Origin of the sequence: Microbacterium sp. MAH-37 (assembly GCF_009758255.1) — a bacterium.
GTDB lineage: Bacteria > Actinomycetota > Actinomycetes > Actinomycetales > Microbacteriaceae > Microbacterium.
The window spans coordinates 111647-226381 of the sequence record NZ_WSEN01000009.1 but is presented as its reverse complement, the minus strand read 5'-3'; the positions used below and the strand labels follow the sequence as shown (position 1 = coordinate 226381).

102 protein-coding genes and 2 tRNA genes (2 of these 104 only partly in view) are annotated in these 114735 nt (G+C 70.0%); 67 read left to right on the top strand and 37 right to left on the bottom strand.

Features of this window, described 5'->3' with window-relative positions:
- A protein-coding gene (locus GON06_RS13305) for a vitamin K epoxide reductase family protein (RefSeq protein WP_157312752.1) crosses the window boundary here: on the bottom strand, window positions 1-95 show its beginning. The gene continues 514 nt to the left of window position 1, outside the view; 95 of the gene's 609 nt are visible here — the first part of the coding sequence; its start codon is at window positions 93-95; the stop codon falls past the left edge of the window.
- Between the two features lie 239 nt (window positions 96-334).
- Between GON06_RS13305 and GON06_RS13300 the strand changes: the two genes are divergently transcribed.
- Window positions 335-2737 carry an Rne/Rng family ribonuclease gene (locus GON06_RS13300; RefSeq protein WP_157312751.1) on the top strand — a complete coding sequence of 801 codons (2403 nt, stop codon included), beginning with the start codon at window positions 335-337 and terminating at the stop codon, window positions 2735-2737.
- On the opposite strand, the gene GON06_RS13295 is transcribed toward GON06_RS13300, so the two are convergent.
- Entirely contained in the window at window positions 2702-2968 is a 267-nt protein-coding gene (locus GON06_RS13295; RefSeq protein WP_157312750.1) for a DUF4031 domain-containing protein, read from the bottom strand. The genes GON06_RS13300 and GON06_RS13295 overlap by 36 nt on opposite strands.
- A gap of 242 nt (window positions 2969-3210) precedes the next feature.
- On the opposite strand from GON06_RS13295, the gene rplU reads away from it, so the two are divergent.
- The 12 genes from rplU (at window position 3211) to GON06_RS13235 (ending at window position 11779) form a co-directional block, all read left to right on the top strand.
- Window positions 3211-3519: a 50S ribosomal protein L21 gene (gene rplU / locus GON06_RS13290; protein WP_067200357.1), complete on the top strand. Its 309-nt coding sequence runs from the start codon at window positions 3211-3213 to the stop codon at window positions 3517-3519.
- Between the two features lie 20 nt (window positions 3520-3539).
- A complete protein-coding gene (rpmA, locus tag GON06_RS13285; protein ID WP_116242932.1) occupies window positions 3540-3797 on the top strand; it encodes a 50S ribosomal protein L27 in 258 nt (85 codons plus the stop codon).
- 70 nt (window positions 3798-3867) lie between these two features.
- Window positions 3868-5385, top strand: a complete 1518-nt coding sequence (gene obgE, locus GON06_RS13280; protein WP_157312749.1) for a GTPase ObgE — start codon at window positions 3868-3870, stop codon at window positions 5383-5385.
- Window positions 5382-6170: a glutamate 5-kinase gene (gene proB / locus GON06_RS13275; RefSeq protein ID WP_157312748.1), complete on the top strand. Its 789-nt coding sequence runs from the start codon at window positions 5382-5384 to the stop codon at window positions 6168-6170. The genes obgE and proB overlap by 4 nt, the downstream gene beginning before the upstream one ends.
- Window positions 6171-6266: 96 nt before the next feature.
- Window positions 6267-7532, top strand: a complete 1266-nt coding sequence (locus GON06_RS13270; protein ID WP_157312747.1) for a glutamate-5-semialdehyde dehydrogenase — start codon at window positions 6267-6269, stop codon at window positions 7530-7532.
- Window positions 7533-7593: 61 nt separating this feature from the next.
- Entirely contained in the window at window positions 7594-7818 is a 225-nt protein-coding gene (locus GON06_RS13265; protein WP_157312746.1) for a hypothetical protein, read from the top strand.
- Window positions 7819-7831: 13 nt separating this feature from the next.
- Window positions 7832-8434, top strand: coding sequence for a nicotinate-nucleotide adenylyltransferase (gene nadD, locus GON06_RS13260; protein WP_157312745.1), 603 nt, complete (start codon window positions 7832-7834; stop codon window positions 8432-8434).
- Window positions 8431-9564, top strand: coding sequence for a hypothetical protein (locus GON06_RS13255; RefSeq protein WP_157312744.1), 1134 nt, complete (start codon window positions 8431-8433; stop codon window positions 9562-9564). The genes nadD and GON06_RS13255 overlap by 4 nt, the downstream gene beginning before the upstream one ends.
- Complete coding sequence (rsfS, locus tag GON06_RS13250) at window positions 9564-9941, top strand: ribosome silencing factor (RefSeq protein ID WP_157312743.1); 378 nt, start codon at window positions 9564-9566, stop codon at window positions 9939-9941. Before GON06_RS13255 ends, rsfS begins: the two co-directional genes overlap by 1 nt.
- 2 nt (window positions 9942-9943) lie before the next feature.
- Window positions 9944-10633 (top strand): SDR family oxidoreductase, encoded by a 690-nt coding sequence (locus GON06_RS13245; RefSeq protein ID WP_157312742.1) that lies wholly within the window; start codon window positions 9944-9946, stop codon window positions 10631-10633.
- Complete coding sequence (locus GON06_RS13240; RefSeq protein WP_157312741.1) at window positions 10630-11601, top strand: GNAT family N-acetyltransferase; 972 nt, start codon at window positions 10630-10632, stop codon at window positions 11599-11601. Before GON06_RS13245 ends, GON06_RS13240 begins: the two co-directional genes overlap by 4 nt.
- Before the next feature lie 102 nt (window positions 11602-11703).
- Window positions 11704-11779 (top strand) — tRNA-Ala (locus GON06_RS13235).
- A 40-nt stretch (window positions 11780-11819) separates the two neighbouring features.
- Here GON06_RS13235 and GON06_RS13230 read toward each other — a convergent pair.
- From GON06_RS13230 to GON06_RS13215, 4 genes are read right to left on the bottom strand one after another with little or no spacing between them, the layout of a single operon-like run.
- Entirely contained in the window at window positions 11820-12176 is a 357-nt protein-coding gene (locus GON06_RS13230) for a YciI family protein (RefSeq protein ID WP_157312740.1), read from the bottom strand.
- Complete coding sequence (locus GON06_RS13225) at window positions 12173-13429, bottom strand: RNA polymerase sigma factor (protein ID WP_157312739.1); 1257 nt, start codon at window positions 13427-13429, stop codon at window positions 12173-12175. The genes GON06_RS13230 and GON06_RS13225 overlap by 4 nt, the downstream gene beginning before the upstream one ends.
- A 17-nt stretch (window positions 13430-13446) precedes the next feature.
- Window positions 13447-13809, bottom strand: a complete 363-nt coding sequence (locus tag GON06_RS13220) for a YciI family protein (RefSeq protein ID WP_157312738.1) — start codon at window positions 13807-13809, stop codon at window positions 13447-13449.
- Window positions 13810-13865: 56 nt separating this feature from the next.
- Window positions 13866-14060 (bottom strand): hypothetical protein, encoded by a 195-nt coding sequence (locus tag GON06_RS13215; RefSeq protein ID WP_157312737.1) that lies wholly within the window; start codon window positions 14058-14060, stop codon window positions 13866-13868.
- 153 nt (window positions 14061-14213) lie between these two features.
- Here GON06_RS13215 and GON06_RS13210 point away from each other — a divergent pair, with 153 nt between their 5' ends.
- The 9 genes from GON06_RS13210 (at window position 14214) to GON06_RS13170 (ending at window position 28729) form a co-directional block, all read left to right on the top strand.
- Window positions 14214-14876, top strand: coding sequence for a hypothetical protein (locus GON06_RS13210; protein ID WP_198346699.1), 663 nt, complete (start codon window positions 14214-14216; stop codon window positions 14874-14876).
- 96 nt (window positions 14877-14972) lie between these two features.
- Window positions 14973-16436 carry a DUF3375 domain-containing protein gene (locus tag GON06_RS13205; protein WP_332837528.1) on the top strand — a complete coding sequence of 488 codons (1464 nt, stop codon included), beginning with the start codon at window positions 14973-14975 and terminating at the stop codon, window positions 16434-16436.
- Window positions 16433-17134 carry a DUF4194 domain-containing protein gene (locus tag GON06_RS13200; protein WP_157312736.1) on the top strand — a complete coding sequence of 234 codons (702 nt, stop codon included), beginning with the start codon at window positions 16433-16435 and terminating at the stop codon, window positions 17132-17134. The genes GON06_RS13205 and GON06_RS13200 overlap by 4 nt, the downstream gene beginning before the upstream one ends.
- Window positions 17131-20511, top strand: a complete 3381-nt coding sequence (locus GON06_RS13195; RefSeq protein WP_157312735.1) for an ATP-binding protein — start codon at window positions 17131-17133, stop codon at window positions 20509-20511. Before GON06_RS13200 ends, GON06_RS13195 begins: the two co-directional genes overlap by 4 nt.
- Window positions 20486-22009 (top strand): SulP family inorganic anion transporter, encoded by a 1524-nt coding sequence (locus GON06_RS13190; protein WP_157312734.1) that lies wholly within the window; start codon window positions 20486-20488, stop codon window positions 22007-22009. The genes GON06_RS13195 and GON06_RS13190 overlap by 26 nt, the downstream gene beginning before the upstream one ends.
- 69 nt (window positions 22010-22078) lie before the next feature.
- Complete coding sequence (locus GON06_RS13185) at window positions 22079-24448, top strand: hypothetical protein (RefSeq protein ID WP_198346698.1); 2370 nt, start codon at window positions 22079-22081, stop codon at window positions 24446-24448.
- Entirely contained in the window at window positions 24445-27126 is a 2682-nt protein-coding gene (locus GON06_RS13180; RefSeq protein ID WP_157312732.1) for an ABC transporter permease, read from the top strand. Before GON06_RS13185 ends, GON06_RS13180 begins: the two co-directional genes overlap by 4 nt.
- 2 nt (window positions 27127-27128) lie before the next feature.
- Window positions 27129-28052 (top strand): ABC transporter ATP-binding protein, encoded by a 924-nt coding sequence (locus GON06_RS13175; protein ID WP_157312731.1) that lies wholly within the window; start codon window positions 27129-27131, stop codon window positions 28050-28052.
- Window positions 28049-28729 (top strand): ABC transporter ATP-binding protein, encoded by a 681-nt coding sequence (locus tag GON06_RS13170; RefSeq protein ID WP_157312730.1) that lies wholly within the window; start codon window positions 28049-28051, stop codon window positions 28727-28729. Before GON06_RS13175 ends, GON06_RS13170 begins: the two co-directional genes overlap by 4 nt.
- 4 nt (window positions 28730-28733) lie before the next feature.
- Here the strand turns inward: GON06_RS13170 and GON06_RS13165 are convergent, their stop codons facing one another.
- Complete coding sequence (locus GON06_RS13165; RefSeq protein WP_198346697.1) at window positions 28734-29165, bottom strand: VOC family protein; 432 nt, start codon at window positions 29163-29165, stop codon at window positions 28734-28736.
- Window positions 29166-29274: 109 nt separating this feature from the next.
- Between GON06_RS13165 and GON06_RS13160 the strand changes: the two genes are divergently transcribed.
- On the top strand, window positions 29275-30315 hold the full coding sequence (locus GON06_RS13160; protein ID WP_157312729.1) for a zinc-binding dehydrogenase: 1041 nt from the start codon (window positions 29275-29277) through the stop codon (window positions 30313-30315).
- 7 nt (window positions 30316-30322) lie between these two features.
- Here GON06_RS13160 and GON06_RS13155 read toward each other — a convergent pair whose 3' ends face one another.
- Complete coding sequence (locus GON06_RS13155) at window positions 30323-30910, bottom strand: cysteine hydrolase family protein (RefSeq protein ID WP_157312728.1); 588 nt, start codon at window positions 30908-30910, stop codon at window positions 30323-30325.
- A gap of 117 nt (window positions 30911-31027) precedes the next feature.
- On the opposite strand from GON06_RS13155, the gene GON06_RS13150 reads away from it, so the two are divergent.
- Both GON06_RS13150 and cydC read left to right on the top strand, forming a co-directional pair.
- Window positions 31028-32032 (top strand): GlxA family transcriptional regulator, encoded by a 1005-nt coding sequence (locus GON06_RS13150; RefSeq protein WP_157312727.1) that lies wholly within the window; start codon window positions 31028-31030, stop codon window positions 32030-32032.
- Between the two features lie 10 nt (window positions 32033-32042).
- Entirely contained in the window at window positions 32043-35411 is a 3369-nt protein-coding gene (cydC, locus tag GON06_RS13145; RefSeq protein ID WP_332837526.1) for a thiol reductant ABC exporter subunit CydC, read from the top strand.
- Here the strand turns inward: cydC and GON06_RS13140 are convergent.
- Both GON06_RS13140 and GON06_RS13135 read right to left on the bottom strand, forming a co-directional pair.
- The gene (locus GON06_RS13140; protein ID WP_157312726.1) at window positions 35370-36176 is read right to left on the bottom strand and encodes a M56 family metallopeptidase; all 807 of its coding nucleotides are present in this window, start codon (window positions 36174-36176) and stop codon (window positions 35370-35372) included. The genes cydC and GON06_RS13140 overlap by 42 nt on opposite strands.
- A gap of 10 nt (window positions 36177-36186) precedes the next feature.
- Complete coding sequence (locus GON06_RS13135; RefSeq protein WP_157312725.1) at window positions 36187-36543, bottom strand: BlaI/MecI/CopY family transcriptional regulator; 357 nt, start codon at window positions 36541-36543, stop codon at window positions 36187-36189.
- A 138-nt stretch (window positions 36544-36681) separates the two neighbouring features.
- Between GON06_RS13135 and GON06_RS13130 the strand changes: the two genes are divergently transcribed.
- Complete coding sequence (locus GON06_RS13130) at window positions 36682-38268, top strand: cytochrome ubiquinol oxidase subunit I (RefSeq protein ID WP_332837525.1); 1587 nt, start codon at window positions 36682-36684, stop codon at window positions 38266-38268.
- A 30-nt stretch (window positions 38269-38298) separates the two neighbouring features.
- Window positions 38299-39351, top strand: a complete 1053-nt coding sequence (gene cydB / locus GON06_RS13125; protein ID WP_157312724.1) for a cytochrome d ubiquinol oxidase subunit II — start codon at window positions 38299-38301, stop codon at window positions 39349-39351.
- Window positions 39352-39364: 13 nt separating this feature from the next.
- On the opposite strand, the gene GON06_RS13120 is transcribed toward cydB, so the two are convergent.
- A complete protein-coding gene (locus GON06_RS13120) occupies window positions 39365-40483 on the bottom strand; it encodes a calcium:proton antiporter (protein WP_332837524.1) in 1119 nt (372 codons plus the stop codon).
- 116 nt (window positions 40484-40599) lie between these two features.
- Here GON06_RS13120 and GON06_RS13115 point away from each other — a divergent pair, with 116 nt between their 5' ends.
- On the top strand, window positions 40600-41688 hold the full coding sequence (locus tag GON06_RS13115) for an NAD(P)-binding domain-containing protein (protein ID WP_157312723.1): 1089 nt from the start codon (window positions 40600-40602) through the stop codon (window positions 41686-41688).
- A 67-nt stretch (window positions 41689-41755) separates the two neighbouring features.
- Complete coding sequence (locus GON06_RS13110) at window positions 41756-42907, top strand: glycoside hydrolase family 3 N-terminal domain-containing protein (protein ID WP_157312722.1); 1152 nt, start codon at window positions 41756-41758, stop codon at window positions 42905-42907.
- Here the strand turns inward: GON06_RS13110 and GON06_RS13105 are convergent, their stop codons facing one another.
- On the bottom strand, window positions 42908-43768 hold the full coding sequence (locus tag GON06_RS13105; RefSeq protein WP_332837523.1) for a 3-methyladenine DNA glycosylase: 861 nt from the start codon (window positions 43766-43768) through the stop codon (window positions 42908-42910).
- A 98-nt stretch (window positions 43769-43866) separates the two neighbouring features.
- On the opposite strand from GON06_RS13105, the gene GON06_RS13100 reads away from it, so the two are divergent.
- A complete protein-coding gene (locus GON06_RS13100; RefSeq protein ID WP_157312721.1) occupies window positions 43867-44346 on the top strand; it encodes a hypothetical protein in 480 nt (159 codons plus the stop codon).
- Window positions 44343-46478, top strand: coding sequence for a bifunctional polysaccharide deacetylase/glycosyltransferase family 2 protein (locus tag GON06_RS13095; RefSeq protein ID WP_332837522.1), 2136 nt, complete (start codon window positions 44343-44345; stop codon window positions 46476-46478). The genes GON06_RS13100 and GON06_RS13095 overlap by 4 nt, the downstream gene beginning before the upstream one ends.
- Before the next feature lie 18 nt (window positions 46479-46496).
- Here the strand turns inward: GON06_RS13095 and GON06_RS13090 are convergent, their stop codons facing one another.
- Window positions 46497-47528, bottom strand: a complete 1032-nt coding sequence (locus GON06_RS13090; protein WP_157312720.1) for an App1 family protein — start codon at window positions 47526-47528, stop codon at window positions 46497-46499.
- A 33-nt stretch (window positions 47529-47561) separates the two neighbouring features.
- Window positions 47562-48218, bottom strand: coding sequence for a DedA family protein (locus GON06_RS13085; protein WP_332837521.1), 657 nt, complete (start codon window positions 48216-48218; stop codon window positions 47562-47564).
- Window positions 48219-48293: 75 nt separating this feature from the next.
- Here GON06_RS13085 and pabB point away from each other — a divergent pair, with 75 nt between their 5' ends.
- From pabB to GON06_RS13065, 4 genes are all read left to right on the top strand, one after another.
- The gene (gene pabB / locus GON06_RS13080; protein WP_232528486.1) at window positions 48294-49610 is read left to right on the top strand and encodes an aminodeoxychorismate synthase component I; all 1317 of its coding nucleotides are present in this window, start codon (window positions 48294-48296) and stop codon (window positions 49608-49610) included.
- 76 nt (window positions 49611-49686) lie between these two features.
- Window positions 49687-52221, top strand: coding sequence for a leucine--tRNA ligase (leuS, locus tag GON06_RS13075; RefSeq protein ID WP_157312719.1), 2535 nt, complete (start codon window positions 49687-49689; stop codon window positions 52219-52221).
- 102 nt (window positions 52222-52323) lie between these two features.
- The gene (locus tag GON06_RS13070; RefSeq protein WP_157312718.1) at window positions 52324-52734 is read left to right on the top strand and encodes a DUF4383 domain-containing protein; all 411 of its coding nucleotides are present in this window, start codon (window positions 52324-52326) and stop codon (window positions 52732-52734) included.
- Between the two features lie 3 nt (window positions 52735-52737).
- Window positions 52738-53232: a hypothetical protein gene (locus GON06_RS13065; RefSeq protein WP_157312717.1), complete on the top strand. Its 495-nt coding sequence runs from the start codon at window positions 52738-52740 to the stop codon at window positions 53230-53232.
- Window positions 53233-53250: 18 nt separating this feature from the next.
- Here the strand turns inward: GON06_RS13065 and GON06_RS13060 are convergent, their stop codons facing one another.
- The 4 genes from GON06_RS13060 to GON06_RS13045 form a co-directional block, all read right to left on the bottom strand.
- Window positions 53251-54006: an anti-sigma factor gene (locus tag GON06_RS13060; protein ID WP_157312716.1), complete on the bottom strand. Its 756-nt coding sequence runs from the start codon at window positions 54004-54006 to the stop codon at window positions 53251-53253.
- A 4-nt stretch (window positions 54007-54010) separates the two neighbouring features.
- Complete coding sequence (sigK, locus tag GON06_RS13055; protein ID WP_198346696.1) at window positions 54011-54604, bottom strand: ECF RNA polymerase sigma factor SigK; 594 nt, start codon at window positions 54602-54604, stop codon at window positions 54011-54013.
- Between the two features lie 223 nt (window positions 54605-54827).
- Complete coding sequence (locus tag GON06_RS13050; RefSeq protein WP_332837519.1) at window positions 54828-57125, bottom strand: ComEC/Rec2 family competence protein; 2298 nt, start codon at window positions 57123-57125, stop codon at window positions 54828-54830.
- Between the two features lie 3 nt (window positions 57126-57128).
- Window positions 57129-57728: a ComEA family DNA-binding protein gene (locus GON06_RS13045; RefSeq protein ID WP_332837518.1), complete on the bottom strand. Its 600-nt coding sequence runs from the start codon at window positions 57726-57728 to the stop codon at window positions 57129-57131.
- A gap of 296 nt (window positions 57729-58024) precedes the next feature.
- Here GON06_RS13045 and holA point away from each other — a divergent pair, with 296 nt between their 5' ends.
- Window positions 58025-59080: a DNA polymerase III subunit delta gene (gene holA / locus GON06_RS13040; RefSeq protein WP_157312715.1), complete on the top strand. Its 1056-nt coding sequence runs from the start codon at window positions 58025-58027 to the stop codon at window positions 59078-59080.
- A gap of 65 nt (window positions 59081-59145) precedes the next feature.
- On the opposite strand, the gene rpsT is transcribed toward holA, so the two are convergent.
- On the bottom strand, window positions 59146-59406 hold the full coding sequence (gene rpsT, locus GON06_RS18805) for a 30S ribosomal protein S20 (RefSeq protein WP_332837517.1): 261 nt from the start codon (window positions 59404-59406) through the stop codon (window positions 59146-59148).
- Between the two features lie 249 nt (window positions 59407-59655).
- Between rpsT and GON06_RS13030 the strand changes: the two genes are divergently transcribed.
- The gene (locus GON06_RS13030) at window positions 59656-61029 is read left to right on the top strand and encodes a GH1 family beta-glucosidase (protein ID WP_232528466.1); all 1374 of its coding nucleotides are present in this window, start codon (window positions 59656-59658) and stop codon (window positions 61027-61029) included.
- Window positions 61026-62273, top strand: a complete 1248-nt coding sequence (locus GON06_RS13025) for an MFS transporter (RefSeq protein ID WP_332837516.1) — start codon at window positions 61026-61028, stop codon at window positions 62271-62273. Before GON06_RS13030 ends, GON06_RS13025 begins: the two co-directional genes overlap by 4 nt.
- Here the strand turns inward: GON06_RS13025 and GON06_RS13020 are convergent.
- Window positions 62212-62946: an alpha/beta fold hydrolase gene (locus GON06_RS13020; RefSeq protein ID WP_157312713.1), complete on the bottom strand. Its 735-nt coding sequence runs from the start codon at window positions 62944-62946 to the stop codon at window positions 62212-62214. The genes GON06_RS13025 and GON06_RS13020 overlap by 62 nt on opposite strands.
- Window positions 62947-62950: 4 nt before the next feature.
- Window positions 62951-64804, bottom strand: a complete 1854-nt coding sequence (gene lepA, locus GON06_RS13015; RefSeq protein WP_157312712.1) for a translation elongation factor 4 — start codon at window positions 64802-64804, stop codon at window positions 62951-62953.
- 239 nt (window positions 64805-65043) lie between these two features.
- Between lepA and GON06_RS13010 the strand changes: the two genes are divergently transcribed.
- From GON06_RS13010 to hemW, 6 genes are all read left to right on the top strand, one after another.
- Window positions 65044-66027, top strand: coding sequence for an ABC transporter permease (locus tag GON06_RS13010; protein WP_157312711.1), 984 nt, complete (start codon window positions 65044-65046; stop codon window positions 66025-66027).
- The gene (locus tag GON06_RS13005; RefSeq protein ID WP_232528465.1) at window positions 66027-66959 is read left to right on the top strand and encodes an ABC transporter permease; all 933 of its coding nucleotides are present in this window, start codon (window positions 66027-66029) and stop codon (window positions 66957-66959) included. The genes GON06_RS13010 and GON06_RS13005 overlap by 1 nt, the downstream gene beginning before the upstream one ends.
- Window positions 66956-68899 carry an ABC transporter ATP-binding protein gene (locus tag GON06_RS13000; protein WP_157312710.1) on the top strand — a complete coding sequence of 648 codons (1944 nt, stop codon included), beginning with the start codon at window positions 66956-66958 and terminating at the stop codon, window positions 68897-68899. Before GON06_RS13005 ends, GON06_RS13000 begins: the two co-directional genes overlap by 4 nt.
- Window positions 68900-69060: 161 nt before the next feature.
- Entirely contained in the window at window positions 69061-70776 is a 1716-nt protein-coding gene (locus tag GON06_RS12995; protein WP_157312709.1) for an ABC transporter family substrate-binding protein, read from the top strand.
- Between the two features lie 125 nt (window positions 70777-70901).
- Complete coding sequence (locus tag GON06_RS12990) at window positions 70902-71555, top strand: DUF1990 family protein (protein WP_157312708.1); 654 nt, start codon at window positions 70902-70904, stop codon at window positions 71553-71555.
- A gap of 16 nt (window positions 71556-71571) precedes the next feature.
- Window positions 71572-72792 (top strand): radical SAM family heme chaperone HemW, encoded by a 1221-nt coding sequence (hemW, locus tag GON06_RS12985; protein WP_157312707.1) that lies wholly within the window; start codon window positions 71572-71574, stop codon window positions 72790-72792.
- 11 nt (window positions 72793-72803) lie between these two features.
- On the opposite strand, the gene GON06_RS12980 is transcribed toward hemW, so the two are convergent.
- The 3 genes from GON06_RS12980 to GON06_RS12970 form a co-directional block, all read right to left on the bottom strand.
- Window positions 72804-74219, bottom strand: coding sequence for a carboxylesterase/lipase family protein (locus GON06_RS12980; RefSeq protein ID WP_232528464.1), 1416 nt, complete (start codon window positions 74217-74219; stop codon window positions 72804-72806).
- Between the two features lie 5 nt (window positions 74220-74224).
- Window positions 74225-76519 (bottom strand): alpha-L-rhamnosidase-related protein, encoded by a 2295-nt coding sequence (locus tag GON06_RS12975; RefSeq protein ID WP_198346695.1) that lies wholly within the window; start codon window positions 76517-76519, stop codon window positions 74225-74227.
- Window positions 76520-76638: 119 nt separating this feature from the next.
- Window positions 76639-77991 carry an MFS transporter gene (locus GON06_RS12970; protein ID WP_157312704.1) on the bottom strand — a complete coding sequence of 451 codons (1353 nt, stop codon included), beginning with the start codon at window positions 77989-77991 and terminating at the stop codon, window positions 76639-76641.
- A gap of 122 nt (window positions 77992-78113) precedes the next feature.
- On the opposite strand from GON06_RS12970, the gene GON06_RS12965 reads away from it, so the two are divergent.
- The 9 genes from GON06_RS12965 to era all read left to right on the top strand — a co-directional run bounded on the left by GON06_RS12965 (window position 78114) and on the right by era (window position 86320).
- The gene (locus tag GON06_RS12965) at window positions 78114-79280 is read left to right on the top strand and encodes a PucR family transcriptional regulator (protein ID WP_157312703.1); all 1167 of its coding nucleotides are present in this window, start codon (window positions 78114-78116) and stop codon (window positions 79278-79280) included.
- A 71-nt stretch (window positions 79281-79351) separates the two neighbouring features.
- Window positions 79352-80383, top strand: coding sequence for a heat-inducible transcriptional repressor HrcA (hrcA, locus tag GON06_RS12960; RefSeq protein WP_157312702.1), 1032 nt, complete (start codon window positions 79352-79354; stop codon window positions 80381-80383).
- 42 nt (window positions 80384-80425) lie between these two features.
- A complete protein-coding gene (gene dnaJ / locus GON06_RS12955) occupies window positions 80426-81535 on the top strand; it encodes a molecular chaperone DnaJ (protein ID WP_332837579.1) in 1110 nt (369 codons plus the stop codon).
- A gap of 2 nt (window positions 81536-81537) precedes the next feature.
- Window positions 81538-82266, top strand: coding sequence for a 16S rRNA (uracil(1498)-N(3))-methyltransferase (locus tag GON06_RS12950; protein WP_157312701.1), 729 nt, complete (start codon window positions 81538-81540; stop codon window positions 82264-82266).
- A 25-nt stretch (window positions 82267-82291) separates the two neighbouring features.
- A complete protein-coding gene (locus GON06_RS12945; protein WP_157312700.1) occupies window positions 82292-82639 on the top strand; it encodes an HIT domain-containing protein in 348 nt (115 codons plus the stop codon).
- 43 nt (window positions 82640-82682) lie between these two features.
- A complete protein-coding gene (locus tag GON06_RS12940) occupies window positions 82683-83708 on the top strand; it encodes a PhoH family protein (protein ID WP_157312924.1) in 1026 nt (341 codons plus the stop codon).
- Entirely contained in the window at window positions 83705-84163 is a 459-nt protein-coding gene (gene ybeY / locus GON06_RS12935; protein WP_157312699.1) for an rRNA maturation RNase YbeY, read from the top strand. The genes GON06_RS12940 and ybeY overlap by 4 nt, the downstream gene beginning before the upstream one ends.
- Window positions 84160-85431 carry a hemolysin family protein gene (locus tag GON06_RS12930; protein ID WP_157312698.1) on the top strand — a complete coding sequence of 424 codons (1272 nt, stop codon included), beginning with the start codon at window positions 84160-84162 and terminating at the stop codon, window positions 85429-85431. Before ybeY ends, GON06_RS12930 begins: the two co-directional genes overlap by 4 nt.
- Window positions 85424-86320 (top strand): GTPase Era, encoded by an 897-nt coding sequence (gene era / locus GON06_RS12925; protein ID WP_157312697.1) that lies wholly within the window; start codon window positions 85424-85426, stop codon window positions 86318-86320. Before GON06_RS12930 ends, era begins: the two co-directional genes overlap by 8 nt.
- A gap of 48 nt (window positions 86321-86368) precedes the next feature.
- Here era and GON06_RS12920 read toward each other — a convergent pair whose 3' ends face one another.
- Together GON06_RS12920 and GON06_RS12915 are read right to left on the bottom strand one after the other, a co-directional pair.
- Window positions 86369-86764: a VOC family protein gene (locus tag GON06_RS12920; RefSeq protein ID WP_157312696.1), complete on the bottom strand. Its 396-nt coding sequence runs from the start codon at window positions 86762-86764 to the stop codon at window positions 86369-86371.
- Between the two features lie 42 nt (window positions 86765-86806).
- The gene (locus GON06_RS12915; protein WP_157312695.1) at window positions 86807-88582 is read right to left on the bottom strand and encodes a DUF2207 family protein; all 1776 of its coding nucleotides are present in this window, start codon (window positions 88580-88582) and stop codon (window positions 86807-86809) included.
- A 37-nt stretch (window positions 88583-88619) separates the two neighbouring features.
- Here GON06_RS12915 and GON06_RS12910 point away from each other — a divergent pair, with 37 nt between their 5' ends.
- On the top strand, window positions 88620-89567 hold the full coding sequence (locus GON06_RS12910) for an NADP-dependent oxidoreductase (protein ID WP_157312694.1): 948 nt from the start codon (window positions 88620-88622) through the stop codon (window positions 89565-89567).
- Window positions 89568-89721: 154 nt separating this feature from the next.
- On the top strand, window positions 89722-91476 hold the full coding sequence (gene leuA, locus GON06_RS12905) for a 2-isopropylmalate synthase (protein WP_157312693.1): 1755 nt from the start codon (window positions 89722-89724) through the stop codon (window positions 91474-91476).
- A gap of 125 nt (window positions 91477-91601) precedes the next feature.
- On the opposite strand, the gene GON06_RS12900 is transcribed toward leuA, so the two are convergent.
- Window positions 91602-92288 carry a trimeric intracellular cation channel family protein gene (locus tag GON06_RS12900; protein WP_332837515.1) on the bottom strand — a complete coding sequence of 229 codons (687 nt, stop codon included), beginning with the start codon at window positions 92286-92288 and terminating at the stop codon, window positions 91602-91604.
- A 36-nt stretch (window positions 92289-92324) separates the two neighbouring features.
- Here GON06_RS12900 and recO point away from each other — a divergent pair, with 36 nt between their 5' ends.
- From recO to GON06_RS12885, 3 genes are read left to right on the top strand one after another with little or no spacing between them, the layout of a single operon-like run.
- Window positions 92325-93059 carry a DNA repair protein RecO gene (gene recO / locus GON06_RS12895; RefSeq protein WP_157312692.1) on the top strand — a complete coding sequence of 245 codons (735 nt, stop codon included), beginning with the start codon at window positions 92325-92327 and terminating at the stop codon, window positions 93057-93059.
- On the top strand, window positions 93056-93853 hold the full coding sequence (locus tag GON06_RS12890) for an isoprenyl transferase (RefSeq protein WP_332837514.1): 798 nt from the start codon (window positions 93056-93058) through the stop codon (window positions 93851-93853). Before recO ends, GON06_RS12890 begins: the two co-directional genes overlap by 4 nt.
- Window positions 93854-93882: 29 nt before the next feature.
- Window positions 93883-94569 (top strand): DsbA family oxidoreductase, encoded by a 687-nt coding sequence (locus GON06_RS12885; protein ID WP_332837513.1) that lies wholly within the window; start codon window positions 93883-93885, stop codon window positions 94567-94569.
- Window positions 94570-94624: 55 nt separating this feature from the next.
- On the opposite strand, the gene GON06_RS12880 is transcribed toward GON06_RS12885, so the two are convergent.
- The gene (locus tag GON06_RS12880) at window positions 94625-95530 is read right to left on the bottom strand and encodes an EamA family transporter (protein ID WP_332837512.1); all 906 of its coding nucleotides are present in this window, start codon (window positions 95528-95530) and stop codon (window positions 94625-94627) included.
- Window positions 95531-95609: 79 nt separating this feature from the next.
- Between GON06_RS12880 and GON06_RS12875 the strand changes: the two genes are divergently transcribed.
- The gene (locus tag GON06_RS12875; protein WP_157312689.1) at window positions 95610-96488 is read left to right on the top strand and encodes a LysR family transcriptional regulator; all 879 of its coding nucleotides are present in this window, start codon (window positions 95610-95612) and stop codon (window positions 96486-96488) included.
- A 45-nt stretch (window positions 96489-96533) separates the two neighbouring features.
- Here GON06_RS12875 and GON06_RS12870 read toward each other — a convergent pair whose 3' ends face one another.
- Together GON06_RS12870 and GON06_RS12865 are read right to left on the bottom strand one after the other, a co-directional pair.
- On the bottom strand, window positions 96534-97733 hold the full coding sequence (locus GON06_RS12870; RefSeq protein ID WP_157312688.1) for a metallophosphoesterase family protein: 1200 nt from the start codon (window positions 97731-97733) through the stop codon (window positions 96534-96536).
- A gap of 95 nt (window positions 97734-97828) precedes the next feature.
- Window positions 97829-98332, bottom strand: a complete 504-nt coding sequence (locus GON06_RS12865) for a glutathione peroxidase (protein ID WP_157312687.1) — start codon at window positions 98330-98332, stop codon at window positions 97829-97831.
- 60 nt (window positions 98333-98392) lie between these two features.
- Here GON06_RS12865 and dusB point away from each other — a divergent pair, with 60 nt between their 5' ends.
- From dusB to GON06_RS12835, 6 genes are all read left to right on the top strand, one after another.
- Window positions 98393-99544: a tRNA dihydrouridine synthase DusB gene (gene dusB / locus GON06_RS12860; RefSeq protein ID WP_157312686.1), complete on the top strand. Its 1152-nt coding sequence runs from the start codon at window positions 98393-98395 to the stop codon at window positions 99542-99544.
- The gene (locus GON06_RS12855; protein WP_332837511.1) at window positions 99534-100913 is read left to right on the top strand and encodes a deoxyguanosinetriphosphate triphosphohydrolase; all 1380 of its coding nucleotides are present in this window, start codon (window positions 99534-99536) and stop codon (window positions 100911-100913) included. The genes dusB and GON06_RS12855 overlap by 11 nt, the downstream gene beginning before the upstream one ends.
- Entirely contained in the window at window positions 100913-102790 is a 1878-nt protein-coding gene (gene dnaG, locus GON06_RS12850) for a DNA primase (protein WP_157312685.1), read from the top strand. Before GON06_RS12855 ends, dnaG begins: the two co-directional genes overlap by 1 nt.
- Before the next feature lie 35 nt (window positions 102791-102825).
- Complete coding sequence (locus tag GON06_RS12845; protein ID WP_157312684.1) at window positions 102826-103596, top strand: ATP-binding cassette domain-containing protein; 771 nt, start codon at window positions 102826-102828, stop codon at window positions 103594-103596.
- A gap of 97 nt (window positions 103597-103693) precedes the next feature.
- Window positions 103694-103769, top strand: a tRNA-Asn gene (locus tag GON06_RS12840).
- Window positions 103770-103928: 159 nt separating this feature from the next.
- Complete coding sequence (locus GON06_RS12835; protein ID WP_157312683.1) at window positions 103929-104393, top strand: VOC family protein; 465 nt, start codon at window positions 103929-103931, stop codon at window positions 104391-104393.
- Window positions 104394-104453: 60 nt separating this feature from the next.
- Here the strand turns inward: GON06_RS12835 and def are convergent, their stop codons facing one another.
- Window positions 104454-105020, bottom strand: coding sequence for a peptide deformylase (gene def / locus GON06_RS12830; RefSeq protein ID WP_332837510.1), 567 nt, complete (start codon window positions 105018-105020; stop codon window positions 104454-104456).
- Window positions 105021-105090: 70 nt separating this feature from the next.
- Between def and GON06_RS12825 the strand changes: the two genes are divergently transcribed.
- Window positions 105091-106125: a DMT family transporter gene (locus tag GON06_RS12825; RefSeq protein ID WP_157312682.1), complete on the top strand. Its 1035-nt coding sequence runs from the start codon at window positions 105091-105093 to the stop codon at window positions 106123-106125.
- On the opposite strand, the gene pgl is transcribed toward GON06_RS12825, so the two are convergent.
- Genes pgl through tkt form a run of 6 tightly spaced genes read right to left on the bottom strand, consistent with a single transcriptional unit; the run spans window position 106119 to window position 114209 of the window.
- Window positions 106119-106895: a 6-phosphogluconolactonase gene (gene pgl, locus GON06_RS12820; protein WP_157312681.1), complete on the bottom strand. Its 777-nt coding sequence runs from the start codon at window positions 106893-106895 to the stop codon at window positions 106119-106121. The genes GON06_RS12825 and pgl overlap by 7 nt on opposite strands.
- A 2-nt stretch (window positions 106896-106897) precedes the next feature.
- Window positions 106898-107833 carry a glucose-6-phosphate dehydrogenase assembly protein OpcA gene (locus tag GON06_RS12815; RefSeq protein WP_332837509.1) on the bottom strand — a complete coding sequence of 312 codons (936 nt, stop codon included), beginning with the start codon at window positions 107831-107833 and terminating at the stop codon, window positions 106898-106900.
- Window positions 107830-109374 carry a glucose-6-phosphate dehydrogenase gene (gene zwf / locus GON06_RS12810; RefSeq protein WP_157312680.1) on the bottom strand — a complete coding sequence of 515 codons (1545 nt, stop codon included), beginning with the start codon at window positions 109372-109374 and terminating at the stop codon, window positions 107830-107832. The genes GON06_RS12815 and zwf overlap by 4 nt, the downstream gene beginning before the upstream one ends.
- Before the next feature lie 22 nt (window positions 109375-109396).
- On the bottom strand, window positions 109397-111001 hold the full coding sequence (locus GON06_RS12805) for a glucose-6-phosphate isomerase (RefSeq protein WP_157312679.1): 1605 nt from the start codon (window positions 110999-111001) through the stop codon (window positions 109397-109399).
- Complete coding sequence (gene tal, locus GON06_RS12800) at window positions 110998-112110, bottom strand: transaldolase (RefSeq protein WP_157312678.1); 1113 nt, start codon at window positions 112108-112110, stop codon at window positions 110998-111000. Before tal ends, GON06_RS12805 begins: the two co-directional genes overlap by 4 nt.
- Window positions 112107-114209: a transketolase gene (tkt, locus tag GON06_RS12795; RefSeq protein ID WP_157312677.1), complete on the bottom strand. Its 2103-nt coding sequence runs from the start codon at window positions 114207-114209 to the stop codon at window positions 112107-112109. The genes tal and tkt overlap by 4 nt, the downstream gene beginning before the upstream one ends.
- 203 nt (window positions 114210-114412) lie before the next feature.
- Here tkt and GON06_RS12790 point away from each other — a divergent pair, with 203 nt between their 5' ends.
- Window positions 114413-114735: the start of a heme o synthase gene (locus tag GON06_RS12790; protein WP_378734819.1), read on the top strand. The gene runs 610 nt beyond the window's last position; 323 of the gene's 933 nt are visible here — the first part of the coding sequence; the start codon lies at window positions 114413-114415; its stop codon lies off the right edge, out of view.

The window sequence follows — 114735 nt, the reverse complement described above, 5'->3', positions numbered from 1 at the left end:
GCGGCGAGGAGCCCGAGCGCCCCTCCGATGATCAGCGTGAGGGCGAGGGCGAGGTGCGTCCGGGGCACGACGGCGGGGCTGGGTTCTGAGGCCATGGTCGGATTATGGCATCCGTGCGTATCAATCGTCTGACGCGCGAAAGCGCTGGATGCCGCAGCCGGCGCGCCGAAGTGCGATAATGACATGCAGATGCGACACACTCGCATCGAAGAGACTTCGGGGCACAGCCCCAACGCGGTCCGCGCACACGCCGACCGTCTGTGAGTTCGCGGCAGCCAGTGCCGCACGAGTTTTCGCGGAGCACGCAGTGCCCCGCGCAGGGAGTACGCCAGAGATGGCCGATGAGAACGATGACAACCAGACCCCTATCCTCGACGCACTGCCGGAGCAGCCGGTAGCGGCTGAGCCCGTCGCCGAGACGGATGCGCCCGCCGAGGAGACTCAGCCGGCGCACGAGGGGACCGCGCCCGAGGCGGCCGCGCAGGTCGAGGCTGCGGCTGAAGCGGCTGCTGCCGAAGAGGCTGCACCTGAAGACGCTGCAGCCGCCGAGGTCGCCCCCTCCGATGCTGCAGAGCAGGATGCCGCAGAGCCAGTGCCCGCGGCCGAGGAGAAGCCGGCAGACGAGAAGGTCGCCGAGCCTGCGCAGGCTGAGCCGCTGCCCGTCACGGCCGTGAGCCTGGGGCTGCTGCCCGAGGTCTTCGTGTCGAAGGTGTCGACGCAGCTGCACTTCTACGCGCCCGAGATCGTTCCGCTGCCCGCCCGTCGCGACGACGAGCAGGACTCCGAGGCCGGTGGCCGCCGTGGGCGCCGCCGTCGCGGAGAGGGAGACGAGGAGCGTTCTGAGCCCCGTCAGCGCCAGCGCGTCGTCGAATACATCACCGAGCCGAAGGCGATCAAGGGATCGACTCGCCTCGAGGCGAAGAAGCAGCGCCGCCGCGACGGCCGCGATGCGGGCCGGCGTCGTCCGGTCGTGACCGAGGCCGAGTTCCTCGCCCGCCGTGAGGCCGTCGACCGCATGATGGTCGTGCGCGCCAAGAACGGACGCACCCAGATCGGCGTGCTCGAGGACAACGTGCTCGTCGAGCACTACGTCGCCCGCAACCAGGACGCGTCGCTGATCGGCAACGTGTACCTCGGCCGCGTGCAGAACGTGCTGCCCAGCATGGAGGCAGCGTTCGTCGACATCGGCCGCGGCCGCAACGCCGTGCTGTACTCCGGCGAGGTGGACTGGGACGGGGTCGAGACCGGCAACCAGCCGCGTCGCATCGAGCTCGCCCTCAAGCCAGGCGACCGCGTGCTCGTGCAGGTCACGAAGGACCCGGTGGGCCACAAGGGTGCCCGCCTGACCAGCCAGATCTCGCTGCCCGGCCGCTACCTGGTGTACGTGCCAGGCGGGTCGATGAACGGCATCTCCCGCAAGCTGCCCGACAACGAGCGCGCGCGGCTGAAGCGCATCCTCAAGGAGGTGCTGCCCGAGTCGTCCGGCGTGATCGTCCGCACCGCGGCCGAGGGTGCCACCGAGGAGCAGCTCACCCGCGACGTGCAGCGCCTGACCGCGCAGTGGGAGCACATCCAGAAGCTGGTCGAGTCGCAGTCCGCCCCGTCGCTGCTGCACGCCGAGCCCGACCTCCTGGTGAAGATCGTGCGTGACGTCTTCAACGAGGACTTCACGAAGATGCTGATCCAGGGTGAGGACGCGCAGCGCACCATCCGCGCCTACCTCGAGAGCGTCGCCCCCGACCTGCTCGAGCGCGTCGAGGCCTACGAGGACGAGATCGATCCGTTCGACGCGTTCCGCATCACCGAGCAGATCGAGAAGGCTCTCGACCGCAAGGTCTGGCTGCCCTCCGGCGGCTCGCTGGTGATCGACCGCACCGAGGCCATGACCGTGGTCGACGTCAACACCGGCAAGTTCGTCGGCTCCGGCGGCAACCTCGAGGAGACCGTCACCAAGAACAACCTCGAGGCCGCCGAGGAGATCGTGCGTCAGCTGCGGCTGCGCGACATCGGCGGCATCATCGTCGTCGACTTCATCGACATGGTGCTCGAGTCCAACCGCGATCTCGTGCTGCGCCGTCTGGTGGAGTGCCTGAGCCGCGACCGCACGAAGCACCAGGTCGCAGAGGTCACCTCGCTCGGTCTCGTGCAGATGACGCGTAAGAAGCTCGGTCTCGGACTGCTGGAGACCTTCAGCGAGGCCTGCGAGGTCTGCGCCGGCCGTGGCGTCATCGTGCACCACGATCCGGTCGTCAAGCACCGCTCCGCGGGCAGTTCCTCCGGTGGTGGCGGCCAGAGCCGTCGCTCGCGCGGCAACAGCGGCGGCAACAACAACAGCGGCAACGGCGGCCAGCCCGCACAGGCGCCCGCTGCCCCGAACGGCGGCACGCACAGCATCACCGAGGGGGCGAAGTCCGCCCTCGCGGCCATCGCCGCCTCGACGATCGCGCCGAACGCGGAGGGCGTGCACATCGAGCCCGCGCACGAGCAGGCGCCTGAGCCGGCACCGGAGCGCACCAAGAAGCGCAAGAAGCGCTCCTCCGAGGGCAAGGGGCCGAAGTCCGAGGCCGAGCAGCTGCTCGACTCGGTGCTCGACGCGCTGCCCGAGCCGAAGGCGCCCGGTCAGGGCCGCAACCGTCGTCGCGTGACGACCGCAGCGCTCTCGGGCACGCCCGTGGTGCGCCCCGAGCCCGTCGCCGACGCGTCAGCGCCGGTCGCGGGCGGGGATGCGCAGTCCTGACGCGATCAGTCTCCTGACGAGCTCCTTGCCGCCGACGTGCTCCGCGCCGGCGGCGAGGAGTCTCGGCACGAGCTCCTCGGGTACGTCGTAGTGGTCGCGGTCGAACGCCCGTGGGGGAACCCCGTGGGCGAGCGCGAAAGCGTGCAGCTCGTCGAGGCTGCTGTCGCTGACCAGATGGGCCCACAGCCGTCCGTGGGCGGGCCAGCGGGGATCGTCGACGAGTACAGCCATGACGCGATCCTAGGACCGGAGGCCCGGCATGCGGCGCGGATGGAGACACACCTCCCGCCTCGCTTTGCGACAGGATGCAGCATCCGGTAAAGTAGTCCCTTGGTGCGCGATCCCTGTCTGCGTTCACGCATGACAGGGGCAAGTCCTGCATCCGCATCCGTCGCAGCGCGACGATCGCAGGCAACAGTCTTCCCGTGAGAGATTCCGGAGCCCGTTGGGCTCCCTGACGAAACAGGTACGAAGTGGTTTACGCAGTTGTGCGCGCCGGTGGGCGGCAGGAGAAGGTCGAGGTCGGCACGATCGTTCAGCTCGACCGTGTTCAGGCTGCCCAGGGCGAGAAGATCGAGCTGCCGGCTGTGCTGCTCGTCGACGGCGCAACGGTGACCACCGACGCCGACAAGCTGGCGAAGGTCAAGGTGACCGCTGAGGTCATCGGCAACCTGCGCGGCCCGAAGATCGTCATCCAGAAGTACAAGAACAAGACCGGTTACAAGAAGCGCCAGGGCCACCGTCAGGAGCTCACGCGCGTCAAGATCACCGGCATCAAGTAAGCACCAAGAGGAGCTGACAAATGGCACACAAAAAGGGTGCGAGCTCGACCCGCAACGGTCGTGACTCCAATGCACAGCGCCTCGGCGTGAAGCGCTTCGGCGGCCAGGCCGTCAACGCCGGCGAGATCATCGTCCGCCAGCGCGGCACGCACTTCCACCCCGGCGTCAACGTCGGTCGTGGTGGGGACGACACTCTGTTCGCCCTCGCCGCCGGTTCGGTGGAGTTCGGTGCGAAGGGCGGCCGCAAGGTCGTCAACATCGTCGCCGCTGCCGAGTAATCACAGCAGGCATTACGGACGGGGCGGGCTTCGGCTCGCCCCGTCCGCGTATTCGGGCAGAGGAGTCCCCATGGTCACGTTCGTCGACACCGTCACGCTGCACGTCAAGGGCGGCAAGGGCGGCAACGGCTGCGTGTCGGTGCGCCGCGAGAAGTTCAAGCCGCTCGCCGGCCCTGACGGCGCGAACGGCGGAGACGGCGGCGACGTCATCCTGATCGCCGACCCGCAGACCACGACGCTGCTGTCGTACCACCACGCTCCGCACCGCCACGGCGGCAACGGCGGCTTCGGTATGGGGGACATGCGCTCCGGCGCGGCGGGCGAACACATGGAGCTCCCGGTGCCGGTCGGCACCGTCGTCAAGAACACCGCCGGCGAAGTGCTGCACGACATGATCGTGCCGGGCGAGCGCTACGTCGTCGCCGAGGGTGGACGCGGTGGTCTCGGCAACGCAGCCCTCGCCTCGCCCAAGCGCAAGGCGCCCGGCTTCGCACTGCTCGGCACGCCAGGCTACGAGGGCGACGTCGTCCTCGAGCTGAAGACCGTCGCCGATGTGGCGCTGGTCGGCTACGCGTCCGCGGGCAAGTCCAGCCTGATCGCCGCGATCTCCGCCGCACGGCCCAAGATCGCCGACTACCCGTTCACCACGCTGCATCCGAACCTCGGTGTCGTGCAGGCCGGCGAGAGCCGCTTCACCGTCGCCGACGTGCCGGGCCTCATCGAGGGGGCCAGTGAGGGCAAGGGGCTCGGCCTCGAGTTCCTGCGTCACGTCGAGCGCTGCTCGGCGCTGCTGCACGTGCTCGACTGCGCCACGCTCGAGCCCGGCCGCGACCCGCTCAGCGACCTCGAGGTGATCCTCGCAGAGCTCGCCGCCTACGAGGTGCCGGAGGGGCAGATCCCGCTGCTGGAGCGTCCGCAGCTGGTCGCCCTGAACAAGGTCGACGTGCCGGAGGCGCGCGACCTGGCGGAGATGGTCCGCCCCGACCTCGAGGCGCGCGGCTTCCGCGTGTTCGAGATCTCCACCGTGTCGCACGAGGGCCTGCGCCCGCTGACGTTCGCTCTCGCCGACATCGTCGAGAAGCACCGCGCCGAGGTGGCCGTCGAAGTCCCCGCCGAGCGCATCGTCATCCGTCCGAAGGGGTCCGAGGCCGCGTTCACGGTACGCGTCGAGGGCGGCACCTACGGCAACCTGTACCGCATCGTCGGCGAGAAGCCGTGGCGCTGGGTGCAGCAGACCGACTTCCAGAACGAGGAGGCCGTCGGCTACCTCGCAGACCGTCTCGAGCGTCTCGGCGTCGAGGACGCGCTGCTGAAGGCCGGCGCCACTGCCGGCGCGACGGTCGTCATCGGAGAGGGCGACGGCGTCGTGTTCGACTGGGAGCCGTCGATCGCGTCCGCCGCCGAGCTGATCACCACTCCGCGCGGCCTGGACGCCCGACTCGACCCGAACACGCGACGCACCACGAGCGAGCGCCGTGAGCGCTATCACGAGCGGATGGACGCCAAGGCGGCTGCCCGCGCCGAGCTCGAGGCCGAGCGGATCGCCCTGAAGGAAAACGCCGTACAGTCCGGCAGCGACGACGAATGACGGTCCGCACCCGCGACGGCCTGGCCACGGCCGAGCGCATCGTCGTCAAGGTCGGTTCGTCGTCGATCAGCGGTGACGCCGCCTGGCGCATCCCGATGCTCGTCGACGCCCTCGCCGCCGCGCATGCCAGGGGCGCGGAGATCGTGCTGGTCTCGTCCGGAGCGATCGCGAGCGGCATCCCGTTCCTCTCGCTCGACGCCCGGCCCACCGACCTCGCCACCCAGCAGGCGGCCGCGGCCGTGGGGCAGAACATCCTGGTCTACCGCTACCAGGAGGCGCTGCGGCCCTTCGGGATCGTGGCGGGACAGGTGCTGCTCACCACCGGCGACCTCGACAACCCGACCTCGCGCAGCAACGCGCGTCGCGCGGTGGAGCGGATGCTGGGTCTGCGGGTGCTGCCGATCGTCAACGAGAACGACACCGTGGCGACCCAGGAGATCCGGTTCGGCGACAACGACCGCCTCGCGGCGCTGGTGGCCCAGCTCGTGCAGGCCGACGCCCTGGTGCTGCTCAGCGACATCGAGTCGCTGTACACCAAGCCGCCGACGGACCCGTCCGCCGAGCCGATCGACGTGATCGCCGCGGGCGCGGACCTCTCCGGCCTCGAGTTCGGCGCGACGGTCGTCAACAGTGTCGGAACCGGGGGAGCGGCGACCAAGGTCTCCGCGGCGAGGCTCGCCGCGGCATCCGGGATCGGGGTGCTCGTGACGAGCGCTGACCTCGTGGGGGAGGCGCTGCAGGGCGCCGCGATCGGCACCTGGTTCGAGCCGGCGCCCGGCTCCTGAGCGCCCTTCGTCACGCTTCGCTCGCTCAGGACCCGGCGAACAGGGAAGCACGTCACACCGGTCCTCGCCGTCCGCACTGCGCCCTAGACTGACCGGATGAGTGCCGACACCCTCACCGACACCGCTCAGGACCGACTGGCGCGCGCGAAGGAGGCCTCTCGCGAGGTCGCGAGGCTCACCAGCGCCGACAAGGCGCGCCTCCTGCATGCGATCGCCGACGGCATCGAGGCGCAGGCCGCGCGCATCATCGCGGCGAACGGCGAGGACATCGCGCGCGGCACGGATGCCGGCATCGGCGACGCCCTCATCGACCGGCTGCGTCTCGACGAGAAGCGCGTCGCATCCCTGGCATCCGCGGTCCGCGACGTCGCGACCCTGCCGGACCCGATCGGGCAGGTCGTCGGCGGACATAGGATGCCGAACGGTGTCGCACTCGAGCAGGTGCGCGTGCCGTTCGGGGTGGTCGGCGCGATCTACGAGGCACGGCCGAACGTCACCGTCGACATCGCGGCTCTCGCGCTGCGCGCGGGCAACGCCGTGGTGCTGCGGGGTGGCAGCGCCGCGCGCAGCTCCAACACGGTGCTCGTGCAGGTCATGCGCGACGCCGTCGAAGCCTCGGGAGTGACGCCCGAGGTGATCCAGACGGTCGACGACTTCGGTCGCGACGGGGCGAAGGCGCTCATGCACGGGCGCGGCTTCGTCGACGTGCTGGTGCCGCGCGGCTCCGCCGCACTCATCCAGACCGTCGTCACCGAATCGACGGTGCCGGTGATCGAGACCGGCGCGGGCGTGGTGCACATCGTGCTGGACAGCACGGCTCCCGAGGACTGGGCGCGCGACATCGTGGTCAATGCGAAGGTGCAGCGACCCAGCGTCTGCAACGCCGTCGAGACGGTCCTCGTGCTGAAGGACGCCGCGGAGCGGCTGGTTCCCGTGGTCACGAGCGCTCTGCAGGCGCAGGGCGTGACGGTGCACGGCGACGGCGCGGTGGCGGCACTGGCCGCGGACGTCGTGCCGGCCACAGAAGAGGACTGGGCGACCGAGTACCTCAGCCTGGACGTGTCGATGCGCGTGGTCGATGACCTCGACGGCGCGCTGGAGCACATCCGGCGCTACAGCACAGGCCACACGGAGTCGATCATCACCACCGATGCGCGCAACGCGGAGCGCTTCCTCGCCGAGGTCGACTCGGCCGTGGTCATGGCCAACGCCTCCACGCGCTTCACCGACGGCGCCGAGTTCGGCTTCGGCGCGGAGGTCGGCATCTCGACGCAGAAGCTGCACACCCGCGGGCCGATGGGACTGGCAGAGCTCACCAGCACGAAATGGCTTGCACGTGGGGCGGGTCAGATCCGCGCCTGAGCACTAGACTGGGGTGGTCTTTCTCCCCGAGATGGGGAACCCGGTCAGAAACGGAGTCACGATGAATCTCGTCGCACAGGTCGCGATGGCGGCAGCAGAGACGGAGCACCACGGCAACATCGCCGCAGAGACCGTCATCTACGGCATCATCGCAGCGGCGGTGTTCGCATTGCTCGCGCTGGTGACGCTCTCGTACAAGAATGTGGCGAACCGCCACTCGGCCAAGGCCGAGGCCTATGCGCAGCGCCACGGCAAGGACGGTCACAAGGCAGGGCACGGCCACTGAGGCCACCTTCCGCATGGGGACATCCACACGGCGCGCTCCGCGCATCGGAGTGATGGGCGGAACCTTCGATCCGATCCATCACGGCCACCTGGTCGCGGCCAGCGAGGTCGCGCACTCGTTCGATCTGGACGAGGTGGTCTTCGTGCCGACGGGGCAGCCGTGGCAGAAGAAGGATGTCTCGCACAGCGAGCACCGATACCTGATGACCGTCATCGCGACGGCCTCGAACCCTGATTTCACGGTCAGCAGAGCGGACATCGACCGCGACGGACCGACGTACACCATCGATACTCTGAAGGATCTCCAGCGCGAAAGACCTGATGCGGAGCTTTTTTTCATCACTGGTGCAGATGCCGTAGCGCAAATTCTCAGTTGGAGAGACCATGATGAGTTGTGGGACTTGGCTCATTTCGTCGCCGTCTCGCGCCCAGGACACGTTCTGAGCACGGACGGACTCCCGAGTGACGATGTGAGCCAGCTCGAGGTTCCGGCGCTGTCGATCTCGTCGACGGACTGCCGGGAACGGGTGCGCTCAGGCGAGCCCGTCTGGTACCTCGTTCCCGACGGAGTCGTCCAATACATCGCGAAGCATCATCTGTATCGGAGCAGGGCATGAGTACATCGGATCAGAACGGAGGGGCACCGCTGACGCGCAAGCAGATGCGGGAGCTCCGGCTGACCGGCTCGACGCCGGTCATCGAAGAGGTGGTCGTCGCGCCCGCGGCGCCGGTCACGACCGTCCTGCCGCGCGCGGCGGAACCCGTCCCGCTGCCTCCTGCGCCGGTGCCGGATGCCGCTGTGGACCTCGCCGCGGCTCCGCTGACCCGCAGGCAGATGCGCGATCAGGAGCGCATCCGGACCGCGTCCGTGCCGGTGATCGGCTCGGTGCAGCTGCAGAACGAGCCTGTCGCCGCCCAGGTGCCGGCGACCATCGCCGCCGGCGGCGCCCCGATCGCTCCTGTTCCGATCGCCCCGATGCCGATCGCTCCTGTGCCGATGGCGCCCGTGCGCGAGCCGATGCCGGAGATGGTGTCGGACGTGCCGCTGTTCCCGGTCGCCGAGACCTCCGCAGCACCGGCGCGCACCGGTTACGAGGGCGACAGGGACGCCCTCGCCGCGATGTTCGACGCACCTGCTGTTCCGGCGCCGGACGCTCCTCCCGTCGAGGAAGACGCAGAGCAGGTCGTGTCCGTGCAGACTCCGGTGATCGAGCAGACGCCCCTCCCGCAGGCTGCCCCCGCCGAGACCCCGCGCGCGCAGGTCAACCCCGACTTCGGCCGCTCCGTCACGGAGCAGGCCTCCGAGATCCCGGCTTTCTCCGGGACTTTCGACGACATTGTGGGTGACTCCGCCGGGTCGCAGCACTCCGCGCCGAGCGCGCTCATCTACACGCAGCCGACCGAGGCATCCCTGTCGGGCCCCGTGGCCTCGACGGGTGAGGTGATCCTGACCGGATCGTATGAGCTTCCCCGCGGCCTCGGCTCGCAGGGTCACGCCGGCACTGCCGACGGCAAGGAGGTCGACGTCGTGCTCATCGACGGCGAGCTGCCGCCGACATCGTCGCCGACCCCGATCGCCGCGAGTGCCGCGGTGAGCACGTCCAAGCCTGCCGGTGAGGTCATCCGACCCCCGGCACCCGAGAAGGGCAACCGCCTCATGATGACTCTGGCGATCGTCGCCGGTGGTCTCGCGCTCCTGCTGGGAGCCGCGCTGGTCATCGCCTTCAGCACGAACGTGTTCGGCTGATGCAGGCGTTCGAGAACTCGGTGCAGATGCTGCAGGTTGCGGCGAAGGCCGCAATCGACAAGGGCGGGGAGGACCTCGTCGCCCTCGACGTCTCTCAGCCGCTGCCGCTGGTCGACATCTTCCTGCTCGTCACCGGTAACAGCGAGCGCAACGTCGCCGCCATCGCGGACGAGGTCGAGGACCGGCTGCTCGAGGCCGGTCATCGGCGTGTGCGCCGCGAGGGCCGGGCCGAGGCCCGCTGGGTGCTGCTGGACTTCGGCGACCTGATCGTGCACGTGTTCCACTCCGAGGAGCGCACGTACTACGGCCTGGAGCGTCTCTGGAAGGACTGCCCGACGGTCCCGATCGAGGTCGCGGAGTCGGTCGAGCCGGCCTGAGAATGGCCGTCCACCTCATCACCGGCGCCGGCTCCGGCATCGGTGCGGCGCTTGCGCGCCGCCTTCAGGAGCGCGGTGACGAACTCGTGCTGCTCGCGCGGGATGCCGGGCGGGCTCGACAGGTCGCCGCGGAGTTCCCCGGGGCGTCCATGCTCGTCGGCGACCTCGCGCAGCCGGGCAGACTGTCGTGGGCGCTGTCGAAGCAGGCGATCCCGGAGCGGATCGACGGCGTCGTGCACGCGGCGGGCGTCGTCGATCTCGGTGCCGTCGGCGACCTGCCGGTGGCGCTCTGGGAGCAGCAGCTCGCCGTGAACCTCACTGGTCCGGCCGAGCTCACCCGCCTGCTTCTGCCCGTGCTGCGGGTCTCGCGCGGGCAGGTCGTGTTCGTGAACTCCGGCGCGGGCCTGCACGCGCACGCGGGCTGGTCTGCCTATGCGGCCTCCAAGCATGGGCTGAAGGCGCTGGCGGACGCGCTCCGGGCCGAGGAGCGCGAGCACGGTATCCGTGTCACGTCCGTGTTTCCAGGGCGCACGGCCACGCCGATGCAGGAGCGGGTGCATCAGCAGGAGGGGCAGGAGTACCGGCCGGAGCGGTTCATCGATCCGGAGTCCGTCGTCTCGGCGATCCTCACGGCGCTCGATCTTCCGCGCGATGCGGAGATCACCGATCTGACTGTGCGTCCCGGCGCGTGACGATCGGCGCCGTCTCGATCGGTGCCGTGGATGCTGCGGATGCCGCAGCACTCGCGCGCTGGAACGGCGTGATGCGCGCCGCCGTCGTCGACGGGCGCGACGGCGTCTGGTGGTCGTCCGATGACGCGGTCGCCGAGCAGTTCGCCCACCCGCGGGCCGGTCGTCGCAGATTCGCGCTGATCGCGACGGACGACGACGGCTCGCCGGCAGGTGCTGCGGACGTCGGCATCGACGTGGAGGAGCCCGCGGAGGTGACGATCGGCGTCCTGCCCGCCTATCGACGGCAGGGCGTCGGAACGATGCTCTGGGAGGGAGCACGGAGCCTGCTGAGCCGGCATGCCGTCGCGGTGGTGCAGTCGGAAACTGCATCGGACGCCGGGGTGGCGTTCGCCGAGTCGCACGGACTGACGGTGGCCAATCGCGAGTATCGGATGCTGCGTCCGCGGCGGGATCCGGCGGGCTCGGTGACCGCCGTCCCTGACGTCGAGGTGCGGACCTGGAGCGATCGGGTTCCCGATGACCTCGTCGAGGCGTGGGCCGCGCTGAAGACGGGCATGGGCGAGGCCGTGCCCGTCGGTGATCTCACGCGTCGTGCGTCTGCGACGGACGTGCAGCGGGTCCGCGAGCACGAGCGCAGGATGGCGGCGCAGGGCTGGATCCTGGTGCGTTCGATGGCCATCCTGGATGACGTCGGCGTCGGATACACGGAGCTGTTCGTCGTGGCCGCAGGGGCGGACGTGATCGTGCAGGAGGACACGTTCGTGGACGCAGAGCAGCGCGGGCGCGGCATCGCGCGCCTCCTCAAGGCGGCGAATCTGCGTGCGCTCGACGCCGTGCCTGCTGCGGCACGGTCGCGCTGGGTGCAGACGTGGACCGCGATCGACAACACACCGATGCTCACTCTGAACCGGTCGCTGGGTTTCCAGGTCGCAGACACGCTGTTCGAGCTCGAGGGCCGGCTGTCATAGCGGACACGCCCGAGATGCCGGCATCCGGCTGCTCGATTCGCACGCTGCCCGCGTCGTGTTGTAAGCTGAACGGGTTGCCGCGGAGGAATCCGCAGCGATTCTGGGCCTGTGGCGCAGCTGGTAGCGCACCTGCATGGCATGCAGGGGGTCAGGGGTTCGAGTCCCCTCAGGTCCACCAAGAAAGCCCCCGGCTCCCCGGGGGCTTTTCCTGTTTCGGCTCAGTCCTGATCCCACGGGAGCCTGACCAGCGGCAGGATGTAGATCCGTCCGAGGATCGCGACCGGATGCTTCGCCATGTATTCGGCGGCCTCGTCGATCGAGTCGGCGGTGATGAGGTCGTACCCGGCGAACCATTCCTTGAACTCCGGGAACGGGCCGTCGGTGATGAGCGTCCGGCCGTCGCGGACGGCGACCGACTTCGCCTGCTCCGGACCGGCGACCGGTGCGCCCATCGTGAGGCGGCCGGCGGCGTCGCCCTCGGCCGCCCAGCGATCGAGCATCGCCTTGTCCTCGGACTGGGCGAGGTCGGTGCCGGAGGTGTCGGACATGTGGATGACGAGGTACCTGCTGCTCATGAGCGTTCTCCATTCGGTGTTGCGAGTTGATTGCGTCGGCGGATGAGGTGCGCCGTCTCGGCGGTGTTCCCCGCCAGATCGATCGCGCGGTCGTAGGCGGCTCGCGCGTCGGCGGAGCGGCCGGTGGCCCGCAGCAGCTCCGCCCGGGTGACGTGGAAGGCGTGGTAGCTGCCGAGGGTGTCGGTGAGCCGCTCGACGATGGCGAGGGCGACGTCGGGTGAGTCGTGCTCGGAGACGGCGATGGCTTTGTTGAGAGTGACGATCGGGCTCGGGTCGACCTCTTCGAGCCGGGTGTAGAGGTTCACGATGCGCGCCCAGTCGGTGTCGCGTGCATGCGGAGCGGCGATGTGGACGGCGTTGATCGCCGCGAGGAGCTGATACCGGCCGGGGCGAGTGCCCGTCCCGTCGACGTCGACCTGCGAACCGAGCAGTTGCAGACCCTCGGAGATCAGCGTCCTGTCCCAGGCTCCGCGATCCTGCTCGTCCAGGCGCACCAGCTCGCCGTCGGCCGAGACCCGTGTCTGCGAGCGGGCCTCGGTGAGCAGCATCAACGCGAGCAGTCCGGCGACTTCAGCATCGTCGGGCAGCAGTTCGCGCGTCAGCCGGGTGAGGCGGATCGCCTCCGCGGTCAGCTCGCGCCGGATCGGGGGAGCGTCGGGGCCGGAGGCGAGGTAGCCCTCGTTGAACACGAGATACAGCACCGTGAGGACCGCGTCGACACGAGCGGGGAGATCCTCCTGCCTCGGGATCGTGAAGGGGATGCTGGCGGCCTTGATCTTCGCCTTCGCGCGGGTGATCCGCTGGCCCATCGTCGTGTCCTGCGCGAGGAACGCGTGGGCGATCTCGGGGACGGTGAGCCCGCCGACGATCCTCAGGGTCAGCGCGACCCGCGCCTCCAGAGAGAGCGCCGGATGGCAGCAGATGAACAGCAGACGCAGCCGGTCGTCCTCGACCACCCCGGTCGGGGCGGCGGGTTCCGGATCCTGCAGCATGAGCGCCTCCCGGTGCTTGTCATCCCGGCGCGCCTCGCGGCGCAGCAGGTCGATCGCCCTGCGGTTCGCAGTCGTCGTCACCCATCCGGCCGGGTTCGGCGGTACGCCGTGGACCGGCCAGTTCTCGACGGCGGTCGCGAACGCGTCCGCCGTCATCTCCTCGGCCAGGTCGAGGTCGCCGAACCGCCGCGTGAGGCCGGCGACGATCCGCGCCCACTCCTCGCGATGCGTTCGTGTGATGACTGCCGCGACATCCGGCATGTCTTCCCGACGCGAAGTCACGATGAGAGGTGGAACGGTCGTACTTCGATGCGACTGCGGCAGACGGACGACGCCTCCGCGGCGTACCGCAGCGCGGCGTCCAGATCGGGCACGTCGATGATCCACAGCCCGTTCAGGTACTCCTTGGTCTCCACGTACGGGCCGTCGGTGAGCATGGTCTGCGGGCCCCGGGCGTCGACCACGGTGCTGGTCGAGGCCGGTGCCAGGCCGTCGACGAAGTCCAGCACGCCCTGCTCGCGCAGGCGTGCGTTGAACGCGCCGGTCTGCGCCATCGACTCGCGCATCTCCGACTTCGACGCGTATGCGCCGAATCCGGTGTACTCCGCGGGCCCGATGACCGACATCAGGTACTTCGGCATGATCAGCCCTCCTTCGTCTCTTGAGAGTGTCGTGTGTCGCTTCATCTGTTCTACGATCATGCTTCGCGCGTTTCGACATTCCTGCGGAGAATCCGTCCGATCGGTGTGCGAGCGGGCGCCTTCGGGACCCGCCTTGCGGCCTTGTCGGCCGCAGCGCGTTCAGCGATCACACGGCGCTGTTCGGCCTTGGCGACCTGCTGCTCCGTCTCCACGCGGTGGACGAGGATCGTCATCGTCGGATCGATGTACATGGGGAAGTCCTTCCGGCTGGGACCGGATCCGTTGTGGTCCGGCTATGAAGACCACGAACAGGCGGCGGCCGTTTCGACACCGGTGGCTGATCGCCGACGGATCCGCCCGGCGTCGACGCATCGGCAGGAACCGCGCTCGGGCATAGTGGATGCATGGCGGAGCCGATGACGAGCGCGGAATGGCCGGGCATCCTCGATCCCGAAGCGCTGAACCCGAACCACGTCGACGCCATCGATCGGCTCGCCGACGCGGCGAAGGCGGGGGATTGGGTTCGGGTGTTCGGCCTCCTCGACTCGTCCGGCCGCCCGAGCGCGAATCACTGGCGGATCGGCGGGCCGTCCTGGTTCGCCCCGCTGCATCAGGCCGCCTTCCTCGGCGCGCCGGTCGACGTGGCCGAGGGGCTCGTACGACGCGGTGCGTGGCGGTCGCTCCGGAACTCCGACGGCGACCGCCCGATCGACGTGGCGGAGAAGCACGGTCACCGTCATCTGCGCGAGGTTCTCGCCACGCGCACGCCCGCCGACCCCGAGCAGCGACGATTCGCCGCGTGGGATCGGCACCTGGCCGACCTGATCGCGGAGCGCACCGAACGGCTCGATCCGGTGCGATTCCGGCCGATCGCGACCGAGATCATCGCTGCAGAACCTCTCGAGAGGCTGTGGTTCGGCTACCCAGGCATGTACGGCGGCTTCGACATGTCGATCCACCGGGATCGCCTGGTCGTCGAGAGCTGGTCGCGGGTCGTCGGCGGGTCCGGGCAGGCGCACGTCATCACCGAGAGCGGATGCGTGCTGGTCGAGCAGGGCTTCGTGTGATCCTCTGCGGGTGAGCTGCCGCACTAGGCTGGAGGATGCTGCTCTGCGCGGAACCACGCGGGATCGGCACGGTTTTCATGGAACTTCGGGAGCAGCGTGACGGGTACTCGAGCAGGGGCTGCCTACCTGCGCGCCCTCGCAGCGTTCAAGACGCCGACCCTCGACCTGCTGCACGGCAGGTACGCGCCGTTCGTCGTCTCGGCACTGAGCACGATGTTCTCCGCCGATCGCCCGACGGTGACGGTCGCCGACGCGCACGTCGAGGTCGGCGAGATGCTCGACCAGCTCCGCGCCGATGGCTACGAGGACGACCGCAGGCGTCTGCCTGCGGCATCCGGCCGTGAGGTGTGCCGGTACTGGGTGAGGGTCGGCTGGCTCGGCCAGCAGATCGACGGCGAGACCGAGGTGTACCGCCTGACCGCGCACGCCGTGCGCGCGCTCGAGATCGCCGACCTCACCGGCGGCGGATCCCGCGTCTCCAACTCTCGGGTGCGTACCCTGCTCGAGGCCGTGGAGCGCCTCGCGGGCAATGCCGACGGCGACCCGGCCAGGCGCCTGAGGCGCCTGAAGGCCGAGCGTGAGGCTCTGGACGCGCAGATCGCCGCCCTCGAAGACGGTCCGGGCGACCCGGTCCCCGACGACGAGCTGCTCGAAGAGGCCGAGAACGTGCTGCACCTCTCCCGGGGCCTCCCCGCGGACTTCACCCGCGTCGCCGAGTCGATCAAGGCGATGCAGCGCGACGTGATCCGCGACCTGCGTCGCGACGAGCGCCCGACCGGCGAGGTGCTGCGCGAGTATCTGCTGCGCGGGCAGCAGGTCATGCAGTCCACCCGCGAGGGCCAGGCGTTCGCGGGCGCACTGCGCCTGATCGGAGATCCGGAGCGCATCGACGCCCTCACCGAGCAGCTGCACGGCCTGCTCTCGCGCCCCTTCGCCGAGCGGCTGGATGCCACGCAGCGCGCGGAGCTGGACATGATCGGCCGCCGCATGGAACTCGGCGTCCAGGAGGTGCTCACCGCGCAGCGGCGCGCCTCGCACGTGATCGCCGGACAGGTGCGCACGCACGACCCGGCGCGCGACCGACAGGTGGACGAGCTGCTGCGCGACGTGATCGCGGGTCTCCAGGCCTGGACCCAGACGCGCACGCCGGAGACCCCGGTCGAGCCGCTGCGCCGCCTGCCGGTCGCGCACATCGGTCACCTGAGGCAGTCGCTCGGCGACATCCGCCCGCCCGGATCTCCCGCGGCGCTGTCCTCCCAGGGGCAGGACGTCGAGTTCCTCGACGCCGACACCCGCGCCTGGGGCGGACCGCACTATGCGGAGCTCGAGGCGTACGTCGCGGGGCTCGGCGACACGTTCGACCTCGGCGAGGCGTTCGAGGGCGCCGCCGACATCACCCGCCGACCCGTCGATCTGCTCGGACTGCTCGAGATCGCCCATCGTGGCGCCCTCGAGGCCGGCGACGGGGTATCGATCGTCGAGACCGTGCGCCCGGACGGCACTGCGCGTCGGTTCGCCTTCGAGGCAGTGACCGCGCACGCGAGGAAGGACTCGGAATGACCAGCGACAGCACAGAGGAAGCGGGCTTCATCGCCCCCGTCGCCATGGAGGACGACCTCGCCGAGCTGTTCCCCGGCGATCGCGGCGTGCTCGACCCCGAGGTGCGCCGCACGCTCGCCCTCATCCTGCACCGCCGGTTCCTGCTCGCCGAGCGCAACCGCCAGGAGTGGCGCACGCTGCTCGACAACCAGACGGTGATCGAGTCCAGGCTCAACGACCTCTACATCCGGCTCGTCGTCGACCACGAGCACGGTCTCGCCTACAAGCAGCAGATCCGCATCGAGGAGCTCGACATCCCCATCCTGCTGCGCGACACGCCCTACACCCGCTCCGAGACCCTCGTGCTGGTGCACCTGCGCACCGTCTACGAGCGGGAGAACGTGGCCGGTGAGGCCGCGCCGCGCATCGACATCGAGGACGTCGAGCAGACCGTTCTGAGCTACTTCACCGACGCCGACGGCGACATCTCGCGCCGCCAGAAGGCGGTGCGCGACGCGATGCGAAAGCTGTCGAACGACGGCATCATCAGCGAGGAGACCACCGGCCGTTACCGGATCGGCCCCCTCGTCGAGGTGGTGCTCAGCGCCGAGAAGCTCACCGAGCTGCGCGACTGGCTGCGCGAGACCGCCGCCGAGCGGCTCGGCGCATCCGAGGCCGCGGCTGACGCATCCGAGGCACTGGAGGACGTCCGCGCATGACGATGATCGACACGCTCTTCGGCCTCATCCCGGAGGCCTCGCGCGGACAGCAGTGGGTCGCCGAGGACCTGCAGCTGGTGAACTGGGGCGGCTACGACGGCGGCCCGCACCGGGTGCGGTTCTCACCAGCGGCAACCCTGCTCTGCGGCGGGTCCGGTTCCGGCAAGTCCACCCTCATGGACGCCTACATCGCGCTGATGATGCCGCACACGACGCCGTTCAACGGCGCGTCCAACGGCGGCGTCACCGGGCGGCCGCGCGGCGACGAGCAGCGCAACGTGCTCTCCTACGGCCGCGGCAAGCTCGACGAGACCCGCACCGAGGAGGGCACGAAAGTGCAGGTGCTCCGCGGCGACGGGGAGGACACCTGGACCGCGATCGCGATGACCTGGCGCGACCACGACGACTCTCGGTTCACCGCGGTGCGCGCCTGGTACATCCCGGCCGGAGCCCGCGTGTTGGAGGACACCGTGCGCGTGCGCGCCACGGTGAACGCCGCCTTCGACCTCGCCGAACTGGAGAAGGCCGCCGCTCAGCGGCTCACCGACGCATCCGTCCGCGCCGCCGGACTCGAGCCCGTGGGGACCGATCGCGAGTTCTCCGCGCGTCTGCACTCGCTGCTCGGCATCGGCGCGGCAGGTGCCGGTGCGAACGCCATGAGCCTGCTCGCCCGCATCCAGGCCGGCCAGCAGATCACCACCGTCGACGACCTGTACAAGCGTCTCGTGCTCGAGGAGCCGGAAACCATGCGCACCGCGGACGCCGTGGTGCAGCACTTCGACGAGCTGGAGAGCACCAAGCAGCGGATGCTCGTGGCGCGTCAGCAGGTGGCGGCACTCGAGCCGATCCGCGACCTGCGTCGCCGCATCGAGGACGCCGCGGAGCGGATGACGCTGATCGACGCCGTCGGCGTGTTCGACGACCCGTCCTCGATCGCCTCGCTGTGGAAGGCGGAGCGGCGGATGGATCTGCTCCGCGAGGTGGAGGACGAGCTGCGCGACCGGCGACGCGAGCTGGACGCCCAGGTGCGCGAGAAGCGCGTGCAGGCGGATGCCGCCGAGTCCGAGCACGACGGCCTGCGCGACCTGCTGCGCGAGCGCGGCGGCGACCGGCTGGAGACCGCGCAGCGCGAGCTGCGCGGCGTGGAGCGACGGCTCGACGAGGCTCGCGCCCAGCGCGAGCGGCTCGAGGACGATCTGCGGGAGCTCGGCGCCGAGGTGGGCAGCCGGGCCGAATTCGAGAAGATCGTCGCACGTGGCCGCGCCGTGCTGGCAGACGCCGATGCGAAGGGCAGCGCTCGGGAGGCCTGGGCCGAGGCTCGGCGCACACGCGACGGGCTGCGCAGCGAACTCGCACAGCGTGAACGGGCGCTCGACGAGGCGTCCGCCTTCTCCGGCAACATCCCCGCCGACCTGTACCGCTCGCGCGAGCTGCTCGCCGAGGCTGCCGGACTCGAGCCGCACCAGCTGCCGTTCGTCGGCGAGCTGATCGAGGTGCGCACGGAGTACGAGCCCTGGCGAGAGGCGTTCAACCTCGCCCTGGGCGGCTTCGCCACCACGGTGCTCATCGACACGGCCGATCTCGACCGGTTCCGTGGCGCGATCGACGGTGTGCGGACGCCTCGCCGGCTCAGCTACCAGGGCGTGCACACCGGACTGCGCGCGAGCGGTGGGGGAGAGGCCGACCGGATGCCAGGCCGGCTCGACTACGCCGACTCGCCGTTCACCGGCTGGCTGCAGGTGCGGCTCGGTGAGCGCTTCGACTTCGTGTGCGTGAACACGGCGGCGGACCTCGCCCGGCATGAGGCGGCACTCACGATCACCGGGCAGATGTCGCGCGGTGACCAGGGCGCGCACGGCGGCCACGGCCGGGCGAACGTGCTCGGCTTCTCCAACCGCGCACGGCTGCGCGAGCTCGAGGCCGCAGTCCGCGACCTGCAGCCCGCGCTGGAGCGTGCCGATGCCGAGGTCGCCGCGGCGGAGAGCGCGCTGGACCGCTTCGACGCCGAGCGCGCGGCCTACGCCAGGATCGTCGACGTCGTCTGGGAGAACGTCGACGTCGCCGCCCTGACCGCCGAGCAGGAGCGCTGGCGGCGCCTCGAAGCCGAGATCGGTGAGGAGAATCCCGACATCGCCGGCATCGCAGCGCAGATCGAGAAGTCGAAGCGACTGCTCGTGCGACTGCGTGAGGAGATCGGCGCCGCGAGCGCTGAGCGCCAGCAGGTCGAGGACCGCTGGGCGCGGATCACCGACGAGGTCGACGCCGGGCAGGCGCTGATCGAAGGGGCGGCCGAGGCGGAGCGCGCCGTCGACGCCGAGCAGGCGCAGTACCTGGACGAGCGCTTCGCGACGCCGGCATCCGCCAAGGCCGCGCCATCGGTGCTGCTGGAGCGCTTCGACGGCGCGCTGGGCACCGCGGGTGCCAGGCTCACCGAAGACCGTGCTGCGGCCTTCGACGCGCACCACGAACAGCGCGAAGCCATGCGCCGCCTGATGAGCGGCTTCCTGGAGCGCTGGGAGAACCCGAACCTGCTCGCCGACCCCGACCTCTACGTCGACGACTTCGAGAACATCCTCACTGCGCTCGAGACCAGCGGGCTGCACCGCCTCGAGAGCGAGTGGCGGGACAGCCTGGTGCATCTCTCCGGCAACGACCTCACCAATCTCGACTCCACGCTCGGCCGCGCGCTGCGCGAGATCCGTGAGCGCATCGAGCCGATCAACCGGATCATGCAGGATCTGCCGTTCTACGACGACGACCACCGCCTGCAGATCACCACGCGCGAGAGCCAGTCCGAGGCGCGCAAGCGCTTCCGGCGCGACCTGCGCGAGGTCCGCGGGCTCATCGAGAACGCGTCGACGGACCAGGACCGTGAGCACGCCTACCGGCGGATGTCGCGGCTCATCACGCATCTGCGGCGCTCCGCGCCCGACTTCGCCGAGCTCATCGACGTGCGCAACCACGTGAGGGTGAGCGCCGAGCGGGTCACGGTCGACACGAAACAGCATGTGGCCCTCTACGATCACATCGGCGAGAAGTCCGGTGGCGAGTCGCAGGAGCTCATCGCGTTCATCGTCGGCGCAGCCCTCCGCTACCAGCTCGGGGATGCCGGTGCCGAGCGCCCGCGGTACGCACCGGTGTTCATGGACGAGGCCCTGATCAAGGCCGACGCGCACTTCACCAAGCGCGCGATCGGCGCCTGGCGCGGCCTCGGCTTCCAGCTGGTCATCGGCGCCCCGAACGACAAGTACAGCGCCATCGAGCCGCACGTCGACGTGGAGTACGACATCCTCAAGGACACCCAGGGCCGCTCCTGGGCGAAACTCAAGGTCGCGCTGCCGGAGGAGCAGGATGCCGCTGCCGCCGTCAGCGCCTGAGTCCGCCGCGTACCGGCTGCCCAACGGGCAGGTCCCGGCGCTCGCCGTGCTGCGGCACCCGCGGCTGCTGAGCACCGAGGTGCTCGCGGGCATGGTCACCACGCTCGCGCTGATCCCCGAGGTCATCTCGTTCTCGCTGATCTCGGGCGTGGGGCCGGACGTCGCGCTGATCTCATCGGTGACGCTGGCCATCGCGATGTCGTTCCTCGGCGGCCGGCCCGCGATGGTCTCGGCCGCGGCCGGATCCGTGGCACTCGTGATAGCGCCGATGGTCGCTGCGCACGGGACCGGGTACGTGCTGCCGACGGTCCTGCTCACCGGTGTGCTGCAGGTGCTGTTCGGGGTGTTCGGGCTGGCGCGGCTCATCCGCTACATCCCACGCTCGGTCATGATCGGGTTCGTCAACGCGCTCGGTGTGCTCATCTTCCTGGCGCAGGTCTCGCATGTGATCGACGTGCCGTGGATGGTCTACCCGCTGTTCGCGGTGACGATCCTCATCGTCGTGCTGCTGCCGAGGCTCACCACCGCCGTGCCCGCGCCACTGGTCGCGATCGTCGTCGTCACGGCCGCGGCGATGATCTTCGGGCTGAACGTGCCGACCGTGGGCGACGAGGGCTCCGTCAGCGGGGGACTCCCGGGCCTCACTCCCTGGACCGTCCCGTTCGACCTGACGACGCTGCAGATCATCCTGCCCACCGCCGTCGGAGCGGCCCTGGTCGGCCTCCTCGAGAGCCTGCTCACCGCGAAGCTCGTCGACGACCTCACCGACAGCCGCTCGTCGAAGTCGCGCGAGTCGTGGGGGCTGGGCGTCGCGAACATCCTGGCCGGCTTCTGGGGCGGCGTGGCCGGCTGCGCGATGATCGGCCAGACCGTCGTGAACGTTCAGCTCGGCCGGGCGCGCAGCCGCGTCTCGACCGTGATCGCCGGGCTGTTCCTGCTGCTGCTCGTGGCGGTGCTCTCGCCCGTGATGGCGGCGATCCCGATGGCCGCCCTGGCTGCCGTGATGATGATCGTCGCGCTCCGCACGATCGACTGGCACAGCGTCCGCCCCTCCACGCTGAAGCGGATGCCGCTCTCGGAGACCGCCGTGATGCTCGTCACCGTCGCGATCGTGGTCGCGACCGGCAACCTCGCGATCGGCGTCGGAGTCGGCGTGCTGCTGGCCCTGGTGCTGTTCGCCAGGCGGATCGCACACGTGACCACCGTCGAGCGGGAGATCACGCAGGGCGGCGCCGTCGCGCATTACCGGGTGCTCGGCCCGCTCTTCTTCGCATCGAGCAACGATCTCGTGGACCGATTCTCGTACGTCGACGATCCGGAGCGCATCGTCATCGACCTCAGCGGTTCGCACGTGTGGGACGCCTCCAGCGTCGCCGTGCTCGACGCGGTCGAGACGAAGTACGCCGCGCACGGGGCGACGGTGGAGCTCGTGGGGCTGAACCCGCACAGTCGTGCCTTCCATGGAAGGTTGAGCGGGTCGCTCGACGGAAGCGCCTGATCGGCTGCCCATTGCGCGCCCGCGCAGACCGGGCGAAACTGTTCTGCGTTGCGTGCAGAGCGAGGGACGATGGCGTTTGCGGTGAGACGGGCCGGTGTACACGTCGGTCGACTGTCGCTGGTCGCCGTCATCGTGGCGCTCCTCGTCGCAGGCATCGGCGGTCTGGATGCCGTCGCCGAGCGCATGATCGCCGACGGCAGTGCGCGCATGCTCACGGATGCCGAGCCCGACGCGCGGACGATGCGCGTCGTCGCACAGCAGGCGGCGGATGCCGGGGCGCAGGACGCCGCGGTGCGCGACGCCGTCGCGTCGGCGTTCTCCGGCGCGGACGTCGTGATCACACGTCAGGTGAGTGCGGTCGTGCATGCGACGTTCGCCTCGGAGCGGACCTTCGAGCTCGGGCTGCTGGACGATGTGCGTGTGCCCGGACTCGCCGCTCTCGCCGACGGAGCCTGGCCGGAGTCCGCGGAGCAGATCGCACTGCCCGTCGCTGCTGCCGAGCGCCGCGGACTGGCGGTCGGCGACACCATCACCAAGATCGATCCCCTCCAGCCCGCGGCCGGGAGCGTGGAGCTCGCGCTCGTGGGCACCTGGACCCCGGACGATGCCGCCGACCCTGCGTGGCACGGAGATCCCTCGGTCGTGTCCGGCGAGAACGACGGCGTGATCGGTCCCGCGTTCACCGTCGCCGACGCGCTGGATGGCCTGCCCGACCCGCCGAGCGTCACCTGGGAGGTCGCTCCGGAGAGCACTGACCTCGCCGAGCTCCCCGCCCTGATCTCGGGAGTCACGAAGCTGCGCGCAGTGCCGGAGGTCGTCGATCCGGACGGCGACCACGACATGGATGTGATCGGAGGCCTCGGCGCGACCCTCCAGCGCCAGGCCGCCGCCGTCGCGGGAACTCGCGGGCTGCTGGTCGCGCCGCTGCTGATCATCGCGCTCCTCGGCCTGCTCGTGCTCGGCATCGTCCTGGCGATGCTCGCCGCCGCGCGGGCCGAAGAGATCGTGCTGCTGCGTGCGCGCGGAGCATCGCGTCGCAGTCTGGCCGTCGGCGCCGCAGCCGAAGCCCTGATCTTCGGCGCGGCAGGGGCGCTGGTCGCGTTGGCCGGGCTCGTGCTGACAGTCGGCGCCGGTACGACGGCTCTGCTGATCGCGGCGGGCGCCGCACTCGTCCCGGCACTCCTTTCCGCATTGTTCACCGCACGGATCACCGGTGGCGGCGCGTCGGTGCGAGCGGATGCCTCGCGGAGCGATGCAGGTCTGCGCACGCTCCCGGTGCTGCTCGTGCCCGCTCTCGCCGCGGTCGCCCTCGCCGCCTTCGCGACCTGGCAGCTGTTCGCGACGGGATCCGTCGTCCGCGCCGACGGCGCGCCCGATCCGCTCGCCGCGGCGGCCCCGGCGCTGATGCTCATCGCCGCGTGCACGTTGGTCCCTGTGATCGCGGCTCCGCTCGCGGCGCTCGCCGAGCGCGCCCTGCGCCGCACGCGGGGCATCGCACCCATCCTGCCGCTGCGGCAGATCGCGCGCCGGATGGGTGGGACCGCGGTCGCGATCCTGTGCCTCGCGCTGGCGGCCGCCTCGATCGCCCTGGCGGCCGCGGCTCCGGTCGCCGCAGGTGCTGCCGAGCAGCGCACCCGCTTCGCGGTGCTCGGCGGGGACGTCCGGCTGATCACCGACGAGGGACTCGACACGACAGCAGCCGAGGCCGCGGAGTGGAGTGGCGTGACCTCTGCCGCGGAGATCCTGCGGACGCCGCTCGCGATCGGTGCCGACACCGTGGACCTGCTCGCGGGGCCGTCTGAGGCGCTCGGGTTCACCGGGTCGATGGACACCGGATCCGCGAACGTCGTCGGCGCGGAGCTGACCAGGAGCCTCGCCGATCGCCTCGGCGCCCAGGTCGGCACGGTGTTCACGGCGCAGGTCCGCTTCGCCGCGCAGCCGGTGTCCATCCAGGTCCTGCGGATCGTCGACGCGCTGCCAGGGATCGGCTCCGGGTGGGGCGTCGCCGCAGACCCGGAGCGGCTGCGCGCGGCCGGCGTCCGGCTCGCGGCCGACGAGCTCTGGCTGGACAGCGCGGATCCCGTCACGGTCGCATCGCTGCTGCGCACGCAGGCGACCCATCCCGTGCGGATCCTCACCGAAGCACAGGTGAGCGCGACACCGGTCACCTCGGTCGCCTCGACCGTTCTCACCGCGGGCGCTCTGATCGCCGCGATGCTGGGCGTCGCGGGGTTCTTCGCCGCGACATCAGCCATGTCCCGCTCACGCCGGGAGGAGCCGCTCGTGCTCCGAGCCCTCGGCCTCCGACGGTCCCAGCAGCGCACGCTGCGGGTCGGCGAGACGACCGGGGTCGCCGGCTACGCACTGATCGCCGGCGCCCTGCTGGGCACCGCCGTGGCCGTCGTCGTGCTGCCGATCGTGCTGGGGCTGGGCTCATGAGCGTTCGGCTCCCGGTCTCGGCGCGCGGCGCGTTCACGACCCCCGCGCTGTCGGTGTTCGTGATCGTGGTGATCGCCGTGCTGTCCTACCTCGGCGTCTCCGCTCCCGCGCTGCTCGCCGAGGGGCGCACCGCGACCGTGCAGCGCGCGGTCGAGTCCTTGCCGCCGCTGGTCCGGTGGCCGTCCGCGACGATGCCGGGGCTGCCCGCCTTCGGCGCGTCGGCAGATCCCGACGCCGGTGTGTGGGGGCTCGCGCTCGACTCGCTGGAGCAGGCCCGAGAGCAACAGCCCGAACCACTGCGCGCGATGCTGGGCACCCCGCGGCTCACGGTCGGCGTCGATGCGGTTCCCACGATCGATCCCGACAAGCACCGCGCCGCTCCGCCGCCCAAGAACAAGGTCTCGCTGGTCTCCGATCCGGGGCTGGTGAAGCGATCGGATCTCATGGATGGGCGGATGCCGGAACTCACCGACCCGCTCGACGGCATCGAGATCGCCCTGACCGACACCGTCGCCAGACAGCTCGACTGGAAGGTGGGGACCGAACGTCTCTGGGACGACCTCTCGGTCACGCTGACCGGCGTCGTGTCGCCGTCGGACGAGGAGGACCGCGACTGGCTGTTCATCGGAGGCTCGGTCGATCCCCTCATCGAGATCGACGGCAACGGCGACCGCATCCTGGTCGTCGCGGCGTTCATGCACGTGGACGAGGCGTCGAAACTCACCGCCCGCGTCCGGGACATCAAGATCGCGTCCTGGATGCCGTTCGACACCTCGGCGATCGATGCGGGCGTCGCCGCCCAGATCGAGGCCCAGCTGCGCCTGCTGGCCGCAGATCCGGTCACCATACCGATGCACGACGACACCTTCTTCAACCGCGGCCTGCCGTTCCGCTCCGGGCTGCCCCAGGCGCTCGACGCGGGGATGGTCCGGGCGGACGCGATGACGCCGGTCGTCGCGGTCGCCGTCGTCGGGCCGGTCGTGGTCGCCCTGGTCGTACTCGGTCTCGTCGGTCGCCTGATCGCCGTGCGACGGGTCGGGCCTACCAGGGTTCTCCAGGCGCGCGGCGCATCGACCGGGCGCCTGATCGCACTGCTCGGCGGCGAGGGCGCAGCCCTCGGCCTGATCGGCGCACTGATCGGCGCCGGCGCGGCCGCCGTGCGCCCCGGGTGGACCGGGGCATGGGTGCTGCTGGTCCCGCTGGTCCTCGCCGTAGTCCCCGCGGCCACCCTGCCGTGGAGCACTCTGACGGATGCCGGGCGGCGCGGGCGTCGTGATCTTGGCGCCGCGGAGCCGCGCGGGACATGGCGTCTCGCGGGTGAGGTGCTGATCCTGGTGCTCACGGCCGTGCTGGCCGGACTCATCCTGGCCCGGGGCGGCGCTGAGGGCGCCGACCCGATGCTGCTCGCGCTGCTCGTCCTGCTCGGTGCATGCGGCAGCATCCTGACGCTGCGACTGCTGCCGGCGCTGCTCCTGCTCGCCGAGAACGGCGGGCGCAGACAGGCGTCACTGACGGCACTGCTCGGACCGGCGCGAGCACGACGCGACACGGCGGTGCGCACGGCGCCGGTGTTCGCGGTCGTGGTGGGGCTTGGCGTCGCCGTCTTCGCCGTCGCGTTCGCGGCGACGGTCTCGAGTGGGATCGTGCGCTCGTCGGAGCGCGAGGTCGGTGCCGACGTGCGGATCTCCGGTGCCTACATCACCGCAGAGGGCATCGACCGCGTCGAGAACCTGGACGGAGTCTCGGCGACAGCAGGGGTGACCGGCGGTTCGAGCGTGCAGGCGTCCACCACGGAGAAGACGGCGCAGACACGCGTCTACGCGCTTGATCGCGACGCGTTCTCTGCGATGCAGCGCGGCCGCGAGGGGGCGATCCCTCTTCCCACGGCTCTGACGGACCCCGCGGACCAGACCGTGCCCGTCGTGATCTCCGAGAAGCTGCGGGACCTGCTCGGGCTCGATGCTCCGGCGGGCGCGGAGTTCGAGGTGTACGGCACGCCGGTGCACGTCGTCGGCGTCGCGTCCTCGGAGGTGCCGTTCGGAACCGCCGAGCAGTGGGTGATCGTCGACGAGGCGAACGCCGAAGAGCTCGGCCAGCGCGCCACCGGCGTGACCCAGCTCTACCTGGCGGTGGCCCCCGGCGCCGACGCCGAGCGGGTCGGCCGTGCGGCTGTCGAGGCGATCGGCGAGGACGCGTCTTTCGAGACGCCGGCGCAAGTGGCTGCGGCCAGGGCGGGCGACCCGGGGTACGTGATCGTTCAGGGCGCGCTGCTGGCGGCCAGCGTGGTCGTCGCCGCTCTGCTGGCTGTGGCAGTGATCGCGATGCTGCTGCTCGGTGCTCCGTCGCGGGCGAGGATGCTGGCGATTCTGCGCACGCTCGGGCGGTCGCGCCGCGGTGCGGGCGCGCTGGTGGCGTGGGAGGTCGCGCCGGCGCTGCTGCTGGCGGTGCCGTTCGGGGTGGGGGCCGGAGTCGTGATGGCGATCCTGGTGATACCGCAGCTCGACCTGCGGGGCTTCGTCGGAGGGCAGGCGCAGCCTGTGGTGGAGCTGGGCGGAGTCTGGCTGGCACTCGCGGTAGCGGCCTACGTCGTTCTCACCGGGGTGGCCGTCGTCGTGGCGGCGGTGCTGGCCTCACGGCTCGGGACGGCCGGCGTGATCAGGGCGGATGACAAGGATTGACGATGAGCGCGGCGCAGGAGAGGAAGCAGGACATGGCAGACGGAGCGATCGTGTGCGAGGGGCTCGTGCGGATCTTCACGGCGCAGGGCATCGAGGTCCAGGCTCTGCAGGGCCTCGAACTGCGGATGACGACGGGGGAGATGGTCGCCCTCGTGGGGGCGTCCGGCTCGGGGAAGAGCACGCTGCTCGGCATCCTCGCCGGGCTCGACCGGCCGACGGCAGGGTCCGCGCGCGTGGCCGGACACGACCTGGTGACCATGAAGGGCGCGGAGCGACTGGAGTACCGCCGCCGCAGCGTCGGTTTCATCTGGCAGCAGTCGGCCCGCAATCTGCTGCCGTACCTGTCGGCGCGCGAGAACATCGCGATGGTGCATCAGGTCGCCGGTGTCGTGCCGCGCACGGAGCGGGCGGCGTTCGGTGACGAGCTGCTGGACCAGCTCGGTGCGGCTGAGGTCGCCGACAAGCGACCCGCGGACATGTCCGGTGGGCAGCGGCAGCGTGTGGCGATCGCCGTGGCGCTGGCGAACCGGCCGAGAGTCCTCCTGGCGGACGAACCGACCGGCGAGCTCGACGAGCAGACCAGCGCCGAGGTGCTCCGCGCGATGGAACGCGCGAATCGGGAGCGCGGCGTCACCACGCTCATCGTCACGCACGATGTCGGTGTCACGGAGCATGTGGAGCGCACCGTCCGCATCCGGGACGGCCGCACGTCCACCGAGACGCTGCGTCGCACCGGAACGGATGACGAGGGGCGGTCTGTTCGCACCGCACAGGAGTACGCCGTGCTGGACCGCGCCGGCCGGATGCAGCTGCCGGCGGACTTCGTCACGGCGCTCGATCTGCGCGAGCGCGTGAGACTGACCCTCGAACCCGACCACGTGCGGGTCGCGCCGGGGCAGGACGGCCGGGCGGAGGATGCGTCATGAGCGCCGTGCTGCAGGCGGAGTCGCTCTCCCGCGTGTTCCCGAGCCCGGGTGGTGACGTCGTCGCGGTGCGCGACGCGGAGCTGTCGGTCGCGGCCGGGGAGCTGGTGGTCATCGCGGGACGCTCGGGCGCAGGGAAGACCACGCTGCTCACGCTGCTCGGCGGACTGGACCGGCCGACGGCGGGGCGGGTGCTCGTGGACGGCGTCGATCTCGCGGACGAGGGAACGGATGCCGCCGCGCTGCGTGGATCACGGATCGCATCGATCTTCCAGACGGCGGGACTCATCCCGGTGCTGTCCGCCGCCGAGAACGTGGAGGTGCCGCTGCGCATCCGGCGCGCAGACCCAGCCGAGCGCGACCGACGCGTCGCGGACGCGCTGCGCGACGTCGGCCTGGAGGACCACGCCCGTCAGCGACCCGGCGAGCTCTCCGGGGGTCAGCAGCAGCGGGTCGGCATCGCGCGTGCCCTGGTGATGGAGCCGGGCATCCTGCTGGCCGACGAGCCGACCGCGCAGCTGGACAGCGAGACGGGCGCGCAGATCATGGGTCTCATCGCGAGCCTGGTGCATCGTCGCGGCACGGCGGCGGTCGTCGCGACGCACGACCCCGCGATGATCGCGCGCGCGGATCGCGTGCTCGACCTGCACGACGGCGTGCTGCGCGCCCGCGAGGGCTGAGCCGTCAAGAGTCCTCGGCGAGACCGAGGACGATGCCCCCGGGGCCGCGGAAGTAGCACAGCCGCACGACACCCCCGTAGTCCACCACTTCGTCGAGCACCTCTCCGCCGAGCGGTCGCAGGCGGGCGATCGTCTCGTCGAGGTCGTCGACCGCGAACATGACCCGGTGGAAACCGAGGGTGTTCGGGATCGCAGGTTCTCCGCCGAGCAGTTCCGGCGCGTGGTAAGTCGCGAGCTCGAGCTTGCCGGAGGCTCCGGGGATCCCCATCATCGCGATCTCCGAGCGCATGCCGCGGAGTCCGACGACGTGCTCGGCCCATTCGCCTTCGATCGATTGACGTCCTTCCAGTTCCATGCCGAGCACGGTGAAGAACTCGACCGCTGCATCGAGGTCGTCCACGACGATTCCCACATTGTCCATGCGCACGATTGCCATGGCGGCCACGCTACGCGGCGGCGTGGCCGAGAGGTAGCCTCGGAGCGGGCCGCATCCGCGCCCGTTCGATCTGCGGCCGCGTGCTCGCGGCCAGAAGGAGGAGGCCGCCATGCGCGCCGTCACCTACGTCAGGAACGACACCGTCGAGATCCTGGACAAGCCGGTTCCGGAGATCCAGGCCGACGAGGTGCTGCTGAAAGTCGGCGGCGCCGGGCTCTGCCACTCCGACATCGCGATCATCGGGATGGGCGACGACAACCCCCTCATCGGCGGGACTCTGGGCCATGAGGTCTCCGGCACCGTCGAACGGCTCGGCGAGGACGTGCACGGCTGGCAGGTGGGCGACCGTGCGCTGGTCGCCCTGATCCTGTCCTGCGGGCAGTGCCGCGAATGCCTGGCGGGCCGCGACAACCAGTGCGAGGTGGCCTACCCGCGGGACGCGCTCGCGCCGCTCTCGCCCGGCATCGGAACCCCGGGAGGGATGGCCGACTACATCGCCGTGAAGGCGCGTCATCTCGACCCGATCGGCGATCTCGACCTGGTCGCCGCCGCTCCGCTGGCCGATGCGGCGCTCACGCCGATGCACGCCATCAACACCGTCCGTGACCGCCTGGTCGGCGACGCGACGGTCGTCACCATCGGCCTCGGCGGCCTCGGGCACATGGCCCTGCAGATCCTCGCCGCGACCACAGGCGCCCGTATCATCGCGCTCGACACGGATGCCGAGAAGCTCGCCTTCGCGCGTGAGCACGGAGCCGACCTCGCGATCCCGAGCGACGGCGACGCGGCGGCACGGATCCTGGCCGAGACCCGCGGCATCGGCGCCGACGTCGTGTTCGATTTCGTCGGCGTCCAGCCCACGGTCGATCTCGCGGTCTCGGTGGTGCGCGGCGGCGGTGCCATCCGCTTCGTCGGCCTCGGCAACGGATCGTTCCCCTACGTCGCGGGAAGCAGCACCGCGCTGCCATGGGGCGTCAGCATCGAGCGGGCGTACGGCGGCACTCGATCCGACATGCGCCAGGCCGTCGCGCTGGCGCGCGCAGGCAGGATCGGCGTGGAGGTCGTCCGCTACTCCCTCGACGACGCGATGCAGGCCTTCGACGACCTGCACCACGGACGGATCCAGGGACGCGCCGTGCTCGTTCCCTGAGGACCGCTCAGCGCAGCGCGTCGGCGTCCGGCACGACCTGCGCGTAGACGTCGCCGATCGTCGCCAGCGCGCCGCGATGGAGATCGGCCGCGCTGACGGCTCCGGCGGCCGACGGCAGCGCCCTCGTCGCGCAGGCGTCCGCGACCACCGTGACGCGGTTGCCGCGCAGGAAGGCTCCTTCCGACGTGAACGTGACGCACATGTGCGTCATGAACCCCACGACGACGACGTCCTGATTGCCCGCGGCGTCGACGCGATCGCCGAGGTCGGTGCCCACGAAGCCGTTCGGCGCGGTCTTGACGACCACCGGCTCGCCGTCGAGCGGGGCGACGCGCGGGTGGATGCGGCCGATCTCGGCGCGGATGTCGTACGGGCTGCCCTCGCCGCCGTCGTGCTGCACGTGGATGACCTTCGCGCCCTCGCGTCGTGCGCGCTCGAGAAGTCTCTCGGCGGCGTCCAGCGCCGCGGACCAGCCCTCGAGCTCCATGACCCCCTGCGTGTAGGTGTTCTGGTAGTCGACGAGGATCACCGTCGAGTCGGCGAGGGTCGCGGGTGCGTGCGGGTGACCGTCGAGTTCGCGCAGGGGAGTGGCCATCGTGGTTCCTTTCGGAGAGAGACGCCCCGGCTGTGGGGCACGTTCTACGCTAGAAGCGGCCGCCGATGTCGGCAATGTCATGCAAGCTGCAGAAACAGACATCATCGAGGAGTGTCCATGATCCGCCGTCTGATCGTCGTCACCATGTTCGACGGTGTCGACCTGCTCGATGTCACGGGTCCTGCCGAGGTGTTCTCGCTGCTCGAGCGCGAGATGACAGAGCCCACCGGGTACGAGGTGCTGCTCGTCGCCGAGACCATGGCGCCGGTGACGACCTCCGCGGGCGTGCGCGTGCTGCCGGACGCGACGTTCGATGAAGTCGCCGGCCGCCGGGTCGACACGCTGATCGTTCCCGGCGCGGTCGAGCGCGACGCCGACGGGGTGCGCGCGGTCGTCGATCCTGCGATCGTGCAGCGGGTGCGGATGCTGGCACCGGGCACTCGGCGTGTGGCATCCGTCTGCGTGGGCGCGCACGTCCTCGCCGCAGCCGGCCTGCTGGACGGCCTGCGAGCCACGACGCACTGGTCGACGGCCGCGCAGCTGGCGGCGGAGCATCCGGACGTGACCGTCGACCCCGACCCGATCTTCATCCGCGAGGGCGCGATCTGGACCGGTGCGGGGCTGACCGCCTGCCTGGATCTCAGCCTCGCCCTCGTCGCGGAGGACTTCGGGCAGGAGTGCGCCGTACGGGTCGCGCGGCAGCTGGTCATGTACGTCAAGAGGCCGAGCGGTCAGAGCCAGTTCAGCGTCTCGCTCACCGCCGGATCGGCCACACCGCGGATCGACGAGCTGCGGCATCACATCGCCACACATCTCGCGAGACCACTGACGGTGCCGGAGCTCGCCGCCAGGGCGCACGTCAGTGATCGCCAGCTCACCCGGATCTTCAAGACCGAGCTCGGCATGACCCCGGCGGCCTATGTCGAGTCCGCACGGGTCGAGGTGGCGCGCAATCGCCTCGAGGCGAGCGAGGACACGCTGCAGCGCGTGGCGGCGGACTGCGGCTTCGGCACTGTCGACACGCTGAACCGGGCGTTCCGGCGCAGGCTCGGGGTGACGCCGTCCGACTACCGGGCGCGGTTCCGGATCTCTCCGTCGCGCGATAATTTCTACGGCGCGTAGAATTGGAGGCGTGAGTCGTCAGCAGGTCGTGAATGATCCGTGGGTGAGTGAAGCCCGTCGCGCGGCTGCGGCTGCACCCGCGGTGCGCCCCGGAACGGGGCCCGCCCCGCGCCGTGCCCTGTACGGGCTTGGCGTGCTCGCGGCGCTGCGCGCACTCGGCCTGGTATTGATCGCCGAGTCGGTGGCGCGTGGCATCGCAGCCCTCGCCGGCACCGGTCTGGATGAGCGCACAAGCCGGACGATCGTGCTCCTCGGCGCGCTGGGCGTCGTGCTCCGCGTCGGCGGCGAATGGGGCACCGCGGTGCTCGCCCGCCGCATCGCGACCGGCGTCAAGCGCGAGCTGCGCGGGCGACTGTGGCGGCGCCTCGCCGACGGCGGGAGGTCCGGAGGCGGCACGGCCGTGCTCGCCGCCGACGGGCTGGACGCCGTCGACGACTACTACGTGCAGTCCGTCCCTGCGACGATCTCGGCGGCCGTCGTGCCGATCATCGTCGGGCTGCGCATCCTCGGCGCGGACTGGGTGAGCGCTCTGGTCGTGGTTCTGACGCTGCCTCTGGTGCCGCTGTTCATGGTGCTGATCGGCAAGCACACCCGGGAGCGCACGGACGCTGCGCTCACCGCGCTCACCCGGCTCGCCGACCATCTCGCCGAGCTCGCACGCGGGCTCCCGGTGATCGTCGGCCTCGGCAGGGTGCCGGAGCAGACGCGTGCTCTCGACGTCGTGCAGCGGCGGTACCGGGAGCGTACCGAGGAGACACTGCGCTGGGCGTTCCTCTCCGCCCTCGCACTCGAGCTGATCGCGACGCTCTCGGTGGCCGTCGTCGCGGTGCTGCTCGGCATCCGCCTGCTGAACGGCACGATGGAGCTCGAGCCGGCACTGGTGGCACTGATCCTCGCACCGGAGTGCTTCCTCGCGCTGCGCGAACTCGGCGCGGCCTTCCACGCCTCACAGGACGGGTTGTCCGCGCTCGGGCGGGCGCAGGAGCTGCTCGCCCGGCCGGAACGGCAAGACCTGCGCCGTGCGGAGCCCGGGCCGGTGCGGGTGGACGGCGTCACCGTCCACTACGCGGGGCGACCGGACGCTGTCCTCGACGGCGTCTCCGCCACGCTCGCCGGCATCACCGCCGTCACCGGACCGAGCGGCGCTGGCAAGTCGACGCTGCTGGCCGCCCTCGCCGGGACACTGCCGGCGGATGCCGCAGTCGCAGGGGCCATCTCCGGGGTGGGATCCGACGACGTGGCGTGGGCGCCGCAGGCGCCGCAGTTCTTCGCGGACACGCCCCGTGCCGAGCTGGCCCTGTTCGGGGCGGACACGGAGGCGCTGAAGGAACTCGGGCTCACCGCTCTCGCAGATGCCGCCACCGCCGAACTCAGCCCGGGGGAGCAGCGTCGCCTGTCGGTGGCGCGTGCGCTGGCCCGCGTCGACCATGGGGCTCGGCTGCTCCTGCTCGACGAGCCGACGGCGCACCTCGACCGGCGCTCCGCCGACCTCGTTCGGGCCGCCGTGCTGCGCAGGGCCCGCCGCTGCGTGGTCGTGCTCGCAACGCACGAGCCAGAGACGCTCGCGTTGGCCGAATGGCGGATCGCGCTGAACGGCGCCGTTCCCGCGCGGGATCACGAGGCGGATGCCGGCGCCGGGGCTGACATGTCCGACGCATCCGCTGCATCCGCGGCTCCGGAACCGGAGGTCGCGCAGGTGCCGGATGGGATGCGGGCCGGAAACGGGCTCACACTGCGCTCACTGCTGAAACCGCACCGCTGGATGTGGGCGGGATCCGTTCTGCTGGCGGCGCTGACGGCCGGCTTCGGGATCACCCTCACGGCACTGTCGGGCTGGCTGATCGTCCGCGCGAGTGTCGAGGAGTACATCATGTACCTCCTCGTCGCGATCGTCGGCGTGCGGGCGTTCGGCATCGGCCGAGCGGTGAGCCGCTACGCCGAGCGGCTCGTCACCCACCGCGCGACCCTGCGCGTGGTCGATGCGCTGCGTATGCGGCTGTGGGGCGCGATCGCCGCGCGCGGCGCGGGTTCCCGCCGGCTGCTGTCCGGTGGTGCGCCGCTGGACTACCTGGTAACGCTGTCCGGCGATCTGCGCGATCAGCTCCCGCGAGTGCTGCCCCCGCTCGGCGCCGGCGTGCTGGTGCTGCTGGCGGCGGTCGTGACGACGGGCCTCGTCGCCCCCGCGCTCACCGTCGCCGTGGCCGCGATCCTCGTGGTCGCAGTCGTGCTGGCTGCGCTGCTCGCGCTGTTCTCGGAGCGTCGTGCCGGATCGGCCCGGGTCGCCGCGCGGTCCGAGATCGTGCGCGGCACATCCGCCCTGAGCGCCGCGGCCGACGACCTGCGCAGCAACGGCGCCGCTCCGGCGGCTCTGGAAGTCCTCGACGCCGGCGCGGAGCGGCTCGCCAAGGCGGAGCGTCGCGCCGCCTGGTCGGCAGGGCTCGGCGCCGCGGTGGTCACCGCGGGCGTCACGCTGCTCGGTGTCCTGATCCCGCTGATCGGGCCTGACCTGCCCGCGGAGCGCGCGTCGGTCATCGCGCTCGTCGCGCTCGCGCTGGCGGAGCCGCTGGTCGCGCTCGTCGACGCGGTCGGAAGGATGCCGGCGCTGCGCGCGCTGATCTCCCGCCTCTCGCCGGTGCTGGAGCCTGCGCCGGCCGTCGGCTGGAGCGGCTCTCGACTGGACGATCCTGTCCGCGAGCTGGCGCTCGACGACGTGGACTTCCAGTACCCCGGCACTGCCGCGCCGGCCGTCGCCGGTGTCAGCGGGCGCGCGGCGCGGGGGCGCTGGCTGGTGCTGGACGGGCCCTCGGGGTCGGGCAAGTCCACGCTGCTGTCCGCGATCATGGGTGCTCTGCCGGTGCAGCGCGGGGCGATCCTCGCGGACGGTGCCCCCATCACCCGGCTCTCGGAGCGGGCCTGGCGGAGCCGGGTGGCGTGGTGCCCTCAGGACGCCTACGTGTTCGACTCGACCATCCGCGGCAATCTGCTGCTGGCGCGGTCGCGCGAGGATGCCGCGGACGACGCGGAGCTGCAGGCCGCGCTCCGGATGGCCGGCCTGGCGCCTCTGGTGCAGCGACTCGGCCTCGACACTCGTGTCGGGCCCGGCGGATCGGCGCTCTCCGGTGGGGAGCGCCAGCGCCTGGCCGTTGCCCGTGCGCTGCTCACTCGCGCCGATGTGCTCCTGCTCGACGAGCCCACCGCACATCTGGATGCGCCCACGGCTGCGGCGATGATGGGGGACGTGCGTGCCGCCACCGAGGACCGCATCGTGGTGCTGGTCTCGCACCGGGCAGAGGATCGCCGCGCCGGCGACGGGATGCTGCGGCTGGGGGCCGCCGCGTCAGGCGGCGAGCCGGCGGAAGCGGTCGCTCACGCGGGATGAGCCCGACACCGCGCGCTCGGCGCCCGGCACGCCGGCGGCGCCGACCGCGAGGATCGCGCGGGCGAGCACCTCGTCACGCACCTCGCGGCGGGCATGGTCGTCTGCCAGCATCTCCACGAGCGCCGCGACGTCGGCCTCGGCGCGGGCGGCGATGGGGAACCACGGAAGGGCTGCGCGCCATGCGCGGAAGGCGAGCAGCAGAAGGTCGTGCCGCTGCTCGACATGCGCGCGCTCGTGGGCGATGACGGCGACGAGCTCGTCCGGGTCGAGCCGGTCGATCAGGCCCTGCGAGAGCACTGTGACAGAGCCCGCGCCGCGCGGCAGGCAGTACGCCACCGGAACGGTGTCGTCGATGACCTGGGTGCGCGCCCTGGTCGGATGCGGCGAGGCGAGCAGCTCGAGCAGCGCCAGGTGGCGTCGGCGCTGCCTCGTGACCTGCACGATCGTGATCGCCAGATGCGTGAGCAGGTAGACCGTGAACGCGACGGCGGGAAGCAGCATGTACCAGGGGTGCTCCGGCACGAGGGCGAATCCGCCCAAGGCCAGTGCGCCGATCATCGAGAGGCCTCCGGCGAGGCCGATCGCCTGCCACAGCAGCAGCGCGATGACCGGCATCCGGGTCGGCCAGGACGAGCGCGACAGTGCGACCGGCACCGGCCAGGCGAGAGCGAGCGCGACGACGCCGAGCGCGACCGTCGCGGCGACGATCACGGCGTGCGGGATCACGACGGCTCCCGCCAGCGACGGATCGGCGATCAGCGGCATGGGATGCCTCTCAGGCGCCGTCCAGCAGACGGCGCAGCACTGCGGCGTCCTCGTCGGTGACGCCCCCGACGAAACGCGCCAGCACGGCGGTGCGGTCGCCGGCCTCGCCGAGCACCTCGTGCATGAGTTCGGCGGTGTGGTCGGCGCGCGAGGCCATGGCGCGGTAACGATGAGGGCGGGCGGAGCGATCCGAGGCCACGAAGCCCTTCTTCTCGAGCCGGGACAGCACGGTCAGCAGTGTCGTGGCGGCGAGCGAGCGGCCCCCGGTCTGCAGGATGTCCTGCACGTCGTAGGCGGTGACGGAGTCGGCGGCGGAATCCCAGACCGCGTCCATGACGGCGCGTTCGAGTTCTCCGAGCGTTCCCATATCCATCCTCCGTGTTTCGCGGTATTGTCCATTCTACCTCACGTCGAAATTGTTCTATGCTCTGTAGAACGAGTTCTACGGCGCGTAGAATTCAAGGTGGCGGCAGACGCCGCACCGTGCTCTGCGAAGGAGATCCGCGTGGACGTGCTCGACATCGCCCGATGGCAGTTCGGCATCACGACCGTGTACCACTTCCTGATGGTCCCGCTGACGCTCGGTCTCGGTATGGCCGTAGCCATCATGCAGACCCGATGGGTGCGCACCGGCGACGAGAAGTTCCTCAGGATGACCAAGTTCTGGGGCAAGGTCTACCTGATCAACTTCATCGTCGGCGTCGCGACCGGACTCGTGCAGGAGTTCCAGTTCGGCATGGCGTGGAGCGAGTACTCCCGCTTCGTGGGCGACGTGTTCGGCGCCCCGCTCGCGATGGAGGGTCTACTGGCATTCTTCGTCGAGTCGACCTTCCTCGGCATCTGGATCTTCGGCTGGGGGCGCCTGCGCAAGGGGCTGCACCTGGCCGCGCTGTGGTGCGCGGTGATCGGGTCGTGGATCTCGGCGTTCTTCATCATCGTCGCGAACTCCTGGATGCAGCACCCCGTCGGCGTCGAGCTTGGCGACGACGGTCGTCCGGTGATGACGGACGTCTGGGCGGTGCTCACCAACAACACCGCGCTGGCGGCTTACACGCACACGATCCTCGGCGCGCTGGTCGTCGCCGGCATGTTCCTGCTCGGCATCTCCTGGTACCACCTGTGGCGCCGCCGGCACGACGGCATCGACACCGTCGACGCCACCGGCCGCGTCGTGGTCGGCCAGACGGATGCCGCGCCGGGGCGTGACAAGGTCGACCACGGCGTCTGGCTCTGGTCACTGCGCTTCGGGGCCGTCGTCGCGATCGTCGGCTTCCTCGGAACGGTCGTCTCGGGCGACATCCAGGGCAAGCTCATGTACGAGCAGCAGCCGATGAAGATGGCCGCGGCAGAGGCCGCCTGTCACACCGGATCGTCGTTCTCGGTGCTCTCGCTCGGCGACCCCGGTTCGAGCGACTGCTCCGACGTGATCACCCTCATCGAGGTTCCCGGCGTGCTCGGCTTCCTCGGCACCGGCGAGTGGGGCGCCGACATGCCCGGCATCCGCGACCTGGAGCCGCAGTACGTCGATCAGTACGGCGCGACCATCCCCGACGACGCGCTCTACGGCGACCGCGCCGGCACCGAGGTGCACTACGTGCCCGTGATGTGGGTCACCTACTGGGGCTTCCGGCTGATGATCGGCCTGGGCGGCGTCGTCGCGGCCGGCGCGGTGATCGCGCTCTGGCTGACCAGGAAGGGCACCGTGCTGCGCTCGAAGTGGATCATGCGGCTCGCTCTGCTCGGCATCGTCGCGCCGTTCGCCGCGAACATCGCCGGATGGATCTTCACGGAGCTCGGCCGGCAGCCGTTCGTGGTCGCGCCGAACCCCGACGCCACCGGCATCGACGGAGTCTTCATGTTCACCGCCGCAGCCGTCTCGCCTGGTGTCACGGCGGGGGAACTGCTGTTCTCGGTCATCACGCTCACCGCGGTGTACGGCGTGATGCTCGTGATCGAGCTTTTCCTGATGGTGAAGTACATCCGCGGCGGGGTCGCGGCCTCGATGCCCGAGCTGGGCGCACGTGGGCATGACGATGACGACGAGGGCTCCGATGGCCGGGCATCCGACGATGTGCTGTCCTTCGCGTACTGAACCGCTCGCCGAGAACTGGGAGGAATGACCATGGAACCGCTGCCCGTCGTCTGGTTCACCGCGATCGCGGTGCTGTGGATCGGCTATCTGCTGCTCGAGGGATTCGACCTCGGCGTGGGGATGCACATGATCTTCTCCACGCGGAACGAGCGCGACCGCCGGGTGATGCTGAACACGATCGGCCCGGTGTGGGACGGCAACGAGGTGTGGCTGATCACCGCAGGTGCCGCACTGTTCGCCGCGTTCCCGGCCTGGTACGCGTCGCTGTTCTCGACGCTGTACGTGCCTCTCACGATCACGCTCGTCGGGCTGATCGTGCGCGCGGTGGGCATCGAGTACCGAGGCAAGGTGGCGACGCAGCTCTGGCGCGACGTCTGGACCTGGCTGATCGGGCTCGGCTCGCTGATCGTGGCCTTCTGCATCGGTGCGGCGCTGGCGCTGACGTCGACAGGGCTGCCGATCGATGCCAACGGCGATCGCGTCGGCGGTCCGTTCGTGTGGCTGACGGTCCCGGCGGTGCTCGGCGGTCTCGCCGTGGTGGGCTTCGCCCTCGCACACTCGGCGACGTTCCTGGGTCTCAAGGCCGACGGCCCGGTGCGCGACCGCGCCGGACGGTTCGCGGCCCGCTGGGCTCCGCTCTGCCTGGTGCCCGCCGCGGTCTGGGCGCTGTGGGTGCAGTTCGAGCACGGCGGAAACGTGCTGTCGTGGGCGTTCATCGTGCTCGCAGTCGCCGGGGCGGTGTTCGGCTGGGTCTCGGCGCGTGGGCGTCGTGAGGGCTTCGCGTTCACCGGGTACGCCGCGTTCGGCCTGTTCGGCGCGGGGGCGGTGTTCGCGGGGATGTTTCCGCTGGTGCTGCCGTCGACCGTGGATGCCGCTTTCGATCTGACCGTCTGGAACGGATCGAACAGCCCGTACACACTCGGTGTGATGACCGTAGTGGCTGTCGTCGCGCTGCCCGTGGTGCTGCTCTACCAGGGCTGGAGCTACTGGATCTTCCGGGCGCGGGTGCGCCCCGGGATGATCCCCGAGGCGCACGTCGTGCTTCCGGCCGTGCTGCGAGCGGACGCGCGCCCGGCTCGCTGAGCCGGTCGCATCACTACGCGAACACGGTGAGGCCGTAGACGACGAACAGCATCAGGTGCGCCGACCCGCCGATCGCCGACACCCGGCGACCGGCGAAGGTCGCCACGGTGAGCAGCATCGTGGCGCCGAGCAGCACGAGATTGGTCGGTGTCTCGGCCAGCAGCACCGTCTGACCGGTGAACAGTCCGATCGCCAGCACCGCGGGGATGGTGAGGCCGACCGTCGAGACCAGCGCGCCGTGACAGAGGTTGCTGACCCGCTGCATCTCGCCGCCGAACGCGGCACGGACGGTGGTGATGGTCTCGGGCAGGAACACGATCATCGCGATCAGGATGCCGGACAGGGCGACCGGGGCGCCGAGGCGGTCGAGTCCGTCGTCGAGCAGCGTTGCCATGTCGTGCGAGAGCAGCACGATGGGCAGCACGGTGGCGACCAGCACAGCCGTGCGGAGCAGGATCTCGGTGCGGTGCTGTGCGAGCACCTGCCCGGTGCGCGGCGCGGCGGCGTCGTCCGCGTGGCCGGGTTCCGTGAAGTCCGCCGCCTGGGCGCCGGTCTGCCTGAGCAGGAAGAAGCCGTACAGCAGCAGGGTCAGGACGAGAATCGGGATCGCCTGCGCGGGTGTGTAGGCCCCACCGTCGCCGATCAGACCGGGAAGGAAGAACGCGGTGACCAGCAGCACCACGAGCAGGGACAGATAGGCGGAGACGCCGGTGCTGTTCGCGCGCAGCGAGCGATGCCGGATGCCGCCGACGAGAAGGGCGACGCCGACGACGAGGTTCAGGATGATCATCGACACAGCCATGACCGAGTCCCGTGCGATGGTGGTGTGCTCGCCCGGCCCGAGCATGACGGCGGAGATGAGGATCACCTCGATCAGCACGATGGAGAGAGTGAGCACGAGGGTGCCGTAGGGGTCACCGAGGCGGTGAGCCAGGTGCTCGGCCTCGGTCACCACGCCGAAGGCGCACACGATGATCACCGCGACGATGGCGGCGAGCACAGCGAGCAGCACAGGGCCGGGGAGAGGGGCCGACAGCAGCGGTCCTGCGAGGAGGACTGCGGCGAAGGCGCCCCAGCCGAGGACGAGGCGGACGACGACGGTCCGGGTGAGGATGCTCTTGATGGTGGTCACGAGGAATCCCTGATTCTGCGGGGTCGTCCCTGCTCGAGAGTGCACCCGCGGGTCGTCCCGCCGGCGTGTTCCATCCGCCCGGGATTCTACCGGAGCCGCCGGGGAACAGTATGTGCATGAATGCGGTTGACCGTGGTGTGGAACCTCTCGACAGCATCGTGATCGGCGCCGGCCAGGCCGGACTCTCCACGTCGTACCATCTGCGGCGGTTGGGCATCGATCACGTCGTGCTGGATGCGGACGAGCGTCCGGGCGGGGCATGGCAGCATCGCTGGGATGCGCTGACCATGCTCGACGTGCACAACGTCGCCGAGCTGCCCGGCGACGTACCACCCGCGCACACCTCAGAGCGCGCGAACCAGGCTGTGCCGGCCACGTTCGCCGCTTACGAGCGCCGCCACCACCTGCCGGTGATCCGTCCCGTGCACGTCGACCGCGTTGAGGATGAGAACGGCGTTCTCGTCGTTCATGCGGGGGAGCAGCGCTGGCACACCCGCACTCTCGTGAACGCGACCGGCACCTGGTCGCACCCGTTCCTGCCGCACTACCCCGGCATGGAGACCTTCCTCGGGGAGCAGCTGCACACGGTCGAGTACCCGGGGCCGGAGCACTTCGCGGGCAGGCGTGTCCTCGTGGTGGGCGGCGGAGCATCCGCCGTGCAGTTCCTCGGCGCACTTGCGCCCATCACCGACGTTCTCTGGGCGACGCGGCGCGAGCCGGTGTGGCGCACCGGGGAGTTCAACCCCGACGCGGGCGCGGCTGCTGTGGCGCTCGTGGAGAAGCGGGTCGCGCAGGGGCTCGCTCCGCAGAGCGTGGTGAGCGTGACGGGTCTGATGCTGCGCGAGCAGGAGCAGGAGGCGGCGCGCATGGGTGTCTACGACCGGCGCCTGCCGATGTTCGAGCGGATCGAGCCCGACGGAGTGCGCTGGGCCGACGGCCGTTTCGAGCGTGTCGATGCGATTCTCTGGGCGACCGGCTTCCGTCCCGCGATCTCGCATCTCGCTCCGCTGCATCTGCGCAGCGCCGCCGGGGGTATCCAGCTCGACCGGGAGGGGCGTGGGACGACGGCGGTGGCTGATCCGCGCATCCAGCTGGTCGGCTATGGTCCGTCCGCGAGCACGATCGGCGCGAACCGCGCCGGGCGGAGAGCCGCGCTCGGGGTGCAGGCCGCGCTCGCCGCGGAGCCTGTGGCTGCGGGCGTGTAGCAGCCTCAGCGGCGGATCGTGAGCAGACCTGCGGGCGGGTCACAGCCGGTCTCACTACGCTGGAACGATGCGCCGCACCGTGCTCGGGGTCCTCGCCGTCCTGGCGACGCTGGCCGTCGCGGGCTGTACGCCGAGTGCCCCGACGGTCGCTCAGACTCCGGCTCCGACTCGAACTTCGCAGACACCGGCCCCGACGCCCACGCCGGTCGATCCCGCCACAGCGCTGGTCGGGCGCATGAGCGTCGCCCAGCAGGCCCAGAGCGTCATCATGGGCACGATCCCCGGCGCCGATCCGGCAGCGGCGCGCGCGTACATGACCGGTGGCTTCGGCGGCTTCATCCTCATGGGCGGCAACGTCCCCGAGACTCCCGCGCAGCTGAAGGAGCTGACCACCGCGCTGACCGTCGATCCGACGCTCCCGCCGTTGATCGCGACCGACGAAGAGGGCGGCATCGTCAAGAGACTGCCCTGGGACGACCTGCCCAGCGCCAAGACGCTCAAGGGTGCGCCGCCGGCCGACGCCCAGCAGGCCTTCGCCGCTCGCGCGCAGCTTCTCGCCGATGCGGGCGTCGATGTGAACTTCGGCATCGTCGCCGACGTGCCCCGCGAGTCATCATCGTTCATCTACTCCCGCGCGCTGGGGACGGATCCCGATGCCGCATCCGAACGAGTGGCGGCGGCGGTGCAGGGCGAACACGGTACGGTCATGTCCACGCTGAAGCACTTCCCCGGGCACGGCGCGGCACCGGGCGACTCGCACCACGTCATCCCGTCCACGGCCGAGCCCCTCGAACAGTGGCGCACGTCGGACGCGAAGCCCTTCGAGGCGGGGATCAGCGCCGGCGCCGAGCTGCTGATGTTCGGGCACCTCGCCTACACCGCGGTGGATGCCGCACCGGCGTCCCTCTCCGCGCGCTGGCACGAGATCGCCCGTGACGACCTCGGCTTCGACGGTGTGATGATCACCGACGACCTGGGCATGCTGCAGTCCTCCGGCATCCCCGCGTACCGTGATCCGGTGCAGAACTCCGTGGCGGCGCTGGCCGCCGGAAACGACATGGTGCTGCTGGTCGCCGGCAGCGACGCGCAGACCGCCCCGCAGGTCGCCGCGGGCATCGTCGCGGCCGTCCAGGACGGGCGGCTTCCGGCTCAGCGCCTGCAGGACGCCGCGGAGCACGTCGCGGCGCTGCGGCTGGAGATCGCCGCGCGCGAGCGCTGATCAGGCGCCGAGCCAGGCGTCCAGCATCCGCTGCCTCAGCACCGTGCCGCGTTCGGCGAAGCCGCGCTGCTGCCTGACGTACTCGGCCTTGCCCTCTGGCGTCTCGATGCGCACCGGCTCGACACCCCAGTCGGAGAGGTCGTAGGGCGCCGCCTCCATGTCGAGCTGACGGATGTCGCGCGCGAGTTCGAACGTGTCCAGCATGAGTTCGCCCGGCAGCAGCGGGCCGAGCTTCATCGCCCACTTGTACAGGTCCATGCCGGCGTGCAGGCATCCGGGCTGCTCGATGTCGGGCTGCAGAGAGCGCGACAGCGGCAGGCTGTTGCGCGGAACAGCATCCGGCGTGAAGAACCGGAACGCGTCGAAGTGCGTGCAGCGCAGCTCGTTCGCCTCGACGACCGCATCTGTCCCTGCCTGGCCGAGGCGCAGCGGCGCCTGATGCCGGTGCTCCGCCTCGCGGTACACCATCGCCCACTCGTGCAATCCGAAGCACCCGAACCGGCCAGGGCGCGCGGCGGTGCTGCGGAGCATCCGCTCGACGAGCGCGGCGAGCTCCGGCTTCTCCGCCGAGAACACGGCGGCATCAGGCATCGCAGAACCGAAGACCGGACCGGGGGAGTACCACCGCCAGGTCTGCCGCTCGGCGGCATCCGCCAGCACGACGCCCGCTCCGGGATGCCACCGGCGCAGCTGCGCCGGTTTGTACGAGTAATAGGTGAAGAGGAAGTCCTCGACGGGATGCTTCTCGCCGCGCGCCGCACGCGCGCGATGAGCGGCGGTCAGCTCGTCGGCGCGCGCCTCATGCGCGCCGGCGCGGTCGGTCCACGCCGTGGCGTCGAGGAGCGGGATCGTGAGGGTCACTCCACGAGGATACGGCGCGTGCTCTGCCGGAATCCTCAGTGTTCGCGCCGGGCACGCGCGTAGAATCACGAGCGCCCGATCCCCCGAGGAGCTTCACCATGCCCGAGACGGTGACCCCCGAACCCGTCTTCGTCGACCCCGCAGGGCGCCGGATGCGCTGGATCCGTCGCACGCTGTGGGTGCTCGTCGCCCTCGCCATCGCATACGTCGCACTGGCGATCAGCGCGTTCCTGGGCGGCCCGACGATCGATGCGCCGCTGCTCCCGCAGCCGCCGGCAGCCGCTGCGCCGCCCGCGCCGACGCCGGCGCCGACGACGGCGGACGCCGTCCCCGTCCCCCCGAGCACCGCTCCCGTCGACGGCAGCTCCGAGCAGACGGATGCCGCCACATCGAGCGACCCCGCACCGGCCTCGGTCCCCTCCGCGTCGACCCCGCCCTCCACCGCGCCTGCCCCGGCTCCGGCTCCGACGGAGACCGCCCCGGGCAGCAGCGGCACCGCGCCAGGGCAGAACCGTTCGGGCGACACCCCCGGGGACGTCCACAAGGCCGAACCGACACCGAAGCCGCGCGCGTCGTGAGCCGCGCCCAGCTGCGGCGCGATGCGCGCGCCGCACGCGTGAAGGTGCACTGGATCTCGCTGATCGCGGTGCTGCTCGCCCTCGCCGCCGCCCTCGCCATCCAGGGTTACACGCACCACCTGACCTCGACGGATGAAGACTCCCGTCCCGCCGGCGATCGGGCGTCCGCCGCTGCTCAGGACCCCAGCGGCGAGCCGATCCTGGACACCAGGGATGGCGTCGACACCGCGGCCCCGAAGGACGGCACGCTCGCACTGACCTTCGACGACGGTCCCGACCCGGTCTGGACGCCGCGGATCCTCGACGTCCTCAAGGCCCACGGCGTGCACGCCACCTTCTTCGTCGTCGGCACCGCGGCCGCCGAGCATCCCGATCTCATCCGGCGGATCGTCGCCGAGGGGCACGAGATCGGCACCCACACCCTGACGCACGCCGACCTTGCGAATGCTCCGGACTGGCGCACGGACCTCGAGTTCGACGGTGCGCAGAGTGCTGTCGCCGGGGCGGGCGACATCACGACCTCGCTGTTCCGTCCGCCGTACAGCTCCACGCCGGCCGGCCTCGACCAGGGAACCTGGGACGTCGTCGAGGACGCCGGCGCGCGAGGCTACCTGTCGGTCCTCGCGACTCTGGACAGCCGTGACTGGGAGCGCCCGGGTGTCGACGAGATCGTGGCGAACTCCACGCCGCCTGACACCCAGGGTCAGATCCTGCTCATGCACGACGGCGGCGGGAACCGCTCCGAGACCGTCGCCGCACTCGACAGACTCCTGCCCGCGCTGCAGCAGCAGGGGATCACGGTGACGACGGTGGGCGACGCCGCCGATGTCGCGGGCACCGTCCGCGCCGCCACACCGGTCGAGCGGTTCCGCGGCACCGTGTTCGTCTCCACGCTCTGGGTGAGCGCGGCCGTGGTCGCCCTGATCGGGATCGGCCTGGTCGCCGCCGGCATCATCATGGTGGTGCGAGCGATCCTCGTGGTCGTGCTCGCCGCCCACCATCGCCGCCTGGCGAAGCAGCGGGCGAAGCGCCGGCCCTGGATCTACGACGGTCTGGTCTCCGTGATCGTCCCCGCCCACAACGAGGCGGCGGGCATCGAGGCCGCGGTCCGATCGATCGCCGCGTCGCGGCATCCGGTGGAGATCATCGTCGTCGACGACGGGTCCACCGACGACACGGCGGCCATCGTCGAGGGCCTCCGGCTGCCGCAGGTGACGCTGATCCGGCAGGCGAACGGCGGCAAGCCGTCTGCGCTGAACTCCGGCATCGCCGCAGCGCACGGCGAGCTCATCGTGATGGTGGACGGCGACACGGTGTTCGAGCCCGACACCGTCTCGCGGCTGATCCAGCCCTTCGAGGACGCCGCGGTCGGTGCGGTCTCGGGCAACACCAAGGTCGCCAACCGCGGCGGCGTGCTGGGAGCGTGGCAGCACATCGAGTACGTGGTCGGATTCAACCTCGACCGCCGCCTGTTCGACGTCGCGGAGTGCATGCCGACGGTGCCCGGTGCGATCGGCGCGTTCCGCCGCGTGGCCCTGAGGCGGGTCGGCGGCGTCAGCGACGAGACGCTCGCCGAGGACACCGACCTGACCATGGCGCTGTGCCGCGACGGCTGGCGAGTGGTGTACCAGGAGGACGCGCGGGCCTGGACCGAGGCGCCCGCCACGCTCGGCGCGCTCTGGAAGCAGCGCTACCGGTGGTGCTACGGCACGCTCCAGGCGATGTGGAAGCACCGCGGCGCGATGCTGCAGAAGGGCCAGGCGGGCAAGCTCGGCCGGCGTGGTCTCACGTATCTGCTGGTGCTGCAGGTGCTGCTGCCGCTGTTCGCCCCGCTGGTGGACGTGTTCGCGGTCTACGGACTGTTCTTCCTCGACCCGATTCGCGTCCTGGCGGTGTGGCTCGGCTTCCTGGCGATCCAGCTCGGCATGGCCGTCTACGCGTTCCGCATGGACGGTGAGTCGCTGAAGCCGCTGTGGACCCTGCCTCTGCAGCAGGTCGTCTACCGGCAGTTGATGTACCTGGTGGTGATCCAGTCCGTCTTCACCGCGATCGCCGGCAACAGGCTGCGCTGGCACCGGATGAAGCGCTACGGCTCGCTGCGCGTGCCGCCGGCGACGGCGAACGTCGGCTGAGCGGGGAACGGCCCCCGGTCAGTCCCTCGGGTCGACGATGCCGGCCTCGCCGAGCAGCTCGCGCAGCCCTGCGCCGTCCACCGCGCTGACCCACGGCACGTCGTCGCCGGAGTGATCGCCGGCGACGGTGCGGCCGCCGGCCAGCACGGCCTCGGCGGGCAGCAGACGACGGATCGCGACGCCGGCGACAGACGACGGATGCTCGACGAGGAACTGTCCGTAGGTCGACTCGTCGTGCTGGCCGTCATCGCCGATGAGCAGCCAGCGGATCTCGGGGAACTCCTCTGCGAGGCGCCGCAGGTTGGCGAGCTTGTGCTCGCGGCCGCTGCGGAACCAGCGATCGTGCGTGGGCCCCCAGTCCGTGAGCAGCATCGAGCCCTGCGGGAACAGGTGGCGGGAGAGGAACCTGCGCAGTGTGGGCGCCACGTTCCACGCGCCGGTGGACAGGTAGATCATCGGCGAACCGGGGTGGTCGCGCATGATCTGCTCGAGCAGCACCGCCATCCCCGGCACCGGGGTGCGGGCGTGCTCGTCCACGACGAACGAGTTCCAGGCCGCGACGAACGGGCGGGGGAGCGCGGTGACCATGACGGTGTCGTCCACGTCGCAGACCACGCCGAAGCGGATGTCCTCGTCGACGACGAACGCGGTCGCCTCGACCGGCTCCTGCCGGTCGGTGGCCATGGTGAACGTCTGCCAGCCCGGTTCGAGGTCGGCCTCGACGACGGTGTCCACCACCCCGCCACGGTCGGCGACGACGGTGTGCGTGCGACCGCCTATCTCGATCCGCACTGAGGCGAAGCTCACCGGGATGCCGGCGAAGGAGCGCCAGCCGCGCACACCCGCGCCGTCGTCGCTGGCCTTGCGCGGCAGCGGCGGCACGATGAGCACGCGCCCGACGATCCGCACCCAGCCCTTGCCGCCGTAGCCGGGGAAGGGGACGACGGTCGCCGAACGCCCTCGTCTGCGTGCGCGACGTTCGCGTGAGACGTGGAAGCGGTGTTCGAGGCGGGCGAACCAATGGATCTTGGCCGCGGCGGCGGGTGACATCCCCTTCAGTCTTTCACGGATGTCGAGTGCGTCTTACGCGCTCGGCCCATCCGCATCCGACATGTGATGTTCCTCGCGGCGGGAGATGATCTTCTTCACGACGAACACGATCACGAGGAACAGCACGATCGCGCCGACGAACAGGTAGCCGGCGTAGTGCACGCGATCCACGAGCTCCTTGAAACTGCCGGCCACGAGCGAACCGACGCTGACGTACACCGTCGCCCACAGCACGCAGGCCGGCAGCGTCCAGGCGATGAAGCGCCGATAGGCGTACTCGCTCATCCCGACCGTGAGCGGCACCAGCGAGTGCAGCACCGGCAGGAACCGGGACAGGAAGATCGCGATGCCGCCGCGGCGCTGCAGATAGCGCTCGGACCTGACCCAGTGGTCCTCGCCGATCCAGCGTCCTATCCGGGAGTGGCGGATGTGCGGTCCGATCCAGTGCCCGAGCCAGAAGCCGACCGATTCGCCGAGGAGGGATCCGATCACGACCGCGATGACGAGGAACACCCCCTGCCACACATCGGTGACGCCGACGGCGGCGACCAGCACGACGGTGTCGCCGGGCACGATGAGACCGATCAGGATGCTCGTCTCGAGCATGATCGCGACGCCCGCGATGAGAGTCCGCAGCACCGGATCCATCGACTGCACGGCGTCGATGATCCACGTCAGGAACTGGTCCACGGAACGAGCGTACGGCCTGCACGGCATCATTCGCTGAGAGTGGTACGCCGCGCGCCGTACGCTTGCTTCGTGTCCCTGCCGTCCGTGCTGCTCGCCCGTGCCCTCGACCGTCGCGGCGACCTCGAGGGGCTGTTCTCGCGGATGGACGACGGCGCGCAGGCGGCCTTCTGGCTGGACGCAGGTCCTGACGCCGCGGAGGGATGGAGCATCCTCGGTGTCGGCCGCCCGGAGACGGATGCCGGACGCGTCTCCCGCACCGTGATCGGCGGCGAGCACGGAGCGGAGAGCCCGGTACCGTTCCATGGCGGATGGGTGGGCTGGATGTCCTACGAGGACGGCGCGCGCCGCATGGCGGCGCCGGCGGCGGACCCCGAGACCGGCTCCGCCTGGATCGTGGTCGATCGCGCGATCGCCGTCGACCACTCCACCGGCCGCTTCTGGGCCCTGGCGCCCGCCGACGACCTGGACGACTGGCATCGCGCTCTGGCGGGTCTGCTGTCGCCGGCGCCGCCGGCCGCACCGGCGCGGCCGCCGGCATCCGTCGCCGTCGCCCGGCACGGCGTCGACGAGTATGTCGCGCTCGTGGAGCGCTGCCGCGACGCCATCCGCGCCGGTGACGCGTACCTGCTCTGTCTCACGACCCGCTTCACGACGGATGCCCCGCCCGACCCCTTCGCGGTGTACCGGCGCCTGCGCGCCGCGACGCCCGCGCACCACGGCGGGTATCTGCGAACCGGTGGCACCCATCTGCTCAGCGCGAGCCCGGAGCAGTTCCTGGAGGTACGCGACGGCGTGGTGCGCACCAGCCCGATCAAGGGCACGCGGCCGCGCGGGACCACGCCGGAACAGGACGCCGCTCTCGCCGCGGAGCTGCATGCCAGCGAGAAGGAGCGCGCCGAGAACGTCATGATCGTCGATCTGATGCGCAACGACCTCTCGCACGTCGGCGTTCCGGGCACGATCGTGGTGGAGCGGCTCTGGCAGGTCGAGTCGTACCCTGCGGTGCATCAGCTGGTGAGCACGGTGAGTGCTCGGCTTCGTGACGGTGTCACCGTCGACGATCTCGGCGAGGCGGCCTTCCCCGCCGGCAGCATGACCGGCGCCCCGAAGCTCTCCGCCATGACGATCCTGCACGAGCTGGAGCGCGCTCCTCGCGGCGTCTACTCCGGGTGCTTCGGCCACATCGGTCTCGACGGCTCCGCCGATCTGGGCATGGTGATCCGCAGCGTCCTGGTCGACGGGGGGACGGCCTACGTCGGCGCCGGAGGAGGGATCACCTGGCTGTCGGATGCCGCGGAGGAGGCCGCCGAGGTCGCTACCAAGGCGCGTGCGCCGCTCGCGGCGCTGGGCGCGGAGCTGCCGGAGGAGTGGCTGGCCGCCCCGCGAGCGTAGCGAGCCGAAACGAGCGATATCCTGGAAGTTCCCGTCTTTCATCAGGTAATCCGCATCCCGTCAGATTGGCCGTCCCTTGTCTGAGCACCCGACCGACAACACCGAAACCGCAGAGCCGCTGTCCGCGCACGCCATCCAGGACAAGTGGCAGCAGTACTGGGCCGAGAACGACACGTTCCGGGCCGGCGGCGACGAGGACGAGCGGCCGCGGAAGTACATCCTCGGGATGTTCCCGTACCCGTCGGGCGACCTGCACATGGGGCACGCGATCAACTACCTGTACCCCGACATCGTCGCGCGCTACTGGCGGCACCGCGGGCAGAACGTACTGAACCCGATCGGGTGGGACTCGTTCGGCCTGCCGGCCGAGAACGCGGCGATCAAGCGCGGTGCCGACCCGCGCGAGTGGACCTACAAGAACATCGAGCAGCACAAGGCCGGATTCCGCGGCTACGGCATGTCCTACGACTGGACGCGCGTGCTGCACACCTCCGACCCGGAGTACTACCGCTGGAACCAGTGGCTGTTCCTGAAGCTGTACGAGAAGGGCCTGGCGTACCGCAAGAAGAGCGCGGTGAACTGGTGCCCGAACGACCAGACGGTGCTGGCCAACGAGCAGGTCGTCGACGGCCGCTGCGAGCGGTGCGGTGCCGAAGTCGTGAAGAAGAAGCTCACGCAGTGGTACTTCAAGATCACCGACTACGCCGATCGCCTGCTGGACGACCTGGACGCACTCGAGGGGCACTGGCCGCACAAGGTGCTGCAGATGCAGCGCAACTGGATCGGCCGCTCGCACGGCGCCGACGTCGACTTCCGCATCGAGGGCCGGGAAGAGCCGGTCACGGTGTTCTCGACGCGTCCTGACACCCTGCACGGCGCAACGTTCTTCGTCGTCGCGCCCGACGCCGACCTCGCGGCAGAGCTGGCAGCGGGCTCCTCGGCCGAGGTGCGGATGCGCTTCCAGGACTACCTGGAGAAGACGCAGAAGGAATCCGACATCGAGCGGCAGTCCACCGACCGCCCGAAGACCGGTGTCTTCCTGGAGCGCTATGCGATCAATCCGGTCAATGGCGAGCGACTGCCGATCTGGGCCGCCGACTACGTGCTGGCCGACTACGGCCACGGCGCGGTCATGGCCGTGCCTGCCCACGACCAGCGCGACCTGGACTTCGCCCGGGCGTTCGACCTGCCGGTGAAGATCGTCGTGGACACCACCGTCCCCGGCGGTGCGAACGAGGGCGGCGACCTGGCCGAGCTCGACCCCGCGATCACCGGCACCGCCCTGGTCGGCAACGGCGTGATGACGGGCTCGGGAGACCTGGACGGCCTCGAGAAGACCGACGCGATCGCCCGCACCATCGAGCGGATGGAGCAGGCCGGCACCGGCCGAGCGGCCAAGAACTACCGTCTGCGCGACTGGCTGATCTCGCGCCAGCGCTTCTGGGGCACGCCGATCCCGATGCTGCACCTGCAGGACGAGACCGTCGTGCCCGTGCCCGAGGACCGCCTGCCGGTGAAGCTGCCGAGCGTCGAGGGCCTGGACCTCAAGCCCAAGGGGAGCTCGCCGCTGGGCGCCGCGGCCGACTGGGTGCGGACGATCGACCCGGCATCCGGCGAGCCGGCGCTGCGTGACCCCGACACCATGGACACCTTCGTGGACAGCTCGTGGTACTTCCTGCGCTTCCTGTCGCCGAACAGCGACCAGTTCGCCTTCGACCCCGAGCAGGCCAGGCGCTGGGCGCCGGTGGACGGCTACTTCGGCGGCATCGAGCACGCCATCCTGCACCTGCTCTACTCGCGCTTCATCACCAAGGTCTTCTTCGACCTGGGGCTGATCGACTTCGAGGAGCCGTTCTCCAACCTGGTCAACCAGGGCATGGTGCTGATGGACGGCTCGAAGATGTCGAAGAGCAAGGGCAACCTGGTCGAGCTCTCCGACCTGCTCGCGCAGTACGGCGCCGACTCGCTGCGCCTCGCACTGGCCTTCGCCGGCCCGGTGGAGGACGACAAGGAGTGGAACGGCGTCTCGCTCTCCGGTGCGCACAAGTTCCTGGCCCGTGTCCTGCGCGTCGGCGACGAGACCTCCAGTCCGGTCGGAGCGGACGCCGCGACCGGTGATGTCGCGCTGCGCCGCATCACCCACCGACTGCTGGCCGACGCTCCCGGCCTGGTCGAGCAGACGAAGTTCAACGTGCTGGTCGCGCGCCTGATGGAGCTGGTCAACGGCATCCGCAAGACCATCGACACCGGTGCGGGCGCTGCCGACCCCGCCGTGCGCGAGGCCGCCGAGACGGTGGCGATGATGATCGAGACCATCGCGCCGCACACCGGCGAGGAGCTGTGGGCACGGCTCGGCCACGAGCCTTCGGTCAGCGCCGTGCAGTGGCCGGATGCCGAGCCCGCGCTGCTGGTGGACGACACGGTCACCACCGCCGTGCAGGTGAACGGCAAGGTGCGCTCCACGCTCGATGTGGCAGCCGACATCTCCGACGCAGATCTCGAGGCCGCGGCCCGTGCCGACGAGAAGGTGCAACGCGCCCTGGAGGGCAAGGAGATCGTGCGCGTGATCGTGCGCGCTCCGAAGATCGTCAACTTCGCCGTCAAGGGCTGACCGACCCCGGCATTCTCCGCGTCGCAGGATCGGCGGCATCCGATCCTGCGACGGTTCCGAACACTCTCTGAGCGGCAACCGTCGCAGGAGAAGGAGAGTGTCATGCGTACGTCCCCGAATCGTCTCATCGCCGTCATCTTCGGCGCCGTCTACGTCCTGGTCGGACTGCTCGGCTTCGCCGTGACCGGCGGCGTGTCCTTCCTCGCGACCGAGGGAGGGCTGCTGCTGGGCATCTTCATGGTGAATCCGCTGCACAACGTGGCGCATCTGCTCATCGGTGCGGCCCTGCTGATCAGCGGTCTGATCTCGGTGAGGGCGGCCAAGGCGACGAACATCGTCGTCGGCGCGGCCTATCTGCTGCTCGGCATCGCCGGATTCTTCCTGGTCGGCACCGCGGCGAACATCCTGGCCCTCAACACCTTCGATCACTTCCTGCACCTCGCCAGCGCCCTGCTGCTTCTGGCCCTCGGTGTCGCGACTGATCGGACGGCGCAGCGCCTGGCCGTGAGCTGACCGATGAGCGCTCTGGTGCAGACGTGGCCCGCCGTGTTCGCGTGGGGCAGCGGGCTCCTGCACCTCGGCCTCGGCGCGTCCCTCCGCGCCGAGGCCACCGGCGCGGCCGGCGTCCTGGCGATGGCCGCGCTCCTCGTGCTGGGGCTGGGGGAGCTCGCCTGGGGGATGGCGAGTCTCCGTGCGGGGCGCCCACGGGCGCCCCGCACGGCGGTGCTCGGGGCGCTGGCGGGGGTTGCTGTCGCGCCGGCAGCCCTCGCGACAGGATGCTCGGCCGTGGCCGTCGCCGCCGCTCTGCTCCTGGCGCTGTCCGCGGTCGGTCTCGCCTCCCGGGGGAAGGCGGGATCGACCGCTTCGACACCGCGCAGGGCGCCGGGCGCTCTGATCGCCGCGGCGGCGATCGCGGCCGCTGTGGTGACGCCGGCGCTGGCCACGACCGACACACCGTCCCACATCGGAGATCTGCCTTCGGGCGGGCAAGGTGTCCACTCCGGGCATTGATCTGCGGGCCCGGCAGACTCAGGCCGTCGGGATCACCACGATCGGCTCGCTCGTCGGCTTCCCGTCCGGCGCTCCTCCCTGGTGCTCGACGGTGACGGCGACCACATCGCCCGGCTGCATGCCCGGCTCCAACAGGGCTGTCGTCGTCGATCCCGTCGCGTCGAAGACGCCGGCGGAGATCGGTGTCTCACCGCGCACGTACCAGAGCTCGTAGGTCTGATCGTCGCTCAGAGACGGGAGCTCATCCGCGACGAGCACGGCCTCGCCCTCGGAGGCGGACCAGTGCAGGGTCGCGCTGCCGCCGCCCGCCACCTCGGCGGTGGCCTGCTGAGCGTCCGATGCGGATTCGATGCGGTCGAGCGCCGTCACGTACGCCGGCCTGGTGGCCTGCTGCACGATGATCGACGCCCCGATGCCGATGCCCGCCACCAGCACGACGGAGGCGGCGAGTGCGAACCAGCGCCGCCGAGGCGACGGACGGCTGGGCTTCGTCACCACCGCGGAACCCGACCTGTCCGGGTGCGCGGGCTCCTTCACGTCCGTCGCAGCGGACGGCGCGTCGATACGGGCCAGAACGCTCTCCAGCACATGCGCCGGCGGCACGACCTCGTCGACGAGGTCGGCGAGTGCCGCGGCTGTCCCGGCGTCCTCCTGCGTATCCGCAGCCCATTCCGGATGATCTGCAAGCGCACGACGGTACGCCTGCCGGTCGTCGTCGCTCAGCGCGCCGAGGGCCTCGCCGGCCGAGAGCATGTCGAACTCCTGCTTGTCCATCGCGTCACCTCATCTCCTTCCGCAGTCGTGTCAAGCCGTCCCGCATCCTCGTCTTCACCGTTCCCAGCGGACTGCCCGTGAGCACGGCGATCTCACTCTGCGAGTATCCGCCGTAATAGGCCAGGGTGATCACCTCGCGCTGCGCATCGGGGAGCCTTCGGAGCGCACCGCCGATCCGCTCCGACTCCACCTTGAGCTCGACCTGTTCGTCGACCGATGCCGGTGCGGAGGCGAGATCTCTCAGGCCCGCCCTTCGATCCCTGTCGGAACCGGCCTGCGCCGACCGCACCCTGTCGATCGCCCGGCGGTGCGCGATCGTCAGCAGCCAGGAGCGTCCCTGACCTCTCTTCGGAGTGAAGCGCGAGGCGGATTGCCAGACTTCGAGGAACACCTCCTGCAGCACTTCCTCGCTCTGCGCGCGGTCCACGAGGATCCGGAGGATGAGGCCGAACGCGCGGGGGGAGAGCATCCCGTACAGCTCCGCGAAGGCGTTCCGGTCGCCGCGCGCGACGAGAAGGATGAGGTCGCCGGCGGTGTCGACGGGAACCGGCTCGCCCTCGGGCACGTCGATTCCGTCGATCACCATGTCCACAAGCATGCCCTACTCCCTTCGCCGGGATCGCCGATCAGCCGAATGTGAAGGCGCAGACCTCGACGAGAGGGGAGCGGTACGCCTTCCGGGGCGAGCCGATGATGATCGGTTCCATGCGCTCTCCTTCGTCACAGTCTCTTCGGTGCGGCGCGCTGAGCGGTTTGTCCCGGTTCTGCTCCGACCCGGATCCGGCACGCTCTCGCCCCCTCGTCGCCGCTCCGGACGAACGTCACGGATCGTTGCTCTCAGTGGGCCCCGGACGAGGGAGGCGTTCCGTCCACACCGCGACGCCTCCGTCCCGCAGGCCGAGCAGGACGCGACCGCTCTGATCGGTGCGGAGGATGCGGGCGTTCAGCGCGGTGAGGAACCCGAGCGTCTCAGCGCGCGGATGCCCGTAGTCGTTGCCCTCACCGACGCTGATCAGCGCGATGCGCGGCTGCAGCTGCGCGTACAGGCCCGGGTCCTGGTCCTTGCTGCCGTGGTGGGCGACCTTCACGACCGCGTAGGGTCCGCGCACCCGGCCGCTCGCGACCAGCATCCGCTGCGGCACGGCAGACAGGTCGCCGAGGAAGAGCGACCGAGGGACCCCGCCGCCGCTGAACTCGACGACGACGCTCGCGTCGTTGCCGGAGGTGAACGCTGCAGACGCGGGTGGTGGCCAGAGCACCTGCCACCGGGCGCCGCCGAGCACACCGTGCCGGCCGGCGGCAGCGGGCACGAGCCGGGCGCCGGCGGATGCCGCATCGCGCAGCATCCGCTCGTCCTTCGCCTCGGCCGGTGGACCGTGCAGCAGCGCGGTGGTCCGGCCGCGCACGGCGTCGAGCCCGCCGGCGTGGTCCTGGTCGTAGTGGGTGAGGACGAGCACATCGATGCGGGGCACGCCGAGCTGGGCGAGACAGTCCGACAGCGCGCCGGGGTCTGGGCCGGTGTCGATCAGGGCGACACGTCCCTCCGAGCGCACCAGCAGCCCGTCTCCCTGGCCCACATCGCAAGCGGCGATCGACCAGTCGTCCGGCGCGGTCAACGTGGCCAGCGGTCCGGTGAGCAGGATGCGGGCACCGCCGAGCGCGACGGCGACGGCGAGCACCAGCCCGGCAGTCCCGCGCAGTCGCGCCGAGCCGGATCGGGCGATCAGCACGGCGATGGCCGCACTGATCAGGGCGGTCACCGCCGCAGTGACGGGACCCGCGATGACGGGGATCACGGCGCCGGGCAACCCGGCGCTCACGGTCGCGGTCGTCGCGATCCAGCTCGACGGCAGCCACGCGGTGGCGGCGAGCAGATCCGCCACGGCGGGTACCGCCGAGGTCAGGCAGGCGAGGAGGCCGATCACCGTGGCGAGCGGCGCGGCGGGCTCGGCGATGAGATTGGCGGCGACGCCCACGATCGATTGCTGCTCGGAGAAGAGGGCGACGATCGGCCCGCAGACCAGCTGCGCAGCGAGCGGGACGGCGAGGGCGAGGGACACGGGTTCCGGCATCCATCGCGACATGCCGCGACTGAGCGGCCGAGCCAGCAGCAGGAGTGCCGCGGTCGCCGCGACCGACAGTGCGAAACCCGGCGAGGCCGCCAGCCAGGGGTCGCCGACGAGGATGCCTGTGACCGCGACCGACAGCATCGCAAGACCGGCGCTGGGTCTGCCGAGCAGCACGGTGAGCATGGCCAGTGCCGCCATCACCGCTGCGCGGATCACACTGGGCTCGGGCGTGACGAGCACGACGAAGGCTCCCAGCGCCGCGAGCGAGATGAGCACACGTACGCGGCGGCCACCGCCGCACAGCGCGACGATCCAGAACACCGCGGCGACGACGATCGCGCAGTTCGCCCCGCTCACGGCGGTCAGGTGCGAGAGGCCGGAGGCCAGCATGGCCGCACTCAACTCCTCGCTGACTGCGCGGGTGTCGCCGACCGCGAGGCCCGGCAGAAGGCCGGCACCGGGTTCGGGGAGCGTCGTGGCCCGGTCGATGAAGTCGGCGCGGGTCTGCGCGGCGATCGCGAAGATCCCGGATGCCGGCCGGCTGACCTCTCCGGTCGTCGTGAACACGACCAGAGCCGCACGCTCGCCGGCATCCGTGACCTTGGCCTGACCGATGACGGTGAGCTCCGCGCCGAGGTCGACGCCGTGCTGCGGGTCGATGCCGATCCGCACCGGGACGGCGAGCGCCTCGGCATGCCCCGGTGGGCCGATGGTCACCGTGCGCGCGTCGAGCCACAGTCGTCCGTCCGCGCCCACGGAGGCCGACGAGGAGACCACGGCGATGACCTCGACGGCTCGCCCGGCGAACGCCGCGGCACGGTCGCGCGCCGGGTGCGCGGCCGCCGCGGACAGCGCCACGGCGGCAGCGCAGAGCAGACTGAGCACCACCAGGCCGGAGCCGCGCCGGTGCCGGACCGTGCTGAGGGCCCAGGCGATCGCGGCGAGCACCGCACCGGCCGCCAGCGCGAGGGACGTGCCCGGCAGCAGCACGGCCAGCAGTGCGAGCAGCCAGACGGATGCCGCCAGAACGGCGCTGCGCAGATCCTTCACCGCTCAGACCTTCACCAGATCACGCAGTCCGGCCAGGAGCTTCTCGCCGATCCCGGGCACCGCCAGCAGGTCGTCGACGGAACGGAACCGGCCGTTGTCGTCGCGCCAGGCGATGATGCGCTGGGCCAGCGCCGGCCCGATCCGTGGGAGGGCTTCGAGCGCCGCCTGATCGGCGCTGTTGAGATCGACGAGACCGTCGCCGGGCTGCTGCGCGGCACCCTCGGCACCAGGGGTACCCTTCGGCGGCACGACCACCTGCTCACCGTCGCTGAGCGGTCGGGCCAGGTTGACCGCGGCGAGATCGGCCGCGTCCGTGGTGCCGCCGGCCGCGGCGAGGGCGTCGACGAGCCGGGCATCCGACTCCAGCACGTACAGTCCGGGCTTCTCGACCTCGCCGAGGACGTGCACGTACAGTCCGGCCGGGGCACCCGACTGGGTCTCGTCCTCGATCGGGACGACGTCCGACGGAGAGGCCTGGCCGCGCAGGATGCCCCAGCCGACCGCCGCGGACAGCACGACGAGGCCCAGGACGACCGCCGCTCCGATGCTCAGCCGCAGTCGCCTGCGCGCCGGGGCGGGGTCTGGGGCATCCGGGGTGGGCACTCCGCAACCGTAGGACCGGTCGGATGCGCGAATCCGTCGCTACCCCATGATCGGTGAGAAGCCGTCCAACCGCCCCACCTGTGGATCACGAGTCGCCCACGCCCGCTGCACCAGGTGGCCCCCTCGCACCCCTCCGGCCGCCTCAGTCCTCCCTCCGCTCGCTTCGAATCGCGATTCAGCACGCTCTGGGATCGCCTGAGCGTGCTCAACTGCGACCGGGGCGAAAGGACGGTGGGGCCGGAGCTGGGCCGTGGAGCGACCGGTGCGTGTCGGCACCCGCCGGTAGGCTGGAAAGCATGGCAGCAGCTCCTCGTTCATCCGCACGTGGGGGAGCGGCGAAGGCGCCGAAGATCCCCCAGGTGTCCTGGCGGGAGCCCCGCCCCGCTCCGATCGTGCTGGTCTCCGGTCCCGAGGAGATCTGCGCCGAGCGCGCGATAGCCGGCATCCGCGACTACCTGCGCGCGGAGGACCCCGCACTCGAGGTCAGCGATGTCCGCGCCGACGACTACGCGCCCGGCACTCTGCTCTCCCTCACGTCGCCGTCGCTGTTCGGCGAGCCCCGTCTGGTGCGCGTCGCCGGCGTCGAGAAGGCGTCGGACGGGTTCATCCAGGAGGCCGTCTCATACCTCGAGAACCCGCAGGAGGGTGCGACCGTGCTGCTGCGGCACACGGGCGCCACGGTCCGGGGAAAGAAGCTGCTCGACGCCGTGCGCGCGGGCACCGGCGAAGGCATCGAGATCGCCTGCCCCGCCGTCAAGCGCGACAGCGATCGGGTCGACTTCGCCGCGGGCGAGTTCCGCGCGGCGAAGAAGCGCATCGCTCCGACGGCGCTGCGCGCGCTGGTCTCGGCTTTCGCCGACGACCTCACCGAGCTCGCCGCGGCCTGTCAGCAGCTGATCGGCGACGTCGAGGGCGATGTCACCGATGAGGTGGTCACGCGCTACTACGGCGGCCGCGTCGAGGTCTCGGCCTTCGTCGTCGCCGACACCGCGATCGCCGGCCGCTACGGCGAGGCGCTCATCGCGCTGCGGCACGCGCTCGCCTCCGGCGCAGACCCTGTGCCGATGGTCGCCGCCTTCGCGATGAAACTGCGCACCATGGCGAAGGTCGCGGGCCTGCGCGGCTCCGGCCGCGAGCTCGCCTCGCAGCTGGGCATGAAGGACTGGCAGATCGATCGCGCCCGCCGCGACCTCTCAGGCTGGAACGAGCGATCGCTCGGCATGGCCATCCAGGCCACCGCGCGCGCCGACGCCGAGGTCAAGGGCGCGTCGCGCGACCCGGTCTTCGCGCTCGAGCGCATGGTCGCCGTCGTGGCGACGAGGGAGCCCTTCGGAGAGTCCGTCGATCGCTGATTCGGCCGGAGCATGAAGAAGGCCCGCCATCCCCGAGGGGAGGCGGGCCTTCTTCAGAAGTCTGCTCAGAGAGCGGCGACCTGCTTGGCGATGGCCGACTTGCGGTTCTTCGCCTGGTTCTTGTGCACGACGCCCTTGCTGACGGCCTTGTCGAGCTTGACGGATGCGGTGGAGAGCGCGGCCTCAGCGGCCTCCTTGTCGCCGGCGACGACGGCCTCGCGGGTCTTGCGGACCCACGTCTTCAGCTCGCTCTTGACGGCCTTGTTGCGCTCCTGCGCCTTCAGGTTGGTCTTGTTGCGCTTGATCTGCGACTTGATGTTTGCCACGTGCGGGTGCTTTCTTTCGAAGGAGTGTTGGAAGTGCTGCCGGAAGGAGAGGGGTTCCGAACAGCGGTCGTGAGGGAAGAACCCACACGCAAGCCAAGAACCAAGCTTACCAGCACTGCACCGCTCCGCGCGAAACGTGCCGGACGCGGCGAGGCGATCCAGACACGCGCATGCGGAACTCGGTCGCATCGAGGTCGGTACCGGGTGCAGAATACGGGAATACTGCCGACGCAGATGTCGAGGAGAAGCATGCGACCCGATTCCGCACCGCCCGCGTTCCCCGCGGGCTTCCGCTGGTCCGCCGCGACCGCCGCCTTCCAGATCGAGGGCGCCCGAGGCGCCGACGGGCGGGGCCGTTCCATCTGGGACGACTTCGTGGAGACGCCGGGGCGGGTGCGCGACGGATCGACGGCAGAGCCGGGTCCGGACAGCTATCACGGCGCGGCCGAGGACGTCGCGCTGCTCACGGGGCTCGGCGTCGACCGGTACCGCTTCTCGATCTCCTGGACCCGCGTGCATCCGGGCGGATCTGGACCTGCGAACGCGGCCGGGCTGGCGTACTACGACCGCCTGGTCGATGCACTGCTCGGTGCCGGCGTCACTCCGTTCCCCACGCTGTACCACTGGGACCTGCCGAGCGAGCTCGAGGCCGAGGGCGGCTGGCTGAACCGCGACACGGTCACCCGCTTCGCGGACTTCACCCGCACGGTCGCCGAGGCTCTCGGAGATCGGGTGAAGCACTGGTACACGATCAACGAGCCGGTCTCCACTTCGCTGCAGGGTTACGCGATCGGTGAACTCGCCCCGGGACGGCAGCTGCTGTTCGAGTCGCTGCCGTCGGTGCACCACCAGCTGCTCGCGCACGGCACGGCCGCCGGCATCCTGCACGACCACGGCGCAGAGCAGGTCGGAATCGTCAACAACCACACGCTGGTGATCCCGGAGGCGGAGCAGGATGCCACAGCCGCCAACTTCTACGACATCCTGCACAACCGCATCTTCGCCGAGCCGGTGCTGCTCGGCAGTTATCCCGATCTCACGACCCTCGGCGTCGATCTGCCGATCCGAGACGGCGACCTCGAGACCATCTCGTCGCCGTGCGAGTTCTACGGGGTGAACTACTACAACCCCACCACCATCCGCTCAGCGCCGCCGGAGTCCCCGATCCCGTTCCAGCAGGTGCCGACGCCGGGCGCGGCGACGACCGGGTTCGGCGAGCTCTGGCCGATCGTCCCGCGGTCGCTCACGGGGTTCCTCGTCGATGCGAAGCAGCGCTACGGCGATGCACTGCCCCCGGTGATCGTCGGTGAGAACGGAGCGTCGTTCCCCGAACCCGACCAGGCGGACGCGCCGCTCGACGACGACGACCGCATCGCCTACCTCGACGGGCACATCCGCGCGATCGCGGACGCGATCGCGCAGGGCGTGGAGGTGCAGGAGTACACAGTGTGGAGCCTGCTCGACAACTTCGAATGGGCCGACGGGTTCACGCAGCGGTTCGGCCTCGTCCACGTGGACCAGGAGACCTCGGTGCGCACGCCGAAGGCCTCCTATGCCTGGTATCGCGACCTCATCGCGCAAGTCCGCGCAGACGTACAGATCAGGACAGGAGAGCCGCAGTGAGCACGACCGCGACCCGCAGGGTCGGAGCCGGCTGGCTCTCGCTGTTCACCCTCGCCTGGCTGGCGATCTGGACCGTGCAGCTGACGCCGCTGCAGCTGCTGCTGCCGGATCAGCTCGACGCGAGCAACGCCGAGGGCCACTGGGTGGTCGGCGTGGTGTGGTCGGGCATCGTGCTGTCGGTCGGCGGTCTCGCCGGCGTCATCGCCGCGCCCGTGGCGGGCCGGCTCTCCGACCGCACCCGCTCGCGCTGGGGACGGCGCCGGCCCTGGGCGGTCGGCGGATCGCTCCTCGCAGCACTCGGGCTGATCGTCACGGGCCTCGCTGACGGGCCATGGCTCATCGGCGGCGCCTGGGTCATCGTGTCGATCGGCCTCGCAGCCGCATCCGCCGCGTTCACCGCGATGATCGCCGATCAGCTCACCGAGCAGCGCGGGTCGGCCTCCGCAGCGGCCAGTTCGGCTCAGGCCGCCGGCATCGTCGTGGGCGTGGGCGCCGTGGTGCTGCTGGGCCTCGGCATCACGGCGTCGTATCTGATGCTCGCAGGGATCATCGCCGTGATCGGCGTCGGCACCGCCGTGCTGCTGCCGGATCCCGGCCCCGCCCACGTGCTGCCGGTCCGGACGCAGGCGCGGCCGTCGTCGCTGCGCGACCCCGACTTCCTGTGGCTGCTGATCAGCAGGCTGGTCGTCAACGTCGGGAATGCGCTGGGCACCTCGCTGCTGCTGTTCTTCCTGCTCTACGGCATCGGCTTCTCGAAGACCGAGGCGGAGGACAACCTGCTGGTGCTCATCGTGATCTACACGGTGTTCGTCGTGATCGCGTCGATCATCGCGGGCATGATCTCCGACCGCACCGGAAACCGTCGCACCCTGAGCGTCGTCGCCGCGGTCGTGCAGGCCGTGTCGGGCCTGGTGATCCTGTTCAGCCCGACCTTCGTGATGACGGCCGTCGCCGCCGCGATCATGGGCGCGGGCTACGGCGCATACATGGCGGTGAGCCTGGCGTTCAGCACCGATCTGCTGCGCGACCCCGAGGACCACGCGCGCGACCTCGGCATCGTCAACGTCTCGGCGAATCTCGGTCAGCTGCTCGGACCGCTGATCGGCGCAGGGCTGGTCGCCCTGGTCGGCGGGTTCTGGCTGCTGTTCGCGGCGGCGGCGGTGCTGTCGCTCGCCGGAGCCGTCATGACGCTGATGGTGCGTCGTGGTCGATCGTCGCCAGCGCCACTCCCAGTACGGCGTTGAACACCCGGGGGCGCATCGCGGTGACCAGGTGGGCCGTGCGGGGCACGACGATCAGCTCCGCCTGCGGAGCCAGCCGCAGGAACAGCCGCTCATGCGTGCGCAGTTGATCGAACTGACCGTTCACGAACCACAGCGGGATCCGGATGCGTGACACGGACTTCGCGAGATCGAGCGTGCTCAGACTCTTGAGCGCGACGTCCTGGGCGTCGAGAGCGTAGCCCCCGGCCCCGAAGTCGGGGCGGGTCTCCACGGGGATCGTCGCATCCAGCACTCGCTCGGAGAGCCAGGAGCCGCGATCGGGGAGGCGGTCGAGCGACCCGGCGAGGAAACGGTACATCGCGAGGGCGGCGCCGCGTGGGATCGCCGAGCAGGATGCCGCGATGAGTGCCGCCACGGGCGGCCTCTCCTCCCCGCCGGTGTATGCCAGCGAGAGCAGTCCGCCCATGGAGTGCCCGACCAGCAGGACGGGGCCGCGGGTCGCGGCATCTCGCACGGCGTGGTCGATCGTGGACAGCGCCTCGTGCAGCGTGAAGTCCTCGTCCATGCGCGTGCCGTGACCGGGCAGGTCGACGGCGACGGCGGGCACCCCGACGCTCTCGAGATACTCCAGCTGCGCCCGCCACATGGTCGCCGACGTGCGGATGCCGTGCACGAGAACGACCTGCGGCGTCATGGCCCTACTTCTTGTCCTTGCCCTCGACGTCACCCGACAGCGCGGCGATGAACGCCTCCTGGGGGACCTCGACGCGACCGACCATCTTCATGCGCTTCTTGCCCTCCTTCTGCTTCTCGAGCAGCTTGCGCTTGCGGGTGATGTCGCCGCCGTAGCACTTGGCGAGCACGTCCTTGCGGATCGCGCGGATGGTCTCCCGGGCGATGATACGGGCGCCGATCGCCGCCTGGATCGGCACCTCGAACTGCTGTCGGGGGATGAGCTTGCGCAGGCGCTCGGCCATCATCGTGCCGTAGGCGTATGCCTTGTCGCGGTGCACGATCGAGCTGAACGCGTCGACCTTCTCGCCCTGCAGCAGGATGTCGACCTTGACCAGGTCGGCCTCCTGCTGCCCTGCGGGCTCGTAGTCGAGGGAGGCGTAGCCCTGCGTCTTCGACTTGAGCTGGTCGAAGAAGTCGAACACGATCTCGCCGAGCGGCATCATGTAGCGCAGCTCGACACGCTCCTCGGAGAAGTACTCCATCCCGAGCAGCGATCCCCGACGCGATTGGCAGAGCTCCATGACCGTGCCCACATAGTCCTTCGGGAGCAGGATCGCCGTCTTCACCACAGGCTCGGACACCGAGCCGATACGGCCGTCGGGGTACTCACTCGGGTTCGTCACGGTCACCGTCTCACCGGTGTCCGAAGTGAGGACCTCATAGATCACACTGGGGGCGGTGGTGATGAGGTCGAGTCCGAACTCACGAGAGAGCCGCTCGGTGATGATCTCCAGGTGCAGCAGTCCGAGGAATCCGCAGCGGAAGCCGAAGCCGAGCGCGACCGAGGTCTCCGGTTCGTACTGCAGCGACGCGTCCGAGAGCTTCAGCTTGTCCAGCGCCTCGCGCAGCTCGGCGTAGTCGCTGCCGTCGATCGGGTAGATGCCCGAGAACACCATGGGCTTGGGGTCGGTGTACCCCGCGAGAGCATCGGACGCCGGCTTGCGCGCCGTGGTCACGGTGTCGCCGACCTTCGACTGACGCACGTCCTTCACGCCGGTGATCAGGTAGCCCACCTCGCCGACGCCGAGACCCTTCGAGGGGATCGGCTCGGGGCTGGAGACGCCGATCTCGAGAAGCTCGTGATTCGCGCCTGTCGACATCATCTGGATGCGCTCGCGCGGCGACAGGCTCCCATCGACCATGCGCACGTAGGTGACCACGCCGCGATACGCGTCGTAGACCGAGTCGAAGATCATCGCACGCGCGGGTGCATCGGCATCGCCCACGGGCGCGGGGATCTCCTGCACCAGACGATCGAGCAGATCCTCCACGCCGGCGCCGGTCTTGCCCGACACGCGGAGCACGTCCTCGGGGTTGCCGCCGATGAGCGACGCGAGCTCCTTCGCGTACTTCTCCGGATCGGCCGCGGGGAGGTCGATCTTGTTCAGCACCGGGATGATGTGGAGATCGTTCTCCAGTGCCAGGTACAGGTTCGCGAGCGTCTGGGCCTCGATGCCCTGGGCGGCGTCGACGAGCAGGATCGCGCCCTCGCACGCGGCGAGGGATCGCGACACCTCGTAGGTGAAGTCGACGTGGCCGGGCGTGTCGATCATGTTGAGGGCGAACGTCTCGCCGTCGATCTCCCACGGCATCCGGACGGCCTGGCTCTTGATCGTGATGCCGCGCTCGCGCTCGATGTCCATGCGGTCGAGGTACTGCGCGCGCATGTCGCGGTCCGAGACCACGCCGGTGATCTGCAGCATCCGGTCGGCGAGGGTCGACTTGCCGTGGTCGATGTGGGCGATGATGCAGAAATTGCGGATCTGCGCAGGCGGCGTCGAGGCCGGCTGGTGCGGGGTGAGGGCGCGTGGTGACATGTCCGCTCGATTCTACGTGGCGGGGGAGCGGATGCTCGATTCCGGCGAGTCGGTGATAGTCTCGCGAAGTTGCCCACCCCGATCCGGTGACACCGGATCTCATCCGGGGCACGACTCCGTAACAGTGACGTACGCCGCGTTTGCGCGGCGGGCGTGTGTCGGGCGATGCTTGTAGCTATCCGACTCAGCGCCGCGTCGGCGATCCCGTGCGCGCCTGTAAAGAGAAAGAATCACCAACCTTGATCAAGTATCTCGTGCGCCGCGCCCTCGGCTGGCTGCTCATGATCGTGGTTGCCACCAACGTCACGTTCTTCCTGGCCTGGGGCTTCCTCGATCCGCGCAGCAACTACGTGGGCCGGCGTCCTCCGCTCTCCGAGGAGCAGATCAACAATCTGCTTCAGCCGCGAAACCTGGACAACACTGTTCCGCTGATGCAGCGATGGTGGACCTGGTTCAGCGACATCATCTTCCACTGGGACTGGGGGATGAGTCCGACCGGCGGTTCGGTGAACGAAGAGGTCTCCTACCGGATGTGGATCAGCGCGGAGCTCGTGCTCGGTGCAACGATCATCATGGCGGCGCTCGGAATCTGGCTCGGCGTCTACACTGCATCGCGGCAGTACAAGCTCGCCGACCGGATCGGTCAGGCCACGTCGATCATCACGATGAACATCAACATCATCGTCGCGGGCCTCGCGGTCGTCCTCCTCGCGATCAACTTCAACGAGTGGGTCGGCGTGCGCGTGTTCTACGTGACGGGCTCCTCGTCACAGGGGGTGACCGGGTTCTTCCCGACATTGGTCGACACGTTGCAGCACGTCACGCTGCCGACCATCGCACTGGTCGTCATCGGCTACGCGCAGTACCACTTCCTGCAGCGCTCGCTGCTGCTCGACAACATCAGCGCCGACTACGTCCGCACCGCGCGCGCCAAGGGCCTGACGAAGCAGCAGGCGATCCGCAAGCACGCCCTGCGCACCTCGCTCATCCCGGTGGCCGCGCAGGTCGCGTTCACGATCCCCACGATCTTCACGGGCGCCGTCCTGACCGAGACGATCTTCGCGTGGAACGGCATGGGCCGGTACTTCCTGACGACGATCAATGGAAACGACATCAACGGTGTGGTCGCAGTCGCCGCCTTCGGCGCCCTGCTCACCGCGATCGGCGCGCTGCTCGCAGACATCGCCGTCGTCGTGCTCGACCCGCGAGTGAGGATGAGCTGATGAGCACTGAAATGATCGATCCCGCAGTGCAGCCGCCCGTCGGCCCCGACACCACGGCGGAGCGCACCCCGGGCAAGTCCCTCTCCAAGATGGCGCTGTACACGCGCCGCTTCATGCGCAACAAGCCGGCCGTCGCCGGCATCATCATCTTCGCCGTGCTGGTGATCATGTCGATCGTCGGTCCGCTGCTGTCGCCATACGGCGTCACCGACATGGACTTCCTGAACCTCACCTCGCCGCCGTCGGCCGAGCACTGGTTCGGCACCAACGGCTCCGGCAACGACAACTTCACGCAGACCCTCGTGGGCCTGCAGCGCTCGCTGATGATCGCCGTCACGGTGTCCATCGGCACCACGGTGATCTCGGCGATCGTCGGCACCGCGGCCGCGTACTTCGGCGGGACGACCGAGCGCATCATCCTGCTCATCATCCACTTCATGATGGTCGTGCCGACCTTCCTGCTCCTCTCGATCGTCTCGAACGACTCGGGCGGCGTCTGGTGGATCATCTCGATCGTGATGATCTTCACCGGCTGGTTCTTCCCGGCTCGCATCATCTGGACCATGGCGCTCTCGCTGCGTGAGCGCGAGTACGTCCAGGCGGCGCGGTACATGGGCGTCGGCGGCATGAAGGTCGTCGTCCGTCACCTGGTGCCCAACATCGGCTCGCTGCTCGTGATCAACTTCACGCTCGGCATCGTCGGTGCGGTGACTCTGGAGTCCGGTCTGTCGTTCATCGGCTTCGGCGTGAAGATCCCGGACGTGTCGCTCGGCTCGCTGATCGGCAGCGGCAGCGGCACCATCACCAGCGCACCCTGGCTGTTCTACTTCCCGGCGCTCGCCCTGACCCTGCTGACCGTGTCGATGGCACTGGTCGCCGACGGTCTCCGTGACGCCCTCGATCCCACTTCGTCGGCAGGAGGCCGCGCATGAGCGCCCCCGCATCCAGTACTGTCCTCTCCGTCCGCGATCTCAAGGTCAGCTTCGGCTCCGAGGCCGGCCGCGTGGACGCCGTCCGCGGCGTCTCGTTCGATCTCGAGGCCGGCAAGACGCTCGGCATCGTGGGCGAGTCGGGTTCCGGCAAGTCGGTCACCTCGCTCGCCATCATGGGCCTGCTCGACGAGAACGCGAAGGTCTCCGGGTCGGTCGTGTTCGACGGGCAGGAGCTGCTCGGCAAGACCGACAAGCAGATGTCCGTGATCCGCGGCAACGGCATGGCGATGGTCTTCCAGGACCCGCTGACGTCGCTGACGCCGGTGTTCACGATCGGCGACCAGCTGATCGAGGCGCTCACCGTGCACCGCAGCCTGTCCCGCGAGGACGCCGAGAAGCGCGCGATCGAGCTGATGACGCTGGTCGGCATCACGAACCCCGAGAAGCGCATGAAGGCCTTCCCTCACGAGTTCTCGGGCGGCATGCGCCAGCGCATCGTGATCGCGATCGCGATGGCGAACAACCCGAAGCTGATCATCTGCGACGAGCCCACCACCGCGCTCGACGTCACGATCCAGGCGCAGATCCTCGAGCTCATCGAGAAGGCGCAGGACGAGACCGGCGCCGCGGTGATCATGATCACGCACGACATGGGAGTGGTCGCGCGCACCGCCGATGACGTCATCGTGATGTACGCCGGCAAGCCGGTCGAGCACGCCGAGGCGCGCGAGCTCTTCCACCGCACGCGCATGCCCTACTCGATCGGCCTGCTGGGCGCGATCCCTCGCGTCGACAAGGCCGAGAAGGAGCCGCTGGTCCCGATCAAGGGCAACCCGCCGCTGCTGATCGACCTTCCGGACGCCTGCCCGTTCGCGAACCGCTGCCCGATCGCCGTGGCGGCCTGCCGCACCCGTGAGCCCGACCTGGTCTCGATCGACACCGGCGCCGGCGAGTTCCACGAGGTCGCCTGCATCCGGGCCGAGGAGATCTCCGACGGCGGCCTCATCGGCGGCCTGCCGGTGTACCCCGTGCGCGAGGTGCCCGAGAGCGAGCTCACCCGCACCCCGCGCGAGGAGCGTCCCGTGACGCTCGAGGTGCGCAACATGACCAAGACCTTCCCGCTGCTCAAGGGCGCGCTGTTCAAGCGCAAGGTCGGCGAGGTGCACGCGGTCAAGGGCATCAGCTTCGACGTCCGCGAGGGCGAGACCATGGCGATCGTCGGCGAGTCCGGCAGCGGCAAGACGACGACTCTGCTGCAGATCATGGATTTCGCCAAGCAGGAGGACGGCGATCTGATCATCGGCGGCACGAACGTCAACGACATCAAGCACGCCTCGCAGGAGCGCAAGCTGCGTCGCGACATCCAGATCGTGTTCCAGGACCCGATGGGCGCGCTCGACCCGCGCATGACGGTGACCGACATCATCGCCGAGCCGCTCTACGCGATCGGCACCTCCAAGAAGGAGGCGATGCACCGCGTCGAGGAACTGATGGATCTGGTCGGTCTGAACCCCGCACACCGCGACCGTTTCCCGGGCGCGTTCTCGGGCGGCCAGCGTCAGCGCATCGGCATCGCCCGTGCACTGTCGACGAAGCCGAAGATCGTCGTGCTCGACGAGCCGGTGTCCGCGCTGGACGTGTCGATCCAGGCCGGCGTCATCAATCTGCTCGACGAGCTCAAGGTGAAGCTCGGTCTGTCGTACCTGTTCGTGGCGCACGACCTCTCCGTGGTCAGGCACATCGCCGACCGCGTGGCCGTGATGTATCTCGGGGAGTTCGTGGAGCACGGTGACGTCGATGACGTGTTCGACAACCCGCAGCATCCGTACACCCAGGCGCTGCTGTCGGCGATCCCGGTTCCGGACCCCGACATCGAGCGGACGCGCACCCGGATCGAGTTCGATCCGGCGACGATGTCGACTCGCCCGCTGGCGGTCTGAGACCCGTTTCCGGCCATCTGGCTGTGGCCCTGTGTCACAGCCAGATGAACGCTCGGTCACTGTCCGATAACGGTTAGCGGTTATTCACCGTCCAGGCGATGAATGCGCAGTGCGGGCAACTATTCTCCCCTTATGACACGCCGAAAGGCGAAAGGAGCACCATGAAGCAGTACAAGCTGATGGGAGCGCTGGCACTCACCGGCGCTTTCGCACTCGCGCTCAGCGGGTGCGCTGCCAACAACGATGGCGGTGGCGACAGCGGCGACAAGGGCAGCGGTGACGGTGCCGCGACCAAGGCCGCGGACTACAACCCGCAGCCCCGCGAGAACCTCAAGGAAGGTGGCACCGTCAACTTCCCGATCAACGAGATTCCCGAGCAGCTGAACGCGTTCAACGGTGACGCGAGTGCCGACACGGCGACGATCGCCGCCTGGTACACCCCGCAGCTGATCCTGTTCAAGCCGGACGGCACCGCGTACAAGAACGACGCGTACCTCGACGAGTGGAAGGACGAAGTCAAGGACGGCAAGACCGTTCTGACCTTCACCTTCACCAAGGACGCGCACTGGAACGATGGCACGGAGATGGACTGGACTGCCATCGACGCGACCTGGAAGGCCAACCGCTCCAACGACGAGGGCTTCGTTCCGAACGCCACCGACGGCTACAAGGAGATCGAGTCGGTCGTGAAGGGCGACACGGACAAGACCGCGATCGTCACCTTCAAGAGCGAGTTCGCCTGGCCGAAGATGCCCTTCGGCGGCGGTGTGATCCACCCGGCTCTCGCCAACGTCGACAACTTCAACAAGGCGATGATCGACAACCCGCACCCCGAGTGGGGCGCCGGTCCGTACACCGTCGACGAGTACGACTCCAAGAGCGGCTTCATCTCGTTCAAGCCGAACAAGGAGTGGTGGGGCGACAAGCCGCTGCTCGACAAGGTGACCTTCACCGCGATGGACGCGCAGGCCTCGATCAACGCCTTCAAGAACGGCGAGATCGACATGGTCGGCACCGGCACCAAGGACCGCCTCGCACAGGTCGCCGACATGAAGGACGTCGTCACCTACCGCGCTCAGCGCACCTACAACGCCCTGCTGCAGGTCGACTCGACCAAGCCGCAGTTCCAGGACGTCAAGGTCCGCGAGGCCTTCTTCCAGGCGATCGACCTCGACCAGATCAAGCAGATCATCTGGCAGGGTCTGGACTACAAGGAGGAGCCGGCCGGTTCCTTCACGCTGTTCTCGTTCCAGCCCGGCTACTCGGACTCGCTGAAGGAGGCCGGCTGGAAGCACGACCCGGAGGCCGCCAACAAGACGCTCGATGAGGCCGGCTGGGTCAAGGGCGATGACGGCATCCGCTCGAAGGACGGCGTCCGCCTCGAGGGTGTCTTCCCGGTGTGGTCCGACGACCCGACCCAGGCTGCTCGCGCTCAGGCGATGCAGGCTCAGGAGAAGGCGATCGGCTTCGACCTGAAGATCGACGTCCGTCCGTCCAACAAGTTCTCCGATGACTACACCTCCATGAACTGGGATGTCTCGTCGCTGGGCTTCACCTCCTCCGACCCGTACGGTGCCGCATGGTTCTGCCAGCTGTACTGCATGGACCAGGGTCTGAACCTCTCTGGCGTTCAGAACGAGGAGACCGACAAGCGGATCCACGACGAGGTCGAGTCGATCAGCGACCCGGTCAAGCAGACCGCAGCCGCGATGAAGCTCGAGGCTGAGATCTTCCAGGAGTGGGGCCTCATCCCGATGTACAACGGCCCGACGGTCATCACCGCGAAGAAGGGTCTGGCGAACCTCACGCCCGAGCCCTACAGCGGTCTCGACCTGTTCGGCGTGCAGCCCGTCGAGAACGTGGGCTGGGAGAAGTAAGCACTTCTCCTCCCTGCGAAGCGGGGTCGGTGGTTCATCCACCGGCCCCGCTTTCTCGTCCTCCTGCTCTGTCAACGGGCCGCATGGAGCAGTCGCACAGGCGCACGTCACGTAGGCTGGAACGTATGCGTCGCGGGACATTCCGAGAAGGCACGGTCGATTACGCCGCGGTCGGGGCGTCGCACGCGCCCGACCTCATGCAGTATCCGCCGGAGCGCAGTCTGCCGGCCGAGGAGTCGTGGCGGATCGGCAGCGGTGAGGACCGCTTCCGCACTGCCGGCGACGCCCTGCTGTCCTGGACCGCGCAGCGCGCTGCGGGTCTCGTGCTCGAAGACGTGCGCCCCGCGGCCGGCCCCACCTACGCGGGCGTGAGCTTCGACCACGAGGGCAACGCGATCGCCCCCAGCCACCGCGAGCAGGAGCAGCGCTACGACGCCGAGGGAACTCCGTATGCCGGTGCGGGCATGACTCTGAAGGTGCGCGGCCGTGTGAAGGGCCTGCGGGCGGACGCTGAACTGCGAGTGATCTCGGTCACTGAGGAGCCGCGCCGGATCGGGTTCGTGCTCGGCACGATGGGTGGTTCCGTGGTCAGCGGCGAAGAAGCCTTCGACGTGGACTGGCGCGAGGACAACGACGAGGTCTGGTTCACGGTGCGTGCCTTCGACACCCCCAACCGGATGTCGTATCGCATCCTCCCTGCGCTCGTGAAGCGCCGCCGCCGCGAACTGTTCGCCCGCTACCTGCGCGCGATCTCGCCGCTGTACGCGACCCCGATCTGATGGCGCTCTCGCTCTGATGGCAGGACCGCTTCCGCTGGGCGACCCGGCTCCCGCCGACGGGCGGCTGCCCGACGACATCCGCGTCGACACCGCCACGCCGTTCTCGGCCTACCTGCACGTGCCGTTCTGCCGCGTGCGCTGCGGTTACTGCGACTTCAACACGTACACCGCCACCGAGCTGCGCGGCGCCAGGCAGGACGAGTACGCCGACACTCTGAGCACCGAGGTGGCACTCGCCAGCGAGGTGCTCGCCGCCGCCGGCGGCATCCGCCCGCTGCACAGCGTGTTCTTCGGGGGCGGGACGCCGACACTGCTCCCGGCCGGGGATCTGGCCAGGATGCTGGACACCACGATCGCCGCCTTCGGCATCGAGGACGGCGCCGAGGTCACCGTCGAGGCGAACCCCGACACGGTGACCCCCGAGGTCGCCGAACGCCTGGCGGATGCCGGGGTGACGCGCCTCTCGATCGGCATGCAGTCGGCCGTCCCGCACGTGCTCGCCGCCCTGGACCGCACGCACCGACCCGAGAACGTCCGGACCGCCGTGGAGGCCGCGCGTGCGGCGGGACTCGCGGTGAGCGTCGACCTGATCTACGGTGCGCCAGGGGAGTCGCTGGGTGACTGGGAGGCGTCTCTCGACGCCGCGCTCGCACTCGACCCCGACCACATCTCCGCCTACGCGCTGATCATCGAGGACGGCACCAAACTCGCCAGGCAGATCCGCCGCGGCGAGGTGCCCGCGCCCGACGACGACCTGCAGGCCGACATGTACGAGCTGGCGGACGCCCGCCTCGGTGCCGCGGGCTTCGGCTGGTACGAGGTGAGCAACTGGGCGCGCCGCGCCGAGCAGCGATCCCGGCACAACCTCGCCTACTGGCTCGGCTCGGACTGGTGGGGCTTCGGCCCCGGCGCGCACAGCCATGTGGCAGGACTGCGGTGGTGGAACGTGAAGCACCCCGCTGCGTACGCGCAGCGTCTGGCCGCGGGGGAGTCGCCGGCAGCCGGCCGGGAGCGACCGGATGAGAACGCTCGGATGCTGGAGCGCGTGCTGCTGCGCAGCCGGCTGTCCGAGGGCATCCCGATCGACGAACTGCCGATCGACAATCGTGACATCGTGGCCGGCCTCATCGCCGACGGGCTCGTTGACGGAGCATCCGCTCTGCGCGAGAAGCGCCTGCGACTCACTCTGCAGGGCCGTCTGCTCGCCGACGCCGTCGTGCGGGCGCTCACCGACTGAGCACGCCGGCCTCAGGGCAGCAGATCCATCCCGCGCGCGCGCCGCTGCGGAACGGTCTCCGTCTCCGTGTCGAACAGGCGCGTCAGTCGCTCGGAGCCGTACGCCGGCCAGCCGGGATCCCCGTCGCGGATGAAAGCGGCCCATGCGTCGTGCATCTCCGCGGCCAGCGATGCCGGCGGATGCTCGCCGATCAGGGAGGACCAGGACGGATCGTCGGCGGTGCCGAACATGAACGGCAGTTCGACCGCGTGCGCCGCGCGCAGCTCGCGCACCGGGCTGTGCCATGCGAACTCGTACAGGTGGGTCGGTGCGGTCCGTGCCCTCGCCACCCGTGACGCCGGTCCGCGGAGCAGCAGGTCGGTCGCGATCCGGCCGAAGAGTTCACCGGTGGAGGCATCCGGATCGTCCGCGCGGAACGCGCGCACCGCGCGCCCGGGGATCTTCAGCGCGAGGCGGGCGACGAGGAGCTTCAGCGCGCCGATGCGATCCAGCGCCTGCGGCGTGAACCAGAGCCGGTACTCGTCGGTGTTCGTACCGATGATCAGCGGGGTGTCCACGCCGCCGAGGACCTCGTGCGGAGAGCGGGGAAGCGACTCCGGATCGATCACCAGCTGGTATCCGGGTGCGCCGCCGAGGGGTGACGAGCCCGCCGCCTGGCGGGATCGCGCGTCGAGCAGCGCGGCCGGCGTCACCGCGGCGAAGGCGTCCCTGTCCGCCGTGGTCCCGAGCAGCTTCGCCATCTGCGTGGTGACGCGACCGCCCCTCTCCGGGGTCTGCGCGTCGAGCGGGCCGGACTGGATGATCGCGCGGGAGATCAGTGCGCGGGTGTCGTCCCTGCTGAGCAGCGCGGCGACGAGCGCTCCGCCGGCCGACTCGCCCATCACCGTGATCCGCTCCGGATCCCCGCCGAACGCCTCTATCTCGTCGTGGGTCCACCGCAGTGCGGCCGCGGCATCGCGCAGTCCGAGGTTGCGCGGTGCTCCTTCGAGCACGGAGAAGCCCTCAGCGCCGAGCCGGTAGTTCACCGACACGAAGACGATCCCGTCGCGGGCGAAGGCGCTGCCGTCGTAGCCGGGCAGCGCGGCGGCTCCGCGCTCCAGTGCGCCGCCGTGGATCCACAGCACCACCGGCGCCCCTGAGGCGTCCTCCGGAGCCCACACGTTCGCCGTGAGGATGTCCTCGCCGTCGATGATCACATGCCCGAGGAGCTCGCCGATCGCGCCGCCGTAGGGCAGCTGCGGGGCGGTGGGCCCGAACGCGGTCGCGGCGCGGACGCCGTCCCATGGCGGGGCGGGCTGCGGTTCCCGGAACCTGTTCGGCCCGAACGGCGCCGCCGCGTACGGGATGCCGAGGAAGCGGCTGATCCCGTCGGTGGCGACGCCCTCGACGGTACCGGAGCTGATCGTCACCCGCCGTCTGTCATCCATGGGTGTCATGCTAGGCGGTTCCGGATCGTGTGCTCTCCCGCAGGAAGCTCAGCGAGGGTGCCGCCCCACTCCACGACGGTGGGAACCGGCGTGCGCAGGCGCAGGGAGACGGTGTCGACATGGAGCTCGATGTCGCCGTGGGGTGTCGGCACGACGGCTTCCGCCCATGCGAGAGACTCCAGCCGTGGACGCACAGATGCCTTCTCGTAGCCTGGCTCGGCGGGGGCGATGCCCATCGTGTGGACAATGACGTCCCTCGCCACCGTCGCCGACCAGCCATGGCAGAACGAGCCACCCTCCCAGCACTCGCGGAGTGCAGTGGGGCCTGTGTCGAGCAGGCGGTCCCAGTCGCGGTAGAGGGGGATCAGGTCGTCGCCCAGGAGCGCCACCGCGTCGTGGACGACGCGGCGGAAGAAGGGCTGCGCGCCGATGACGAGCCGTTCCGTGTCCCAGTAGGGGCGATCGCGGCGCCAGACCGGACGACCCGCGCTCGGTCCCGCCTGATCGGAGCCGTGATCGGCGAGGGGGCTGTCCGTGACCATGCTTCCGCGGTCACGCAGGAGAGCTCTGACGGCACCGACCCGATGCGGGGGCACGAGCTCGGCGAGCAGCGCGGACGCGGCCACGTGCTCGCTGACTCCAGAGCCGCGGTTTCCGTCAGAGAGGATGTTGTCGCGGTAGGCGTGCCTGCTCTCGTCCCAGAACGCTTCGAACCCGGCCACGGCCTGTTCGTGGAGCCCTTCCGCCCAGGCTCTGCGCGACTCGTCGCCGAGCCAGTCGGACATCGCTGCGAACTGTCGCAGAGCCCGGGCCCAGAGTGCCGTGAGCGCGGCACTCGAGCCCTCGACCTGGACCGGGGACCAGTCGATGAGCACCCACCCGGGGACTTCGCAGAGGCGACCCTGCCGGAGAAAGGGCAGGAACCATCGGAGCACGGATTCGACGACAGGCAGCAGTTCCCGAACCGCAGCACGATCTCCGGCGTAGCGATAGATGTTGTGCACGCTCCCGACCCAGTGCAGGGACCAGTCGGGGATCGTCGGTATGGCAGGAGAGGCGAAGTCGCCCGCGGCGGCCATCGGGAGCAGTCCGTCCGGGCGGGGGCGCGCGAGCAGCCGGGGATTGGCCATCGCGAGGGACCAATCCGCATTGGCCACCAGGTCCACGCTCTGATGCACGATGGCGTCGCCGGTCCACGCGCGTCGTTCGCGGGTCGGACAGTCGAGGTAGGCGTCTGATGCGCTCAGGTCCACGGTCCGCAGGGAGACGTCCACGATGCGCTGCAGGTCGGTGTCGGAACAGCGGAACGACGCGCCGTGGCGCGGGCGATGGCATTCCTGCACCTCCGCCGCGATGAGTTCGGGCAGCGTTCCCTCCGCCGCAGCCGCGAGCACGAGCAGTCGTCCGCCGACCTGGTCGAAAGGCTCGAACAGGGTCTCACCGTCGTCGAGGACGATCTGGAACGGCGCGGCGCTCTCGAACGCGGCGGGGCCGACGGCTTCCACCAGGGCGGCGCGGACGATGTCGCCGCTACGTCCGCGAAGGCGCAGCCGCAGGCGTCCGCTGACCACCCGCCCTGCGTCCAGCACGGTGAGCGCCCCGGCGGAGGCATCGGTGCTCAGCGCGGCGATCAGCTCGTTCGTGCAGGTCGCGGCGGCGGGCGCCAGACTCCGTGCGAGCGGCGCTGTGCCGATCTCCACGCGATCTCCACCGAGTCGCGGAAGCGCCGACGGAAGCACCGCGCCGTACGGCTCCCCGCCGGGCGTGACGCGCCCGCGTGGTCCGATGACGGCCTGTTCCCGCAACGGGGTCGCAGGGCGCCAGCTGGTGTCGTCCACGTCGAGGCGCGTCCAGTCCGGGTCATGCCGGCGCGCATCGAAGAGCTCCGCGGGCTGGGACGCGAGCAAACCCTGCGGTTCGGCCGGCGTCCACGCCTCGGCTTCCTGCACCAGCCACCGATCGTCGGTGGCGACGACGACACGACCATCCGCCTCGAGCTCGACGGCGAGCGCGGCCGCACCCATGGTGTGCGAGGGGCGTGAGGGCATCCACCACGGAACAGGGTTCCCGTAGTGGCGTCCCATCACGGCGATCACGTTGCGGCCGGCATGCAGGAGCGCGGTGACATCCCATTCGTCGTACGTCAGGCTGTTCGCGTCGTGTCTGCCCGGTCCCTGTCCGACGCGCTCGCCGTTGACGTGGGCGATGTATCGCCCGTCCGCGGTCGCCGCGAGCAGTGCATGCGTCGGAACGGCGTCCAGGTGGAAGGCGCGCCGGAAGAGCACCCGGACGTCATACACGGAGGGGTCGTGAGCGCCAACCGGGTTCGTCGGGCTGGGCGGTACGAGTCCGGTGCGCTCGGACCAGATCCACTGCGCCCTCCATTCGCGGGCCGGGGAGGGCGATGTCCAATGGGCGGTCATCGGAGCTCCGCCTTCACGGCCAGCGCCGTCCGTGTCTGTTCCGCGACCCGCTTGGTGATGGGGTAGGAGAGGAACACGAGGCCGCCGATCAGGACGAGTGACGCGGGGACGCCGGCCTGTGCCAGGGCGATCCCGGACCGGGCCGCCGACGTCTGCTCCGTCCCCGGAAGGTATCCCGTGAGGGCGAGCACGTAGGCGACGAGTGCGCCGCCGATGCCTGCCCCTGCTTTCGCGGCGAACGAACCGATCGCCGCGAGCGTGCCCTCGGTGCGGAAGCCGCCCTTCACCTCGACGAAGTCGGTCAGCTCGGCCAGCAGCGCGTAGTTCAGCGCCACTGCTCCGCCGAATCCGAGACCAGTGAGGGCGAAGCAGAGCAGGTAGACCGTGCCGCCGCGGTCAGGGAGCAGCAGGATCGATCCGACACCGAGGACTGCGACGATGAGGCTGAGGAGATAGACGGGCTTGAACCCGAGGCGGTGTCCGAGGGCCGGACCGACGAGGCTGCCCGCGAGCATCGGTGCAGCCATCACCAGGGCGACGGCACTGACCAGACCTGCCTCTCCGACGTAGTAAGTGAAGAAGAACGGGATGCCCGCCATCAGTGCGGCGTTCGCGGCGCTGGTCGCGACCTTGGAAGTGAGCAGCACGGGGACGGCGCGGCTGGACAGGAACAATGCTCTCATGTCGGAGAAGCGGTAGGGAGCTGGCGTGCTCGGAACGACTCGCTCCCGGACGAGCAGCGCTCCGGTCGCGGTGAGAGTGAACGAGACGAGAGCGACGATCACTGCGTACACCTGCCAGGCGAGCGCGCCGCCGCCGAGAAGAGTGACCACGGGGAGAGTGACGGCGATCACGACGACCGTGCCGCCGAGGTAGGTGGCGCCCTTGATCGCGGCGAGCTGCCCGCGTGCCCGCGGTGATCCGCTCATCGCCGGGAGCAGGGCGTTGAGGGGAATGTCCATGAGGTCGAACGCCAGGCCCCAGATCAGGTAGGTGATCCAGGCGGCCACGAGAGCCGGCGCTGCCATACCCGGCACGACGAAGAGAGCGGTGAAGGCGACGGCCCCGATCGCCCCGCCGATGAGGAGATAGCTGCGGAAGCGGCCCCATCGGGTGCGGGGGAGATGATCGATTACGAACCCGGCGATCGGATCGGTCGCGCCGTCGACGATCCGTGCCACGAGCAGGAGCGTGCCGACGGCGGCGGCGCCGAGGCCGACCTGGTCGGTCAGGTAGATCAGCAGGAACGAGCCGATCACCGTGGAGAGGATGATGTTGCCGAAGTTCGCGGCGAGATATCCGAACTTCTCGGAGACGCGGACGGCTTCGATGGCGGGAGCGGTGGTCATCGTCGACCTTTCGGGAGGGGACGCGGGTGTACTTATGCTCCATCACAGGACGGTGGAGACTCAGTGGGTACGGACCGAAATTTCTTCCCGCTATGTTGTGATCCATGACAAAGGGTGCGCTCATGTTCGGAGATCGATCGGCCGCCGAGGTTCTGCTGGGAAGCCGTGCGATCGCCAATCGCGTCATCGCCGCGATCGCCGCCACGAACCCGGTCCAGCACGGCACGGGCTCGGCGTCCCTCGCCGCTGACATCCGCTGGATCGTCGAGCGCAATCTACGCGCGGTCGCAGCCGTCCTGGAAGGAACCGCGGAAGACGCCGTCGATGATGAGCTGCTCCGGGCATCCGCGATTCGGCGCTTCGACGAGGGATCCTCGTTCTCCTCCGTGGCGTCGGCCTACCATCGTGGCGTGTCCGTGCTGTGGGAGGAGCTGGCTCGGGCCACAGCCGACCCGGATGTGCTCTCGGAAGCGGGAACACGGATGCTCGGGCACCTCGAGCACATCACCGTCGCACTGGCCGAGGACTACCAGCGTTCGGCTTTCGCACTGCAGTCAGTCGAGCGCGACGCTCGATTCGCGCTCTTCACCGCTCTCGTGAGCGGTGCCGACGCGGCTGGCGAGGCGCACAGATCCGGGCTGGAGCTCGCCGATCGCTACGGAGTCCTGGTGCTACGCCTCAGTGCGTCCGATTCCGACGTCCCGATCGATGTGGCGGCGCGACGGATCACACGGCGGGCACGGGTCATCATCGAAGGTGACGGGCATCCGGACGCCCTGGCCGTCCTCGGGCCCGCCGGAGGGACCGCGCTGATCCCGCTCACCGGGGGCGACGAGGGCGTCCGCACCGCGCTCGCCGCATCGTTGCAACCGGCCTTCGGTGAAGCGTGCACGGCCGCATGGGTTCCCGTACCCGTCGAAGGGGTGCCTGAGGCAGTGCAGTTGGGGGAGGAACTGGTGTCGATCGCCTTGCGCGAGCACGGCTCCGGAGCATTCGTCACTCTCGACGACCTGCTCTTCGAGTATCAGGCGTCCCGTCCCGGCCCCGCCCACGCGGCGCTGAGTGCCCGACTCGCGGGGATAGGGGAGGAAGCGATCGTGACGGCGGAGGCGTATCTGCGCACGGGCGGTGACCGTCGGGCGACGGCGGCAGCGATGAACGTGCATCCGAACACGGTGGACTATCGTCTCGGGCGACTCGCCGCGCTGTCGGGCATGGACATCGGAGATCCGCGCGGCGCGGCGCTCATCGAGGCGGCGCTGATCGCAAGACGCGGAGAGTCTGCCTGAGGATCTTCCGAGCGGGGCACGGGTAGAATTGGCACTCAGTACGTGTGAGTGCCAACAGCGGAGGGAGCATCATGGTCTCGGAACGAGGGCTTCAGGTGCTCCGCGCGATCGTGCAGGACTACGTCGAGACGCAGGAGCCGGTCGGCAGCAAGTCCATCGTCGAGCGGCACGCGTTCGGAGTCTCGGCCGCGACGATCCGCAACGACATGGCGCTGCTCGAGGATGAGGAACTCATCGCGGCTCCGCACACCTCGTCAGGCCGCGTGCCGACCGACAAGGGGTACCGCGTCTTCGTGAACCACCTCGCGCAGGTGCGCCCCCTGAGCACCGCGCAGCGCTCGGCCATCGAGACCTTCCTGGCCGATCCGGCCGATCTGGACGACCTGATGGCCCGTACCGTGCGCGTGCTCACGCAGCTCACGGGACAGGTCGCGCTCGCGCAGTACCCGTCCTTCGCCCGTGCCAGCATCACGCACCTCGAGCTGGTCGGCCTCGGGCCGAACCGCCTGCTCGTCGTGCTGGTGACGGATGCGGGCGGCGTCTCGCAGCGCATCGCCGTGCTGCCGGTCGACGTCGACGAGGCCGACGTGGCCGTGCTCCGCGCCCGGCTCTCCGCGCTCATCACCGGGCGCGCGGTCGCGGATGCCTCGGAGCGCGTGGCGCTGCTGCGCGTCCCGTCCGAGGCGCGTCCCGACCCTGCGCTCACCGCGCTGGCCGTGGTGATCGGCGAGGAGCTCGAGGAGTTCCGCCAGGAGAAGCTCGTGATGGCCGGGGCGGCGACACTTGCGCGCCGCGAGCAGGACTTCCGCGGCAGCATCCATCCGCTCCTCGAGGCGATCGAGGAGCAGGTGACGCTGCTGCGGCTGATGAGCGAGATGGTGCCGGACGAGCACGGCCTGGCTGCCAGCATCGGCACCGAGAACGCGCCCTTCGGGCTGGGCGAGGCATCGATCGTCGCCAGCGACTACATCGCCCAGGGCGGCACCGCGCGCCTCGGCGTGATGGGTCCGACCCGCATGGACTATCCGAGCAACCTCGCGGCGGCGCGGGCCGTGGCCCGCTACCTGTCGCGGATGCTCGAAGAGGACGAGACGCGCCGCTGACGCGGCGCGCCCACGAACGCACACACACTCAGGAAGGTGACTGTGGCCGACCATTACGAGGTTCTCGGGGTGTCCCGGGACGCCACGCAGGACGAGATCAAGAAGGCATATCGCAAGCTGGCGCGCCAGCTGCACCCGGACGTGAACCCGGGGGAGGATGCCGCGGAGCGGTTCAAGCTCGTCACGCACGCCTACGACGTGCTGAGTGACGAGGACTCGCGCCGCCGATACGACATGGGCGGCGACGAGAACGGCGCGTTCGGCGGAGGCTTCGGCGGGTTCGGCGACATCTTCGAGACGTTCTTCGGCGGAGCGGGCGGTGCCCGATCCGCGCGGCCGCGGTCGCGCCGGGAGCGCGGGCAGGACGCCCTCGTGCGGGTGAACCTCGACCTCGGCGACGTCGTGTTCGGCGCGCACCGCGACATCGAGGTGGACACCGCCGTGCTCTGCGAGACCTGCAACGGCTCGTGCTGCCAGGAGGGCACCTCGCCCGTCACCTGCGACGTCTGCGGCGGCAGCGGCCACGTGCAGCGCCAGGTGCGCAGCCTGCTCGGCAACGTCGTCACGACCCAGCCCTGCGGCACCTGCGAGGGGTACGGCACCACGATCCCGTACCCCTGCGGCGCCTGCGCCGGCCAGGGCCGCGTGCGCTCGCGTCGTACCGTGTCGCTGGACATCCCGGCGGGCGTCGAGACCGGGCTGCGCCTGCAGCTTCCCGGCTCTGGTGAGGTCGGCCGCGCCGGCGGCCCGAACGGCGACCTGTACGTCGAAGTCACCGTCGCTCCGCATCCCGTGTTCAGCCGTGACGGCGACGACCTGCTCGCCACGCTCGAGGTCTCGATGACCGACGCGATCCTGGGCACCACCACCACGATCGACGGCCTGGACGGCACGGTCGACCTGGAGATCCGCCAGGGGCTGCAGTCCGGCGATGTGCTGACGATCGGCGGGCGCGGCATCACGCCGCTGCGCGGCAGCCAGCGCGGCGACCTGCGCGTCGGCGTGCAGGTCGTGACGCCGACGAAGCTCGACTCCGCGCAGCGCAAGCTCATCCAGGACTTCGCGAAGAAGCACAAGGCGCCCGCGCCGAAGCTCGCGCAGTTCCAGCAGGGGCTCTTCTCGAAGCTCCGCGACCGCTTCCGCTCGCACTGATCATGGCGCTGCACTTCCTGACGCCGGCGGGCACCACCGCGCAGGTGGGCGAGCTCGCGCTGCTCACCGGGGCCGAGGCCAAGCACGCCGCCGTGGTGCGCCGGGTGCGCGTCGGCGAGTCCGTCACGATCGGTGACGGCGCAGGCGTGTGGCTGGAGGGCGTGGTCGAGGACGTCTCGGCCGCCGAGGTCTCGGTGCGGATCACCGCCCGCCGCGAGCACGCGCTCCCCGGGGTGCGGATCGTGCTCGCCCAGGCGCTCGCGAAGGGCGACCGCGACGAACTCGCGGTGCAGGCCGCGTGCGAGCTGGGGGTCGACGAGATCGTGCCCTGGCAGGCGTCACGCAGCATCTCCCGCTGGGAGGGGCCGAAGGCCGCGAAGGGCAGGGAGCGCTGGGCCACCATCGTCCGCGAGGCGGCCAAGCAGGCGCACCGGCCGTGGGTTCCCGACGTGGCCTCGGTCGAGTCCACCGGGCAGCTCGCGAAGCGGGCGGCGGATGCCAGGATGCTGGTGCTCGACCCGACCGCGCAGACGCCGCTCAGCAGCATCCGCGTCGATGACCGCGACCTCGTGCTGGTCGTCGGGCCCGAGGGCGGGATCGCGCCCGAAGAGCTGGACCGGCTGACCGCGGCAGGCGCCGAGCGCGTGCGTCTCGGCGACACCGTGCTGCGCACATCGACCGCCGGGCCGGCCGCGATCGCGGTGCTCTCCGGCGTCCTCGGCCGCTGGTAGACGCTCTCTCACTAGACTTGAACGCATGAGCGAGCCCTCCATCTTCACCCGCATCCTGAACGGGGACATCCCCGGTGAGATCCTGCTGGAGACGGACGACGTGTTCGCGATCCGCGACATCAATCCGCAGGCGCCGCTACATGCCCTCGTGATCCCCAAGTCCGAGCAGTATCGCGATGTCACCGAACTCGCCGCCGGCGATCCGGTCCTGATGGCGAAGCTGGTCGCCGCGGCCAAGCAGATCGCCGACGAGCATGCGAACGGCGAGTACCGTCTGATCTTCAACAACGGCGCGAGCGCCGCCCAATCCGTGTTCCACGTGCACGCACACGTGCTCGGCAATCTTCCGGAGGACCGGCTCATTGGCTTCTGACACCCCTGAACGCACCGAGCACCTGCTCGTCGACGGCGTCGCCATGGTGCAGCTGCTCGGACCGCAGGACCGTCTGCTGCGGATGCTCGAGAAGCAGCATCCGGCGGTGCAGGTCCTCGTGCGCGGCAACGAGATCTCGCTGAGCGGCTCGGATTCCGACGTCGCTGCGGCGAGGAAGCTCGTCGACGAACTCGTCACCATGACCCGCGCCGGGCACGACCTGGCGCCGAGCGACGTGGCCAGCTCGGCCCGCATCCTGCGCCAGGACGACGGCCCTCGTCCCAGCGAGGTTCTCGGCGAGGCGATCCTGTCGACCCGCGGGCGTGTCATCCGTCCGAAGACGCTCGGGCAGAAGGAGTACGTCGACGCGATCGAGGAGAGCACGATCGTCTTCGGCATCGGGCCCGCCGGCACCGGCAAGACCTACCTCGCCATGGCGAAGGCCGTGCAGGCGCTGCAGCGCAAGGAGGTCGAACGCATCATCCTGACGCGTCCGGCCGTCGAGGCGGGGGAGCGGCTGGGGTTCCTGCCGGGCACCCTCACCGACAAGATCGATCCGTACCTGCGTCCGCTCTACGACGCGCTGAACGAGATGATGGACCCCGAGATCGTCCCGCGGCTGATGGCCTCCGGCACGATCGAGGTCGCCCCGCTCGCCTACATGCGCGGCCGTACCCTGAACGACTCCTTCGTCGTGCTCGACGAGGCGCAGAACACCACGCCCGAGCAGATGAAGATGTTCCTGACCCGTCTCGGCTTCGGCACGAAGATGGTCGTCACCGGCGACATCACCCAGGTCGACCTGCCGCAGGGCGCGTCCGGGCTGCGGCTGGTGACGCGGGTGTTGAAGGACATCGACGACATCCACTTCTCCCGGCTGACCAGCGACGACGTCGTGCGGCACACGCTGGTGGGGCGGATCGTCGACGCGTACAGCGAGTACGACGAACAGCGCACCGCCGCCAGGGCGGAGCGCGAACAGGCGCACGAGTTCGCGAACCGCGCCGAGCGGCGCTCGGGGATGCGACCGGGGCCGAGGGACCGGATGCCGAAGCGAGGCCTTTCATGATCGAGATCAACAACGAGTCCGCCATCTCCATCGACGAGACAGTGCTGCAGCGGCTCACCGAGTTCAACCTCGCGCAGCTGCATGTCAGCCCGGACGCCGAGGTCGCGATCGTCCTGGTGGACGAGGGCGCGATGGAGTCGCTGCACGTGCAGTGGATGGACGAGCCGGGCCCGACCGACGTGCTGAGCTTCCCGATGGACGAGCTGCGCCCCGGCAGCGAGGACCACCCGACGCCGCCCGGACTGCTCGGAGACATCGTGCTCTGCCCGCAGGTGGCGGAGTCGCAGGCAGCGACGGCGGGCCACACGCTGATGGACGAGCTGATCCTGCTCACCACCCACGGCCTGCTGCACCTGCTCGGGTTCGACCACGCCGAGCCCGACGAGGAGCGTGAGATGTTCGGGCTGCAGAAGGAGCTGATCCGCGGATTCGCGGCATCCGAACGACGACGATGATCGCGGGGATCCTGCTCGCCGGCGCCGTGATCCTGGTCGCCTTCGGCGGTCTGATGGCGGCGGTCGACGCGGCGTTCTCGGTGAGTTCGCGCAGCGACCTCGAGGAGATGGCCGAGGAGGGGCGGAACGCGCCCGCTCTGGCGAAGATCGCCGAGGACCCTGATGCGCACGTGAACGCGGTGGCGTTCATGCGTGTGCTGGCCGAGACCACGGCCGCCGTGCTGGTGACGGTCGCGCTCGTTCAGCTGCTGCCGAGCGACTGGTGGGCGATGCTCGCGGCCGCGGTGCTCATGACGGGCATCACGTTCGTGCTGGTCGGGGCGAGCCCCCGCTCGTTCGGGCGTCATCACGCCGACGGCCTGCTGCGGATCTGGGCCCCTGTCGTGCACGGCGTGCGGGTGGTGCTCGGTCCGCTCGCACAGGGCCTGGTGGCCCTCGGACGCCGGGTGACGCCCGGCGGCGGTCGCAGCTCGTTCGCCTCGGAGGAGCAGCTGCTCAGCATGGTCGACGAGGCGGCGTCGAACGACCTCATCGAGGAGGACGACCGCGATCTGATCCACTCGGTGTTCGACTTCACCGACCAGTTCGTGCGGGCCGTGATGGTGCCGCGGACCGAGATGGTCGCGGTGGACGCCTCTGCGACGACCACTGAGGCGATGGACCTGTTCCTGTCCAAGGGCGTCTCGCGGATGCCGGTGGTCGACGACGACGCCGATGACGTGGTGGGCGTGCTGTACCTGAAGGATCTCGTGCAGTTCGCGTACCGCGACGAGAGTGCCTGGCGCGGGGCGCCGGTGCGTCCGATCGCGCGTCCGGCGCTGTTCGTGCCGGAGTCGATGCGCGCCGAGACCCTGCTGCAGCAGATGAAGCGCGATGCCGTGCACGTATGCCTGGTGATCGACGAGCACGGCGGCATCTCGGGCCTGGTCACGCTGGAGGACCTGATCGAGGAGCTGGTCGGTGAGATCGCCGACGAGTACGACCGCGCGCCGGCGGAGGTCGTGGACCTCGGTGGCGGACGGTACCGGGTGAACTCCCGGCTGTCGCTCGAGGACGTCGGAGACCTGTTCGACCTGGAGCTCGAGGACGAGGACGTCGACTCGATCGGCGGCCTGCTCGGCAAGGCGCTCGGCCAGGTGCCGCAGCCCGGCGCCACAGCCGTCGTCGACGGACTGGTGCTCACCGGCGGCGCATCGCGCGGCCGCGGCAGAGGTATCGCTACGGTGTTCGTGGAACGGGCGCCGGAGGAGGAGTCGGAAGATGAGTGAAGACAAGCGCAGCGGATTCGTCACGTTCGTGGGTCGTCCGAACGTGGGCAAGTCCACGCTGACCAACGCGCTGGTGGGGGAGAAGATCGCCATCACCAGCGAGAAGCCGCAGACCACGCGACGCGCGATCCGCGGCATCGTGAACCGGCCGGGCGGTCAGCTCGTGATCGTCGACACCCCCGGCATCCACAAGCCGCGCACCCTGCTCGGCGAGCGGCTGAACGATCTGGTCGAGCAGGTGCTCGGCGACGTCGACGTGATCGGCTTCTGCGTGCCGGCGACCGAGAAGGTCGGCCCTGGCGACCGCCGCATCGCGGCATCGCTCGACGGCTACCCGCGCGCGAAGAAGATCGCGATCGTCACCAAGACGGATGCCGCGGATCGTGACGAGATCACGGAGCGCCTGATCGAGGTGGACTCGCTGCGCGAGGACTGGTCGGCGGTCATCCCGCTGTCGTCGGTCGCGAACGACCAGCTCGATGTGCTGGCGGACGAGGTGCTCGCGCTGATGCCGACCGGCCCGGCGCTGTACGAGGACGGCGTCGTCACCGACGAGTCGCTCGAGGACCGAGTGGCCGAGATCATCCGTGAGGCCGCCCTGGAGGGCGTCCGCGACGAGCTGCCGCACTCGATCGCCGTCGTGATCGACGACATCGCCCCTCGCGAGGACAGCGATCTCACGGACGTGCACGCGTCGATCGTGGTCGAGCGAGACAGCCAGAAGGCGATCATCATCGGTCGCAAGGGCTCGCGCCTGCGCGACGTCGGCGCACGCGCCAGGGCGCAGATCGAGCCGCTGGTCGGCACGCGCGTGTTCCTCGGCCTGCATGTGAAGGTCGCCAAGGAATGGCAGCGCGACCCCAAGCAGCTCGGCAGGCTCGGGTTCTGAGAACCGGGACCGCTGAGCCTGTCTGAGCACTCTCCGCCGTGCAGCCGTTCAGGAGGCGGGAGGGTCTGTTCCGACGTAGGACGCCACCTGCTCGACGAGGCCGACGAGGTTGCCCTCGCTGTCGCGGATGAACGCCTGCCATTCCTGAGTTCCCGCCGGGCCGAGGCTGTCGTCCTCGTGCGCGAAGATGACGTGCGGCTCGCTCTCGATCGTCACACCGGCATCGCGGAGCCGCTCGATCCTGTCATGGATGTTCGTCACCGCGAGATAGATCAGCGCGGGCGGTGCCCCTCGTTCCAGCAGCAGGCGCGTGCCGTCCAGGTCGAAGAAGACGAGTCCGGGTGGCTCGAATCTGCCCGACGGCTCGGACCCGAGCAGCGCGGCGTAGAACATCGCCGCCCGATCGAGGTCGTCGGCGTGCTGGGCGATCTGCGCGAGGTGCATTCGTCCACAGTGTCCTGAGGCGACGGTTCGCGCAAGAGGCCGTCAGCGCCCGCCGGAGAACCCGCCTCCACCGCCACCGCCGGAGAACCCGCCGCCGAACGAACCGCTCGACGAGGACGACGACGTGGCGACGGGCGTCGCACTGAGCGTCGAGCCCATCGTCGACAGAGACCTGCCGAACGAGCCCATCGAGTAGCCGATGTACCAGCCAGGTGCGCTGCCGGTGCGCTCGTACTGCACCTCGAGCACCTTCGCCCACTCCTTCTCGAGCCCGAACAGCATCGCGTAGGGCAGCAGGCGCTCGTAGAGCACGATGACGTCGATCTCTCCGTCGGCCCGACGTTCCGCGCCGCTGTACGACTGCAGCATCCGGATGCGATCCGCCTCGGCGAGACGGATGTACTCCCGGGCGCCGAGCAGCTGCTCGCGCGTCTGCGCTCCCTTCCGCGTGAGCACGGTCTTCTTCAGCGTCAGGACGACCGCGGCGACGGCGGTCGCCGCGAGGAACAGGACGCTGAGCGCGAAGGCGGCGATCGCTGCAGGTCGCTGCACGGCGAGTCCGGGGATGGCCAGCCCGACGGCGGCCAGCGCGGCGACGACTCCGAGGACGCCGAGCACCAGTCCGCTCACCGATCGCCGTCGCTCGGTGAGTCCGCGATCGGATGCTGCGGTCGTCGCGGCCTTCGGTAGATTCGAGAGCCGCCTGGCGAGGTCGGTGTCGGGGGTGCCGAGGTCGACCTGATCGCCCGGCTCGCGCCCTGGGAAGAGGCCGCGCAGAGTCGCGGAATCCAGCGGGTCGCCGACGTTCTCGCCGGCGAGGAACGTGAGCTTCGGCTTCTTCTTCCCGTCCTCGATGCGCAGCGCGCCGTGTACGCCGAGGTGCACGATCTCGGCGGGGATCGCCTTCGCCTTGCTGCCCTCGATCTGGGCTGCCAGCAACGGCGGCAGGTCCGCCGGCACTTCGTACTGCGCGACGACGATCCCGTCGCCCTGCCCTCGGTGCCGTCGCTTCATCAGGCCGACCGACAGGAGTCCCGCTCCGCCGAGCAGCAGTCCGCCGCCCGCGAGACCGTAGGGGACGACATCGGTCAGGGGATCGGGTTGCAGGGCGGGTGACGGCGTCACGGTGCCGAGTTCGAACGGGAAGGCGACCGTCACGCCTTCACCCGCGCCCAGGTCTGTCGCGGTCACGGTGTAGACGCCGGCCTGTTCGACGAGATCGCAGGTGGCCTTCGCGCCGTAGCCACCCTGGTAGCAGCTGGGCAGGCCGGCCGTCGCACCGGTCAGCGCATCGTCGAACCGGATGCTGCCGGTGAACCGCGCGATGTCCTGCGTGGAGTCCAGTGGCAGCAGATCCCAGTAGAACTCGTCGATCTCCGCGTCATCCGGCGTGTGGAACACGTCGCGCATCGTGTACGCGATGACGTAGGTGGTCGAGCCGTGCTTGTATGTGTCGTCGTCGATCGAGACGAACAGCACGTCGTCGTCGGACTCCGTCTCGTAGGGCACGTCATGGCCCTCGCCATCGGTCACCGAGATCACTCGGGGATACAGCGGCGCGCTGCCGTACACCTCCGCCAATCCGCGCACGATGCCGCGGTTCTGATCGGTCTGGGGGAACTCCGCCACCACGGTCTCCGTGACGTGCATCAGCGCGCGACCCTCGTCATCGAGGCCGATCTGGTACTGCGAATCCCACGTGGAGTACGAGAAGTCGTCGACGTCTGCTCGCGCGACGGATGCCGGCAGCACGGCCACCGTGAGGACTGCGAAGAACCCGGCGATCAGGACGGAGCGGAGAGCGGAGCGCAGGCGCATCCCTCCACGCTATCCGCAGCGGCGCTAGCGTGGAGGAATGGCATGGCACTGGATCGCGACCGAGTGGGGAAGCCCCGAACGCTGGCGTTTCGAGGAGTACGATCCGCCGGCTCCCGGCCACGGCGAAGTGACGATCGAGGTGCGCGCGGCCGGCGTGAACCCGGCCGATGCGAAGCACCTCGCGGTCACCCGCGCCGGCGCGGAACTGCCGGCCGCGATCGGCTACGAGGTGTCGGGCGTCATCACCGCCGTGGGGCCGGAGACCGAGACCGTCACCGGGCCTGTCGCAGTCGGTGCTGAGGTGATCGCCTTCCGCGTCATCGGCGGCTATGCCACCGAGGTCACCGTGCCCGCGCAGAAGGTGCTGCGCAAGCCCGCACCGCTCACGCACGCGGAGTCCGCGAACCTTCTGCTCGCAGGTTCCACGGCTTCGGCCATGCTGCACGCGGTGGATGCCCGCCCCGGCGAGACCCTGCTGCTGCACGCGGCCTCGGGTGCCGTGGGTGTCAGCGTGCTGCAGCAGGCCGCGCAGCGCGGCATCCGGATCATCGGGACGGCGAGCGCTCGGCGCGCAGGCGAAGTGCGCCGGTTCGGCGGCATCCCGGTGGAGTACGGCGAAGGGATGCGGGAGCGCATCCGCGCGGCGATGACGGAAGCCGGTGTCGAGGCGATCGGCGCCGCGCTCGACGCTGCGGGGACGGATGAGGCGACCGAGGCGTCGCTCGCGCTGGTGGCGGACCGCAGGCGGATCGTCACGATCGTCGCACCAGGAGCCGCAGCCGAGCACGGCTTCCAGGCGAGCTCCGGTTCGGACCCCGAGACCGCGCGCTACCGCGACGCGGTGCGCATCGATCTCGTCGAGGCCGCGGAGCGAGGCGAACTTGTCGTCCCCGTGGCGCGGGAGTACCCGCTGGATCAGGCACCGGCGGCGCTTCGGCTCCTCGCGGAGGGGCATCCTGGAGGCAAGCTCGCCCTGATCCCGTGAGCATTGTGCCAAGTCGGGTGTTAGCATTGACCCATGCCTCTGGGCGGTCTGCTTCTTCTTAGCTGCCGCGACGAGTCCTGACTATCGGGCCTCTCTCGTCGCGGCGCTTGTGTTGGCCTGACTACTTTCCTGACGAAGAGAAACAGCACCGATCATGAAGAACAACCAGAAGCCCTCCGCGATGCCGGTCCACAAGTACCGGCCCTTCCACGAGCAGATCCGTGTCGAGCTGGAGGACCGCACCTGGCCCGGCAAGCGCATCACCGAGGCGCCTCGCTGGTGCGCGGTCGACCTGCGCGACGGCAACCAGGCGCTCATCGACCCGATGTCGCCAGAGCGCAAGCGCGTCATGTTCGAGCTGCTCGTCAGCATGGGCTACAAGGAGATCGAGGTCGGCTTCCCGTCGGCGAGTCAGACCGACTTCGACTTCGTCCGCCAGCTGATCGAAGAGGACCTGATCCCCGACGACGTCACCATCCAGGTGCTGACGCAGTGCCGTGAGCACTTGATCGAGCGCACCTATGAGTCGATCGCCGGCGCCAAGCAGGCGATCGTGCACTTCTACAACTCCACCAGCGTGCTGCAGCGCGAGGTCGTGTTCCGCTCCGACCGCGAGGGCGTCAAGCAGATCGCCCTGGAGGGCGCTCGCCTCTGCCGCGAGTTCGAGAAGCGCATCCCCGACACCGAGGTGTACTACGAGTACTCCCCGGAGAGCTACACCGGCACCGAGCTGGAGTACGCGGTCGACGTCTGCAACGCGGTCATCGAGGTGCTCGAGCCCACGCCCGACCGCAAGGTGATCATCAACCTGCCGGCGACCGTCGAGATGGCCACGCCGAACGTCTACGCCGACTCGATCGAGTGGATGAACCGCCATCTGGCGCACCGCGAGAACGTCATCCTGTCGCTGCATCCGCACAACGACCGCGGCACTGCGATCGCGGCCGCCGAGCTCGGCTACCTGGCCGGTGCCGACCGCATCGAGGGATGCCTGTTCGGCAACGGCGAGCGCACCGGCAACGTCGACCTGGTGGCGCTGGGCATCAATCTGTTCACGCAGGGCATCGACCCGCAGATCGACTTCAGCGACATCGACCAGGTCAAGCGCACCGTCGAGTACTGCAACCAGCTGCCGGTGCCAGAGCGCAGCCCGTGGGCGGGCGACCTGGTCTTCACCGCTTTCAGTGGCTCGCACCAGGACGCGATCAAGAAGGGCTTCGAGGCGATGGCCGCGAAGGCCGAGGAGCAGGGCGTCTCGGTGGACGACATCGAGTGGGGTGTGCCCTACCTGCCCGTCGACCCGAAGGACCTCGGCCGCTCCTACGAGGCGGTCATCCGGGTCAACTCGCAGTCCGGCAAGGGCGGCGTGGCGTACCTGCTGAAGACCGACCACGCCATCGACCTGCCGCGCAAGCTGCAGATCGAGTTCTCCGGCGTCGTGCAGGCCAAGACCGACGCCGAGGGCGGCGAGGTCACCAGTGACCAGATCTGGAAGATCTTCAACGACGAGTACCTGCCGGCCGACGACGCCGCACAGAAGTGGGGCCGCTTCGAGCTGCTCGGCACGCAGACCCGCAGCGACATGTCGGGCGAGGTCGTCCTCGACGTGGTGCTGCGCGACGGCGAGGAGCGGATCGAGGCGAGCGGACAGGGCAACGGCCCGATCGCCGCGTTCATCGAGATCCTGCGCGAGCGCGGCACCGAGATCACGCTCTACGACTACGTCGAGCACACACTGTCCACGGGCGGCGATGCTCAGGCCGCGGCCTATGTCGAGCTGCAGGTCGACGACCAGCGCCTGTGGGGCGTCGGCATCGACGGCGACATCTCGACCGCTTCACTCAAGGCCATCGTCTCCTGCGTGAACCGCTCGGTGCGCACCCGCCGGAGCGAGCTCGTCGGAGTCTGACCCGGAAGAACTCCTCCGCGCCGTCACCCGTGCACGGAGGTCCGTCCGCGGCGCATCCGGCCGCGTGACTGCGACTGCGCCCCGGAGCCGTGCCACACCACGCCGGTTCCGGGGCGACGTCCTGTTCAGGGCTTGATGATCGGGATCATGCCGGTCTCGGCTGCGACCTTGCGACGGTACAGACGTCGCTGCTCCGGCAGCGAGAGATCGAAGATGACGGCCAGCACGCGGATCACCGCGGTCACCACGATTCCGAGCACGGCGGCGACGGTGATGTTCATGCCGAGTCCGTGCACGACGACGATGAACGTGCAGCCGGCGGCGGCCGCGACGGCGTAGAGAGAGCCGACGTGCATGATCGCGACCGGCAGCCCCATCAGCATGTCGCGCAGCACGCCGCCGCCCACGGCCGCGCATGCGCCGATGAAGACGGCGGGCACGGGCGGGATTCCGAACGCGATCGCCTTGCTGGTGCCGAAGGCGCCGAACATGCCGATGACCACGGCGTCGAGGCCGACGATCACGGCGTTCAGGCGGTTGAACACCCCGGCCAGCAGCATCCCCACCAGCGCCGCGCCGGCGGCCGTGATCAGGTACCAGTTGCTCTGCAGCGTGGCGGGCGGCTGGCCGAGGAGCAGGTCACGGATGAGACCGCCGCCCATGCCGATCATGATGCCGATGATCGCGACGCCCAGCCAGTCGAGGCGGCGCTGCCCCTGGAATCCCGATGCGAACATCGCACCCTGGATGCCGCCGAGGCCGACGCCGAGCAGATCGGCCCAGAGCGGGATGGTGAAGAGCGGTTCGGTCACACGTCCATTGTCCCCGGCGCGGGGGATAATCGAGGAATGCCGACCTACCGAGACGAAGCGGTGGTCCTGCGCACCCACAAGCTCGGCGAGGCGGACCGCATCCTGACCATGCTGTCCCGTCGGCACGGGAAGATCCGCGCGGTCGCGAAGGGCGTTCGGCGCACATCCTCCAAGTTCGGCGCACGGCTGGAGCCGTTCATGGTCGCCGACGTGCAGCTGTACCAGGGCCGCACCCTCGACATCGTGCAGCAGGCCGAATCGCTGGGCTCGTACGGCTCCGACATCGCCGCGCACTACGACCGGTTCACCGCCGCGAACGCCATGGTCGAGACGGCCGACCGGCTCAACGAAGCCGAGTCCACGCCCGAGCAGTACCTGCTGCTGGTCGGGGGCCTGCGCGCGCTGTCGCGCGGCGAGCACGCGGCGCGCAGCATCCTGGACTCCTACCTGCTGCGCGTCATGGCGCTGTCGGGCTGGGCTCCTTCGCTCGACGACTGCGCGCGCTGCGGCGCGCCCGGTCCGCACACTGCTTTCGTCGCACAGCTGGGCGGGCTGGTGTGCGGGAACTGCGCACCGGCCGGCAGCCCGCGTATAGCGGCATCCGCGCTCGAACTGCTGCGGGCTCTGCTCGCCGGCGACTGGGAGCTGGTGGATGCCGCCTCCCCGGCAGACACGGCCGCCGCATCCGGTACGGTCGCGGCCTACGCCCAGTACCACCTCGAACGCGGCATCCGCTCGCTCGAGCACGTCTTCTCGGAAGGACCACGGTGACCCCGAAGCCGTACACCCACAAGGACGCCGTGCCGTACCGGCCGCTGGACTGGACCGGCGTGCAGCCGCCGGTCTTCCCGGCGGTGCCGAACCACGTGGCGATCGTCATGGACGGCAACGGGCGCTGGGCGAACCGCCGGGGCCTGAACCGCATCGAGGGGCACAAGGCCGGAGAGGAGGTGCTGCTCGACGTCGTCGCCGGTGCCATCCAGGCCGGCGTGAAGCACCTTTCGGTGTACGCCTTCTCGACGGAGAACTGGGCGCGCTCCCCGGAGGAGGTGCGCTTCCTGATGGGGTACAACCGCGATGTGCTGCATCGCCGCCGCGACCAGCTCAACGAGTGGGGCGTGCGGGTGCGCTGGGCCGGCCGCAAGCCGCGCCTGTGGGGGTCGGTCATCAAGGAGCTGCAGTACGCCGAGCAGCTCACCCGCGGCAACGACGTGCTCACCCTGACGATGTGCGTCAACTACGGCGGCCGCATCGAGCTGGTGGACGCGATGCGGGCGATCGCCGAGGACGTCAAGGCCGGGCGGATGAAGCCCAGCGCGATCACCGAGAAGGCGATCGGGCGTCACATGTACGTGCCGGACATGCCGGACGTCGACCTCTTCCTGCGCAGCTCGGGGGAGCAGCGCACCTCCAACTTCCTGCTCTGGCAGTCTGCCTACGCCGAGATGGTGTTCCTCGACACGCTCTGGCCCGACTTCTCGCGAGAGGAGCTGTGGCGCGCGATCGGCGTCTATCTGTCCCGTGACCGCCGGTTCGGCGGCGCGGTGGACGCTCCGCAGGAATAGAACGGGCATCCATCCGGTTGAATGATGTTGTGAGCGAACCCATCTCGATCGACATCTGGTCCGACATCGCCTGCCCGTGGTGCTACATCGGCAAGCGCAATCTCGAGGCGGGTCTGGCCGCCACCGCGTCCGACGAGGATGCCCCGCAGGTGCGGATCACCTTCCACTCCTTCGAGCTCTCACCCGACACCCCGGTCGACTTCGACGGCGATGAGATCGACTTCCTCGCCGGGCACAAGGGCATGCCCCGTGAGCAGGTCGAGCAGATGCTCTCGCACGTGACGAACGTGGCCGCGCAGGCGGGGCTGGAGTACAACTTCGACAAGCTGCAGCACACCAACACGGTGAAGGCGCACGAGCTGCTGCACCACGCCAAGGCCAAGGGAGTGCAGCACGAGATGGAGGAGCGGCTGATGTCCGCGTACTTCACCGAGGGCAGGCATGTGGGCCGCATCGACGACCTGGTCGCGCTGGCCGCCGAGGTCGGCCTTGATGCCGCAGAGGCGACGGAGGTCCTCCAGTCGTCGCAGTACCTCGACGCCGTGCGCGCCGATCAGGCGCAGGCGCGCGCGTACGGCATCAACGGCGTGCCGTTCTTCGTCATCGACGGCAAGTACGGCGTGAGCGGCGCGCAGCCGGCCGAGGCGTTCCAGAACGTCATCCGCGATGTGTGGGCGCAGCGCGGCTCCGAGGACGCGGAGGAAGTCGCCAGCTGATCGCAGACACCGAAAGGCCCGGTCGCCGACCGGGCCTTTCGCATGCGCATCACCTTCAGCGGCGCCGTCCGTCCGGCGCGAGCTGACCGGCGAGAAGCGCGGTGAGGGCCAGCGCGAAGCCGGCGAGCTGCACCGGCGTGAGCGACTCCCCGGCGAGCGATGCGCCGAGCAGCGCCGCGACCAGCGGCGAGAGCAGACCGAGCAGAGCGGTCGCGCTCACCGGCAGACGCCGGATCCCGTCGAACCAGATCGTGTACGCGAGGAGTCCACCGACGAGGCCGAGCCAGACATAGCCGAGCACGGCGGGTCCGTCGATGTCCGTCGGGACTCCGTCGACCAGGAGCGCGATCGGCAGCAGGAACAGTCCTCCGGCGGTCAGCTGCCAGCCGGCGAGACCGATCGCGGAGACACCTTCTGGACGGCCCCAGCGTTTGGTCAACACGACGCCGGTGGCCATGGACACGGCACCAGCCAGCCCGGCGAGGATGCCGACGGGATCCAGCGCGGCGGCCGGTCCGAGCACGACGAGGGCGACGCCGATGACGCCGACGGCGCCCCAGCCCACCCGCCAGACCGACAGGCGCTCGTGCAGGATCGCCACGGCGAGGAACGCCACGACGATCGGCTGCGCGGCTCCGAGCGTCGCGGCGACCCCGCCGGGAAGGTGCTGCGCGGCGAGGAACAGGAGCGGGAAGAACGCGCCCATGTTCAGCACGCCGAGCACGGCGCTCCTCCACCACCAGCTGCCGCGCGGCAGCCGGCGTGCGATGAGCAGCGCGACGATGCCGGCGGGGAGGGCGCGCACCAGCGCGGCGAACAGAGGATGCCCGGACGGCAGCAGCTCGGTCGTCACGATGTAGGTCGTCCCCCAGACTGCGGGGGCGAGTGCGGTGAGCGCGGTGCGGCCGGCCCTGTTCGCCGTGACGAGAGGTACGGAGGGGCGGGGTGTCGTGGTGGTCACAGGACCATCGTGATCCGGCGGCAATCGATGAGTCCAGGACATGCTTTGCATGGCATCCATGAAGAACCATGATGGATGCATGGAACTCCAGCAGCTGAGGTACGCCGTCGCCGTGGCCGAGGAGCGCAGCTTCACGCGCGCCGCCGAGCGGTGCCTTGTGGTGCAGTCGGCACTCAGCCATCAGATCAAGTCGCTGGAGCGTGAGCTCGGTCTGATCCTGTTCGCGCGCACCAGCCGCCGCGTCGAGACGACCGCAGCGGGGGAGGCGTTCGTCATCGCTGCGCGCGCCAGCCTCGAGGCGGCAGATCGTGCACGCGTGGATGCCGCCGCGGCGGCCGGGCTGGTCCGCGGCACGCTGACGATCGGGATGATCCCGACGGTCACCGCGATCGACATCCCCGCGGCGCTGGAGATCTTCCGCCGCGCGCACCCTGACGTCCGCATCCACCTGCGCACCGGCGGCAGCGAGGAGTTCATCGCCGCCATCGCCGCGGGAGACATGGACGTCGCCGTGCTGGGGCTGCCCGAGACGCAGCCGCCGACGGGTGTCGCCTCCCGGACCATCGCCCGCGAGCATCTGGTCGCGGTCGTGTCATCGCGGCATCCGCTCGCGTCTCGTCGACGCATCCGGCTCGACGACCTCGCGTGGGAGACGTTCGTGGACTTCCCCGCCGGCACGCCGGGACGTCTGCCGTCGGATCTCGCCTTCGCAGAGCACGACGTGCCCCGGGACGTCGCCTTCGAGGCGATGAACACGACGCTCATCCTCGACCTCGTGCGCCGGAACCTCGTGATCGCGCTGCTCTCGCCCGCCGTGGTGCCCCAGGGCGATGATCTGCGCACCCTCGCCGTGTCCGATGGGCCGACGCGTATCGAGTACCTCGCGTGGAGCGCGTTCAACCCCTCACCCGCGGCTCAGGCGTTCCTCGCCGTGGAGCGAGGGGATGCCGAGGGATGACCGAGGGCAGGGGCCGCGGACGTGCGTGCCCCTGCCCCGATGAGGTCAGATCGCCTGCTGCTTCGGCCCCAGCGGCAGTGGCTGCATCGGCTGGTCGTTCGCGGTCAGATCGATGCCGAGGTCGCGCGCGTAGACGACCCTGGTCCTGATCGACACGTCGTCGCCGTTCTCGGTGAGCTCGAAGACGCGGCCGCCGCGCATGCGGTTGCGCTCCGCGCCGTTCAGGCCGTAGGCGCCGAAGCCGGTGCCGGGCGCGTAGCCGAGCAGCACGCCGTAGTAGTCGCCGTAGTAGTCGTTGACGTGGTCGTGTCCGACGAAGACGCCCTTCACGTCGCCGCGCTCGAGGATCGCGTTGTACATCCCCGAGTTGAACGGACCGGGGCACTCGTCCTCGTTGCGCTCACCCGTGATGCTGTGGCGCGCCCTGCCTCGTGCGGCGTCGGCGCTCGTGCGGGTGTCGACGCCGCCCCACCACATGAAGCGGTGCTCCCAGAGTGCGATGTGGATGAACATCAGGCCGGGGATCTTGCGGCCGCTGCGCTGTTCGAGGCGCTGCGACTGCTCGCGGTACCAGGAGACCTGATCCATGCGGAGCCAGTCCCAGTCGGGGTAGCCTGCGAAGTCCTGACCGGCGATGCGCTCAGGCGCGTAGCGCCCCGAGTCGAGCAGCCACAGTGCGAAAGCCTCGCGGTTCTTCTTAGCCGCCGACGAGATCGACACGATCGTGTTGCTCGTCCCGGTCAGGCCGCGGGCGTTCTCCGCGTTCAGGTTGTAGTCGTAGGAGCGGTAGATCTCGAGCATCCCCGCCTCGTCGACGCCCGAGGTGGGCAGCGAGTCCTCGTCGTGGTTGCCGTACGTGACCGCCCAGGGGATCCGGCGGGACTCCATCGGCTGGACGACGTTGTTGATCGCCTGCTTCACCGCGAGGCGCGTCTCGCAGCCTGAGGAGATGACGTCGCCGTTGATGACGACGAAGTCGGGCTTCTCCTGATCGAGGACCTTCTCCATCAGCTCGACCGTGCGACGGTCGGTCTGCTCATCGTCCTGCGTGTCGTTGAACTGGACGACCTTGAACGTCCGGTCCTGGCGGAATCGCAGTCGCGGCGCCTTCGCCGCCGGCGTCCCCGGTGCCGATGTCGCGGTCGTCCCGGCGTGCGCCGCCCCGAACGGCAGCGCGGCGCTGACGGCGCCGATCGCTCCTGCAGTGATCACGGTGCGCCGGCTCATGGGCAGTCGTTCTGGCATTCCAGGTCTCCTCTTCGTCGCGGGCGGATTCTCGCCGCGGAGACGCTAGGAGACGAAGATGGCGGGGGGACGACGGGCAGGTGAACGCTTTCCGTTCAGCGGCCCGCGGCGGACAGCGCCGCCTCGATCGCCGACACGATCTCGGGGGAATCCGGCTTCTGCCGCGGGCGGAATCGCTGCACCGAGCCGTCTGGCGAGACGAGGAACTTCTCGAAGTTCCACTCCACGCGGCCGGCCTTGCCCTCGGCATCCGAGGTCTGCTTGAGGGCCTTGTAGAGGTCGGTGGCGCTGCGGCCGTTGACCTTGACCTTGTCGTTCACCGGGAAGGTGACGCCGTACGTGGTCGAGCAGAAGTCCAGGATCTGGTCCATCGAACCCGGTTCCTGGCCGAAGAACTGGTTGCAGGGGAACCCGAGCACGGTGAACCCGCGGGACTCGTACGCGCGCTGCAGCTCTTCGAGCTGCTCGTACTGCGGGGTGAGCCCGCACTTGGAGGCGACGTTGACCACCAGCACGACATCGGCTCCGTAGTCGTCCAGCGTCTTCTCAGTGCCTGCGGCGTCGGCGAAGGGGATCTGTCGGAGGGGGAGGTCGGTCATATTCACAGCCTATGTTCGGTGCCGCCCGCGAGCGCCGGATTCTGGGAGAATGGAGAGGATATGTCTGTTGCCACCGCACCCGCCAGCGCCCTGCGCATCGGCCCGATCGAACTCGACGTGCCCGTGGTCCTCGCCCCCATGGCCGGGATCACCAATACCGCCTTCCGCAGGCTCTGCCGCGAGTACGGCGCCGGCCTGTACGTCAGCGAGATGATCACCTCGCGCGCGCTCGTCGAGCGGAACGCCATCACGATGCGCCTGATCCAGCATCACGAGTCCGAGACGCCGCGCTCGATCCAGCTCTACGGCGTCGATCCGGCGACCATCGCCGAGGCCGTCCGCATCATCGTCGCCGAGGACCGCGCCGATCACATCGATCTCAACTTCGGCTGCCCGGTGCCCAAGGTCACCCGCAAGGGCGGGGGAGCGGCGCTGCCCTGGAAGACCACGCTGTTCGCCGACATCGTCGACCGCGCCGTCAAGGCGGCCGGCGACGTGCCTCTGACGGTGAAGATGCGCAAGGGCATCGACAAGAACCACCTCACCTTCCTCGAGGCCGGCCGCGCGGCGGAGGATGCCGGGGCCGCGGCCGTTGCGCTGCATGCGCGCACCGCGGGCGAGTACTACTCCGGTCACGCCGACTGGGCGGCGATCGGCGAGCTCAAGCAGGTCGTGACCAGCATCCCGGTGCTCGGGAACGGCGACATCTGGTCCGCCGACGACGCGGTGCGGATGATGGCGGAGACCGGTGCCGACGGCGTGGTCGTCGGACGCGGATGCCTCGGGCGGCCGTGGCTGTTCGGTGAACTGGCATCCGCCTTCGGCGGCGAGGGCGTGCACGTCGACGCCACCCTGCAGTTCGTCGCAGCGGCGTTCCGCCGGCACGCCGAGCTTCTGGTCGAGTTCTTCGAGGACGAGGACCGCGGATGCAAGGACATCCGCAAGCACGTCGCCTGGTACTTCAAGGGCTACCCCGTCGGCGGTGAGCTGCGTGCGGCCCTCGCGCGGGCGTCCACGCTGCAGGAGATCGACGACCTGCTCGGAACGCTCGGCGACGCGCCCTACCCCGGCGCCGGTGCCGAGGGGCAGCGCGGTCGCGCCGGATCTCCCAAGCGCACGGCTCTGCCGGACGGCTGGCTGGACTCCCGCGAGATCGGGTCGGACACCGGCGAGATGATGCGAGGAGCGGAGACCGAGAACAGTGGCGGCTGACGGGACCGTACTCGGCGACGGATACACCGAGCGTGACGCCGAGCGCTTCTTCGCCGAGACGCACCGCTCCGAGCGCGACGACTTCGCGCGCGACCGCGCCCGGGTGCTGCACTCCGCGGCGCTACGCCGTCTTGCAGCCAAGACGCAGGTGCTCAGCCCCGCCAGCACCGCCGATTTCGCCCGCAACCGGCTGACCCACTCGCTGGAGGTCGCCCAGGTCGGGCGCGAGCTCGCGATCGCCCTCGGCGTCTCGGCGGACGTGGTCGACACCGCCTGCCTGAGCCACGACCTCGGGCATCCGCCCTTCGGCCACAACGGCGAGCGCGCGCTGAACGAGTGGGCCGAGAACATCGGCGGTTTCGAGGGCAACGCCCAGTCGCTGCGCATCCTCACCCGTCTCGAGGCCAAGGTGCTCGACGACGGCGACAGATCGGTGGGGCTCAACCTCACGCGCGCCAGCCTCGATGCGACTTGCAAGTACCCCTGGACGGTCGACAGTCCCGTCCCGGACCCGGGCGGCCGGCTCAAGTTCGGCGTCTATCCCGAGGACGAGGCCGTGTTCCGCTGGATGCGCGACGGCGCACCCGGCCGGCTGCGCTGCATCGAGGCCGAGATCATGGATCTCTCCGACGACATCGCGTACTCGGTGCACGACTTCGAGGACGCGATCGTGAACGGCTACCTCGACGTCGCGCAGCTCTCCGACCCGGTCGAGCACCACGCGCTGGTCAGCCGCATCCAGCAGTGGGTCGGCTACGACTTCACCCGCGACGAACTCGCGGACGCGCTGTACCGGCTGAACTCGCAGCCGATGTGGCTGAAGTCCTTCGACCGCTCTCGCCGCGATCTCGCCCGCCTGAAGAACCTCACCAGCGACATGATCGGGCGCTTCGCGCGGGCATCCGTGTCGGCGACGCGCGCCGAGTACGCGGGCCCCTCGCTGGCGCGGTACAACGCGCACGTCGTCGTGCCTCGCGTGGTCGAGGCCGAGATCGCCGTGCTGAAGGGCATCATGGGCCAGGCGATCGTCACGATCGACGCGCGCCGCGGTGTGTACAAGGAGCAGCGCCGCGTGCTGAAGCGGCTCGCCGACGCGCTGTGGTCGACCGATGCGCTCTGGACGGCGGGCGCCGACGTGCTCGAGCCCGCGTTCGCCGCCGACTTCCACGACGCCGAGACCGACGACCAGCGCGCCAGGGTCGTGGTCGACCAGATCGCGAGCCTGACCGACCAGACCGCGGTGGACTGGCACAACCGGCTGGTCGGCGACATCGACCCGGCGGAGGTCGGTATCTGGTCGCCCCGGCACGTCAGGCCGGGTGCCCGTGCGCGGGTCGCCGCGGCGACGGCCGCCGAGGGAGCGCGCTGATGCCGCGCATCCTGCAGGCCGACATCGACGAGGTGAAGTCCCGCACCAACATCGCCGACATCGTGGGGGAGCGCGTCGCCCTCAAGTCGGCGGGCGTCGGATCGCTGAAGGGGCTCTGCCCGTTCCACGACGAGAAGAGCCCGAGCTTCCACGTGCGGCCGCAGGTCGGCTTCTACCACTGCTTCGGATGCGGGGCATCGGGCGACGTGTACTCGTTCCTGCGCGAGATGGACCACGTCAGCTTCACGGAGGCGGTCGAGCGCCTCGCCGGCCGCATCGGGTACTCGCTGCACTACGAGGACGGCGGGGCCGCACCGGAGACCAGCGGGCGCAGCCGGCTGTACGCGGCGAACACCGCCGCGGCGGAGTTCTTCCGCTCGCAGCTGCTGAGCCCCGAGGCAGAGACGGCCAGGGCGTTCCTCGGCCAGCGCGGCTTCGACGCCGGTGCTGCCGCGCATTTCGGCGTCGGCTTCGCCCCGCGCGGCTGGGACGGCATGCTCAAGGCCCTCACCGCGCAGGGCTTCACCCGCGACGAGCTCAGCAACGCCGGTCTCGTCTCCGCCGGCCAGCGCGGGGTGTACGACCGGTTCCGCGGGCGACTCGTGTGGCCGATCCGCGACGTCACCGGTCAGACGATCGGTTTCGGTGCGCGCAGGCTCTTCGACGACGACAAGGGCCCGAAGTACCTGAACACTCCCGAGACCCCGATCTACAAGAAGGCGCAGGTGCTGTACGGGCTCGACCTCGCCAAGCGCGACATCGCCCGCGGCGACCCTCGCCGCGTCGTGGTGGTCGAGGGGTATACCGACGTGATGGCCTGCCATCTGGCCGGAGTCACCACCGCGATCGCCACCTGCGGCACCGCGTTCGGCACCGAGCACATCAAGGTGCTGCGCCGTGTCATGGGGGACGTCTCGGCATCCGGCGAGGTGGTCTTCACCTTCGACGGCGACGAGGCGGGTCAGAAGGCCGCGCTGCGCGCCTTCTCGGAGGACTCCCGGTTCACTGCTCAGACCTTCGTCGCCGTCGCGCCGGACGGGCTCGATCCCTGCGACCTGCGTCTGCAGCGGGGGGATGCCGCGGTGCGCGGCCTCATCGACACGAAGGTGCCGATGTTCGAGTTCGCGATCGATCGCAAGCTCTCCGGATTCGACCTGTCCACGGTCGAGGGGCAGGTGGGCGCGCTGCGCGCCGCCGCGCCGATCGTCGCAGAGATCCGCGACGAGCTGCTCCGGCCCGGCTATGAGCGCGTGCTGGCGCGCCGGCTGGGTATGGACCCGACCGCGGTGCACGCCGAGGTGCGCAGAGCGCCGCACGGCGGCGGGCAGGGGCCGCAGCGACGCGAGTCGCCCACGCAGACCGAGGCGCAGATGTTGCCGCCGGAACTCGAGTCCGGTGCGCCCGCCATGGCGGTCGTGACCCTCGCGAGCCTGCCGCGCAGCGCCGAGGTCGCGCTGGAGCGTGACACTCTCATCGGCACCCTGCAGTACGGTCACCAGGCCGACCCCGACCTGCTGCGCCGCGGTCTGCAGCAGCCGTTCCGGCATCCGGCGCTCGAGGCGGTGCGCGAGGCCGTCGCGAATGCCGACTGGACGCGGCCGAACTGGTCCGTCGAGGCGGTGAACGCCGTGCGCGAGCCCTACCGCTCGCTCGGCGGGGAGCTGCTGATGACCTCGTTCCCCGCGCGCGACGAGCAGGGAGCGGTGGCATCCACCACCGATCTCGCGCGCCGTCTCATCGTCCGCAGCATCGAGCGCGAGAAGAACGAACTGCTCGGTGCCGTGCAGCGCGTGCCGGCGGAATCCGACGGCGGCAGGGCGTTGCGCGTGCGGCTGCGCGATCTGGACGCCGAGAGGCAGCGCTTCTCCGAGTCGTAGGCGCGGAGCGCCGGTCCGTCGGGCAGGATGGGGAGATGCCCCGCAACACCAGTGACGCCGCGATCGACTGCTCCGACCTGGTCATCGACCGGATCGGTCACGGCGGTGCGACCAGGGCGGTCGACGGGGTGACCTTCGCCCTCCCTCCCGGCGAGCTGTTGTGCGTCGCCGGCCCCACCGGTTCCGGGAAGTCGACGCTGGTGGTCGCACTCGCGGGTCGCGAGGACCCGTCGGTGCGCATCGTGGGCGGGCGCGCGCAGGTGTGCGGCATCGACGCCCGTCGGGGCGGGCGGAAGAAGCGGATGCTGGGCGCGCTCACCGGCTTCGTCGGGCAGGGCGCCGGAGGAGACCTCCCGCCGCGTCTCACCGCGGGCGAGATCATCGCCGAGCCGATCACGCTCCGCGAACGCAAGGTCAACAGCAGAGCGCTCGCGATCCGCGTGGCCACGCTGCTCGACGAACTGCATCTGCCGTTGGGTGCCGCGAACAAGTTCCCCTATGAGCTCAGCGCCGGGATGCGTCAGCGCGTCGCGATCGCGCGGGCGCTGGTCATGGAGCCGCGCGTTCTCATCGCGGACGAGCCGCTGGCCAACCTCGACCCCGAGGTGCGTCACGTCGTCTTCGATGCCATCACCCGGCGCCGTGAGGGGCGTGAGATGGCCGCGCTGATGGTCACCAATGATGCGGACTTCATCCGAGAACTGAACGCCGCCTCGCTCATGCTCCGCGGCGGTCATGTGGTGGCCCGCGGGGTGGGCAGAAACCTCGTCTGGGCACCGAACGCGGAAGCCGATTCGCAGCGCTGAGCGCGGCACGCCCGGGGCGCTCGTCGTGTTCTTGCGCGCCTCCGGAGTTTGCTAAGCTTGTCGAGTTGCCCGCTCGCGGGTGACATGCCAGAGATGATCCCCTGTAGCTCAATTGGCAGAGCAGCCGACTGTTAATCGGCAGGTTGATGGTTCGAGTCCATCCGGGGGAGCCACAGGCCCGGCCTCTTCAGAGGCCGGGCCTTCTTCTTTCCGATCTGACGACGCGCGCCGGATAATTCTCAAGAGATCTTCGCGCGGATGTCGAGAATGGCGAACCGGCTCCGACTCACATATGAAGCCGCCGAACGGGCGGCCCTATGGAAGGAATCGAAATGCCTCGCATCACCCCCAACCTCTGGTTCGACGGACAGGCCCTCGACGCGGCGAAGTACTACGTGTCGGTCTTTCCGGACTCGCGCATCACCGATGTCAGCCGCATGGGTGACGGCGGGCCGGTCCTGACCGTCTCGTTCGAGCTGGACGGGCAGGCGTTCCTCGCGCTCAACGGCGGGCCGCAGTTCCCCTTCACCGAGGCGGTGTCATTCGTGATCGAATGCGCCGACCAGGCCGAGGTCGACCGCTACTGGGACGAGCTCGTCTCGAACGGCGGCGAGGAGAGCCGCTGCGGCTGGCTGAAGGATCGCTTCGGGCTCTCCTGGCAGGTCGTGCCGCAGGCGCTCGTCGAACTGCTCACCGACGCGGATCCGCGCCGTGCGGCAGCTGCCGGCGCGGCGCTGCAAGGCATGAACCGCATCGATGTCGCCGCGCTGCGTGCGGCGGCCGACGCCGCGGTGTAACGGGCTCGGCTTCTCAGCGGTCCCGTTCTCGGAGCGGGGCCGCTGCGTTTTCGTGCCGGCTCAGCCCTCGAGGTCGTCGACGCCAGGCATCCAGCTCTTGCCGGGGCGGCCCCAGCCGCGCTTGCGGGCGATCTTCTGCGCCGTCTTCCAGTCGCTGTCCGAGAGACGGTCGACGTAGAGGATCCCGTCCAGATGATCGAACTCGTGCTGCATGATGCGGGCGCGCCAGCCGTCCACCTCGATGCGCACCGGCTCGCCCTCGAGATCGGTGCCGGTGACCAGCACGCGGTCGGAGCGCCGCAGCGGGAACCGTTCGCCGGGGAAAGACAGGCACCCCTCGGACTCGAGGTCGGGGTCGGGCGAGCCCGGCTCGGGCGGCGTCATCCAGAGCACCGGGTTCAGAATCGCGCCGCGCCAGGGCTGCTCGTCGTCGTCGACGTACGAGTAGGTGTAGATCCGCAGGGCGACGCCGACCTGCGGGGCGGCCAGACCCACGCCGGGAGCGACGTCCATGGTCTCGAACATGTCGGCGACCAGCGTTCGGATCTCGTCGGTGACCTCACCGACCTCGTCCGCGCGTGCGTGCAGAACCGGGTCGCCCATGATGCGGATGGCAAGAACAGTCACGCCACAACCCTACTGTGCACCGGGTTCGCGAACCGTGCCCGGTACAGTCGTACGTGTGAATGGAGCGGGGATGGCGGGGGAAGTCGCGGACCAGCTGGTCGGGGTGTTTCAGAACCCCGGACTGCTGATGGGCATTCCGCTCGCCCTGGCGGGCGCCGTGTTCATGTCTCTGGGCGCCCAGTACCAGCACCGCGGCGTCGAGAAGGTCGAGCGCATCACCGGCACCGAGGGCACCACGGGGCTTTCGATGACGCAGCTCAAGGGACTGCTCACGCGGCCCTCCTGGCTGATCGGCACCCTCATGCTGGGGTTGGCCGTGGTCTGCCAGCTGGCGGCCCTTGCGGTGGCTCCGCTGATCGTCGTGCAGCCGCTCGGCGCGATCGCACTGGTGATCACGACGCTCCTGAACGCCCGCATCTCGGGCCACTCGCCGACCAGGCAGTCTCTCACCGCGATCATCGCCTGCGTGGGCGGCATCTTCCTGTTCGTGACCCTCGCGGCGATCTACGCCACCGAGCGTCCGATCACCGAGCGCGACCTGTTCGTCATCCTGGCGATCCTGCTGGTCGTGATCATCCTGCTGTTCGTCAGCTGGCTCGTGCTGCGGCACCGCATGCGGGCGCTCTTCTACGTCACGGGCGCAGGCATCCTCTACGGGTTCGTCGCCACTCTGGCGAAGGCAGTGATCAGCCGCATCCAGGCCGGCGAGTTCGACTGGGTGACCCTGGTGTGCGTCATCGCGCTGGTCTCCGCGGCGGTCGCCGGCGGCTACTTCGTCCAGACCGCGTACGCGTCTGGTCCTCCTGACCTCGTGATCGCCGGTCTCACCGTGATCGATCCGATCGTCGCGGTGCTGATCGGCATCCTCGTGCTCGGCGAGGCCGATGCCGCGCCGCTGTGGGTGCAGATCGGGTTCGCCGTCGCGGGCGGCATCGCGGTGTGGGGAGTGTTCGGTCTGGCCCGGTACCACCCGCAGATGATCAGCGAGAGTCAGGAGCACGCGATCACGCGCGGGAGCACTCCCACGACAGGATCGGAGCCGCAGCCCGAGTCCGGGGAGCCGGGCGCCCGGCCGGCGGGTGCGCCCGACGACCCCTCTCAGTAGTCGCGGTCGATGAGGTCGGGAGAGACCTCGGATGCGGCGGCCTCGTCGACGAAGAAGACCGTGCGTCGCCGTCCCTTGGCACCGGCGGCCGGCACGCTCGCGTAGCTCGCGCCCGCCAGGGCGAGGCCGAGCGCGGAGGCCTTGTCGGCGCCGGTGAGCACCAGCCAGACGCGCTTCGAGGCGTTGATCACCGGGCGCGTCAGCGTGATGCGCTCCGGCGGAGGCTTGGGGGAGTCCCGGACCGGCAGCACGGCGGCATCCGTCACCGTCACCTCGGGGCGGTCCGGGAAGAGCGACGCGATGTGGCCGTCGGGCCCGACGCCGAGGAAGCACACCGCGAACGAGGGCCAGGGGCGCTCGTCCGTGCCGTAGCGCGCCAGCTCGGCGGCGTAGGCATGCGCGGCCTCGTCGAGGCTCATCTCGCCCGGTTCGGCCGCCTCGTGCACGTTCTCGGCCGGCACCGGGATGTGATCGAGCAGGGCGCCGCGGGACTGCAGCGAGTTGCGGTCCGGGTCGTCGCGCGCGACGAAGCGCTCATCGCCCCACCAGAAGTGCACCAGCGACCAGTCGACCTTCGCCGCCCGAGGATGCTCGGCGACGGCGGCCAGGACGGCGCCGCCCATCGATCCGCCGGTCAGGCAGACGTGGGCGACGCGTCCGTCCCTGGTGCGGGCGCGCACCCTGGTCAGGAAGCGGTCGGCGACCCTCGCGGCGAGCTCCGCCGGCGTGGGTTCGACGACGACCGTCTTGACCGCGCGCGCCTGCTCCATCGTCACACTCCCGTTTCCGGCGGTCCCAGCCGCTCCCAGCCATCGGTGATGACTCGACCGTACAGCACGTCCGCGTCGAGGGTCCGCAGCTCCTCGGCCAGGCACTCGCGCAGCGTGCGGCGCGGCAGGTGCAGCTCCTGGTCGGGCTGGCCGGGCTGGGTGAGCCGGGCGACGCCGGGCGACGGTCGCTCCAGGAGGATGTCGCCGGAGGCCCGGTGCAGGCGCACCGACTTGATGCCCTCCTGCCAGTGCTCCGGGTCCTCGTACGACCAGCGCACCGGCACGTCGAATGCCATCTGCAGCCAGGCGGCGAGCAGCGCCGTCGAGGGCGATGCGGCGGCGCCGCGCACCTCGACGCCGGTGACGGTCTCGTAGGGCGGCTGATCCAGGACGGCGGCGAGCTGCTCACGCCAGTGCGTCAGACGCGTCCAGGCGAGGTCGGTGTCTCCAGGCGTGTAGGTCCGCCCCAGCAGGGCGAGCCTGTCGCGCACGTCGGGCGACGTCGCGGCGTCCGTGATCCGGCGCTGGGCGATGCGGCCTAGTGGGGCGGCAGCGGCCTCCGTCGGCGCCTCGTCGGGCCACCAGGCCACGACCGGGGCGTCCGGCAGCAGCAGTCCCGTGACGAGGCTCTCCGCATTGCTGGCGGCCTCGCCGTACGCGCGCAGAACGATCACGTCGCTGGCGCCGGCGTCGCCGCCGACGCGGATCTGCGCGTCGAGACGTGACGGTCCGTCTCCGACGGTGAGCACGATCACCCTCATCGGATGCTCGCGTGAGGCGTCGTTCGCGGCGTCGATCGCTTCCTCGGCCACGCCGTTGCGCGCGGCGATGACGAGCGTCAGCACTCGGCCGAGGGCCACCGCGCCGCCCTCTTCGCGCGTCTTGACGAGCTGCTTGGCGATCTGGCTGACGGTGGTGTCGGGCAGGTCGATGATCACGGGCGTCTCCAGACTCGTCCGTCGCGGGCCAGCAGGGCGTCGGCGGATGCCGGACCCCAGGAGCCGGGGGCGTACTGCTCGAGCGGACCGCCCTGCGCGGCCCAGTACTCCTCGACCGGGTCGAGGATCTTCCAGGACAGCTCGACCTCCTCGTGCCGCGGGAACAGCGGCGGGTCGCCGAGCAGGACGTCCAGGATGAGGCGCTCGTACGCCTCCGGGCTCGCCTCGGTGAAGGCGTGTCCGTAACCGAAGTCCATCGTCACGTCGCGCACCTGCGTGCCGGCGCCGGGGACCTTGGATCCGAAGCGGATCGTGACTCCCTCGTCGGGCTGCACGCGGATGACCAGGGCGTTCTGACCGAGCTCCGAGGTGCGTGCGAGCAGGTGATGCGGGGCGCGCTTGAAGACGATGGCGATCTCGGTGACGCGGCGACCGAGGCGCTTCCCGGTGCGCAGGTAGAACGGCACCCCTGCCCAGCGGCGGTTCGCGATCTCCAGCTTCACGGCTGCGTAGGTCTCGGTGGTGGAACGGGGGTTCATCCCGTCCTCCTCCAGGAAGCCGTTCACCTTCTCTCCGCCCTGCCAGCCGCCGGCGTACTGGCCGCGCGCGGTGGCGAGCGACAGGTCCGCGGGCAGCTGGACGGCCTCGAGCACCTTCTCCTTCTCGGAGCGCAGGTGCTCGGCGGAGAGGCTGATCGGCTCCTCCATCGCGGTGAGGGCGAGCAGCTGAAGCAGATGGTTCTGGATGACGTCGCGCGCCGCACCGATGCCGTCGTAGTAGCCGGCACGGCCGCCCACACCGATGTCCTCGGCCATGGTGATCTGCACGTGATCGATGTGGTTGCGATTCCAGATCGGCTCGTACAGCTCGTTGGCGAAGCGCAGCGCGAGGATGTTCTGCACCGTCTCCTTGCCGAGGTAGTGGTCGATGCGGAAGATCGAGTCGGCCGGGAACGCGACCTCCAGTGCGCTGTTCAGTGCACGGGCCGATTCCAGATCGTTGCCGAACGGCTTCTCGATCACCACGCGTCGCCAGCACTGATCGTCGTCGCTCGCGTCGCCGACGAGTCCGGAGTCCTTCAGCTGACGGGCGACCGTCGGGAAGTCCTTCGGCGGGATCGACAGGTAATAGGCGTGGTTGCCCATCGTGCCGCGTTCGACGTCGAGCTTCTCGACGGTCTCCCGCAGCCTGCGGAACGACTCAGGGTCGTCGAAGGTGCCCTGCACGAACCGGATGCCCTGCAGCAGGTGCTGCCAGGTCTCCTCTCGGAACGGCGTGCGGGCGTGCTGCTTGACGGCCTCGTAGACGACCTGGGCGAAGTCCTGGTCCTCCCAGTCGCGGCGTGCGAATCCGACCAGGGCGAACCCCGGGGGCAGCAGGCCGCGATTGGCGAGGTCGTACACCGCGGGCATGAGCTTCTTGCGGGACAGATCGCCGGTGACCCCGAAGATCACCAGGGCGCTGGGCCCGGCGATCCGGTTCAGCCGACGGTCGTCGGGATCGCGCAGCGGATTCTGCCCGCGCGAGATGGGTACTGTCATCGGTTCCGTGCCTCGATCGGTGTTATTGGGCGGCTTCGAACAGCGCCATCACGTCGGCGGACGCGTCGGCGATGGTCAGGGATACGACGGGACGTCCGTGCTCGGCGAGCACAGCGGCGTCGCCGGCGGCCTGCGCCTCGATGAGCTGTCCGAAGGTGAACGGACGATCCGGGATCTCCAGGTCCACGTCGGTGCGCTCCAGGATCTGCAGGAAGACACCCTGGGCGGGACCGCCCTTGTGGTACTGCCCGGTGGAGTGCAGGAAGCGCGGCCCCCACCCGAAGGTGGCGGGACGCCCGGAGTCCGCCGCGACCATCTCGCGCAGACCCTGCAGCTGGGGCAGGTCCAGGCGGTTCACGTACGCCTGCACGGCCACGTAGCCGTCATCGGGCAGCTGAGCCCAGAGCGCGTCGAGGACGCCCTCGATCGTGCCGGAGGAAGCCAGGGCGGCGTCGGACACCCGCACCTCGATGCCCTCCTGCACGAATGCAGCGGGGGTGGGCTCGGGACGCGCATCGAGCAGACCGCGCGCCGCGACCTTCGCCGACTCGACGTCGGGCTGGTCGAACGGGTTGATGCCGAGCAGGTAGCCGGCGATCGCGGTGGCGTACTCCCAGAGCACGAACTGCGCGCCGAGCGTGCCGCTGACGAGGATCTCGCCGTGGTGACGCTCTGGCAGATGGAACTCGTCGGCGTCGTCGACGAGGCGCACCAGCTGAAGGTCGGCAGGTGTCGTCTCGACCTCGGGGGAGACCGGCAGCAGCACCACCGGCAGGATGCCGGTGCCCTCCTTGCCGGTGGACTCCGCGATGAGCTGCTCGATCCAGTCCGGCAGCCCGACGATGTGCGTGCCGTCGGTGATCAGGCCGAGCTTGTCGGGGCGCGGGTCGGCGCCGGCGATCGCCGCGGCGAGGCGCAGAGCGGGGTTCGAGGCGGTGTCGATGGCGACCTCGAGCAGCGAGGCCTCCGCCTCGTCGAGCAGCTCGGAGACATCTGCGCCGGCGAGACCGGAGGGCACCAGGCCGAACGCGGTGAGCGCCGAATAGCGGCCGCCCACGTTCGGGTCCGCGTTGAAGACGCGGTACCCGGCCTCGCGCGCGGAGGCGTCGAGCGGCGAACCGGGGTCGGTGACCACGACGATCCGCTCTGCGGGGTCGATGCCGATGTCGCGGAAGGCGGCCTCGAACGTGCGCCGCTGCGAGTCGGTCTCCACGGTCGAGCCGGACTTCGACGACACCACGAGCGCGGTACGCGCGAGGTCGTCGTCGAGAGCGGCCAGCACCTGCCCGGGCGCGGTGGAGTCGAGGATCGTGAGAGGGACGCCCGCGGTCTGGGTGATGACCTCGGGTGCGAGGGACGAGCCGCCCATGCCGGCCAGCACGAAGCGGTCGACGCCCTTGGCGGCGAGTTCCTCGCGCAGCGCCGTGATCTCGGTGACCAGCGGCCGCGAGACCGACACGGCCTCGAGCCAGCCGAGTCGGATGGAGGCCTCGGCCTCGGCATCCGGTCCCCACATCGTGGCGTCTCCACTGGTGAGGCGGGTCGCGATGAGCTCGGCGACCAGCCGAGGGACGGTGTCCTCGACGGCGGCGGCGACCGCCCCCGAGACGTGGACGGCGACACTCATCGCGCGGCCTCGAGCCCCGCCGCGACCTGGGTGAGCAGGTCGTGCCAGGAGTCGATGAACTTCGCGACGCCCTCGTCCTCGAGCACCTGCGTGACGTCGTCGAAGTCGACCCCGACGGCCTTCAGGCCCTCGAAGACCTCGCGGGACGCCTCATAGGTCGAGGTCACGGTGTCACCCGTGACGACACCGTGGTCGGCGGTGGCCTCCAGGGTCTTCTCCGGCATGGTGTTCACGACACCGGCGGCGACCAGCTCGGTCACGTAAAGGGTGTCAGGCAGCGCCGGGTCCTTCACACCGGTCGACGCCCACAGCGGGCGCTGCAGGGTGGCACCGGCGTCCAGCAGCGCCTTCGCGCGATCGCCCGCGAAGGTCTGCTCGTAGAGCTCGTAGGCGAGTCGCGCGTTGGCGAGGCCCGCCTTGCTCTTCAGCGCGGTGGCCTCGTCCGTGCCGATCGCTGCGAGACGCTTGTCGGTCTCCGTGTCGACGCGGGAGACGAAGAACGAGGCGACCGAGTGGATCGTCGACAGGTCGATGCCCGCAGCCTTCGCGGTCTCGAGACCGGTCAGGTAGGCGTCGATGACCTCGGCGTAGCGCTCCAGGCTGAAGATCAGCGTCACGTTGACGCTGATGCCGGCGCCGATCGTCGCGGCGATGGCGGGCAGGCCCGCCTTGGTCGCGGGGATCTTGACGAGCAGGTTCGGGCGGTCGACGCGGTCCCACAGCTCCTTGGCCTGGGCGATCGTGCCCTCGGTGTCGTGGGCGAGGTCGGGGGAGACCTCGATCGACACACGGCCGTCGACGTGGCCGGTGGCGTCGTAGACCGGGCGGAACACGTCCAGCGCGTCGCGGACGTCCTGCGTGGTCGCCGCGAAAACGGCGTCCGCGGCGGATGCGCCGGAGGCTGCGAGCTCGTGCACCTGCGCGTCGTACGACGTGTCGTCGGGGTTGGTCATCGAGTTCGCGAAGATCGTCGGGTTGGTGGTGACGCCGACGACGTTGCGGGTGTCGATCAGCTGCTGCAGGTTGCCCGACTGGATGCGGGTGCGGGACAGGTCGTCCAGCCAGATGCTGACGCCGGCGGCCGAGAGGTCTGCGGTGGGGGTGCTCATGCGTTCTCCTTGATGCTCTCGCGTGCCGCCTCGACGACGGCCTCGGCGGTGATGCCGAACTTCTGGAACAGGGTCTTGTAGTCGGCGGAGGCGCCGAAGTGGTCGATGCCGATCGAGCGGCCGCGGTCGCCGACGATGCCTCGCCAGCTCAGCACGGAGCCGGCCTCGACCGAGACGCGCGCGGTGACGGCCTTCGGCAGCACGCTCTCGCGGTACGCCTCGTCCTGCTCGGCGAACCATTCCAGCGAGGGCGCCGAGACGACGCGGGCGTTGACGCCCTCGCCGGCCAGCGTCTCGCGGGCGGCCACGGCCAGCTGCACCTCGGAGCCGGTGGCGATCAGGATGACGTCCGGGGTGCCGTTCGGCGCCTCGGCGAGCACGTACGCGCCCTTCGAGGTGTTGGCCGCCGAGGCGAACTCGTCGCCGGATGCCGCACCCTCGCCTCGGGCGAACACGGGGATGTTCTGGCGGGTCAGCGCGATGCCGGTGGGGCCGCCGTGCCGGCTGAGGATCTCGAGCCAGGCCGCCGCGGTCTCGTTGGCGTCGGCGGGGCGGACGACGGTGAGGTTCGGGATGGCGCGGAGCGAGGCGAGCTGCTCGATCGGCTGGTGCGTCGGGCCGTCCTCACCGAGGGCGACGGAGTCGTGCGTCCAGACGAAGACGCTCGGCACGTTCATCAGTGCGGCCAGACGCACCGCCGGGCGCATGTAGTCGCTGAAGATGAGGAACGTGCCGCCGAACGGACGGGTCGGGCCGTGCAGCACGATGCCGTTCAGGATCGAGCCCATGGCGTGCTCACGGATGCCGAAGTGCAGCACGCGGCCGTAGGGGCTGCCCTTCCAGTCGTGCGTGGACCACTCCTCGGGGATGAACGACGGCGCGCCCGAGATCGTGGTGTTGTTCGAGCCTGCCAGGTCGGCCGACCCGCCCCACAGCTCGGGGAGCTCGGGTGCGAGGGCGTTGATGACCTTGCCGGACGCCGCGCGAGTGGACACCTCGGTGCCGGACTCGAAGACGGGCAGCGCGGCCTCGATGCCCTCGGGCAGCGCGTGCGCCTCGAGACGGTCCAGCAGTGCCTTGCGCTCCGGGTTGGCGGCGGCCCACGCGTCGAACGACTTCTGCCAGGCGGCGCGGTCCTCGGCGGCGCGGGCGGCGAGCTCGCGGGTGTGCGCGATGACGGCGTCCTCGACGACGAAGGACTTCTCGGGGTCGAAGCCGAGCACGACCTTCGTCGCGGCGACCTCGTCGGCACCCAGAGCGTTGCCGTGCACCGACTCGGTGCCGGACTTGTTCGGTGCGGGCCAGCCGATGATGGTCTTCAGGATGATCAGGGTGGGCTTGCCGGTCTCGGCCTTGCCCTGCTCGATCGCGTCGTTCAGCTCCTGCACGTCCTCGACGTACTGGCCGGTGCGGCGCCAGTCGACCTCGAGCACCTGCCAGCCGTACGCCTCGTACCGCTTGCGCACGTCCTCGGTGAACGCGACGTCGGTGTCCCCCTCGATCGAGATCTGGTTCGAATCGTAGATCGCGATGAGGTTTCCGAGCTGCTGGTGTCCTGCCAGCGAGGATGCCTCACTGGTGACGCCCTCCTGCAGGTCGCCGTCGCCGGCGATCACGTAGACGTGGTGGTCGAAGGGGCTCGTGCCGGCGGCGGCCTCCGGATCGAACAGACCGCGCTCGTAGCGCGAGGCGTAGGCGAAGCCGACCGCCGAGGCGAGTCCCTGGCCGAGCGGGCCGGTGGTGATCTCCACGCCCTTGGTGTGCCCGTACTCCGGGTGACCGGGGGTCAGCGAGCCCCAGGTGCGCAGCGCCTCGAGGTCGGACAGCTCGAGGCCGAATCCGCCGAGGTAGAGCTGGACGTACTGAGTGAGGGAGGAGTGCCCGACGGACAGGATGAAGCGGTCGCGTCCGATCCAGTGCGTGTCGGCCGGGTCATGGTGCATGACCCGCTGGTACAGCAGGTAGGCCACGGGGGCCAGGCTCATCGCTGTACCGGGGTGGCCGTTCCCCACCTTCTGCACGGCGTCCGCCGCCAGCACGCGAGCGGTGTCCACCGCTCTCCGGTCGAGATCGTTCCAGATGACTTCCGCCACGGTCATGCCCCTTCTGACAAGGAAAAAGGCGCCCGGATTCCCTGCGCGATCCGCGACGTCACGGAGGTGTGTGCACAGCGCCTGGGCGCGCGAGTGTTCCCCAGCATAGTGCGGCGCGAGACGCGTGAGACGGTTCATTTCAGCGTCGGCCGCACGTGCGCGGTGACGTAGACTTGGAGGAAACTGTCAGCATTCGCATGGAGGAGGCGATCGCGATCTCGACGATGTCGCAGACCGATGCCCGCACGTACTCGCTCGGTCAGAAGATCCAGGGCTATGTGGCGCTGACGAAGCCCCGGGTGATGGAGCTCCTCCTCGTCTCCACCGTGCCGGTCATGATCCTCGCCAAGGGCGGGACGCCGTTCACCTGGTCCGACGTCGGGCTCATCGTCGCGACGGTTCTCGGCGGCGCCATGAGCGCCGGCTCCGCGGCATCGTTCAACATGTACCTCGACCGCGACATCGACGTGCACATGAAGCGCACCGAGAACCGGCCTCTCGTCACCGGCGAGGTGTCGCCGCGCGGTGCGCT

What these genes read in the sequence shown, in the direction of transcription:
- GON06_RS13300 (WP_157312751.1), top strand. Translation starts at nt 335, where the DNA reads ATGGCCGATGAGAACGATGACAACCAGACCCCTATCCTCGACGCACTG.
- GON06_RS13295 (WP_157312750.1), bottom strand. Translation starts at nt 2,968, where the DNA reads ATGGCTGTACTCGTCGACGATCCCCGCTGGCCCGCCCACGGACGGCTG.
- rpmA (WP_116242932.1), top strand. Translation starts at nt 3,540, where the DNA reads ATGGCACACAAAAAGGGTGCGAGCTCGACCCGCAACGGTCGTGACTCC.
- obgE (WP_157312749.1), top strand. Translation starts at nt 3,868, where the DNA reads ATGGTCACGTTCGTCGACACCGTCACGCTGCACGTCAAGGGCGGCAAG.
- proB (WP_157312748.1), top strand. Translation starts at nt 5,382, where the DNA reads ATGACGGTCCGCACCCGCGACGGCCTGGCCACGGCCGAGCGCATCGTC.
- GON06_RS13270 (WP_157312747.1), top strand. Translation starts at nt 6,267, where the DNA reads ATGAGTGCCGACACCCTCACCGACACCGCTCAGGACCGACTGGCGCGC.
- GON06_RS13265 (WP_157312746.1), top strand. Translation starts at nt 7,594, where the DNA reads ATGAATCTCGTCGCACAGGTCGCGATGGCGGCAGCAGAGACGGAGCAC.
- nadD (WP_157312745.1), top strand. Translation starts at nt 7,832, where the DNA reads ATGGGGACATCCACACGGCGCGCTCCGCGCATCGGAGTGATGGGCGGA.
- GON06_RS13255 (WP_157312744.1), top strand. Translation starts at nt 8,431, where the DNA reads ATGAGTACATCGGATCAGAACGGAGGGGCACCGCTGACGCGCAAGCAG.
- rsfS (WP_157312743.1), top strand. Translation starts at nt 9,564, where the DNA reads ATGCAGGCGTTCGAGAACTCGGTGCAGATGCTGCAGGTTGCGGCGAAG.
- GON06_RS13245 (WP_157312742.1), top strand. Translation starts at nt 9,944, where the DNA reads ATGGCCGTCCACCTCATCACCGGCGCCGGCTCCGGCATCGGTGCGGCG.
- GON06_RS13230 (WP_157312740.1), bottom strand. Translation starts at nt 12,176, where the DNA reads ATGAGCAGCAGGTACCTCGTCATCCACATGTCCGACACCTCCGGCACC.
- GON06_RS13225 (WP_157312739.1), bottom strand. Translation starts at nt 13,429, where the DNA reads ATGCCGGATGTCGCGGCAGTCATCACACGAACGCATCGCGAGGAGTGG.
- GON06_RS13220 (WP_157312738.1), bottom strand. Translation starts at nt 13,809, where the DNA reads ATGCCGAAGTACCTGATGTCGGTCATCGGGCCCGCGGAGTACACCGGA.
- GON06_RS13215 (WP_157312737.1), bottom strand. Translation starts at nt 14,060, where the DNA reads ATGTACATCGATCCGACGATGACGATCCTCGTCCACCGCGTGGAGACG.
- GON06_RS13210 (WP_198346699.1), top strand. Translation starts at nt 14,214, where the DNA reads ATGGCGGAGCCGATGACGAGCGCGGAATGGCCGGGCATCCTCGATCCC.
- GON06_RS13200 (WP_157312736.1), top strand. Translation starts at nt 16,433, where the DNA reads ATGACCAGCGACAGCACAGAGGAAGCGGGCTTCATCGCCCCCGTCGCC.
- GON06_RS13195 (WP_157312735.1), top strand. Translation starts at nt 17,131, where the DNA reads ATGACGATGATCGACACGCTCTTCGGCCTCATCCCGGAGGCCTCGCGC.
- GON06_RS13190 (WP_157312734.1), top strand. Translation starts at nt 20,486, where the DNA reads ATGCCGCTGCCGCCGTCAGCGCCTGAGTCCGCCGCGTACCGGCTGCCC.
- GON06_RS13185 (WP_198346698.1), top strand. Translation starts at nt 22,079, where the DNA reads ATGGCGTTTGCGGTGAGACGGGCCGGTGTACACGTCGGTCGACTGTCG.
- GON06_RS13180 (WP_157312732.1), top strand. Translation starts at nt 24,445, where the DNA reads ATGAGCGTTCGGCTCCCGGTCTCGGCGCGCGGCGCGTTCACGACCCCC.
- GON06_RS13175 (WP_157312731.1), top strand. Translation starts at nt 27,129, where the DNA reads ATGAGCGCGGCGCAGGAGAGGAAGCAGGACATGGCAGACGGAGCGATC.
- GON06_RS13170 (WP_157312730.1), top strand. Translation starts at nt 28,049, where the DNA reads ATGAGCGCCGTGCTGCAGGCGGAGTCGCTCTCCCGCGTGTTCCCGAGC.
- GON06_RS13165 (WP_198346697.1), bottom strand. Translation starts at nt 29,165, where the DNA reads ATGGCAATCGTGCGCATGGACAATGTGGGAATCGTCGTGGACGACCTC.
- GON06_RS13160 (WP_157312729.1), top strand. Translation starts at nt 29,275, where the DNA reads ATGCGCGCCGTCACCTACGTCAGGAACGACACCGTCGAGATCCTGGAC.
- GON06_RS13155 (WP_157312728.1), bottom strand. Translation starts at nt 30,910, where the DNA reads ATGGCCACTCCCCTGCGCGAACTCGACGGTCACCCGCACGCACCCGCG.
- GON06_RS13150 (WP_157312727.1), top strand. Translation starts at nt 31,028, where the DNA reads ATGATCCGCCGTCTGATCGTCGTCACCATGTTCGACGGTGTCGACCTG.
- GON06_RS13140 (WP_157312726.1), bottom strand. Translation starts at nt 36,176, where the DNA reads ATGCCGCTGATCGCCGATCCGTCGCTGGCGGGAGCCGTCGTGATCCCG.
- GON06_RS13135 (WP_157312725.1), bottom strand. Translation starts at nt 36,543, where the DNA reads ATGGGAACGCTCGGAGAACTCGAACGCGCCGTCATGGACGCGGTCTGG.
- cydB (WP_157312724.1), top strand. Translation starts at nt 38,299, where the DNA reads ATGGAACCGCTGCCCGTCGTCTGGTTCACCGCGATCGCGGTGCTGTGG.
- GON06_RS13115 (WP_157312723.1), top strand. Translation starts at nt 40,600, where the DNA reads ATGAATGCGGTTGACCGTGGTGTGGAACCTCTCGACAGCATCGTGATC.
- GON06_RS13110 (WP_157312722.1), top strand. Translation starts at nt 41,756, where the DNA reads ATGCGCCGCACCGTGCTCGGGGTCCTCGCCGTCCTGGCGACGCTGGCC.
- GON06_RS13100 (WP_157312721.1), top strand. Translation starts at nt 43,867, where the DNA reads ATGCCCGAGACGGTGACCCCCGAACCCGTCTTCGTCGACCCCGCAGGG.
- GON06_RS13090 (WP_157312720.1), bottom strand. Translation starts at nt 47,528, where the DNA reads ATGTCACCCGCCGCCGCGGCCAAGATCCATTGGTTCGCCCGCCTCGAA.
- GON06_RS13070 (WP_157312718.1), top strand. Translation starts at nt 52,324, where the DNA reads ATGCGTACGTCCCCGAATCGTCTCATCGCCGTCATCTTCGGCGCCGTC.
- GON06_RS13065 (WP_157312717.1), top strand. Translation starts at nt 52,738, where the DNA reads ATGAGCGCTCTGGTGCAGACGTGGCCCGCCGTGTTCGCGTGGGGCAGC.
- GON06_RS13060 (WP_157312716.1), bottom strand. Translation starts at nt 54,006, where the DNA reads ATGGACAAGCAGGAGTTCGACATGCTCTCGGCCGGCGAGGCCCTCGGC.
- sigK (WP_198346696.1), bottom strand. Translation starts at nt 54,604, where the DNA reads ATGCTTGTGGACATGGTGATCGACGGAATCGACGTGCCCGAGGGCGAG.
- holA (WP_157312715.1), top strand. Translation starts at nt 58,025, where the DNA reads ATGGCAGCAGCTCCTCGTTCATCCGCACGTGGGGGAGCGGCGAAGGCG.
- GON06_RS13030 (WP_232528466.1), top strand. Translation starts at nt 59,656, where the DNA reads ATGCGACCCGATTCCGCACCGCCCGCGTTCCCCGCGGGCTTCCGCTGG.
- GON06_RS13020 (WP_157312713.1), bottom strand. Translation starts at nt 62,946, where the DNA reads ATGACGCCGCAGGTCGTTCTCGTGCACGGCATCCGCACGTCGGCGACC.
- lepA (WP_157312712.1), bottom strand. Translation starts at nt 64,804, where the DNA reads ATGTCACCACGCGCCCTCACCCCGCACCAGCCGGCCTCGACGCCGCCT.
- GON06_RS13005 (WP_232528465.1), top strand. Translation starts at nt 66,027, where the DNA reads ATGAGCACTGAAATGATCGATCCCGCAGTGCAGCCGCCCGTCGGCCCC.
- GON06_RS13000 (WP_157312710.1), top strand. Translation starts at nt 66,956, where the DNA reads ATGAGCGCCCCCGCATCCAGTACTGTCCTCTCCGTCCGCGATCTCAAG.
- GON06_RS12995 (WP_157312709.1), top strand. Translation starts at nt 69,061, where the DNA reads ATGAAGCAGTACAAGCTGATGGGAGCGCTGGCACTCACCGGCGCTTTC.
- GON06_RS12990 (WP_157312708.1), top strand. Translation starts at nt 70,902, where the DNA reads ATGCGTCGCGGGACATTCCGAGAAGGCACGGTCGATTACGCCGCGGTC.
- hemW (WP_157312707.1), top strand. Translation starts at nt 71,572, where the DNA reads ATGGCAGGACCGCTTCCGCTGGGCGACCCGGCTCCCGCCGACGGGCGG.
- GON06_RS12980 (WP_232528464.1), bottom strand. Translation starts at nt 74,219, where the DNA reads ATGGATGACAGACGGCGGGTGACGATCAGCTCCGGTACCGTCGAGGGC.
- GON06_RS12970 (WP_157312704.1), bottom strand. Translation starts at nt 77,991, where the DNA reads ATGACCACCGCTCCCGCCATCGAAGCCGTCCGCGTCTCCGAGAAGTTC.
- GON06_RS12965 (WP_157312703.1), top strand. Translation starts at nt 78,114, where the DNA reads ATGTTCGGAGATCGATCGGCCGCCGAGGTTCTGCTGGGAAGCCGTGCG.
- hrcA (WP_157312702.1), top strand. Translation starts at nt 79,352, where the DNA reads ATGGTCTCGGAACGAGGGCTTCAGGTGCTCCGCGCGATCGTGCAGGAC.
- GON06_RS12950 (WP_157312701.1), top strand. Translation starts at nt 81,538, where the DNA reads ATGGCGCTGCACTTCCTGACGCCGGCGGGCACCACCGCGCAGGTGGGC.
- GON06_RS12945 (WP_157312700.1), top strand. Translation starts at nt 82,292, where the DNA reads ATGAGCGAGCCCTCCATCTTCACCCGCATCCTGAACGGGGACATCCCC.
- GON06_RS12940 (WP_157312924.1), top strand. Translation starts at nt 82,683, where the DNA reads ATGGTGCAGCTGCTCGGACCGCAGGACCGTCTGCTGCGGATGCTCGAG.
- ybeY (WP_157312699.1), top strand. Translation starts at nt 83,705, where the DNA reads ATGATCGAGATCAACAACGAGTCCGCCATCTCCATCGACGAGACAGTG.
- GON06_RS12930 (WP_157312698.1), top strand. Translation starts at nt 84,160, where the DNA reads ATGATCGCGGGGATCCTGCTCGCCGGCGCCGTGATCCTGGTCGCCTTC.
- era (WP_157312697.1), top strand. Translation starts at nt 85,424, where the DNA reads ATGAGTGAAGACAAGCGCAGCGGATTCGTCACGTTCGTGGGTCGTCCG.
- GON06_RS12920 (WP_157312696.1), bottom strand. Translation starts at nt 86,764, where the DNA reads ATGCACCTCGCGCAGATCGCCCAGCACGCCGACGACCTCGATCGGGCG.
- GON06_RS12915 (WP_157312695.1), bottom strand. Translation starts at nt 88,582, where the DNA reads ATGCGCCTGCGCTCCGCTCTCCGCTCCGTCCTGATCGCCGGGTTCTTC.
- GON06_RS12910 (WP_157312694.1), top strand. Translation starts at nt 88,620, where the DNA reads ATGGCATGGCACTGGATCGCGACCGAGTGGGGAAGCCCCGAACGCTGG.
- leuA (WP_157312693.1), top strand. Translation starts at nt 89,722, where the DNA reads ATGAAGAACAACCAGAAGCCCTCCGCGATGCCGGTCCACAAGTACCGG.
- recO (WP_157312692.1), top strand. Translation starts at nt 92,325, where the DNA reads ATGCCGACCTACCGAGACGAAGCGGTGGTCCTGCGCACCCACAAGCTC.
- GON06_RS12875 (WP_157312689.1), top strand. Translation starts at nt 95,610, where the DNA reads ATGGAACTCCAGCAGCTGAGGTACGCCGTCGCCGTGGCCGAGGAGCGC.
- GON06_RS12870 (WP_157312688.1), bottom strand. Translation starts at nt 97,733, where the DNA reads ATGCCAGAACGACTGCCCATGAGCCGGCGCACCGTGATCACTGCAGGA.
- GON06_RS12865 (WP_157312687.1), bottom strand. Translation starts at nt 98,332, where the DNA reads ATGACCGACCTCCCCCTCCGACAGATCCCCTTCGCCGACGCCGCAGGC.
- dusB (WP_157312686.1), top strand. Translation starts at nt 98,393, where the DNA reads ATGTCTGTTGCCACCGCACCCGCCAGCGCCCTGCGCATCGGCCCGATC.
- dnaG (WP_157312685.1), top strand. Translation starts at nt 100,913, where the DNA reads ATGCCGCGCATCCTGCAGGCCGACATCGACGAGGTGAAGTCCCGCACC.
- GON06_RS12845 (WP_157312684.1), top strand. Translation starts at nt 102,826, where the DNA reads ATGCCCCGCAACACCAGTGACGCCGCGATCGACTGCTCCGACCTGGTC.
- GON06_RS12835 (WP_157312683.1), top strand. Translation starts at nt 103,929, where the DNA reads ATGCCTCGCATCACCCCCAACCTCTGGTTCGACGGACAGGCCCTCGAC.
- GON06_RS12825 (WP_157312682.1), top strand. Translation starts at nt 105,091, where the DNA reads ATGGCGGGGGAAGTCGCGGACCAGCTGGTCGGGGTGTTTCAGAACCCC.
- pgl (WP_157312681.1), bottom strand. Translation starts at nt 106,895, where the DNA reads ATGGAGCAGGCGCGCGCGGTCAAGACGGTCGTCGTCGAACCCACGCCG.
- zwf (WP_157312680.1), bottom strand. Translation starts at nt 109,374, where the DNA reads ATGACAGTACCCATCTCGCGCGGGCAGAATCCGCTGCGCGATCCCGAC.
- GON06_RS12805 (WP_157312679.1), bottom strand. Translation starts at nt 111,001, where the DNA reads ATGAGTGTCGCCGTCCACGTCTCGGGGGCGGTCGCCGCCGCCGTCGAG.
- tal (WP_157312678.1), bottom strand. Translation starts at nt 112,110, where the DNA reads ATGAGCACCCCCACCGCAGACCTCTCGGCCGCCGGCGTCAGCATCTGG.
- tkt (WP_157312677.1), bottom strand. Translation starts at nt 114,209, where the DNA reads ATGACCGTGGCGGAAGTCATCTGGAACGATCTCGACCGGAGAGCGGTG.